Raw genomic sequence first — 115343 nt, 5'->3', positions numbered from 1 at the left:
CCTGAAAAGAAGATACATGTTTCTCTCCCTGCTTCCCTTTGCCCGCAGATTCGCTTAACAGTACGATCATTTCGCGAATCATGCGGAATTGTACGAAGCGTGTCCGTATGCTGAACCAGACAGCACATCCCAATAACATGATAATCAGGATATAGGTCCAGAGTATGTCGTTAATCTCGTTGATAAAGGTCATAGTTAAGTATTAAGTGTCAAATATTAAGTATTGTTTGTGGTTATTCGTTTTTTATTCGGAAGTAGAATTTATGATTTTCGAATACGGGTTCCACAATATCATAACGAACAAATTTGGCGAGCAGATGTTCAGCGGCACGTCGTGAAAGTCCGGTTTGGCGACAGTAGCGGTTGAGTGAAAGTAAAGTGCCATGCTCCAGTTGTTCGAGCAGGAGCTGTTCACGTTCGGTGTAACGGATCAGTTCGCCACGGGGGCTGTCGCTCTGTTGCCATACACGGAGGTGTATAGGTGTTGCCAGAATATTTTCATCCTTGATGCGGAGATAGGCTAGAGGTTTCCCGGTTTCGTCTTTGGCGTAAACGGTTTATGCGGAGTCTCTTCGATGGTCGCTACCAACACTTGCCGTCCCTCCACTATATATGTTTGCAATGTGTATTCCACTTCCGGCACGCAATAAAGTTGTGCGGCGGCTTCAATCATATATTTTTCTTCTTCGGAGCGTACTCCCGCGATTTTTCCATTGTCTTTTACGCCAATAAGTAATCTTCCTCCGTCCGTGTTGGCAAAAGCCGAGAGTGTTTTGGCAATTTTGCGTGCGTCGGAAATTTCGAATTTAAAGTCCTGTTGCTGGTGCTCCCCTTCAGCAATCAATGCATGTATATAATCGGTATCTGTAAGCAGTTTCATGGCTACAAAGGTAGGTAAAAATGGTGAAAAGCCCCTTTTTTAGATATTTTTCGAAGATTATTTCAAAAAAAATATTGATTTTATGCTTTTATTTCGGGAAACAGTGTATTTTTGCGGCACATTATTAACGAAAAAAATAAAAGGATTATGAAAGAATTGGTAGAAAAGGTAGCAGCTCTGTATGCTGACTTCTCAAAAGATGCTAACGCACAGATCGAAAACGGTAACAAAGCAGCAGGAACTCGCGCTCGTAAAGCTTCTTTGGAAATCGAAAAAGCAATGAAAGAATTCCGTAAAGCATCTTTGGAAGCTTCTAAGAAATAATTTAGAAGACTACTAAGATATCGAAAGAGGCTGTCTAAACTTGTTAGACAGCCTCTTTTATTATAATATAATACATGAAAATATATACGAACTTTAAACTTCTTCGCACACCACCATTTTCATCCCTTGATAAACGACTATAATTTTGTGCAGCGTCGTTGTTCCGATTGCTTTTTGCACCGTTTCACTGGCGGCATAGCGGTTGGCTTGTGTGATAGCCTCTTGCCGGAGTTGCTCTACCTTTTCATCACTATCCTTTCCTTTGACATACTTCAGTTCGATAATGTAGGAATGGAGCATATCTTTATAAATATCCAGTAAGGGAAACATGAAAATGTCGGCATATCCTTCCTGATTCTCCTGTTCGGAGATAGGGCGATAGAAACGGTTCTGTGCAGTCATAGCCAGTGTAAATCCATGTACGTATGCTTCGCCTTTTTGCTTGTCGCGCTGGGAAGAATATCGGTGCAGACATTCGGCAATATAATTGAAGTAGGCTTTCCAATCGCCGTCATAAGCCATTGCTGATGCCAGTTCTCCTTTTTCCCAGTTGTCAAAGCGGAGATTTGCTTCGTTGTAAGTATCTAGTAAGTAACTGTACAGTTGCTCACGTACTACTTGATTGGGAATGGTCAATAATGTCTTGCCTCGTTTAGTACCGCTGATAGTCAACATTCCGAAATAGAATAATAGGCTGATAAAGTTATCCGGTTCTGCAATTGTTTCGGCAGGGAAGCCAGTTTTCAATTCACCGGTGATGTATCCTTGTTGCACCAATGTCTGGATAGTCGAGGCGTCATGAGCAAATTCTTTGTCCTTGCGGATCAACATTCGTAGTTTGTTGTAATCCACGCGGATGTTTTCTTCTACCATATTGCGTGGCATATAGCCTCCGTTTCGGATGTAATTATCCACAAAGTAGAGTACCATATTGGAGTTGTACATTGTAGTACCGCCATAACTTTTCTCTGCAAAACAGTAATTATCATACCAAGGCTTCATAGCTTCTATCAGCTCGTCGGTAGAGTGGTGAAACTGGCAGGTAGTGGCATAATAATCCAGCATTGCGCGCACCTCTTCTTCGTTGAATCCGGTCATTTCATTAAATTCCGGAGAGAGCGAATAATTGGTGCCGATATTGAATCCGCTGGTGAGATCGTCCATTGTAACGGGGCTGACACCTGTCACGAAGCAACGTTTGATAGTGGAGTCCGTGCCTGCTTTCACCGTATCGAAGAAGCTGCGCAGATAACTAGTTCCGTATGTCTCGCTCTTGTAATCTTCCAGACAGGACGGTTCTGATAAGATTTTGTTTGTAAAATGGTCGTATTCATCAATGAACAGATAAATCTGCTGATTGGTCTTGATACATTCTTTATATAGATAATCCAGTTGCTCTATGGCTCCCTTTTTCTTATTCATTTCTTCCTTTATCCCTTCGGGAAGATATTGCGCATAGACATCGCAGAAAAAGTTGAATTCAGTGTTGCAATGTGCGTCCAATGATTGCCGGTAACTATTCAATTCGGCATTAACTACGGCAAAGTTCAGATAAATGATGAGATATGAATTTCGTTCGGGAGTGGGATGTTTTCCTATGTACAGGTCGCCATACCATTTCTCAAACTTGTCCGCTTCTAATATGTTATAATAATGGTGGAGCATGGAGATCGTTAAGCTCTTTCCGAACCTTCGCGGACGAATGTAAAAGAAATACTTGTTCGCATTCTCTATGAGAGGGATATAATGCGTTTTGTCTACGTAATAACAGTCGTCTTCGCGGACATCGATAAAGTTCATCATTCCGTACGGAATACGTTTGCGCTTTACTGGTTGGTTCATAACTCTTTCATTTTCTCACAAAAGTAACAATAAAAATGAATATTGATGGATGGCAGTTATATAAATGATAGAATATCTTTAGTAGTCTCAATGCCATTATTGCTTATAGTGGGAAAGCGGATTTGCTCTTCTTTAGTGTGGAAACCCGTAATGTTGAAAAGTGGATAGCTGAAGAAAAATAGATAATACAAAAAAAGCGGCTCGTTGCAATGAGTCGCCTTTTATTATAATACATGAAAATATATACGAACTTTAAACTTCTTCGCACACCACCATTTTCATCCCTTGATAAACAACTATAATTTTGTGCAGCGTCGTTGTTCCGATTGCTTTTTGCACCGTTTCACTGGCGGCATAGCGGTTGGCTTGTGTGATAGCCTCTTGTCGGAGTTGCTCCACCTTTTCATCACTATCCTTTCCTTTGGCATACTTCAGTTCGATAATGTAAGAATGGAGCATGTCTTTGTATATATCCAGTAAGGGAAACATGAAAATATCGGCATATCCTTCCTGATTCTCCTGTTCGGAGATGGGGCGATAGAAACGGTTCTGTGCGGTCATAGCCAACGTAAATCCATGTACGTATGCTTCGCCTTTTTGCTTGTCTCTCTGGGAAGAATATCGGTGCAGACATTCGGCGATATAGTCGAAGTAGGCTTTCCAGTCGCCACGATAAGCCATAGCGGATGCCAGTTTCCCTTTTTCCCAGTTGTCAAAGCGGAGGTCCGCTTCGTTGTAGGTATCTAATAAGTAACTGTACAATTGTTCACGTACTACTTGATTGGGAATAGTCAACTTCGTTTCTCCTTCTAAAGTACCGCTGATAGTCAACATTCCGAAATAGAATAATAGGCTGGTAAAGTTATCCGGTTCTGCAACTGTTTCGGCAGGAAACCCGGTTTTCAATTCGCCGGTGACATATCCCTGTTGCACCAACGTCTGAATGGTCGAGGCATCATGAGCAAATTCTTTGTCTTTGCGGATCAACATTCGTAGTTTGTTATAATCTAGACGGATGTTTTCTTCTACCATATTGCGGGGCATATATCCTCCATTACGGATGTAATTATCCACAAAGTAAAGTACCATGTTGGAGTTGTACATGGTAGTACTGCCATAACTTTGCTCTGCAAAGCAGTAGTTGTCATACCAAGGTTTCATAGCTTCTATCAGTTCATCAGTAGAGTGGTGAAACTCGCAGGTAGTGGCATAATAATCCAGCATTGCGCGCACCTCTTCTTCGTTGAATCCGGTCATTTCATTAAATTCCGGAGAGAGCGAATAATTGGTTCCGATATTGAATCCGCTGGTGAGATCGTCCATTGTGACGGGGCTGACACCTGTCACGAAGCAACGTTTGATAGTGGAGTCCGTGCCTGCTTTCACCGTATCGAAGAAGCTGCGCAGATAACCGGTTCCGTGTGTCTCGCTCTTGTAATCTTCCAGACAGGCAGGCTCTGATAAGATTTTATTTGTAAAATGGTCGTATTCATCAATGAACAGATAAATCTGTTGATTGGTCTTCACACATTCTTTATATAGATAATCCAGTTGTTCTACGGCTCCCTTTTTCTTATTCATTTCTTCCTTTATCCCTTCGGGAAGATATTGGGCGTAGACATCACAGAAAAAGTTGAATTCTGTGTTGCAATGTGCGTCCAATGATTGCCGATAACTATTTAATTCGGCATTAACTACGGCAAAGTTTAGATAAATGATGAGATATGAATTTCGTTCGGGAGTGGGATGCTTTCCTATGTACAGGTCGCCATACCATTTCTCAAACTTGTCCGCCTCTAATATGTTATAATAATGTCGGAGCATGGAGATCGTTAAGCTCTTTCCGAACCTTCGTGGGCGAATGTAAAAGAAATACTTGTTCGCGTTTTCTATAAGCGGGATATAATGTGTCTTGTCCACGTAATAACAGTCGTCTTCGCGGACATCGATAAAGTTCATCATTCCGTACGGAATACGTTTGCGCTTTACTAGTTGGTTCATAACTCTTTCATTTTCTCACAAAAGTAACAATAAAAAATGAATATTGATGGATGGCAGTTATATAAATGATAGAATATCTTTGGATATATCCGGGTGGTAATAGTGAGAATACTTGTATCTTTATTGTCGAATAAATTAATAAATTGAGAAATGTTGAAAGTAGTAACATTTATGAAGCAGGTAGCCATGGGGCTACAGATGGAGGGAAACTTCGGTACTGCGCATGTTTATCGTAGCAGTCTGAATGCCATCATTGCTTATTGTGGGGAAGAAGATTTGCTTTTTAGTGAAGTAACTTCGGAGTGGCTGAAGGGATTCGAAGTTTACCTTCGCAGTCGTGGTTGTAGCTGGAACACCGTTTCCACTTATCTGCGTACGTTTCGTGCGGTTTACAATCGTGCCGTCGATCTTGGGAAAGCTCCTTATGTACCTCATCTGTTCCGTTCGGTTTATACCGGTACTCGTGCCGATCATAAACGTGCGTTGTGTGATGACGATATGAAGAAGGTGTTTGCCAAATTGTCTCGTACATCAGGTGTGCCATTTGCTGTATGTCAGGCACAAGAGTTATTCATTCTGATGTTTTCGCTTCGTGGTATGCCGTTTGTCGATCTCGCTTATTTGCGTAAGAGTGATTTGCGTGATAACGTAATAACGTATCGCAGACGTAAGACAGGACGACCATTGTCAGTGACATTGACCCCCGAAGCGATGATCTTGGTGAAGAAGTATATGAATCGTGATCCTTCTTCTCCTTATTTATTTCCGTTGTTGAAAAGCCGTGAAGGAACTAAAGAGGCGTATCGCGAATATCAGTTGGCGCTGCGCAGTTTTAACCAACAGTTGATGTTGCTAGGTGAATTATTGGGATTATCCGATAAGTTGAGCTCGTACACCGCCCGCCATACCTGGGCTACGACAGCTTATTATTGTGAAATTCATCCGGGTATTATTTCCGAAGCGATGGGACATTCGTCTATCACTGTGACGGAGACTTATTTGAAACCTTTTCGGAGTAAGAAAATTGATGAAGCAAATAGACAAGTTCTTGACTTCGTGAAACGCTCTGTTATAGGTGTAAGCGCTTGAAAATTACTCTGTTACTTTGTAGGTAACGGGAATGAATATCGGTGCAAATATGAGCATATTTCTTAAAACAACCAAACGAAATCATACATTTTTTCTAATAAACTACTCAAAATAGGAATTAACCAAATAAAACACGCGGATTCTTTGTATTAGGGCTTTGTTAACTTCTAAATTTTTGCAAAAGATCTCCTTCCCTCTACTGCCTTTCAGAAGCAGGGGTAAAAAAGTTTCATTGCTTATCGTATCATTTTTCAGTATTGACTACTCCCGAAGAGCAGGCACAAAGGTTTCTCCGTTACCTACAAAGTAACGGGTGGCTATTATTGAAACTTAGTGTTTAATAATATATTATTAATGTAATTTTTAAGTAGTTATGAAGAAAAATTTTGTTAGGGTAATGCTTTTCGGGGCATTGACGCTTACAGTCAGTACAGTGGTGACAAGCTGTAAGGACTACGATGATGATATTAAAGGCTTGCAGGAGCAGGTCGATAAAATCACATCAACCAGTCCGGTAAGTACAGAAGACATGAAGAACGCAGTTGAAAAGGCAAAACAGGATTTGCAGACACAACTGAATGACTTGAGCGCACTTGTGGAAAATCCGGATGGTGAAAAAACTTTGAAAGAAAAAATCGCTGCACTGGAACAAGCTTTGGCGGATGCCACAGGCGATAAAGCTAAAGATTTGGCAACAAGATTGGCAGATCTTCAAAATCAACTGACCACTCTGCAAAAGATTCTCAAAGGTGAGGATGGTGTCAGTGGTTTGGAAAAGAAGATTGAAGAACTAGAGAATGTTAAAACCGTATTATCTGAACTGATTGCAGCAGAACAGGCATACATTACATCTGGTAAAAAGGATGCAAGTGCTTACGAAAGTACCAGTTTTGGGGCTTATGTAAACCAAGCTATCATAAATGCCCTTCAACACGAGGGAGACGACACTTCTAAATGGGGGAAAATTGCTCAATACGTAACAGAAGCTGTTCAGAAAGGTATTTCTACAGAGTTGAGTGGTATTAACAATTACCTGACTGCCCAGTACGGAGTGAAAACGACTTTGGAAACATTCGTGAAAGATGTTTATGAGAAGCTCTTTAGTGAAGAAGCCATCGGGAAACAAACTCAACTGGATAATCTTTTAGATGCTATCAATGCTTATGTAAGTACTGAAGAGGGTGCCGATTATAAGAGTTATGCGGATATTATCAAGCAAATTGATGATACGAAAAAACAATTGGCAGCACTCGAATTACCAGCAACAGGTACATTTAGCCAGGCGGTTAAAGATATTATAAAGAGCGAATCCGAACAAGTTGGCGGTGTTATAAAAAACCTTGAATCCAGACTTGATGCTGAAATCAAAGCTATCAAAGGTATGATTCAGAGCATCGTTTACATTCCGGAGTCTGCTGACAGAACTGTTAACTTCAATACTTTCTATGTGAAGTATGGTGCTGTAGGTAATGCAGACGATTGGAGTCCTGTACTCAATGCTAACGAAGTGAAAGTGAATTTCCGTGTATCACCGCAATCTGCCGTTGCTGAATTGATTAAAGGCGAGGAAGGAAAATACTTGATTGCTGCCGACTATCACCAATTGACTCGTGCAACAGGTACGCACTTTACGATTAAAAAGATAGAAGCTGTAACGGGCGAACCTAATGTAATCGCAGTTACTTTGGATGCCAGTACTGCTGATAAGAGCTATGCGGTAGCACTTACAGTAAAGGATAAAGGTGAAACAACCTTGAATGATATTACTTCAGACTACTTTGCTGCTGTGAAGGAGAATATGTATATTAAAGAGGTTGAATGGGTATCTGTAAATGCTGCTGCAAATGAAGTGGCTAAAAATGCAAGTATAGATTATAAGGCAACAGGCTCTTATTATAAGATGACAGTGTATTCGATCCTTAATAATAATGGTAGTGGAAATGTTGATGGGGAGCCTTCGGCTAAGACTAAGCCCGAAGAATTCGGTATCTCTGTAGATAATCTGTTCAGCGTGACTTTCGATGTAACTGGTGGTGGTGCTGCTAGCTTTACAATGAATGAAACCACCGGTGTATTAACAGGCAACGCTGGTGGAACGCTAGGTCATCAATGTCAGGCAACGTCTACTGTAAAAGCGAAAGCGCCTGCGGGTGTATTAACAGGTGATAAATCATTCACACCGAATACTTACAGCGGAACAGTTACATTGATCGATATACAGGATCCAACAACTATTGAACTTGCTGATCCGAGTACTCCACTTGTTTGGCATAAAACTATACAAAGACTTGCATTGAATACCGAGAAGGTTAATGAGATTAAGACAGCTTTGGGTAGTATTGCTAATTTCAGTGGGTGTAACTTTGAACGCATTGCTCCGGCTGATGTAGCATCGGCATCAAACACTCCTGTGGCGGAAACTCCGGATATTAAATTTAATGAGAATAGTGGTAATCTTGTATTGGAGGTTCCTGCAGGTGCCACTTATACAGGTACGGTGACTACCAAGATTACAAATACTACTGGTCATATTAGTATTGTATTGTCAACAGATGTAGATATTAAGTATCCTGCAGAAGCTGATTTTACATTGGCTAACTCTAATGCTTGGGATGGAGCCAAGGCTATATTGAATCTGGTGGAAGCAGGGGATCCAATAACTGCAGTGACAGCCGAAAGAGATCTGAAAGAACTCTTCACTAACTATGAGGATTTTGTTGGTAATGGAAGTGATGGTAAATTGACCTCTCTTGGTGGAAAATTTGAATTCTCTGTTGTAGGTGACGTTCCGACTGGTGTAGATCTTGATGCAGCTACTGGTGCGCTTTCAGTAGATAAAACTTATAACGGTGCTGCTGCTGGCTTTAGCGTAAAAGTAGAAGCAAAATGTGGAGAGAAAGTTATTTCTACCAAAACAATTCCTGTTGTATTCAATACTGCTAAGATGAATGGTACATTTGATTACAAGGGTACTGATGAAGGTAAAGACAAGCTGGCATTTAATGTATCTTCTGCTGCTACAAGAGAAGAGGGTGTTGAGGTATCAAAAGCATTAGTATGGAAAGATGCTTCAACTACTCCACGTCAGCTTTGGCCTTCTGATGGTGCTTCCGCTGCCTATAATAATAGCTCTGGTGCAACTATATTTGGCTTCACTGTAGCATTTGAATTGGTAGCTGGTGAAGATAATGGTAGCTTTGATCTGAACCCCACAACCGGTAAGCTTACATTGACGAGACCGACTGATACCCAGGGCACTAAGGCTATGACAGTCAAAGTAAAAGCTATTCCTACTTCTCCGTGGGGAACGGTAGAACCTAGAGTAGTGACTGTGACAGTTGCCGAATGGGTAGACTAATAGGATAGAGAATCTCATAATATATTATATATTGAGAAAAAACAAATAAACCCATTCTTCACTTGTGTGTGAAGATATTTTTACCCCAGAACAAAGCGAGGACACAGCTTGTGAAAGTCCATCCTTCCTCTTTGTTCTTCTTTAGAAAAGGGATGCCTCCCACATTTCCCACAGGTATCCCTTTTTATTTTTACTCTCGGAGCGTCTTTTTGTTGTACTAGAATCAAATTGCTAGTCCCCCATTTCCCTATAGGTAAAGGAGGCGTTCCCAAGATGCAGAAAACCCGGGCTTGCGAAAGTCCGGGTTTTCTTGATTAGTAACCAATAACAATTAACCAATAACAACTAATAATAGAGTATGTAAATGAAAAAAGAGACTTATTCTTTATCCCAATCCATTTCAGCATTAAAACAGGGGCAAGCCTTGATCCACTCTTCCGGTTCAATCTCACCGTCTCCGTCAAGATCGGGACTAAGATCACGATGTCCGCAGACACGGCATCCCGGAAAATCCTTTAATAAAGTCAGGATAAGAACCCGTAGCGAGTGTTTCTGCCAACAAGTGCGCGTGTCTTTCGGCTGTCCCATGCAGTCCAGTCCGCCTTCATAGCAGATACCGATACTTTCCCGGTTGAAACCACGGCTATGCGCACCGATCCGTTCTAACGGACGGGTAGACTTAATATCCCCGTTCTTACGAATATAAAAATGATAACCCACACCATTGAAGCCGCGGCGACGATGACAAACGTCCAAATCATGTTCGGTGAAAGATTTATCCTCGCGGGTAGCGGAGCAATGAACGACAATCAGATTAATAGTTCTCATGCGTTAGGCAGGTATTAAAGAAGTGGATGATGATGCGGATTCGGAACCATTGTTGCGCTGAATACACTCTTTATTGACACACTGTAAAGTGACAGCTTCCGAAAGTTTGCCTTTTAATGAAAAAATCTCCGAGTGCATTTCCTTCACACGGTCGCTCAAATCGAAATAGTCTTTTAGCACCTTTTCGAGCTGCTTCATAAGGAAGCCATACTGCTCTTTTACTAGTTCGCTGAACTCTTTGACGTCCTGCATCATTTGCTGACGTTTTTTGCGACCTCCGAAAAAAGGGAGGATGGCTGTAATAATATCAATAATTTTGTCTAACATCTTTCTTGAATTAAAGATTAAAAATTAAAGATTGAGAATTAAAAAATAAGAGAAACTAAAAATAGAAAAACTAAAAATAGGAAAACAAAAAAACACGAGAATGAAAGAAAATGGAGAAATAAAGAACATGAGAAAATGCGGGAAAGAGAAAAACAGAAAAACAGCAACCACATGGCAAGGAACCATACATGGATCAGTTCCTGAAACCATGTGATACTGTTTTTTCTAAGGATGAAGTTTCATTCTGCCAAAGAAGGTAGTGCGGGCAGCCTATTTACGCTGCTGGATCCGGTGCTTCTCCACCGCCCGGTTTATTGCCCCCCGAACCGCTGCCGGAATCATCGTCCGAACCACCGTTTCCGGAATCGCTTCCATCTCCCTTTCCGCCCAGGACGAAGTCCACGTTGTTTTCGCTTCGTGTACTCGTATGGCTCGAATTCATCAGCTTCAACGCTTTGTCGGCAACGAAGCGGACATTGACACGGCGGATGCTGCGCACCGTACAATCTTTCATACTCTCCGTACCGTCACTAGTCAGCGTGATGTGGAACGTACCCAATCCGTCAATCTTCACCTTGTCGCCCTGGGTGAGCGACAGACGCAACTGTTCCACAAATGCCTCGATGGTGTGTTTCACATCTCCGGCAGTCAGTGACGATTTACTTTCGATGGCGGTAGCATCGTATCAACGTCCATCACTCTTACATTGCCCGATTTCTGACGTATGTAATACAGTAACGGAGCATCCTCCTGATTTACATACTTTCTGCGCTGATAGCGTTCTACTAATACATCCATAAATTTGAAAAGTTAAGGTTTAAGTGAATAATTATATGTTTTCTTTTTGATACTACAAATATACAAAATCAGAGAGGCAAAGTCAAGTAAATATGGTTTTATTTTCTCTGATAATATAAAAAGTTTTATACCGGATATGTATCAATACTATTTTGATAAAATGTCTTGATTATTTGTACAATAGATCGTTTTATTTAGCATGTTTTTCCAAATATTCCAATGGCGGAACATAGTCATATATTTTTGTCATCGACGGATTGTGTCCGAAATATACATTCCCAGTCTCTCCATTACGCTGCTTGGCAACGATAACCACCCCCAGTCCTTCTGTCGGGTAACCGCTTTCCCGGTCGGTGACGACGCGTTGCATGGCCGGTCGGTAAAGCAACATCACGACGTCCGCATCCTGTTCGATAGCTCCGCTCTCGCGCAGGTGTGCCAGTTCCGGACGTCCTCCGGGGCGATTCTCCGACTCGCGGTTCAGCTGACTAAGCAGTATGACGGGAATATGCAGCTCCTTGGCCAGCAACTTGGCTTTCCGGGTGGCTTGTGCCACTTCCTGTTCGCGGTTGCGGTTGGCCTGCTTGGTAGTCATGTCGCAGAGTTGCAGGTAGTCGATAATAATTGCGTCACACTGATTGCGGCTCTTCAGTAGCCGGGCACTTGAGCGAATGTGATCCATGCTGACAGAAGTGCTGTCGTCCACGTAGATGGGGAGTCCCGACAGTTCTGAAGCTGCGGTGTGGGCATTTTCCATCTCTTGTGAGGTAGGTATTCCGTTTCTCCACCGGTAAGGATTAATGTTGCTTGCTGCTGCCAGCCATCGGTCGGCAAGGCGTTCCCCTTGCATCTCAAGACTGTAGACGGCCACCGTATTGCCCGCCATTGCCGCGCTGCGTGCCAGGTGCAGGGCAAAAGCCGTTTTACCTACGGAAGGCCGTGCGGCTATCACTATCAGATCGCTATCCTGCAAACCGCCTGTTTTCTGGTCGAGTTCGGTCAGTCCGGTGGGGATGCCGGTGACGCCGTTCACGCTTTTGGCAATACGCAATTCAGCTTCTTTCAGTGTGTCGGTCATTAGGGTGTCCATGCAGCGCATGTGGTCGTGGTGGCCGGATTCGCCTTCGAGACGGTCGAGCAGGTTGTGCGCGTCGATGAGGGTGTCGTCGATGTCGATTGTTTCATCCATGGCGCAGGTGAGGAGTTTGTTGAAGCCGACTACGGCTTCGCGTGCCAGATATTTCTGGTGGACGATTTGCGCGTGATACTCGATGTGGGCGGAGGAAGCTACCCGGCTGCTTAGTTGTACGATGGTATACGGCCCGCCTATCTTTTCGAGCACTCCGCGACGGGTGAGCTCTTCTTTGACGGTGAGAATATCTATCTTTTTGTTTGCCTGATACATAGCTATCAAGGCGGCGAAGATCAGCTGATGATGATTGTCGTAGAACATTTCGGGACGTAGCTTGTCGGCTACGAGTGGCAGGGCCTCCTGTTCTATCAGGCAGGCTCCGATGATGGCTTCTTCGAGTTCGCTGGCGTGTGGTTGCATTTCTTTTTGATGTTTTTTAGTCTATATATTCGTTTAAGAAGGCCTTGTCTTTCAGGTAGGTGGCGGCAAGGGGGATGAAACGTGTGTCGTTGGTGTGATAGTAGACTTCCTCGATGTGGTCGATGGCTGTCTGCTGTTCCTCTTTGGTGAGCTTGTCCCATTCGCGGCGGGCACGGGCGACGTACTGTTTGGGTTTTTGCATCGTTTCATGATATTTATCCCAGAAAACGTCGAACACTTCGGATTTTTCTTTCTTTTTTTCTTCGCGGGCTTCCGGAGAGATGCAGCCGGTCCAGAAATCATAGTTGTTGATATGAATGTGGAAGATTCCTTTCTGGTGCGGGATGATCTTGATAATGCCCTCTTCCTGGATTTTTTGAAAGAAGCGGAGGGTTTTGGATCGGCTCCATTGGAAGAGTCGGCTCCAGTGTTGCTGGCTGATGACGGATTCTCCGCGTTGGCATACGATGTCGATCTGCTGAATCTTGTACGTGGTTTCCGAGTAATTGGCGTGTATCAGGACTTGGAGGAGCGCTTCCAGTTCTCCCGGCGCTTTGTCGTTTATCTGACGTTTTAACAGTGCTTTGGGAATCAGGATGTAGCCTCGTGCAGGAGGTTGTTTGGAAGTTGTTTCATTGAGGCGTATTTTTATTTACTTGTTGTTGATTGCGGGTTATCCCCATTGTGCATACATTGTCGGATGCGGCTGCGAAGGTAGTGCATGAATGGCTGTTCGTGCAAATCTTTTTTGGCTGGAATGGGGGTGTTTTGAACGGTATGGTGGTATTTGGGCTGTATTGGGGGCTGTAGGACGGAAATAATGTTGTTCTGTGTGACACCGCGCGGGTGTAAAAGATGAGATTGGGGGAATGAATAGAAAAACAGAGGTTCTGTTGGGATGAAACAGAGCCTCTGTTTATTAGAAATAGAACCTCTGTTTGCCGTAAATAGAGGCTCTATTCGGGGACATGCGGTTTTCTTTTTAGTATTTTTTTTGACAAAAAATCGAACAGCCAAACGAACACCCCCTGAAGGTGGCTCAACTGCTTGTCTGTCATGCGTTTGCAACGCTCGAAAAAAAGTAGGCGAACCACCAACCGAACATATATAAATACTAAAATATAATAATCTATATAATATAGTTCGTTCAACACGTTTTTTCTGTGTTTTCGGAGGTGTCAGGATGCAGTAAATCTTTACTTATGGGTGATGCGCTAACGTAGGATTATTTTTTCCGGTCCCCAGGTCATGAAAAGGATCTGCTGTTGCTTCGGACTTAGACGTGTTGTTTCGTGTACGTAGTGTGCGGCTTTTAATTCGTCGAAGAGCAGTTTGTCGAGTTCTATTTCGTTTCTCATTCTTTTGCTGGCTGTGTCAGCGTTAGAATATTCGGGAAAATACTCCTGCGCTACGGCAGAGAAGGTTTTAAAACCATTGATAACCCATTCTCGTTCTTCCATTTCTTCTTCGTTTTCGTTTGAAGTCTTCATTTGTGTAAAATTAAATTGTTTATTAATGCAACACTTCTTGTGTTGACTTTGCAAAGTTAATGAAAATATATTTGTTGTGATAAAATAATCGATTTATTTTATTATCATATTTGATCTATATAATAAAACATATTTGATCTATATAATAAAATATTGTATCTATTAAACTCCTTTTTTAAGCGTAGCTTTTTGTATCATAAAATTTGACTTGTTTTGTATTGATATATTTGCTAAACTTTTTTTCTTCTATACGCGTCTCAAATTAAATCGTATATTTGCGAAAAGAATCAAGATTGGGAATTATGAACGAAAACGTCTTAGCTAAACTGAAGATACTTGCGGAATCTGCCAAGTACGATGTTTCCTGTTCTTCCAGTGGTACGGTGCGCTCCAATAAGCCGGGCACGCTGGGAAACACTGTTGGAGGATGGGGGATCTGCCACAGCTTTGCCGAGGACGGGCGGTGTATCTCGCTATTGAAAATCATGCTTACCAATTATTGTATCTACGACTGTGCCTACTGTATCAACCGGCGTAGCAACGATCTTCCCCGCGCCACATTTTCCGTTTCGGAATTGGTGGAACTGACGATGGAATTCTATCGTCGTAACTACATTGAAGGGTTGTTTCTTAGTTCCGGAGTGGTCCGCAATCCGGACTATACGATGGAGAGACTGGTGCGTGTAGCCAAAGATTTGCGGCAAGTGTACCGGTTTAACGGTTATATTCATCTCAAGAGTATTCCCGGTGCCAGTCGTGAATTGGTGAATGAGGCCGGGCTGTATGCCGACCGTTTGAGTGTCAACGTCGAAATTCCCAAAGAAGAAAACCTGAAACTCCTTGCACCGGAGAAAGATCATAAAAGTGTATTTGCTCCGATGAAATACATTCAGCAAGGTGTGCTGGAGAGTAAGGAAGAACGGCAGAAGTTTCGCCATGCACCCCGTTTCGCGCCTGCGGGACAAAGTACCCAAGTGATTGTAGGCGCCACCTCCGAGTCGGATAAAGATATTCTTTTCCTTTCGTCGGCTCTTTACGGACGGCCGACCATGAAGCGTGTCTACTATTCGGGCTACGTTTCTGTGAATACATACGATAAACGTCTTCCGGCATTGAAGCAACCGCCTTTGGTACGTGAAAACCGGCTCTATCAGGCTGACTGGTTATTGCGCTTTTACCAATTCAAGGTGGACGAAATTGTGGATGATGCCTATCCGGATCTCGACCTCGAGATAGACCCGAAACTCTCGTGGGCTTTGCGCCATCCCGAACAGTTTCCTGTCGACATCAACAAAGCGGACTACGAAATGTTGCTCCGTGTGCCGGGAGTGGGAGTGAAGTCGGCGAAGTTGATTGTCGCCTCCCGCCGTTTTTCGCGACTGGGTTTTTATGAACTGAAGAAGATAGGAGTGGTGATGAAGAAGGCGCAATATTTCATCACCTGCAAAGAACTGCCTCTCCAAATGCTGACTGTGAACGAACTTTCGCCGCAACGGGTACGTAGCTTATTGCTCCCAAAACCAAAAAAGAAAGTGGATGAACGCCAATTACGACTTGATTTCTGATTTATGATTTATGAATTCTGATTAAACGAATTACTAAGTATGTTGATTAGCTTATATAATAATTTAGGTACAGATTACACGGTTTTTAGTGTTGTCATTGCTACAAAGAGTCCGCATTCATCCCTGTAATCCGTGCCTAAAATAAATCATAACCCGGAAGTCATAACCCATAAATCATAATTCATAACCCATAAATCATAAATCAGAAATCATAAATCTTGAAATTTTTTGTTTACGATAAAAGCTTTGATGGTCTGCTGACTGCCGTGTTCGACGCCTATTTTCGCAAGACCTTTCCCGATGATTTGTTGTCGGAAGGAGATGCTTTGCCCTTATTTTATGATGAGTTGCATACCGTAGTCACCGATGAAGAGAAGGCAGGGCGTGTGTGGCGGGGATTGCAGAAGAAAGTCTCTGTATCTGCTTTGGGCTGCCTCACACAAAGTTGGCTGTCGGAGCTTCCGGAGGTAGGGATGCTCATTTTTCGTTATATCCGTAAAGCGATCGACTCACCCCGTTCCATCGAAACCAATTTTGGCGATCCGGACGTTTTGCGATTGGCGCAAATATGGAAGAAAGTGGATGGCGAACGTGTGCACCTGATGCAGTTTGTCCGTTTTCAGAAAGCTGCGGATGGTACATTCTTTGCGGCTTTCGAACCGCAGTATAATGCGCTTCCTCTTACCGTCCACCATTTCAAAGACCGTTTTGCCGATCAGAAGTGGATTATCTACGACATGAAACGCCGTTATGGTTTTTATTATGACTTGCAGGAGGTGACAACCATCTCGTTTGATGATGACAGCCGTGAATCCCATCTGATTACGGGGATGCTGGATGAAAGTCTGATGGACAAGGATGAGAAACTTTTCCAACAACTTTGGAAAACTTATTTCAAGGCCATTTGTATCAAAGAACGTATGAATCCGAGAAAGCACAGGCAGGATATGCCTGTACGCTATTGGAAGTATCTGACGGAAAAGCAGAAATAGGTTTTCATCTCTTTATATTTTAGAATTAAAATACTCCTCCTTGTTTCTTCTGCTTTTCTTGTCTCTATTGTTTTTTTTGTAAAGGGACTTATTCAATCCGCTGCACTGTTACCTCCGGAAACTCCTGTATCAATGAAAGCAAATGTCCTTCATCGTTATTTCGTTTCGACTTGATGACCATACTCACCTGATAAAACTCTGCTTCGCCCTTATGCAACGTTTCCATCTCGTAAGAGACTATCAGGTAGTCTTTAGAGTTGAATCTGTCCGCTATCTGTTTCAGAGTGTTTTTGTTGGAAGTAGAGAAAGAAACCATCGAGCTTTTCATTCCGATGCTTTTAAACAGGTAACTAAGTAACTCCAGTCCGATGAGGGTCAATACCATGGCAGCGATTCCGATGGTGTACATTCCTGCGCCTACTGCCAGTCCGATACCGGCAGTTGCCAGATTCCTGCGGCGGTAGTCAGTCCGCGTACAATCTGCTTTTGGAAGATGATGGTTCCCGCACCGATAAATCCGATACCACTGACGACTTGTGCCGCCACACGACTGGGGTCGAGCGTGACACTGCTTTCTTTTATAATCTCCTGAAATCCGTATTGGGAAACAATCATAATCAGGGCACTGCCTAGCGATACGAGGAAATGAGTACGGTATCCGGCTTCTTTGGCACGGTATTCACGATCCAGTCCGATGATCGCCCCCAGTATGCCGGCGACCAATAAACGAATGACGAAATCTATGTTCAACATCATGTGTTCAATCTCCTTTCTGTTTTTTTATTGTTTGTGGAAAAATACTTGGAACTATAAATATACAATTATTTCTCTTTTATGGATCAATCATTTAGTAATATTTGAACGTATTCGATCTATTTTATCGTATATTCGCAGACTCAAATGAATGTTTAACCCTGTGATTGAGTGAATAATGAAGAAAAGATTTTTTTATATAATCAGTTTTCTGCTGATCTTTTGCATCGAGGTATTGATAGCTTTATATGTGCGTGACAATTTCATACGTCCTTATGTCGGAGATATGCTGGTGGTAGTGCTGGTGTATAGTTTTGCGAGGATATTTCTCCCGACAGGAATTCCGCGGATGCCGTTTTATGTCTTTCTTTTTGCCTGTTTTGTGGAAGTGCTGCAATACTTCCGGTTGGTGGAAACATTGGGGATTACGAACCGTGCAGCCAGAATCATTCTGGGCTCTACGTTCGATTGGGCGGACATAGCTTGTTATGCGGTAGGCTGTGTGTTTATTGTTTTATTCGAGCGTATTGGCAAGAACTCATAGCAATGAGGCACACATTTTTCGTATTTCGTTTAATCGGTTTGAAAGTGCTTTCTTTTCACGTGCCAGAGCCATATTATATCGTGCTTGCATATTGATGAGTAGTTCCGGATTAATGTTTAGAGCGGCTTCTATCATTAATGCAAAATCACTGGTAATAGGTCTTTTCCCATTTAAAATTTCATTAAGCATTGTATAGGGAACTCCCAGAATTTCCGAGAATTTCTTTTGAGAGATTCTGCGACATTCCAATTCTTCTTTCAATATATCACCTGGGTGTGTTGGTAATCTTTTTATTGTATCCATAATTTAATCTTTTTATTGATAATGATTGGTTATATCTGTCACTATGTGTTTAGTCATTATTCAATTTATGTCCGCAATATTTGCAAAACTCGGCATTGTCTTCGTGTCCGGAGCGATGGCAGTTGGGACATTCTTTGTCTCTTCTGCGTTTGTAGTCTTTCATCATGGAGGCAGATACGATCCCTGTCGGTACGGCAATAATTGTGTAACCGATTAGCATGACACAGGCGGAAAGGAACTTCCCAAGACCGGTGACGGGGGTGATGTCTCCATAGCCTACGGTAGTCATGGTGACGATGGCCCAGTAAATGCTGTTCGGGATGTTGTTGAACTGGGAGTTGGGTTGTGTTCCTTCAATCATATACATCAGCGTGCCGATGGAAGTCACCAGGATGACGACAAATAAGAAGAATACCGCAATCTTCTTGCTGCTTTCGCGTAAGGCGGTGAGCAGTCGTTCGCCCTCATTCAGAAAGTTGAAGAGCTTGAAGACACGGAATACCCGTATCAGGCGGAAAGCACGGATGATGAGCAGATAGCGTGCACCGGGGAAGAGCAGGCCGATGTAGAGCGGAAGGGTGGCTAGCAAGTCTACGATTCCGAAGAAGCTGAATATGTATTTCCGGGGACGGGGCGAGCAGTAGATTCTCGTCAGGTACTCGAAAGTGAAGAAAGCGGTGAAAAGGTACTCCATAATGACGAACGGAGTCGTCAGAAAGCTGGGAAGTCCTTTCAGGCTTTCGATGATGACAAGCAGTACGCTGACTAGAATACAGCCGATCAGAATCACGTCGAACAGTTTCCCGGCGGGAGTGTCCGATTCGAAGATGATGACGTACAACTTTCGTTTCAGTTTTTCGTCATGTAAAAAACGATGGATTCTTTCTTTCAGTTTCATACTAACAGTTCATACTAAATGCTATTTGGACGTTCCTCCGGCATCTTCTTGTAGAAAGAGGTTGTTTGGCTGTGAATGGGCAGTGCAAACTCCGTTTTCCGCTATGAGAAGAGGTTGGGGGGAGAGGATTTTCAGTCAATGACCCATTGTTTATTATAGGCCTCTGTTTTTTTCGGATCGTAATACATACCTTCTTGTGTGGGAATATAGAGGGTGTATGTCTTTCCGGTCTTGTTCCTTAATGAGGTGTCGCGCAGCCAGGGGTTGGCATCACGGAGTTGTGCGTATGTGATACCTTGTGATTTGGCATAATCATTCAAATCATTGATGCTAGTGGAGACGGTCACCTTTTTGTAGGGAATGGGCGGATACAGATGTTCCCGCTTCAACAGAAACCCGTAACGTTGCGGGTTGTTGAATATCTCTTTGGCTGCCAATATGCGGAACATATAGCGGGAAGTTTCTTCTACCAGCCATAAGTCCATGGCATGACTTGCCAGTTGTTTGTCGAGTTGGGAGGAGATACGTCCCTGTCCGGCATTGTAGGCGGCGGAGACAGCCATCCAGTCTCCATATTTTGCATACGCTTGTTTGAAATATTTACAGGCGGCTACGGTTGCTTTTTCAATGTGGTAGCGTTCGTCTACGTTGTCGTTCACTTCCAGTCCGAATTCCCGTCCGGTGGCGGGCATAAACTGCCACAGTCCTGCTGCTCCTGCCGGAGAGCGGGCGATGTTGTTCAGGTTACTTTCGATTACCATCAGGTATTTGAAGTCGTCGGGGATGCCGTTGGCTTTCAGTATCGGTTCTATGATGGGGAAGTATCGGTTGGCACGTTTTATCAGTAGCATGGTGGTGGAATGCATATAGGTGAAAGCCATCATTTCACGATCCATCCGTTCGCGGCGGTCATAGCGGCGGAGGTCAATGGTTTCTCCGTCAAAAGTAACCTGGGCGGGAACGGTGGGCGAGGTGACGCAATAAGGAACTTCCGATTTGGCAGAATGTTGTTCGGTCACCTGGCTGCTGCCTGTCAATACAGGAATGGATGCGCCGATGCAAAATACTAATATAAGTGTAAGAATATAGTTGATTTTCATTCGTCTTTTCATTTATTTATTTCATTATTTCAATTAATACCATTCAGTTTCTTGTTCAGACTTTGTCGGACTGTTCACATACTTGCCATTCTCTCCAAACAGATCGCTTTCTGTATTCCGTCCGCCCTGTTTGTAGATGCCGTTCATCGTCTCCTTTATTTGATAGAACAAATATTTTCTCTCTTTGTCAGTCTGTTCAGAGATTTTTTTTCTTTCAGTATTAAAGTCTGCCTTGCAAAGATAGCCCCATTTTGTTTTTTTCAAAGAACTTTTCTTGCATTTTATACGTTTTTCTAATAGAGTTAAAATAAATAATGAATCAAGATGAATATAGCAATGACCGGAGCTACCGGATATATAGGTAAACATCTTTCCAATTATCTCACAGAAAAGGGCGGACACCGGATTATTCCCTTGGGAAGATCAATGTTCCGCGAAGGTATGTCCGGACATTTGATTCAGACATTGACGCATTGCGACGTAATCATCAACCTGGCTGGCGCACCCATCAATAAGCGTTGGACACCGGAGTACAAACAGGAATTGTTCAACAGCCGCATTGTGGTGACGCACCGTATTATCCGTGCGTTAAATGCCGTCAAGACAAAACCGAAACTGATGATTTCAGCTTCCGCCGTGGGCTATTATCCTCCGGAAGTGGAAGCGGACGAATATACCCGTACCCGCGGCGACGGTTTTCTTTCCGATCTCTGTTATGCATGGGAGAAAGAAGCCAAACACTGTCCCCAACCTACCCGGCTCGTCATTACACGCTTTGGCGTAGTGCTTTCTCCGGATGGGGGAGCGATGCAGCAGATGCTTCGTCCTTTGCAAGCCACGAAGGTGGCTACCGCCATCGGGCCCGGCACCCAGTCTTTCCCGTGGATAGCCATGCACGACCTTTGCCGTGCCATGGAGTTTTTGATCGCCCACGAAGAAACGCGGGGTGTGTATAATCTGGTGGCTCCGCAACAGATTTCGCAATATTCTTTTACCCGTGAGATGGGAAAAGCTTATCAGGCATGGACAACGATTATTGCTCCGCAGCGGGCTTTCCGTATATTTTACGGTGAAGCGGCTTCTTTCCTTACAGCCGGTCAGAAAGTCCGCCCGACACGTCTGACGGAAACCGGGTTTCGTTTTTCCATCCCTACTGTCGAACGTCTTTTTAAAGGTACGGATCACACCACGGTCTCCTCTCTCGACCTGAACCGATATATGGGACTTTGGTACGAAATAGCCCGCTACGAGAACCGTTTCGAACACGGGCTGGTAGATGTCACGGCCACTTACACGCTTCGTCCCGACGGTACGATTCGTGTGGAGAACCGGGGATGCAAGCGCAATTCTCCTTATGATATCTGCAAGACTGCCAACGGACACGCCAAGATACCCGATCCCGCGCAACCGGGTAAACTGAAAGTCTCTTTCTTCCTTAATTTCTACTCTGATTATTACATATTGGAGCTGGATGAAGAGAATTACAACTATGCCCTTGTAGGCAGCAGCACCGATAAATATCTCTGGATACTAAGCCGCGCGCCGCAACTGCCCGAGGAAATCAAAAAGAAACTTGTCACCGCTGCCGAACGCCGCGGTTACGATACCAACCGATTGCAATGGATAGAACAATTTTGATTATAAATATGCTTTCATAATTAGTTTATATAATAAATCTAGCACGAATTACGCTGATGAACACTGTTGCTTTATCTATGCGTCATTTTGAAAAAAAACGTAAAATCCGTGCCTGATAATAGATAATTATTAGGTAAGAGTACTTAAAATAATAATGAACTTTAAAACAACATAGATTATGGATTACGAAATTATTCATCAGCCCGAACAGCATTTGTTTAAGACAGAAGTAGACGGTCGTACCGCCTTTGTGCAATATCGCCTCTTAGGTGATTCTCTCGACATCATTCATACCATCGTGCCCCGCCCGATAGAAGGTCGCGGAATAGCCGCTGCATTGGTGAAAGCTGCGTACGACTACGCAATAGCCAACGGAATGAAACCGAAAGCCACCTGTTCTTACGCAGTGAAGTGGTTGGAACGCCATCCGGAACTGAATGGCAATAGTGATTGATTTCAGTGAAAAAGCTTTAGAATGTAAAAATGTGTCGAGATATGGTTTTAGGTTATTTTCGACACATTTCTATATTCATGATTGATTATTTCCATCTCTTCAACTGGGGGAAGAACTCTTTCATCGTTTTACGTGCTTCTTCCACCGTGTATTTCACTTCCGAGTCTTTATTAAACTCATCGAGGTAATTCAGGTTGAGTTCGATCATTTCGTCCATCGTACACTCTTTCGTGAAATGTCCGTCCGCATAGCAATAGTGGCAATAATCCTGATTCTTGCTACCGTCTGCTTCTTTTCCAAAAGTTGAGTCGTCTATCGGCATACCGCAACTCTGACAAATTTTTTGTTCCATCTTTTTTTGTTAGATTATAAGTTTATGTTACAGGACAAATATAGGTAGAATTATTGGAATAGGAGTTATCTGATCTTGCTAATTACCTGTTCATTTCCCGGCTTGTTCACTTTTGGGGTTAATTTGTTTTTACCGGCAGACGTTTCCACATCCAGCGGGGAATCATTTTCCAGAAAAACACCAGAATCCGGTAACGCCAGTCGATTACTGCTACCCGTTGTTTGCGCTTCAGCGACCAAGAGATATGACGGCCCACTTCGGCGGCATCCATCAGCAGTGGATAATGCTTTCCGTCATTCAGTAAATCGGTGGCTACAAATCCGGGACGAATATCGGTAAAACGGATATGTAGCTTTTGCAGGTATGACAGTTGTTCGAGCGCATCTATATAAGTGTTTTGAAAACGTTTGGTGGCGGAATAGGCAGGAGCAACTCCGAGCCCTTTCGTTCCGGCAATGGAACTGATAACGGCGAGGTGTCCGCCTCCGTTTTTCTTGAAGTACGTGAAAGCGGTGTCTACCATCCGGATAAAGCCTGCTACATTGGTGTGTGCTGTGTTCAGTTCTACTTCCATGTTCAGGTCCATATTCTGGAAACCGATGCCGGAACTAAGAAGAAACAAATCCATGCCGCCTAGTTTGTCGATGAGCAGATTCAGCTTTTCGCTTGCATCCTCTTGGGTTACGTCTAATGCTTGGATTTGAATTTGATCCGGTGCTGCCCGTTGTAGGTTTTCGAGAGAAGATTGCCGTCTGCCGGCTACTCCGATTTTCCAGCCTTCCAGTAACAGGCATTTTGCAACTTCTTGTCCGATACCGGAGGTGGCCCCTATGATAATGGCTTTTTTCATTACTGATTTTTTTTAGTAAGTTATAGGTTCAATAAATGTCGTATGGTTTGCCAGGGTGCATAGAACAACATTCTCGGTCCGGAAAAACGCATTACCTGTCGCATTCGTTCGCGCAGGACAGGCTTGTAACAATGTACCGTGCACTCTTTGCATGCACCTTTTTCTCTCCAAACGGACAACGGTCGAGACGGGCATGTGCATAGCGAAGCAACTCTTCACAGTCGGTACAAAGAATCTTGTTTTTTTCTTTTTTCCGACAATAGAGGCGGATCATTAACTCTACTGTTTTCTTTTCGTGTGCGATGCGTGATACCTTCATCTCTTTCTTCTTTACACTTTGGATTGACAAAGATAGCGAAGATTATGCAGAATCACAGGCGTATTTTGTTAAAATGTATCTTTCTGGTGGGTATTTTCTTTTCTGATGGTAAATCATGAACAGGCTTTTTGAAACATCTTCTGAAGAGCTTGTGGATGACGGAAACAATCTGTATCTTTGCGGCATGAAAAAGTTATTATGTCCGCAATGCAAGATTGCAGCCATGTATGTGAAGAATGAACAGGGTGAAAGGCTGTTGGTTTATGTGCTCGAAAATGGTGAAGTCGTTCCCAAATATCCGGAAGATTCGATGGAAGGGTTCGACTTGACAGAGGTTTTCTGTCTGGGTTGTTCGTGGCATGGTTCGCCTAAACGACTTGTTAAATGATTAACTGTTTAGTGTTTAATCACAATTTTTTGATTTATGTCAACTAAAAGAGGGACGGGAAACAAGGATTAATTCGTTGAATATTCCGTATCTTTGCGCCCAATTTTAGAACATAGACGTATGGCAACTTCTAAAGAAATGACGGCAGGGCCGGCATTACCTCTCATTTTAAAGTTTACACTGCCGCTTTTACTTGGCAATCTGTTGCAACAAACGTATTCGCTTGTTGATGCTGCAATTGTAGGAAAGTTTTTAGGAATTAACGCGTTAGCTTCTGTTGGAGCTAGCACATCGGTGGTGTTTCTTATTCTCGGGTTCTGCAATGGATGTTGCGGAGGTTTCGGAATACCCGTTGCGCAGAAGTTTGGGGCGCGGGATTACAGTACGATGCGCAGTTATGTGGCCGTCAGTCTGAAACTGGCTGCGGGAATGTCTGTGGTGATTGCTCTTCTCACCTGTATTTTATGTGAGGATATTCTTCGGATCATGCGTACGCCGGAGAATATTTTCGAAGGGGCGTATGCTTATTTGCTTGTCACGTTTATTGGTGTGCCGTGTACTTTCTTCTATAATCTTCTTTCGAGCATTATCCGTGCGTTGGGAGACAGTAAGACGCCTTTTTGGTTTCTGCTGTTTGCGGCTGTTCTGAATATCATTCTTGATTTGTTCTGTATTTTGGTACTTGGCTGGGGAGTGGCGGGAGCTGCTATTGCTACTGTCTTTTCGCAAGGATTGTCGGCTGTTCTCTGCTACATTTATATGTACCGGAAGTTTGAAATATTGCAAGGTACTCCGAAAGAACGCCGGTTCCAGTCGAAACTGGCTAAGACACTGCTTTACATTGGTGTGCCTATGGGATTGCAGTTTTCTATCACGGCTATCGGCAGCATCATGCTTCAGAGTGCGAATAATGCATTGGGAACGGCGTGTGTGGCAGCTTTTACGTCTGCTATGCGCATCAAGATGTTCTTTATCTGCACGTTCGAGAGTCTGGGAATTGCGATGGCTACGTATAGCGGACAGAATTATGGGGCAGGAAAACCGGAGCGTGTCTGGTTGGGAATTAAGGCGAGTGCTTTGATGATGATCGTTTATGCGGCATTTACATTCGTTCTTCTGATGGTGGGAGCCAAATATTTTGCATTGATCTTTGTAGATCCGTCGGAAACGGAAATACTGTTGGATACCGAGTTATTCCTGCATATCTCCTGTATGTTCTTCCCGATGCTTGGTTTGTTGTGCATCTTGCGTTATACCATTCAGGGAGTAGGCTTTACCAATCTTGCCATGTTCTCCGGAGTGGCGGAGATGATTGCTCGTATCCTTGTCAGCATTTACGCTGTGCCTGCATTCGGCTTTATTGCTGTCTGCTACGGTGATCCGATGGCTTGGATAGCGGCAGACTTATTCCTCGTGCCGGCCTTTATCTATGTTTATCGCAGGTTGAAGAAGCAGGTATTTACGAATAGTCAGGTTACGCAAACGGTGGCATGATTGCCGGTTGGTGGTTTGCGTAACCCGACTTGCAGTTTGCATAACCCGGTTTGTGGCTTGCGTAACCTGGTTTGCTTTGATTTTATTTCGGATATTTTAATCTTGTACAGGGTATAGCGGGTTTCCGCTTTCGTCTACCTCTGTCCATTCTTTCACACTGACATTGGCGAATGAGATGGAGTTTTCATTGATAACTGCCCGGAAAAGGTATGAATTTCCGGCTGACAGGAGGTTGTTGGGTGGAGTGAGCGGAGTGGTGTAGGTACGTGAAAAGCTTTCTCCGTTTACCATCAGCTCCAGTGTCAAAGTCATGGGAGAGGAGCTCTCTACGGGTAACATGATATATTGTACGGTGAAGTCGTTGATTCCCATATCGGCTGCTTTGTCATAGCTGACTTCCGAAGTGATGATACCTGTTGACAAATCCATGATTGCGCCCGGTTTCGGTGGGGTGATGGTAGCGGAAAGTATCTTGTTTAAAGTGATATTTTCTCCTCCGGCGATCGCTACAACTACTTGCGTGGCTGCGTGTTGGTAGGTTATGGGGATATTTATCTGTGAACTGGCGATGTCCTGATGAACTGCGTGCCACCAAAGATAATCTACTCCGTTGGATAAAGGTTCGGATAGTCCGTTGGTGAAAGTAGGCGCCGGGCTGGTGGAATTGCATGATACGGCATAAAAGCTATAGATAGCATTGCTCAAATACATTTTATATCCTAGATTTCCTGTCAGTACACCGGGGGAGGAGGTGACATAGTTGCCTTGAGCAACGGGAGCGCCTGTGATATTGTTCGATGTGTTGGCTGTATAGGCACACAACCAGCTTTGAAGTCCTTTTCCCATGGGGGACATGGCTCGTGTGATGTTTCGTCCTTCTACGGAAGCACTGAAAGTAATCAGCGCATTCTCTTTGGCCGGATTACCGTTGTTGTCATCATTGCCGGAGCCGGATGAGCCTCCGTTATTTTCTTCGTCAGGATAGTTGATGTAGATATTGTTTTTGGAGCAGGCTCCCAGTAGCAGCATTGCTAAAGCAGATACGGCTAAATACTTTGTAATGCGGAATTTGATGTCCATAGTCAGGTTCTTTTTGAAAATTAGTAATTACCCCTATATACATTTCAAAAAGAATTTGGTTCATGGCTTAATCATATTTTTTTATGGAAATCGGCCTCTTTCTGTATGCAGAGAATGTTTCCGTATATGGGATGGCGGAACTCTATATATTCGGCATGGAGGTATAGTCTGTCTGCTTTCTTTCCGTAGAGTTCGTCTCCAAGTATGGGGCATCCCAAGCCTTCCGGATGGGCGGCGTGTACTCGTAACTGATGTGTTCGTCCGGTCAATGGATAGAAGACAATCCGGGTGTATTTTCTTGACTCATTGATACTCCTTTCTGATTCATCAATCCTGTTTGATTCGTTGAAAGTGTTTTCAGATTCACTGATGATCTGATATTCTGTAATCGCTTCTTTCCCATGTTCGCTACTGACCATTTGCCGAGGGCGGTCGAGAGGATTCAGACAAAGAGGGAGTTCGATTCTTCCTGTATTTCCTGTTCTTTCTGCTTTTGCTGTTTTTTTCGTTGATACAGTTTCCTTTGCTATTAATATAGCTTTCTCTGCTATTGGCTTTGTCTCCTTCTCTGTTTTTATTATCACCCCATCCAACACCGCCACATAGCGTTTCTTAATACTTCTGTTTGCAAATTGTGCCTGTAAATCCTGATGTACCTCTTTTGTTTTGGCAACGAGCAATAATCCTGAAGTAGCCATATCGAGCCGGTGTACAATCATGGGGCCGGTAGCTTCGGGATATTTCTTCTTCAAACGATGATAGACTGAATCTCTGTCCTCTGCTTTTCCCGGAACGGACAACATCCCTGCCGGTTTATTGACTACCAGCAACCATTCATCTTCAAACACGATTTCCAGTTCTTCATCTTCATGAACAGGATTCAGCAGTGGATTTTCGTCTACCTCCAATCCTTGCAACATGTGTTGCAGGATCGGTTCACACTTTCCTTTGCAGGAAGGATAATAATATCCGTGATACCGGATTTCGTTTTTAGGAGAGTCGCCCCACCAGAATTCAGCCATAGCCAATGGCTTTAATTGATGAAGATACGCATATTGCAATAACTTAGGCAAAGCACATTCACCCGCACCGGCAGGAGGAACTTTCTGAACCGTTTGCTCAAAAATAGTATATAAGTCTTTCACCTCTCCTTGGGCGTTTAGCATCCGGAACTGCTCGAATAATTTTCTTTGTAAAGCTGCCGAACGTTCTTTTCGTTCGGTTTTCAATCGCTCTATTTCAATATCGAAGTGCCTGACTTCCGTTTCGAGCTCTTCCAATCGTTTCTTCCATTCCTTTTCCAGTCGTTTGTATTCCGCCTTTTGGTATTGGCTTTCCCGAATCAGGGAGGCTTGTTCTTCTTCGGAAAGCTCCGGAGATGACTGGCGGTGAATCTCTCTCGCCTCCTTTGCCATTTTAAGCTCCGCTTTTGCTTGATTCAAAACAGCTTTAGCCTGTTCCGTTTCTATCTTCCATTTCTCTTTTGAATCGAGATAAGAACTACTGTTTTCCAGTTCACGAATACGGTTATTAATGGCAGAAATCTGTTCTTCTTCGATTTTGAAGAATCCCTCTGGTTGTAATAGGTCATAAACAGGAGGAACGAAATAAGGATGCAGATTCTTTCCGGCCAGATTGCCGGAGAAAGCTGCAAGATAACCAATCTGATTTTCTTCGTTGTTTGTTATTCCGTTGTCCGTTTGCACAATCAACACTCCAAACATCTTTCCGAAAGCCAATTCCTCTTGCCATTCTTTCCGGCTTGCAATATATTCTTTCACTTCTTCCGCAGCCAACACACACAATGGATGAGGTGTATAATGGAAAGGATAAGTGAATTTCTCCGGCAACGCAAGGTGAGAAACGGGTTTCTTGAAAAAATGTATCATCGGTTTATATATATGAATGAATGTGATTACCTTTGCAAAAGTAACGTAAATCCGCGAATTTTATTCTATATTTGTTTGAGAGTTTGAGTGAGATAACGTGGACGTTTGAATGAATTTGTATGGATAGGATAGAAGAAAAACCAAAATTTGCCTTTCTTGGCAACAGTCACATGGCTTTTTGGGCACTGGATATCTATTTCCCACAATGGGAATGTCTGAACTATGGTGCTCCCGGTGAAGGGCTGGCCTATGTGGAGTCTTTTGCGGTAGACACTTCCGATTGCCAGGTCGTTGTTCAATTCGGAACTAATGATATTTATCAGTTGAACGATGAAAATATAGATGAATATGTAGAGCGTTATGTAAAAGCGGTTCTTGCCGTCCCTTCACTGAAAACATATCTTTTCTGTATTTTTCCGCGTAATGATTACGATGATTACAGTACGGCTGTGAATAAATTTATCCAGATCCTTAACCGGAAGATACACGAAAAATTGCAGGGAACAGATATTGTCTATCTGGACGTATTCAATCGTTTATTGCAGGATGGCAGGCTGAATCCGGAGTTGACTCTCGACGATTTACATTTGAATGGTAAGGGGTACAGTATTCTGACAGAAGCACTGAAACAGGCTTCCGGTTTGTAAAACATACCTAAATACTTCATTCCTTGCTTTTATTTATAAATATGGTGGCATATCAGTTTATTTTTCCTATTTTTGTCCCCAATTTAATAGTAAATAACCCCCATAAAAACGATAAGACTTATGGAAAAAGTAATTATCAATTCGTACGAAGAATTCGAAAAACTAGTAGGCCAACAGATAGGTGTTTCCGATTATGTGGAACTCTCGCAGGAACGTATCAATCTTTTTGCTGATGCAACGCTGGATCATCAATGGATTCATGTAGATACGGAACGTGCTAAAGTAGACAGCCTTATCATAGCACGATTGCTCACGGCTACCTGACATTATCCATGCTTCCTTATTTGTGGAATCAGATTATCCAGGTGAATAACCTGAAAATGATGATTAACTACGGTATGGACAAAATGAAATTCGGTCAGGCTGTACTGTCAGGACAGAGCATCCGTCTGGTGACTACTTTGCACTCGCTGACTAATCTGCGTGGTGTGGCAAAAGCGGAAATCAAGTTTGCTATCGAAATAAAAGACCAACCGAAAAAGGCACTTGAAGGAATTGCTGTGTTCCTTTATTATTTCAATTAATAATAAGCTGAAAAAGACACAGATTCTATCTACTTGTGATAGTGACGGTATCCGATAAGGATAGTGACGGTATATGACAACGATACCGTCACTATCGCAAGCGGATACCGTCACTATTTCTTTTCTGCATCAATCTCTTATATATCAGTCTTTTCTGTATTAATTTTCTCCACGCCAATCAGGGGGCTGACGTTGACTTCTCGTGAATACCTACAACGATTTTTATTTGGGCTATCAGTAAGCATAAGTTTATGTACATTCCCGTTTACCCCTTTACTCCCATGAATCTGAACGGCTGTGCCGGTTTAAAGTCTTTGGTTGCATTTCCGTGATAAGTTTCACCATTGGCGATAGATAATTTGAGTACCGGAGCCCCTTCTGACAAGTCGATTTCCCGAAGATTTACCCAGAACGTATTGGGAGTCAGGCTCGATTCGAAGAAATAGAGCAGATCTTTACTATCCGATACCGTTCTCCATTGTGTGGTGGAAATCTCCGGAAATTCGGGAGTAGAGATGCCATAAGGAACAGAAGTGTTTCGGATAACGCTGAATACGCTTGCTATGGCTATTCTCACATCATCTGTTTGGGGCAGGGCATTGATATAAAAACTGGCTCTTGCAAAACGGTCGGATGGACGGTTGGTTCCGGGCAGGAAACTCAATCCGCCTATTGATTTCCAGTACTCGTTCAGTGCCAGTTGCTTGTTGTAGGTTGGGGAGTTGGTCATCACTTTGTATTCCTTGCTGTGGTAGACAGTCAGCTTTCCACCGATATATTCGAATATCGCACAATCACCTGTTGCATCAGAAATGGATAAGTGTAGGGTTGCCAGGCGGGAGCCATCCGGCATCATATCCGATACTACTTGAAAAGTATTTTCATCAATGGCGGCCACGGCCTCGTCTACGGTGGCGAAGTTATCCAGCATATATTGCACCCATGCAGTAATGGCAAGTCCCGGTTTGCTTTGATCCCTGATCGGATATTCTGCTTCGGGCAACCATAATAGATTGGCTACCAAACCTTTCTCATTCATCCCGTCTGTGCTGGCAATCTCGAAAGCCGAAGTTACCACACTGCCATACTTGGAAGTCCATTTCAAAGAGTTGCTTCCCGTTTCTCCATTTCTTTCCATACCTTTGGGAAATACCCAAAGATTACTGTGCATTTCTGTTTTCCAATCCATAGACCGGCCGGTTGCCACCATTCCATTCTTTCCCGAATAAACGACTCTTGTACACATAATTTTAATTTCTAGTTAAAGGTTTATTATAAGCTGCTTTTACAGGGAATCCAACGGATGCGAATTCATTCCGCAAAAACATATTCTCAAAACAATAACGTTCCATTTATGTTTTAGATAAGTATCAGATATTAATAAAGTATCAAAAAAACAGGTATTATGTCATTAAGTAATCTTCTCATTATATTTTCGTCATCGTTTATGGCGCTTTTTCCGGTGATAAATCCTCTGGGAAACGGTTTTGTTGTCAATGGATTTTTTACAGATCTCGATCCTCAACAGCGGAAAGCGGCTATTCAGAAACTGACGTTCAATTTTATAATGATTGGTGTAGGGACGTTGGTGATAGGGCATCTGTTTCTATTGATTTTCGGTTTGGCTATTCCCGTTATTCAGTTGGGAGGTGGAATACTGATCTGTAAGACGGCAATGGAGTTGTTGGGCGATTCGGGTTCTACTGATAAAGGAGAAGCCAGTCAGAATGTAGATGGTTTCAGATGGAAGAATATCGAACAGAAGATTTTTTATCCCATCACGTTTCCTATCAGTATCGGACCGGGTAGCATATCGGTCATCTTTACTTTGATGGCGTCCGCCAGTGTCAAAGGCAAACTATTGCAAACCGGAATTAATTATTTGGTCATTGCGCTTGTCATTATCTGTATGGCGGCTATCTTCTATGTGTTTCTTTCGCAAGGACAGAGGTTCATTCAGAAATTGGGACCTGTGGGAAATCAAATCATTAATAAGCTCGTAGCCTTTTTTACTTTCTGTATCGGTATTCAGATTTCAGTGACGGGTATATCTCAAATATTCCATCTGAATATACTCTGATTGATAGGTATATTCTTATTTGACAGCTAAATACGTATTTGTACTTATTGAAATGAAAGTGATAAAAACAATCAATTTTTCTTTGCTTTCATAGCCTTTAGGGTGTTTCTTCGTACAGAGCGGATGGCAGGAACCAGTAAGTCCGGTTCCATGATTTCCAGCATGGTACGTAATTCCTGTTGCAGTTCCGGGATGGAGCGCGTCAGTTGATAAGCCAGTTTCATGCAGAGAGATTGCACACCGGCTGGTTCTTCACGGGATATCATGTGTTCCATGCAGAAATCGAGGAAATCCACTCGTGGCGGGTCGGCGGCAGGTTGCTGGCATATCAGGTTCAGAATCATTCTCCGCTTTCCCGAATGTGGGCAGGTCATGGCGGCGTCAATCAACTCGTCCTGTCGTTGGCTCAACCATTCTACATCTGCTTTGGAGAAATGGGTACATACCCACAATGCCTGATAGGAAACAATGTGGTCTTCGTCGAATATCAACTGGTAGACTTCTTCTCTAAGACGCTTGTCGTCCTGTATGAAATGGAGTACTTCTTTGATATCTTCAATGTGTACACGTTCGGATAATCTGGCACGTAGGTTCATGTTTCTTTTCTTTTATCATTAAATTAGCTCAACAATTGCTTGGGGGCACTTACTCAACTGATGTTTGTTTGATATTAATTTCTGTTACCGGGATTGGCTTCCGGCAGTTGTAAATGAAGAATGGGGAAAGGTTTACCCATGCTGTCCGTTTCATCTCTGCCAATGATCTGGAATCCCAGATGGAGATAGAATTGGAGTGCCTTTTCATTCTGTTCGTTGACATCTACTTTATCCATCTGTTTTTTGTCTCTTGCGTATTCTATTAATCGTTTGCCGTATCCTTTTCCCTGCTCGTCAGGGTGTACAAACAACATTTCGATCAGTTCGTTGCTTAGTCCCATGAAAGCGGCAATCTTTCCGTTGGCATTGCGGATAACAAAAAGTTCAACGACTGGTAGATAATGTTCCTGCATCAGTGGTTTGTAAAACTGGATATCTTCTTCCGTCAGGAATCATGCGTGTGACGGACGGACGTTTCCCATACATGGAGGATTTCTTCATAATCTTCCGGAGTAGGTTGGGAGATGCCGGGGAGATAATAACACTGGTGGTCGTAGATATTTCCGTTGTAAGTCAGTTCTGCCTGATGGAGGGTTCCTTCATAGATGAAACCGTTCTTTTTCAGTACTTTCTGTGAACGTTTATTATGTGGATAACAAGTGGCAGTGATGAGGCTTAGTTTCAATTTTTCAAAACCGTATTTGAGAACGCCTTGCACTGATTCAGTCATATATCCTTTGCCCCAATAGTTCTCGTCGAGCCAGTAACCCAACATTCTCACTTGTGGGTTTTCTCGTTTGGGATCGGGGATGATTCCTACGGAACCGATCAGTTGTTGCGTTTCTTTTAGTATCATTGCCCATATACCTTCCTGATTAATAAATGTGGAATGGAGTATACGGCGGGACTCTTCCAATGTTTGGTGGGGCGGCCATCCGGCATTGTTCCCCAAATTTGGGTTTTGGCAACAGGCGAAAAATGCTTCTGCATCTTCTTCTTCAAAAGGGCGGAGAAGCAAGCGTTCTGTATCGAGCGTTACGGAATGAATACTTTCTGTTTCGGTGTTTGGTCTAGCTTCAGCTTCCGGTCCAACTTCAGTTTCAGCTCCGATTGCTGTTTCTGTTTTTCCTTCCCCTTTTCCTTCTCCTCCTCCTGTTATTTCCTGATATACACATTCAATCCGATTTCCATCAGGATCGAGCACAACACTTTCAAAGTATCCGTCTCCCGAAGTACGCGGTTCACCGGCGATGGTATATCCTTCCGAACGCATCTGTTCGGTGAAACGTAATACTTCTTCCTGGCTGGGAAAGGTGAAAGCAAAGTGTGTCAGTCCGACCCTGTTTTCTTCAATGGGGGTGTTTTGTACGTCTGTACGACTCATGAGTTCCAAGTCAGTTCCCTCTCCGAAAGAGACAAAGTATGACTCAAATCCTTTCTTGGGATTAATGTATTTCTCATTGCTTTTTCCTCCGAAGAAACGGACATAAAATTCTTTTAATTCTTCCAGCCGGAAGGTCCAAATGGCAATATGATGCAGTTTCATATAAATGTATTTTTAATTCCTATTACTTTTTACTTTGTTTCAATCCTGATTCGTACCGAACGTGTTTTGTGTCGTTCTTAATGCTGTATTATGTATTCGTAAACGATGCGGGAAATATCAGCGATAGTCTTACTGTTCGCCTGACTGTTTTCTTCAGAATCCTTCACGAAGACAGCTATGCTATAAGTACGTCCATCGGGTAAAAGAACGAAACCGATGTCATTACAACCAATCTGCTGTCCTTTCGCATTAAGATCTCCCGTTCCGGTTTTGTGACCTACGGTTACTTTTTTATCAAGCAACGGAGCAACCAAACGGTCTTGCCCGGTTTGACATTCCACCATTGTCTGATATATAAAGTCTTTGTACACTTTTGCAAACAAGGGTTTCTTACAGAATATCTCCAATAATTCGGCAGCAGCTAACGGAGTGGTCCAGTTTTGATAACACAGATTCAAGTCTTCGTGCATCGCTGTTTCTGTTCCAACGATGGCGCACTCCCGAACTCCTAATGAATGGATATACCTATTCACAGCTTCCGGACCACCTTGATAGTTAAAAAGAATATCGCAAGCATTGTTATCGCTCTGCTGAAGTGTGTATTTTAACAGGTCGGCAATACTCATTTCAATTCCTCCTTGCGGATATTTATCTCGCAGCGGACTGTAAGTATCCGGCTTTAAATCTGATTTTTTGATTGGCAACCGGGTGTCTAGTGATTGTTTTTTCTTTCCCATATAATCGGTTAATGCCAACGCCTGATGAAACTTGAATACGCTCATCAACGGGTAGTGAATGTCATTATTGACAGTTACTGTATCTTTTCCGTTAATAATAACGGCAATCCCTATTTCAGCTTTCTTATCTTTGATTGCCTGTTTCAACTGTGTTTCAAGTTTGCTTTGTTGGGCAAGCAGGAGGGTGGGTACTAAACAAAGAAGCACTATGAATGAACGCATAATCAATTTCCTCTTTTAACGGGTTACTAATTCTCTATTGAAGTCACATTCTCTATTGAAGTCACAAAGGTATAAATAGTAATTGCCTTTGCAAATTCTCATCCCAAAATAGTGATGTCGGATAAGAAATTCCTACTTTTGTGAATTAATCAATAAGTGAATAGATATTATGTTAAAATGTCAGTCGGAATTGTTTCAGCCGTCATTGAAATTGGTGGATGGCTTGAAGATGAATACAAAAGAGGAATTAAAGAGGATGGCGAAAATTTTGCTTTTACCTGTTCCTACCAAGTTGCACAAGGATGAGTATGTAACTTATTTTGCAGAAGCTGTTTTGACCTGTCCTGAAATGTGGCTTTCCCGGTTGACGCATTATGAACTGGCATTACTTGATAAGTTAGTGAAAGCGGGATCTGGTAGTTACGTAGAATGTACAAATTCTTTTTTGGTGACTACTTTGGAAACTCTTTCTTTCATAGCAACGGACTGTAGTCACATGGATGAGAGTAAAGTCCGTTATATGATCTGCGATGAATTGCGTGAGGCAGTAGCTCCTTATCTGAATGAACTGTTGACTTCCCAAAAGCAATCTGTTCGTTTTATGATAGAACAGTATGCCTGTGGAATCGTAAATTTATATGGTTTTCTCTCTTATTCGGACTTATTGTATATACTGGTAGGCTATTTGCAGCATTCAGTGACAAAAGAAGAAATAGCTGACAGTTTGGCTAATTCGGCATTGATACAGCGACTAACCTTTGAAGTGGAAGATGGTTATAATACAAACCTTTACATAGAGTCTCCTTTTTTGGATGATTTTGAATCTTTGGAGGAGCAATTGTATCTGCGCCGTGATATACCGGACAGGAAGAAGTTTTCTAAAGAGGAAGCCTTTTCAGCGGGCATGATGCCATTGAGTATCATTCCTAATCCGTGTTGGGATGAATTGAAGGAGTATATGATGAAGAAACTGGGATATACGGAGGAAAAAGCGAATAGCAGTTTGGCATATTTGTGGTTTACTGCTCAAACGGAAGAAAATTCAATGTCTATTATTACTTCAATGATTAGCCACAAACTTTCTTCCATGCAGGAACTGCAAGAGGCCATTGAACTATTTATGGATTATGTGAATCATTGTCCCCGTTGGTTCTTGAAAGGTTATTCTTCGGATGAAGCATTCGTTTTATTTGAAAAAGACAAATTAAAAAAGAATCCTCCCCGCATTGTTGCAGGTCCCAATATGGAAGCTGCCGGTATGGACATTACTCCGGAAATGCAGGCAAGGATAGACAATCTGTTTCGTGGCATGCCTTCCGGACACACGGTCGGAAGGAACGATCCTTGTCCCTGTGGAAGCGGGAAGAAGTATAAAAAGTGTTGTGGAAGAAATAATTAAGAAAAGGACGATTGTGGAAGAATATCCTGCAATGAGACATATTATGAATTTGGAAGAACAGTGAATTAGATGAGTACTTTTCGTTCCATAGAAGAACTGGTCAAGAGTCTCGACCGAGAGAAAGAACTCTTGAAAGAAATGTTTGCTAAACGGAAATCTCTTTCGTTCCGCTACGATTATGCGCTTGAAATGACAGAGTACAAAGAAGAGCGTATCCGCTATCTGATAGACTATGGAGTTATCCGGGACACTGGCGACTTCCTTGAAATGGAGGATATTTATCTGAAATTCTTTGAAGATGTACTCGAAGTAAATGAAGAAATCAATGTATCTTTCGTGCAGGATTACCTGACACGACTGAATGAAAACATTGACTATTACTTGAAAGAGAATAACGAACAACGTAAATACAACTACCAGCGTGAAGTGAAACGCTGCCTGAAAAACATCGCTCTGACTACAGTCCGCAATGTGATGGACTTGAAAAGGAACATGGATAATACTTATAAGAACGAACCGAATTATAAGATAAAGAAAACCAAACTCGTCCGGCTTGATGAGAAACGGAATAATATTGCTCTGCTGATCCGTAAAAGTGAGGAATTGATAGACTACGGACAGCCTGTTTTCTTCCGGGTGGCGATGGACGTACAAATGCGGAATGTAGTTAGTGACGTGAAACTTCAGCTGAACGATTCATATCACAATCTGATTGAAATCCAGAAGCAAATTATCCATTACCTGAATCTCATTGACTATCAGAATCGTATTTTCGAGAAAGTAAAGAAACTGAAGTATTTGAAAGATCAGTTTCTGTTGGAAGAACATACCAGTATCCGTTCTGTTGCCGCACAAAAAAATCCTGTCTGGATGGAGCCGCAGGTCGGTTATCGCATCAAGCTTTCCATTGATAATCTACGGACTTCCGATGAGGCTTTTCAGATTTTGAAGAAACTTGTCGCGCGGCAGAAAAATTCTCCGAAAGGAATGAAACAACTGGCAGATGCATTCCGGAAGGATACCTGGATGGGCAGTCGCAAATGATAGATACCGTAAACTTGCAGGAAGTGCATAATTCATTTATGGCGTCCAGCACCCACCTGTTCTCTTTTGTGATGAACTATCGCTACCGGAAAGAGGTGACACGTGGAGAGAAATTAATCTTTTTCTGCCAATTGGCGTCACAGTATGCCGACGAACTTCGCTTTACGGATACTTATGAAATCTCCGATGAAGTGGAATACCCTTTAATATATGCCAAATGATGTATGCTGAATGCTAAAAACAGATGACTATGAAATATACTGAAGAGATATTTAATATACTTAGCAAAGGGGGATTCATTTCTTCCAATAGTGTCTCTACCCAAGTGAAACGCTTGTATGATGCCATTGAGGAAGATTTGCCCGATTATTATGATTACTACAAAGGCATCGGTTTTTATCTGGAAGGCGGTGACGGTTATTACTACTTTACCCGCAAGGAATCGAAAGTCGATTTGGAACGTAAACTGGAAGCAATTCAGAAGTGGATTGATTACTTGAGTTCCTGAAAACCTATCATTCGGCATTCGGCCCGGGCTTTCTGTTTCGTGCTGCTGATATTGAGATTCAGATAGGATGCGATATCGAACTGAAAGAAAAGGCAACCAAACTGTTCTCGGATAAGAAGAAATATGATGAAGTAGTCGGCAAACTGCTGAAAGAACTGGAGAGTATAGGACTGATAGAGAAAGAAAACGAACTTGACGGGACATATAAAGTATTGTCGGCTTTCCATTATATGGAGGACTTGGTTGATTGTATCACAATTTCAGAGGAGGTGCAAGATGAGATACCTGAATAAGATTATTTTTCTGAACAGTGCCCATATTCCGTATGCGGAAGTGAAGTTGGATGGGAACGTACATTTTATAGGTACGCAAGGTGTCGGTAAGAGTACGCTGCTCCGTGCCATCCTATTCTTTTATAATGCTGACAAACTAAGACTAGGCATTCCGAAGGAGAAGAAAAGCTTCGATGCTTTTTACTTTCCATACGCCAATTCTTACATTATCTATGAGGTGATGCGGGAGAATGGGGCATATTGTGTGGTAGCTGCCAAATCCCAGGGACGGGTGTTTTTCCGTTTTATTGATGCGCCATTCCAACAGGACTGGTTCATTGACGAACACAATGTGGTACATTCCGAGTGGGGACGCATCCGCGAACATATCGGTTCGAAGATTCAGATTACTGCACAAGTGACTAGCTATGAAATGTATCGGGACATTATTTTCGGTAATAACCGCAAGCATGAAATGATACCTTACCGCAAGTTTGCCATTGTGGAAAGTGCAAAATATCAGAATATTCCCCGTACGATACAGAACGTCTTTTTAAATTCCAAACTGGATGCTGACTTTATAAAAGATACCATTATCCGTTCGATGAGTGATGAGGATATCTCTGTCGATTTGGACTTCTATCGTAGCCAGATAAAGGAATTCGAGCAGGAATACAGGGACGTGATGCTTTGGTTTACAAAGAACAAGAATGGAGAAGTGCCTGTCCGGAAGATGGCGGAGAAAGTAATGAACGCCTATCGTGACTTGATTTATACTCAAAAGCAGATTGGTGAAGGGCGTGCGGAGCTTAACTTTGCGGAGAAACAGGCTTTGCATGAGATTCCGTTAGTGAAGGAAGAACAGGCTAAAGCCGAGACGGAACGTGAACGGTTGCTGCGGCTTATGGGTGAACTGCAACAAAAGTACACCAATGAGCGTGATGGCTTGATTAGGGATATAGGTATAATAAACGATTTGCTCAAAAAGATACGTGAGAAACGTCTGCATTACGAGCAGATGCAGATTGAAGAAATCATCAAACGGGTATCTTGCGAAGAATTACTGATTCAGGAACTTGAACAAGTCCGGAATATGAAATCGGAACTGACAAGGGCTTATGAGGATGTATTGAGCAAGTACCGATTGTTGTTTGAGAAACTGGAAGCTGATTTCCGTACTTTTGAGAATAGCCAGCAAGCACGGATAAATGCTCGGAATGCGGAGATTGCCGGCAAGCAGGAGGAATTGATGCAACAACTTCGTGTGGAAGAAGAGAAAGTAAGGGCAACGCAAGAAGAGAAAGTGCAGACTGTGGATAATCGTATCCGGCAGTTGCGCGATGAACAGGCACAGTGTAACCTGAAACTTCAAAAGGTGAAATACGAACATCCCCATCAAAAGGAAATGTCCGATTGTGAAGACGGCATCAACGAACTGCGCAAAAAGGACAAGGAACTAGAACTTAATATTCGTCAGCAACAAGGAGAAATAAAGCAGTTGAGGCAGGAGTGTGAATGGAAAGTGAAAGAATTGAAATGGGAATTTCAGGCAAAGATGGAGACCGTTCGTAAAGAACGGAGCGCGATTGAAGAACAGTTACAAACATTGGACGCCCTGATTGAGAAACGAAAAGGTTCGTTGTGCGAATGGCTGGAGAAGAACAAACCGGATTGGCAGGAGACGATAGGCAAGGTGGCGGATGAGGAACTGGTGTTGTACAACAATGAACTGCAACCTCAATTAGTGAATAAGGAAGCTACTTTGTTCGGCGTTTCACTCAATCTGACAGCAATCGAGCGTTCTGTCCGCACTCCCGAGGAAATGAAGCAGGAGCGCGATAGGCAACAAGCAGCCCGGCAACTCTGTACCGACCGTCTCACCCGACTGACGGAAGAAGAGGGGGAAGCTGTTTCTTCTTTGGAGAAGAAGTATTCGAAGCAAATACATAGTATTTTGGAAGAACAACATCTGATGGAAGCCGAGCGAATGCAGATTCCTGCAAAATTGAAGAATTTGCAGGCTGATTACGCCTCATGGAAGACGAAGGAAGAGGAATGGAAAAGAGGATGTACCGAAGAATTACAGGCGCAACTGAATGAAATCGGACATCGTCTTTATGTGGCGGAAGGCGAGAAGGAGAAGCATTTGGCGGAACGGGAAAAACTGTTGAAAGCTTGCCGGAAAGTGTATAATGGTAGCAGGACGGAACTCCGGAAGGAACTGGAGGAGTTTGTTGCCAGCGTTCAGCAAGAGATAGAGCGGATGAAACAGCAAACTGCGGAGCGGAAAAAGGAATTGAAGCAGGCGCAGGAGAATGAATTGAATGGAAAGGGTGCTGATACGGTCACTATCCGCAAGTATGATGACAGGCTTGCCGAAATAAATAAAGAATTAGATTATATAGGTAAATCCCGCCCGCAAGTTCTTTATTATGAAAGAGACAAGGAGGAACTGTTTGATAAAGAACCTGCTACGCGAAGCCGGAAGAAAGAACAGGATGCGAAGCTAGTTGCATTGGACGAACGTTTCGCTCTGAAAAAGGAGAAGTTGCAGGTTCAGAAAAAAGGGGCGGACGAGCACCTCGACCGGATTAACAAGGAATTGCACTTATTGGAGGATGGATTGAATAAAGTGGATATGTTCCGGAAAGATGAAACTTTCTGTCCGCCTTCTGTGACAGAAATAGGAGAGAAGCCTACCCGGAAAAATTGCGATGTTATTGTGGAAGAGTTGAAGTCGCTCATCGTATCCACTATCAGAAAAACAGAAGAATTCAAGAAAGCGGTGACGCAGTTCAATGGAAACTTCTCGTCAAAAAACACGTTTCATTTCCGTACGGAACTGGTTGGAGAACAGGATTACTATGATTTCGCTTCCAATCTGTGCGAGTTTGTGGATAATGATAAGATTTCCGATTATCAGAAACATATCAGTGAACGGTATACGGATATAATCCGCCGGATTTCGCAGGAAGTGGGAGGACTGACCCGTAATGAAAGCGAGATACACAGAACAATAAAGGATATCAACGACGATTTTGTCAAGCGGAATTTTGCCGGAGTAATAAAGGAAATAGCTCTTCGCCCGCTTCAGAGCAGCGATAAACTGATGCAGTTATTGCTGGAGATTAAACGGTTTAGCGATGAGAACCAATATAATATGGGAAAGGTTGACTTGTTCTCGCAGGATTCCCGTGAAGATGTCAATGCGGTGGCTGTCCGGCATTTGTTGTCGTTTATGAAATTCCTGCTCGACGATCCGGGACGCAGGCGGTTGGCGCTTGCCGATACATTCAAACTGGAGTTCCGCGTGAAAGAGAATGATAATGACACGGGATGGGTGGAGAAGATTGCCAATGTAGGTTCCGACGGTACGGACATTCTGGTGAAAGCCATGGTCAATATCATGCTGATTAATGTATTCAAAGAAAAGGCGTCACGTAAGTTTGGTGACTTTAAAATCCATTGTATGATGGATGAAATAGGCAAGTTACACCCCAACAATGTGAAAGGTATTTTGGACTTTGCCAATTGCCGGAATATTTTGTTGGTAAACAGTTCTCCCACTACTTACAATGTGGAAGATTATCGTTATACCTATTTATTGAGTAAAGACGGGCGGTCAAATACCCAGGTTGTCCCATTGTTAACCTATAATAAGATAGAAAAATGAGTGGCAGTTTATTTACATTGGCAATGGCGAGGCTGGTTCTGAAAATGCTGGGCGGTGAGCTCATACCTTACACAAAGTTTGATGGACTGATAGCAAATAGATTAATGGATGAGGGAATCATCACTATTGTTCCCCGAGGGAGTAAGCGTAGTTTTCGTATGATTGACCCGGAAGGATGCCGTATCTACATCTCCCAGAATTATACTTCCGGCATGGAGCTGGAAGATTGGATTGAGATGAAGAACTGTCCGGATGAAGTGTCACGTTCGGAGCAAGTGGCGAAGGCGGGGGACTCTAAATTGAGATATACCCGTACGTTCAAAGGTTTTCTCCTTAATTGTTATACGCCTATAGAAGCTACGTTTCATGGCGAACCATGTGTGCTTTCTCCTTTGCAAGGCACTTCTATTTTCATGCAGGATTACGAATATTTCCGTATTCCTGAAGATGTTGTAGTAGTGGGTATAGAGAATGGAGAGAATTTTCAGCATATCCGTGCCCAAAAGTACTTGTTTGAAGGAATGAAAGTTCTTTTCGTGTCCCGTTATCCGCAATCGAAGGATTTGTGTAACTGGCTAAAGATAATTCCCAATCGTTATATTCATTTCGGAGACATAGATTTGGCTGGCATTTCTATCTTTTTAAATGAATTCTATGTCAAATTGGGCAACCGTGCGGAATTTTTCATTCCTGCGGATGTGGAGAAACGCCTCAAGGACGGAAACCGGCAGCTTTATGATAATCAGTATTTGCGTTATAGGGCTATGTTGGTTTCTGACGCACGTTTAAGGCCGTTGGTGGCAATGATTCATAAATATGGGAAAGCGTATGAACAAGAAGGATATATAAAGTATTAAATTAGTCATATCAGCATCTCTATGAAATAAAAAATAAAATATATCTGTCATCTGTCACGGATTATAATCTAACTTGCAGAGTATAAGTATTTAATAGTGTGACAGCACAGTGTGACAGCAGTGTGATGGCAATAATGCTGTCACCTAGAAAACAAAGACAAAATAAAGACGCTGCTCGAAAATAAATAGTATCAGCCATCAATGGATTAGTTGTTTAATTTATTATCCTCGTACTTATGAGTTGTGTCCTGCCTTGAAACCAACAGTTTCAAGGTGCGAAACTTTAGTTTCATACGCTTGAAACTATAGTTCCAATTGCTTGAAACCATTGGTTTCTCACCGATGAAACTACAGTTTCCCTTAGCTGGAACTGTAGTTTCAAGCAGGGAAAACTAATTTGCCCCGTGATTCGGCGGTGGCAATCCCGTTTCTTTCGGTTAAAGAGATGCTTGATATATCAATAATTTTCTGTATTAAAAACTTGTTTTCCTTGTCGGTTTCGGATATTATGACTAATTTAGCAGTCTCAACGATCACAAAGACGCTGACAAAACAAATTATTATCAAATTAATGAAAATTACTCAATTTCGTAGGAACGAAGATACGATAGCGCTTAGCGTAATGGATCTTGATATACTGGTAAATAAGATAAAGACAGAAATAAAATCCCGTCCTGTTTCTACATTCAGAGAGCATCTGCGATATACCCTTTCCGATGAACGGTGTATGTTTGCCGATAAACTTCCCCAAATAATTCCTGCCGCCGAATTCCGAAAAGTAAACGGTCAGAAACAGATGAAAACCTACAACGGTATTGTAGAACTAACTGTCGGTCCCTTATCCAATAAGTCGGAAATAGCTTTAGTGAAACAAAAAGCCTGCGAGCAACCGCAAACCCGTTGTGCTTTCATGGGTTCAAGTGGCAAAACGGTGAAAATATGGACTACCTTTACCCGACCGGACAACTCGCTTCCCAATACACGGGAAGAAGCGGAATTATTCCACGCCCATGCTTATCGATTGGCTGTGAAATGTTATCAGCCCCAGATCCCATTCGATGTACTTCCCAAAGAACCGACTTTGGAACAATATTCGCGATTATCCCACGATCCGGATATCATATATCGTCCGGATTCAGTCCAATTTTATCTCTCTCAACCATCATCAATGCCCGAAGAAACCACTTTCCGTGAAGCGGTTCAGGCGGAGAAATCTCCATTAACCCGTGCCGTACCGGGATATGATGCGGAAAATGCCTTCCTGATGCTTTTCGAAGCCGCTTTTCGGAAAGCGTATGCCGATCTCCGGGAAGCGGGACTCGAATTGAGCGAAGACACATGGCATCCTTTAGTCGTCCAACTGGCTAAAAACTGTTTTGCTTCGGGACTTCCGCAAGAAGAAGTCGTGAGACGTACCGTTTTCCACTTCTATATGTATAAACAAGAAGAGCTTATCCGGCAAATGATTGGCAATATATATACCGAGTGCAAAGGCTTCGGCAAGAATATCAGCCTAAGCAAAGAGCAGCAACTCGCCTTGCAGACTGAAGAATTTATGAAACGCCGCTATGAATTCCGTCATAACACCCAAATTGGTGAGGTAGAATATCGTGAAAGGCTTTCTTTCCGTTTCCGCTTCAATCCTCTCGACAAACGTGCGTTGAACAGCATTGCTTTGGATGCACAAATGGAAGGTATCCCGTTGTGGGATAGGGATATTAGTCGTTATATTTACTCCAACCGCGTCCCTGTATTCAACCCGTTGGAAGATTTTCTCTACCGGCTTCCCGCATGGGACGGTAAAGACCGTATTCGTGCATTGGCAGCCACCGTCCCTTGTAAGAATCCGTATTGGATGGATTTGTTCCACCGTTGGTTCCTCAATATGGTTTCTCATTGGAAAGGAAGCAATAAAAAGTATGCAAACAGTGTTTCTCCCTTACTCGTCGGACCGCAAGGAACACGTAAATCCACCTTTTGCCGGAGCATAATGCCTCCTTCCGAGCGTTCCTACTATACTGACAGCATTGATTTCTCCCGAAAGAAAGATGCCGAACTTTACCTCAATCGTTTTGCGCTTATCAATATCGATGAATTTGACCAGGTGAGTTCGACACAACAAGGCTTTCTGAAACATATTCTGCAAAAGCCTGTACTGAATGTGAAGAAACCTCATGGCAGTGCCGTGCTTGAAATGCGTCGGTACGCCTCATTCATAGCTACAAGTAACCAGAAAGACTTGTTGACCGACCCTTCCGGCAGTCGTCGTTTTATTTGTATCGAAGTGACCGGAGTGATTGACACCAACCGTCCGATAGACTATGAGCAGCTTTACGCACAAGCTATGTACGAACTGGAACATGGCGAACGTTACTGGTTCGACCAGGAGGAAGAAAAGATCATGGTGGAAAACAACCGTGAATTTGAACAAGTCCCGCCGGAAGAGCAACTTTTCTTCCGTTATTTCCGTGCCGCACAGCCTGAAGAAGGGGAGTGGTTGTCTCCAGCGGAGATTATGGAAGATATTCAAAAAGGCAGTTCAATCCCGATGTCTGTCAAGAGGGTTAATCCTTCGGAAGAATACTGAAAAAGCAAGAAATACCTTCCAAACATACGCGTAGCGGTACACTCTATCATGTTGTAAGACTAATAACCAGGTGACGGCAAAAATGCCATCACCCTGCCGTCACCTCTTGCTGTCACAGTCTTATCGGTTCATTACTAAGCTATTAACCCCTGAACTGTGACAGATGACAGCAACTTACCAAATATATTCTTCTGTGTAGCGTTGGTAAGTTGGTTCTTCTTTTATCCCTTTATTGCGGAATAGTTGTCTGATGTAGGCTTGGTCTTTAGGCATAAGCCCCCGTTCTCCACGATAGAATCGATAATATCCCGTTTTTCCATAGTGTCCTACCAATTGTATTCTGATACTGACTGCATCCTCATAGGGGATTCTGTTAAGCAACTGTTTAAGTCCCCATGCCACATGAACTTTGACAGCAGTCTTGAAACATTCGCACTGATTCCCATCCGCAGGATAACGTGCCGGATTAATGATAGTGATATATAGGTTGTCGGCTGTATCAAGTTGTGTAGCTATGTGACGCAGGCATTTGGAGGCTTGTGGACATTGAGCGTTGAAACACCGGGAGAAATTGTAGGGGACAGACGGGCTGTCGGATTTTTCTTTCATCTTGTAGGGTTTATTTTATTTGTGAGATATTATTGTTAATACGTTAATATACGGGAAAATATTCTTCACAAAAGTAGGGCTTTATTTTGGGAATGGGAAACGTTTGGACAAATATTACTGATATGCAAAGAATCTTTTATAGAGAAATTGTGTTGTGATGTATCAAAAAATCTCCATTTCTTTCTCATATTCTATATTTTTACCTATTTTTGTAACTTCCGATAATATAGCCTTATCGGAAGTTACAAAAAAAGACACACACATGAAACCGGAAGAAAAGGCTCGAATAATAATTGACCGTATGCTTAATGATGCGGGGTGGGAAGTAGTTGATAGAAATCATTATTCTCCTGAAGTATCTGCTATAGCAGTCGAGGAAGGCTTGCTGAAAGGTAATCGTGAAGCTGACTATTTACTTTTTTTAAATGGTAAAGCTGTTGGCGTATTGGAAGCAAAGAAAGAATCTGTGTCAATTTATTCTGAATTTGTGGCAGACCAGGCTGAAAAATATACTAGAGGTGTACCTCATTGGTGTCAGGCTTGGATGAATCCTTTACCTTTAGTTTATTTGTCAAATGGAAGGGAACTGTTATTCAGAGATACTCGTGACGTTGATTCTGAATATATTTCTTTGAATAAAATTCATTCTCCTAAAGAAATAGTAAAACTATTAGGACTTAAAGATGATTTTGCAGGACTCCCAACCTTAAAAAGGAAAGGATTAAGGGATTGCCAGTATGAAGCGATAACAAAATTAGAAAATAGTTTTCGTAGCGGGCATGATCGTGCATTGATGGTTTTGGCTACGGGAGCGGGAAAGACTTATACCGCATGTTTGGCTGCCTATCGTTTGTTGGCTTTCACTTCAATGAAGAGGGTTTTGTTTCTTGTTGACCGTAATAATCTTGGAAAACAGGCAGAAGGAGAATTTGGAACATTCCGTTTGACAGAAAATGGTGATCCGTTTAATACCATATTTGGGGTAGAAAGATTGAAAACCGCGAAAATCCCAAATGATGCCAATGTTGTTATCTCTACTATACAGCGTTTATTTTCTTTATTGTCCGGAGACGATTTTATAGATGATGATAATGAAGCGGATTATGTTGTCGACGGCACTAGAAATATGAATTTGCCGGTTCATCCTAACTTGCCCCCGGATTACTTTGATTTGATAATTATTGATGAGTGCCATCGCTCTATTTATGGTAGTTGGCGAAGTGTGCTTGAATATTTTAGTTCTGCAAAAATGATTGGGTTAACAGCTACTCCTGCTGTTGAAACATTAGCCTTCTTTAATAACAACTTAATAGTGAACTACACTCTTGAAAAGTCAATAGTTGATGGTGTCAATGTTGATTATAGGGTGTTCCGTATTAAAACACAAGTAACCGAAGATGGCGGTGCAATTCGCGAGGGGGATAAAGTACGTAAAATAACCCGCTATACAGGTAAAACTGAAAATATCGAAACACAGGAAACGACTACTTACACAAGACGGGAACTGAATAGGAGTATTATTAATCCTGCTCAAATAAAGTTGATTTTAGAGACATATAGAGATTCGGTTTATACAGAAATGTTTAATGATCCCCAAAGAGAACCTAATTTTGACTATTTACCTAAGACATTAATATTTGCTTTGAATGATGCTCATGCAAGTAATATTGTTAAAATAGCGAAGGAAGTCTTTGGACGTGAAGATGATACGTTTGTGCAGAAAATCACTTATTCGGCTGGAGATAGTAATGAATTGATACGTCATTTTCGTAATGATAAGGAGTTCCGCATTGCTGTAACTGTGACTTTGGTTGCTACTGGAACAGACGTGAAGCCTTTGGAAGTGGTGATGTTTATGCGTGATGTCGAGTCTGACTCTCTTTATACTCAGATGAAAGGTAGGGGAGTACGTACAATTGGTGATGAGCAACTTCGTAATGTTACTCCAAATGCTCATAGTAAAGATTTGTTTTTCTTAGTCGATGCAGTGGGAGTAACAGAACATGAGCATTATGTAACAACTTCTGGAGTGGGAAACAATGCTGAAACATTGTTGTCTTTAAGGCAACTTTTAGAACGTATCTCTCATGGTGAACTGCCGGATGAACATTTGAGATTGTTGGCTAGCCGTCTGTCAAGAATACATAATAAGGCAAATGAAGAACAGAGGAATGAGTTTATAAGATTGGCTGGTACAGATATGCGGGATATGGCATCTCATATATATGAAGCTTTGGATAATAATCTGTTGCCGGAATATGTGAATATAAACGAACCGAATAACGAACGGAAAGGCTTGGTACGTCCTCTCGCTATTCATCCCGATGCCCGTGAATATCTGTGTATTCTGAACGCCGGATTTGTTACAATTTTAATGCCTGGTGAAGATACATTGATTGAGAAAGGATTTTCCATAGAGGAAGCTCATGACACGACTCAGGCGTTTGAACAATATGTAAATGAACACAGGGATGAGATAGAGGCTTTACGTATTATTTATAACAATAACGGAGAACCTATCACTTATGCAATGCTTAAGGATTTGGAGAATCGGATGAAAATGGAGAATTACAAGTTTAATCCTTCCCAATTATGGAATACATATTCTATTATTAACCCTTCCAGTGTAGTACATTTTGGGACGAAAGAAGAAAAAGAAGCTTTGACTAATATTATTCAGTTAGTCAGATATGCTTATCATCAGGTGACAGAACTTCGTAGCCTGTCATCAATGGCTGCCCAACGTTTTGAATTGTGGTGTGGGCAGATACAGCGTACAATGACTGAGGCTCAAAAGAATACTATCCGTCAGATTGTGAACTATATTGTAGCGAATGGTTCTTGTACAATAAAAGAAATAAAGGAAGATGATAAAACAATAGCGCTTCAGATGATACGTAAGTTTGGTACTATAGCAGCGGTGAATGAGGCTATTGTTTCATTATCTCAGTTTTTAATTTATAATAGAAAAGTAGCATAAAATTAATATGGCAAAATCAAATTCGAATGAGCAAGGTCTGACTAAAAAGGTCTGGACACTTGCCACTACGTTAGCGGGGCAAGGTATTGGATTTACCGATTATATAACCCAACTGACTTATTTGTTATTTCTGAAAATGGATGATGAAAACGTTAAATTGCTTGACGAAGAATCAGCCATACCTGAAGGATATCGTTGGGAAAACCTGATAGAATTGGATGGTCTTGACTTGATAGTTCAGTATGAAAATACATTGAAAATACTGAGTGAGCAGGATAATCTAATTGGTACTATCTACACGAAAGCTCAAAATAAAATAGATAAGCCTGTATATTTGAAGAAGGTCATAACAATGATTAATGAGGAGCAATGGCTGATAATGGATGGTGATGTTAAAGGGGCTATTTATGAAAGTATTTTAGAGAAGAATGGACAAGATAAAAAGAGTGGTGCAGGTCAGTATTTTACTCCTCGTTCTCTTATATCGGCAATGGTTGATGTAACTCGTCCTCAAATTGGGGAAACGGTTTGTGACCCGGCTTGTGGAACCGGTGGTTTTCTTTTGGCAGCTTATGACTACATGAAAAAACAATCACAAGACAAAGGCAAACGGGATTTTTTGCGGAATAAAGCTCTACATGGTTCGGATAATACTCCTTTGGTTGTTACATTAGCTTCGATGAACTTGTATCTTCATGGTGTTGGTACTGACCGAAGCCCTATTATATGTCAGGACTCTTTAGAAAAAGAACCTGATATACTAGTGAATGTTATTCTTGCTAATCCGCCTTTTGGAACCCGTCCTTCTGGTTCTGTCGACATTAATCGAAGTGATTTTTATGTTGAAACGAAAAATAATCAATTGAATTTCTTACAGCATATAATGCTTTCGCTCAAAACAGGCGGACGTGCAGCGGTTGTTTTGCCTGATAACGTACTGTTTGAAGGGGGCGCTGGAGAAGTGATTCGTAAGAAACTACTTTCGGAATTTAATTTACATACTATTTTGCGTTTGCCGACAGGTATATTTTATGCTCAAGGTGTAAAAGCTAATGTGTTATTCTTTACAAAAGGTAGTAGTACGAAGGATATTTGGTTTTATGATTATCGTACAGATGTAAAGCATACATTGGCTACTAATCCAATGCAAAGGCATCATCTTGATGATTTTGTTTCGTGTTATCATGCGGAGGATATAAATGCTCGTGTAGAAACATATAATGCTGAGGATAATCCGAATGGGCGTTGGCGTAAATATACTTGTGATGAAATAATAACTCGTGACAAGACTAGCCTTGATGTATCTTGGATAAAACAGGGCGGAGATAAAGTAGACTATTCATTATCAGAATTAATTGATATTCTCAAAGAGAAAAGTGATAACATAAGTAAAGCGGTGGCTGAGCTTCAAAAATTAATGGCAAATATCGAGGACTAATGGATACAAAGAAACTACGACAGAAAATATTAGACCTCGCTATTAGAGGAAAACTTGTCCCACAAGATCCAAATGATGAACCTGCATCTGTTTTACTTGAACGTATTAAGGAAGAGAAAGAACGTCTGATAAAGGAGGGGAAGATAAGGAAAAGTAAGAGAATGGCTTCTTCTGATATGCCACATTATGAGAACGTGCCGTTTGAGGTGCCGGAATCATGGATGTGGACAACGATTGAAGAAATATGCTCAAAGATAGGTTCTGGTAGCACACCAAGGGGAAGTAACTATTCTGCGAACGGGATTCCATTTTTCCGCTCGCAAAATGTATATAATGACAGACTTGTTTATGATGACATCAAGTATATTTCCGAAGAAGTTCATCAGAAGATGAAAGGCACGGAAGTGCTTGCTAACGACTTGTTGCTGAATATTACTGGTGGTTCATTGGGAAGATGCGCCGTAGTTCCTGCTGATTTTAATTGTGGTAATGTCAGCCAACACGTTTGTATTATGCGTTCTGTTTTAGTTGAACCTGAATATTTTCATGCGTTAGTTTTATCTTCATACTTCGCTAAATCTATGAAGATTACGGGTAGTGGTCGTGAAGGTTTGCCAAAATACAATTTAGAACAGATGGGGTTTCCTTTGCCACCTTTAACAGAGCAACAACGCATAGTTGCCGAGATTGAACATTGGTTTGCTTTGATTGACCAAATAGAACAAGGCAAAGCCGACTTACAGACCATCATCAAACAAACCAAAAGCAAAATTCTTGGCCTTGCTATTCATGGCAAGTTGGTACCACAAGACCCGAATGACGAGCCAGCCATTGAACTCTTGAAGCGAATAAATCCCGGCTTCACACCTTGTGATAACGGGCATAGTAGGAAGTTGCCGCAAGGCTGGTACTCGGTAACTGTCAATGATGTCTGTTCAATAATAGGAGGAGTTTCATATAATAAAGCCGATATTCAAGATACAGGTATAAGAGTATTACGAGGTGGCAATATACAGAACGGGAAAGTCATTGATTGTTTTGATGATGTATTCATATCCCTTTCATATCAAAATAATGATAATCAAGTACAGCGTGGGGATATTATCGTTGTCGCTTCTACTGGAAGCCAAACATTGATTGGGAAAACTGGTTTTGCTGATAGGGATATTCCTAAAACACAAATCGGAGCTTTTCTTCGAATTGTGAGACCAAAACAGAAAACCTTGTCACCGTATATACGTCTTATATTCCAAACTGATGCCTACAAAGATTACATTAGGAATGTAGCAAAAGGTTCTAATATTAATAATGTGAAGAATGCTCATCTGCAAAATTTTCAAATTTGTTTACCTCCATTAGAAGAGCAACAACGCATAGTTCAAAAGATAGAAGAACTGTTCTCATCCCTTGATGATATTCAAAAATCCTTAGAAGTGTAATTAATTACACTTCTAAGGATAGATAAAACTTACCAGTTTACTACTTTGTCCACAATTTTTTGCTGTTCACTAGCTGTTCGACGGAGATAGATACGAGTAGTCTCAATACTTTCATGTCCCATAAGGTCGGCAAGTAGGGCAAGATCATTGAATCGTTCAAGGAAGTTCTTGGCAAAACGATGACGAAATGAATGAGGATAAACCACTTCCTTATTCATTCCGTATTTTCCCGCAAAATGTTTCAGTTGTTGGGCTATGCCACGTGTTGTAATACGTTCCCCAAATCGGTTCAGGAATATATAGCCGGAAATAAGACTTTTTTCTTTGAGCCATTTTGTGGCTTCTGTACGCAAATTTTTCGGAATATATAAACGACGTATTTTCCACCTTTACTGTAAAGATCAAGATGGCCAACTTGTACATGCTCAGCTTTGATGTGAAGCAATTCACTGACACGTGCGCCTGTGGCAGCCATAAACCATACGATAAAATACCACTCATTATAACCATCAGCTTTTAAGCGTGTTTTTAGAAATTTGTAGTCTGCATCGCTGATTACGTTTTCCAAAAAGTTCTTCTGCTGTACTTTGACGAACTTTACCTTCAGTTTCTCCTGTTTTGTAAATTCCAAATACTTGTTGATACCTTGCAATCGTAGGTTTACCGTTTGCGGTTTAAAGTTCTCCACCAGATACCCTTTATATGTTAAAAGGTTCTTTTTGTTTACTTCTCCATAATGATTGAGGAAATACTGTACTGTCCACACATACGATGTAACAGTGTTTTTTGCCAAATTAGTTTTGGCGAGATAGCTTTTGAATTTTGTTACCATATTATATTGATTTATAATGAATACGGCAACAATATAATAGAATATATCGGGCATTATACGCAGTTGCCTGATGGATGGACAGTTTGCAGGCTTGAACAAATTATAAATTATGAACAACCTACCGCTTATATTGTAAACTCAACAACTTATGATGATTCCTATTTAACACCAGTATTAACAGCAGGTAAATCATTTATTATTGGTTACACCAACGAGACTGCTGGTATATACTCAAATCTTCCTTGTATAATCTTTGATGATTTTACAACTGATTCAAAAAAAAGTTGATTTCCCCTTTAAGGTAAAATCATCAGCAATGAAGATTCTAAAAATACACAAGGATATTGAAATTGATTATGTGGCAATGTTTATGAGCATTACCAGATTGGTAGGTGACACTCATAAACGATATTGGATTTCCGAATACTCAAAATTAGAAATACCCATACCACCAAAGGCTGAACAAAAACGAATAGTTTATGCATCCCGTGAAATATTTACACAATTAGATGAAATAATGGAGAGTTTATAAGCTCTCCATTATCAAATCCAAAGACATAAAAACCTTATTTATAGTCTCTACAATCCTTTGTTGCTCTTTGTAAGGTGGAATTGGCACTTCTATCGCTTTGAATAGTTTCTTGTTCAAGTGAGGAATAGCAGAACCCACCTTGTTTTCTCGTAATATCCTCCTATGCAAATTGATAACTTGTAATACATACCTGCTATTCATATTCTCGTTGATAAACAACTGTTTAAAAGTGCTACCTTGATAACCTTCGATTGGAGTTCTGAATACTTCACCCGAGTTTTCTCCATCAACTAAAATCAAAAGAGATTTTGTAGCTACATATTTGCCGGAAGTCAAAGTTTTGGCATCACGCTCACCACGCAAATATTTGACATCAAGATTTATTCGTTCTATACCATTTTGCTTATCACCATCAATCAACGAACATAGTATTTGCATGGGTGCAATTGTCCATCCATCAGGCAACTGCGTATAATGCCCGTTATCACAAGGTGTGAAGTCGGGATTTATGCGTTTCAACAATTCAATGGCTGGCTCATCATTCGGATCTTGCGGTACGAGTTTGCCGTGAATGGCAAGGTCGAGGATTCTGCTTTTAGTTTGTTTGATAGTTGTTTGTAAATCCTCTTTCCCTTGCTCTATTTGGTCAATCAGGCAAAACCAGTCATTCAATTTTTGAGAAATTCTTTGTTGCTCTTTTAATGGTGGTACAGGAACCATGACTTCATTGATTGTAGCAACAGATAATCCCGGTTGTGCCGTCGAAGTTGCGTATTGATTTAAATTCAAATATAGCAATATATTAATAGCCCAATCAATATTAGTATCACAATATGTATCAACAACAACTGCATGTTCGGTAGCATAAAATCGTCCATTGGCTTCATTTATATTACCGCATAATGCTCCTTGTCTTCCAATTAGCGGGAAGCGTCCCTCTCTATTATAACTACTGACGTATCCTCTAAGTCCATTACCACCATAACAAGGGAAACAATGTGTCTTATCTTGTTTCTCAGATATGTCTTTAGCTGTAATATTCTTACCGGCTTGCAAAGTAAATATATCTCCCAAAGTTGTCCACACCCAATTATCCGGCACCTCAAACGGCACGTTCTCATAATGTGGCTTATGTGGTTTTAAAGTAATAAACAAAAGTGGTTTATTGCATGAGTATTATTAATAGCGACAATATTATTCTGTGTAATATAGATAGTAGGTATATTTCAATAAAAAAACAGAGGTGTTTACTATATTAAAATAACTATTCTGTATCTTTGTGACTTAAAAAGTAATTCACGGGCAGGTGATTTTGTTTTTATAAAGGTGTTTGTTCTTTTGTAGGGTGATTTTGATATATTGTTGAAAGAATTGGACATGATAAAATAAGATATTGGAAGGTGAATTAATGAAGAAAAGTTCTAATACTATTTGAGTATGATTGACAGAAGACAGATATATCAAGATTTTCAAGCTGCTTTTCCAAAAGAGCATCTTGTAGAAATGACACTTACACAATATACAAATCTCGAAAGACAGAATTCGTTTTGTTATTGGGTTGAATCTAAAACATATGATTTAGGTTCTATTTGGGGTGGCTCTTCTTATAAGTTTGGTATCTATGAATATAGAAACAAACCCAATAAGGGTGATTCTCGTATTGTTAGTAATGATAAGTACGCTTGGTACAACAAATATGATAAGCAGACTGCTGATGAAGCATTTGCTGTTGTCAGAAGTACAATAATTAAAATAGCAGAACATGCAGGCAAAGGTGAATTGGAAGCAATAGAGAAAATAGATGAGTTAGGTGATGCTTACAAATGGAAAATAGCATTCTTATATTCAGATGAGACTCTAATACCTGTATATAAGCGTGGTGTGTTGGTTAAGTTGGCTAGTTGTTTTGGAATGTCTGTCACAAATAAAACTAAAATTTCTGATTTGCAAAGGTTCCTGATAGAACAGAAAGGCGAAAAAGACCTTTTCGAATTTTATGAGGAGTTACTAAATATTGTGAATGAATTAGATAGTTCAAATATGGAACATAAGATTTGGTTATACGCTCCGGGAGAAAATGCATCTAAGTGGGATGTATGTTTATCTCAAAATATAATGTGTATTGGTTGGGATGATATGGGTAACCTTTTGGAATACTCTTCTAAGAAAGAAATGGCAACTAAGTTGCAGGATATATATGGCAAGCCGGGATCTTCGTTTAAAAATGATAGTTTGGCATTATGGGAGTTTACTCATGAGATGCAAGTGGGTGATATTGTTATAGTCAAAAAGGGGCAGAATCAAATAATAGGGCGTGGTATTGTGGAAAGTGACTATGCTTTTGATGATTCTTTTCCTGATTTTAAGAATGTTCGTAAAATGCAATGGACGAATGTCGGAGAATGGGAAACAGTAGGTAAGAATGTCCAAAAAACTTTGACCGATATAACCAAGCAGCCGGATTATGTGAAATCTTTGGAGAAACTATTTGAAGATAAATCGCAAAAGCAATATTGGTGGCTTGTGGCAAGTCCTAAGATATGGAGCTTTTCGAAAGCCCCGGTTGGGGAAATACAAGACTATACCCTTTATAATGATAGTGGTAACCAACGAAGGGTGTTCCAAAATTTTATTGATGCAAAAGAAGGAGATGTTGTTATTGGCTATGAAGCTACTCCTGTTAAACAGGTGGTAGCTATTGCAGAAATAGCCAAATCTGCCGATGGACAAAAAATATATTTCAAAAAGACTGAAAGCTTATTGAATCCTGTTGATTATTCAGTTATAAAGGATATACCGGAATTAAGTGGTATGGAATTCCTGAAGAATAAGAACGGCTCGTTTTTCAAACTGACAAAAGACGAGTATAAGATATTGATGCAATTAATACGTGGCGGAAATCCTATGCATAATCCTCAATATTCTGAAACAAATTTTTTGGATAATGTATTTATAAAATCAGAAGAGTATAACAAATTGAGAAACCTGTTGTTAGCAAAGAAAAATGTCATATTACAAGGCGCTCCGGGTGTTGGTAAAACGTATTCGGCAAAACGTTTAGCTTATTCTATTATAGGAGAAGAAGATAGAACTAAAATAGAGTTCATTCAATTTCATCAGAATTATTCCTACGAGGATTTTGTGATGGGATATAAGCCAAAAGAAGATGGTGGTTTTGAGCTTAGACGAGGGGTATTCTATAATTTCTGCCAGAAAGCCCAAAGTGATCCGGATAAGAAGTATTTCTTTATTATTGATGAAATTAATAGAGGAAATATGAGTAAGATTTTTGGTGAGTTACTGATGCTTATTGAAAACGATTATCGGGGCGAAAAATATCAAATCCGTCTTGCATATAATGATGAGTATTTTTCTGTACCGGAGAATCTTTATATCATAGGTATGATGAATACGGCAGACCGTAGCCTGGCTATGATTGACTACGCTTTACGTCGTCGGTTCAGTTTCTTTGATATGGTGCCGGGATTTGATTCGGATGGTTTCAAAAAGTATCAGGAGAAGCTTGATTGTGATGCCTTTAATAGGGTGATTGATGCTATCAAAGCTCTGAATGTTGAGATTGCTAAAGATGATTCACTCGGAAAAGGTTTTTGTATCGGTCATAGTTATTTCTGTAATCAGGAATCTATTGATAATATGTGGCTTGGAAATGTGATTGAATATGATATTGCCCTATGTTGCGTGAATATTGGTTTGACAATGATAAGAAATTCAAAGAAGAAACAGACAAATTATTGAGCTTGATAAAATGACAATAGACAAAGGTATATTCATTCGCAATATCTATTATATGTTGACTTATGCTTTTCAAGAGCTTAAGCAGAATAACTATGAAGAAATAGCAGGTGAAGAATTTGACGAGATTCATGATTTATTTGCCGAAATTCTAGTTCGTGGCATTTCGTATCAACTTAAGCAAGGGTTACATAAAGAATATATTTCCTGTCATGGTTCATTATCTACGTTAAAGGGCAAGCTTGATATAAATGGTACTATCAATAATTTGATGCGAAAACAACAGAAAATAGATTGTGAGTATGATGAATTATCAGAGAATAACAAATTTAATCAGATATTAAAGACGACTGTTCAATTCTTGCTGAAACATCCGAATGTCAAATCGGACAGAAAAGCTTCGTTGAAGCGTCTTATGCTTTTCTTTAGCAATGTAGAAGTTATTGATATTCTGACGATAAACTGGACTACTATGCGCTTTGATAGAAATTGTAAGACTTATCAGATGCTTCTATATGTTTGTTATTTTATTCTCGACGGGATGTTAATGACTACGGAAAAGGGTACGTATAAAATGAGGGATTTCTCCGATGAACATATGTGCAGGCTTTATGAGAAGTTTGTTTTGGAATATTACCGAAAGCATTATCCGGAATTAAAAGCAAAGGCTACTCAAATAGACTGGAATATTGATAAAGAACAGTCTACTTCCAGTATTCTTCCTATAATGCGGACGGATATAACGTTGACATTTAAAGAGAGAACATTAATTATTGATACCAAATATTATAGTAAATCAATGCAATGCCAATTTGACAAGAGAACTATTCATTCTAATAACCTGTATCAAATCCATTCTTATGTAATGAATTATGATGTTAATCATACTGGGAACGTGGATGGAATGTTGCTGTATGCCAAGACAGAAGAAGATATAACACCTGATGGACAGACGACATTTAGGGATGGGAATATCATATATTACCGGACACTTGATCTGAATCAGGATTTTGAGAATATCAAGAAACAATTGGATGGATTTCTAGTACATAGTCTATAACTATTATTGGTGTAATACTTCGCTTGCCATGATATAACAGAGAAATCATACCCTATCTAATTTATAGTAATATTTTATTTAAAATAAAACCATTATTACTTTTAATTCTAGATAAGTTACTCTATCTTTGTAAGGTAGCACAAACAAAAGTGTAACCTTATATGAATCAAGACCATTGTTTAGTAGAACAGTTTGAAATGATATTTAGAGCTCATTTCTCTTCAGTGAAGTTTTTTATCAATACGTTTCTTAAATCGGAAGCAGATGCGGAAGATTTGGCTCAAGATGTATTTACCAAATTATGGACTAATTTTGAGACGTGGCAAAATAATGATGGAAAAGAAGGGTATATATACGTTATGGCAAAAAATGTAGCATTTGATTTTATCAAGCACAAAAGACTGGAAAATGATTATCGGGAGGAACAAATAAAGAAAAGTACAATTAAGGATTTGTTAGGCTTCTCAGATCCGTTAAATTCGCTTTATTATAAAGAAATGCAACTAATAATAAGAATGGCTCTTGAAAACTTTCCTGAACGTCGCAGAAGGATTTTTGAGATGAGCCGTTTCAATAATATGAGCAATCAGGAGATTGCATTATCCTTACATCTTTCTGTTCGTACAATAGAGCATCAGATATATTTGTCGCTTCAAGTTTTAAAGAGAATCATTTTAATTTTATTTTTCCTGTATTTTCTTTAAGTAGCTGGAATGTTTCAATCGTTATATATGAAATTTCAAAATCTAATATAATGATAACATGAAGAATTATTTTCAGAAAATATTATCCCTTTTTGCCCGACATAATTATTCGGAACAAACAAATCAAATGTTTTACAGGTGGTTGGTTGATAATGAATATGAAAAAGAAAAGGATGAAGCATTACAGGAGCTTTATCTAGAAGCAAGAAAAAAAGGAAAAGTATTCGACCTGGAGAAATCACTGGAACGTTGGAAGTTAGATAACAATCTTACACATGTTCAACCTCAACAAAAGTCCGATAAAAAACTGTTTATGCGATTGTGGCAATCGGTAGCTGTTATATTATTAATAGTATCTATATCTTTAGGATATCTGCTTTGTAAGGCAGAAAAAGACGATTCAGGAATAACTCAGCAATGCATATCGGGCACTCAGATGAAGACATTTTTTTTGCCTGACGGAAGTCGGGTAAGAATGAATTCGAGGAGTATGTTATTATATCCCGAACAATTTACAGGAAAGTACCGTAGTGTTTTTCTAATTGGCGAAGCTAATTTTAAAGTAAAAGCTAATAAAAACAAACCGTTTATTGTCAAAACCAATGATTTTCAAATAACAGCTTTGGGAACCGAGTTTAATGTATCCGCATATACTGAAGATAATAATGTTTTTACAACTCTAATAACAGGGAGTGTTCTTGTGGAATTTGACGACTTGGGCAAAAAGAAGTTACTTAAGCCAAATGAACAATTGGTGTATAATAGGAAGAGCCGTCAAGATACTCTGACTTATCCTGATATGAAAGATGTGACAGCATGGCAAAAAGGTGAGTTGCTATTTAATCGAAAGACTATAACGGAGATTATAACGATATTGGAACGTAAGTACGATTGTAAGTTCTTTTATAATCAGCATAGCTTAAAGAATGATCGTTATAGTTTCAGGTTTAAAGATAATCCACCTTTGTCTGAAGTTATGGATGTTATTGTTGATGTAGCAGGAGATTTATGTTTTAGATAGAACATGATAAATGCTATATTATGCAGAAATAATTTTGATATTAGAAAGTTAAAGCGGTGGAAGGTATGTCGAATAACTAAAACGGAGAAAGGAGGAATTATTAAGCTTTTAGAACGCATTACCTAAGCGAAATAGTAACCATATAAAAAGTAATACTATATGAAAAATTTGAAATACTTCTTGTTACTCGTTGTAGCAATGGTGGCAGGAACTTTGATCATAAGTTGCAGTAGTGATGACTACATGGGAGAGGCACAACAACAACAAGGTATTTCGCCAACTACTCGCGGCGTCAGCGACAAGATGCCGAAGTTGACTACTTATATTGAAACTAATGATGTAAATCCTCTAAATGCAGGAGAGTACTATTTTACAGGTACGGATCCGCAAGAGCAGGTGATTGATAATGTGATTCTGTTTGCTTCTAATATTCGGGGTGCGGCTAGTACTGTTCAATTGTATCATAACAATAATCAGTCTCATATATTGACCAATGCCGGTACGCTTATCGCTCCTTTACAACAGAAAGGTATCAGAGTCTCTTTAGGGCTGTTGGGTGATCACACCGGAGTGGGGTTCTGTAACTTGACACCGGCCATGATTGAAAGTTTTGCACAACAGATTGCCGCTTGTGTTAAGCAATACAATTTAGATGGTGTGGATTTTGATGATGAATATGCAGACTATTGGAAGGCACCTTCTAATTTGCCTTCACCAAGTACTATGATTTTTGGAAATCTTGTAAAAAGAGTGCGTCAGTTGTTGCCTGATAAACTGATTACAGTATTCAGTTTTGGTGGTTATACAAATTTTGATGCGACTACAATGAATGCCATTAGTTACATGTGGCCTGATTTCGGAGCGGATTGGAGTACTCCGGTCGGATTAGGGAATAGCAAATGGGCAAAGATGTCAATACACTGTACGGATGGTAGACCAAGTGCAGGCGTGATACAAAGTAGTGCTGCAAATTATAGTGGCTATGGCGCCATTATGATGTTCAATCTACGCGAGTCCGGTCAAACAAGCTTAATGAATAACTTTGCTTCAAGAGTTTGGGGAGGCAAGACCGTATCTCGTACGACGACTATCTATGCGAAGAATTATTAAGATATCAGGACGCTCTATGTGAATGAATTGAAGACTGGAAGTGATAGACTTTCAGAGAAGGACACTTCCGGTCTTTTATAAATTAACCTGAATATACAAACTGCAGATGCCTTTCATTTGTTGATAGGCACTGCTTAATAATAAAGATATATGTGAAAAAGTATCTATGCCAGAAATCTTTCTGCCTTGGATATGAAATCGAAAATTAAAACAGATAGACATGTGTTGCGAATAAAAAAGTTAGCAAACTAATACTTAAAATTCATGTTACACAGTTATACATTGAAAAATGATAAGAAGGCAAAAGGGATAAGATTTGTGTTGTTTTTATTTATGGTTGTAATACAAGCTACAGCTTTTGCCCAAAGTGGTATGAAAATTACTATTCAAAAAGAAAATATAACTGTTATTGAAGCACTGAAAGAAGTGGAGAAGCAATCAAAGCTTTCAGTAGGATATAACGATTCGCAATTAATTGATAAACCGGCTATCAATCTCAATTTGAAAAATATTGATTTGGAAAAAGCCCTCTCGATTATCCTTAAAGGAACAGGATTTACTTATGGAATTAAAAGAAATTATATTAATATTATTCCTCAACCAAAGACTGGAACTGTGGTTGTTAAACAGGTAACAGGCAGGGTTGTTGATGAGAAAAATGAACCACTGATAGGAGTAAATATACGGGTAGAAGGGACTGATGATGGAACTGTTACTGATTTGGAGGGTAAGTACGTCATAAAAGCTTCTATAGGTAGTATATTAAGCTTTACTTATATTGGCTATATTTCGTCTTATGTAAAAATAGCAGATAAGAATGTGTACAATATACAAATGTCTGCTAACGTAGAGGCGCTAAATGAAGTAGTTGTAACTGCCTTGGGTATCAAGAGGGAACAAAAGGCTCTGAGTTACAATGTACAACAGGTAAAATCCGACCAGTTGACAAATGTCAAGGATGCAAACTTTATTAATAGCCTGAATGGTAAAGTCGCAGGAGTTAATATCAACAGTAGTTCTTCAGGAGTAGGTGGAGCTAGTAAGGTGGTGATGCGTGGTACAAAGTCGATTGAACAAAGCAGTAATGCACTGTATGTTATTGACGGTATTCCCATGTTTAATTTCGGAGGTGGCGGTAGTATGGAGAATGGTTCACAGGGAGTGACTGAAAGCATTGCCGACATCAATCCGGATGACATTGAAAGTATCTCAGTGCTAACTGGAGCAGCAGCTGCCGCCCTTTATGGAAGTAATGCGGCAAATGGAGTCATCGTTATTAATACGAAACGTGGCAAAGTTGGTAAATTGCAGGTTTCTGTGTCTAGTAATACCGAATTCGCTAAGCCATTCGTACTTCCACATTTTCAAAATCGCTATGGTACAGGTAGTTCGGGAAAAGCAGGTAATTCTACTACGTTGAGTTGGGGGACTTTATTAAATGACGTATCTCGTAGAAACTATGAACACGTGATTTCTTTGATACGGGGATAACTTATACCAATTCCGTTACATTATCAACGGGAACAGATAAGAATCAGACCTTCTTTTCTGCTGCTGCGGTTAATTCGGAAGGGATTGTACCGAACAACCGTTACAACCGTTTTAATTTCACCTTCCGTAACACTACAAACTTTCTGAATGACAGGATGAAGCTTGATGTAGGTGCAAGTTATATTATTCAGAATGACCGCAATATGACTAATCAAGGTGCTTACTCAAATCCGATAGTTCCTGTTTATTTGTTTCCACGTGGCGACGACTTTAATTTGATAAAAGTGTTCGAACGTTGGGATCCGGCCCGTAAGATTAAAACTATGTTTTGGCCTCAAGGGGAAGGAGACTTGCGGATGCAGAATCCTTATTGGATCGCTTATCGCAATTTACGGACGAATGGCAAGAAGCGTTATATGCTGTCTGCCTCTTTAAGTTATGATATTACAGACTGGCTGAATATTTCAGGGCGTGTTCGGGTTGATAATTCCAGTACCAAATATGAACAAAAATTATATGCAAGTTCCAATACTACTCTTACTGAAGGTAGTGCGCAGGGATTTTATGCTATATCTAAACCTGACGAAACACAAGTGTATGCTGATGCGTTGGCAAATATAAATAAACGTTTGGGTGATTATTCTATTGTGGTCAATATCGGGGCGAGCATCGTAGATAATAAGTATGACGAATTGAGTTATCGTGGACCGATACGTGCCAATGGTATTCCCAATGTTTTTAATGTGTTTGATCTTGACAATACTCAGAAGAAAGCACGTCAGGATGAATGGGAAGAGCAGACGCAGTCTATATTTGCCAGTGCTGAAGTAGGGTGGAAGAGTATGTTTTATCTTACGCTGACCGGACGTAATGACTGGGCGTCACAGTTGGCAAACTCATCTTCTACTTGTTTCTTTTACCCGTCAATTGGACTTTCGGCTGTCGTCTCTGAAATGGTGAAACTACCTTCTTTCGTGGATTATCTGAAAGTGCGCAGTTCGTTTAGTTCGGTGGGTATGCCTTATCCTCGTAACTTGACATCGCCTACTTTTGAGTATGACGAAACTACTCAAACGTGGAAGCCGAAAACACATTATCCCATTGGTGACCTTAAACCTGAACGGACCGATTCATGGGAATTTGGCTTGGATATGCGGCTTTTCAAGGACTTTAATCTCAGTTTGTCATGGTATTTGGCTAATACGTTTAATCAGACGTTCGATCCGAAAATTTCCGTATCATCCGGATATACTACCATTTACCTTCAAACAGGATATGTACGTAACCAGGGAGTAGAGCTTTCATTTGGTTACGGACATACATGGAAGAAAGATTTTCGCTGGCAAAGTAATTTTACATTAAGCCATAACAAGAACAAAATTATAGAATTGGTAAGGGACTATTTACATCCGGAGACTGGTGAGCCTATAAATAAAGATCGGCTGGATGTAGGCGGACTCGGAAAGGCCAGATTCATATTGAAAACAGGAGGTTCGCTGGGTGACCTTTACACACAGTCTGATTTGAAGCGAGACGACAATGGAATGGTAGAAATTTCTCCTGCGGGTACATTAGTAACAGTGAATAATCGACCTGATATTAAATTAGGAAGTGTTTTCCCTAAATGTAATTTGGCATGGAACAATCAGTTTTCATGGAAAGGGTTTAATATCAGTGCTTTAGTTACTGCACGTATAGGTGGTATTGTTTATTCGGCTACTGCAGCGGCCATGGATCAATATGGGGTATCTGAAAGTTCGGCGGTTGCCCGTGATAATGGTGGGGTATTAGTGAATGGACGTAATAGGGTGGATGCGCAGACATGGTTCACGGCTATTGGTTCACAAAGTGGTCTGCCACAGTATTATACTTATAGTGCTACCAATATTCGATTGCAGGAGGCGGCTATCGGTTACACGCTTCCACGTAAATGGTTGCATGATGTATGCGATATTCAGTTGTCTGTTGTGGGACGCAATCTCTGTATGATTTATAATAAAGCTCCTTTTGATCCGGAAGCCGTTGCAACGACTGGTAACTATTATCAAGGGATCGACTTTTTCATGTTGCCGAGTACCCGTAATGTCGGTTTGAATGTGAAAATCAACTTTTAACAGATAAAAAGTAGTTACTATGAAATATATAACATCTATCATAAAATTGCTTTCGCTAGCACTATTGCTTATTGTCGGTTACGCTTGTACGGATAATTTCGATAAAATCAACCGGAAGGATTATCAGGTTGACAAAGAAGAACTGGGGCGTGAAAGTTATAACGTAGGCGCCAGTCTTAAAGGATTACAAGGGTTGGTGATTCCTACGGAAGAACATCTCTATCAGTTTGTTGAAGCACTTGGCGCAGGTGCGTTTGCCGGTTACATTGGTTGTACTGTAGAATGGACGGCTAAGTTTGAAACGTATAATCCGCCAATAGATTGGCAAGAAGCTCCTTTTTCCGATTTAGTCACCCGTACTTATCCGTTTTATCGGGACTTGTTGGACAAAACAGACGATCCTGTGGCGTTGGCACTGGGAAAACTGTTTCGTGTGGTCATCATGCAGCGTGTGACAGATATGTACGGTCCGATTCCTTATTCAAAAATCATTTCTAAAACAGGTAAGGTTTCTCTTACCGTACCTTATGATTCGCAGGAAGAGGTATATAAGCAAATGTTCAGTGAATTGGACGAAGTGAGTGATGTCCTTAGGGATAATCTCAATTTGAGTGCGGAAGCTTTTCGTAAATTTGATGATGTATATCAAGGCGATCTTTCCAAATGGCTCAAATTTACTAATTCACTCAAATTGCGTATGGCCATGCGCTTGACTTATGTACCGGAAATGCAGGCGGAAATACAACGAATAGCCGAAGGAGCTGTAACGGCAGGCGTAATGATGGAAATAAATGATAACGCTTTCTTGAAAGTGGAAGAAAATAGGGTTGCTATGATTTTTAATGACTGGAATGACCAGCGTGCGGGGGCTGATATTATCTCATATATGAATGGTTATAAAGATCCGCGTCGGGAAAAGATGTTCACTACAGTGAAAATGACTGTATATGATGAAAACTTCCAACCGCAAGAGGTTGATGGATACGCGGGTATTCGTATTGGCATTGATGTGACTACCAAGGATGAGATGGTAAATGCATACAGCATACCGATTATCAGCAGTACCAGTCCTTTTTTATGGATGAATGCCGCAGAAATCACTTTCTTACGTGCCGAAGGTGCCTTGCGAGGCTGGAATATGGGTGGGGAAGCTAAAGATTTATATAATATGGCGATAGCCCTTTCTTTTGAACAATATGGTCTGTCGGGTTCTGAAACCTATGCGAAGAATTCGACTGACACTCCGGAAGCGTACAATGATCCGACATTTGCCTATACTGATTGGGAAGGTCCGAGAAGTACTATTACTATTGCTTGGGAAGATGGTGCGGATAATTTTGAACGTAATCTTGAACGTATCATCACTCAAAAATGGATTGCTAATTTCCCTTTAGGTGTTGAGTCATGGAGTGAATTCCGTCGTACAGGATATCCTCATCTTATGCCGGTTATAGAAAACAAAAGTGGTGGTAGCATCAGTTCCGAGTATATGATCCGTCGTTTGTGGTATCCGCCTACAGAATATACTGAAAATCTTTCGAATATCAATTTGGCGATAGGTATGTTAGGAGGTCCTGACAATGGGGGAACGAGATTGTGGTGGGATAAGAAATCTTATCTCAATTGACGAGAGAGTTTGAATACGAATAAAAGAATGAAAAAGAATTTATATGAAAACAATAATATATAAACAATTCATTTATAGTCTTCTGTTTTTAACGGCTTTTTTATTGCCTGTTGCTTGTGATGACTGGAATGAACCTGAAATTGTAGATATTGATATTAATAGTGCGAAAGAACAGAATCCGGAACTATGGGCGCGTTATATGCAGGCATTACGTACCTACAAACAAAGTGAACATTACTTGTCATATGCGCACTTTGATAATTCTCCGGAAAAATCGCTAAATGAAGGTAGTTATCTTCGGTCATTGCCGGATTCGTTGGATATTGTGACCTTGGGTAATTCTCATCAAATCTCTGATTATGATCGGGAGGATATCCCTCTATTGCAGGAAAAGAGTATCCGGGTGCTTTATTTGATAGATTATGTAGCTCACGCCTCTTCCTTAACAGATATCACGGCATTAAATAGTTGGTTGGATAAAGAAATTGCTACGTCGGCCGAACTCAATCTGGACGGATTTGCTTTTACCGGTCTTCCGCTCTATAATGGAACTGATGCTGAATTGGCATCGTATAAAGAGAAATCACGGCTGATTGTTTCTAAATTATCTACTGCTACGGGACAGGATAAATTATTGGTATTGGAAGGAAATCCGGCTTTCGTTGATGAAGCAGACTTTGACAAATTGAATTATATTGTGTTGAATACTGCAGAGTTGACCAATGTTACCGATTTGAAATTGCAGGTGACGGGGATTCTTGCCAATAGTTTATTGTCTAAAGATAAATTATTGTTATCTGTTCAAATGGGCGGACAAGTAATTGATGAGACTGGTGTAAAACAAGAGGCTGTAACTTTAATGACTGACCGTGTGGTTGCTCTTGGTCCATTAGCTGGATTGGGAATTTATGCTATAGGCAATGATTATTATAGCCCGATAAGGAATTACGAGATTACACGAACGGCTATTCAACTAATGAACCCATCGAAATAAAAAAGAATTAATATGAAAAAGAATCTTATCATACATTTTATATTAGTATTGTTACTGAAAATAGGAGTAACAGGGTGTACCGAAGAGACTATCTCAATGAATGCGGACAGAATGCCTGACGAGACGGCTATGGATAATATTGCAGGTGCCCTGCGTAACACAACTACATTGACTAATAAAGCATTTATTGAGTTGACGGAAGGGGACGAATCTGCCACAGAGGAAATATTCTATTCACTGTCACAATCAGCCGGAAGCAGGTTGACTGTCACAGCCGTTGTAAACGAGAAGCTTGTAGAAGATTATAATGAGGAAAACAATTCCAAATTGAATACATTGCCGGCTGGGAATGTGGAGTTCGAAAATGGCGGAGTTCTTTCAATAGATGCTGGAGAACAAAAATCTGCCAAAATCAAATTTACTATATCCACAGCCGGACTGAATACTGATACTCCATATCTTTTGCCATTAACTATGGAAGAAATACCTACAGGAGTAAAGGTGGATACTAAGAAACAGGTGCTTTATTATATTGTGAATATTCGGAAAAGAATAACGACTTGTTATCCTAATAACCAGTATGAACAAATAGATATGCCGCCAATGCTACCTGATGCATTTGTTGTTTTCTATGTGAATACTTCAACTTATCAACCGTTGATAGCTGATGTTTATGGAATTCAAAAAATTAATCAGATAGATTATACTCAAACTTTACATAATATAGGTAGTATCGTGAATCTACGAATTGTGACAATGGACTATGAGTCTGCAACAGGACGTGCACTGCTCAATTTGAGTAGTGATATACGTGATGTGTTGGAAAAGGCGGATAAGTTTATTCGTCCGCTTCAGGAACACGGACGTAAAGTATGTCTTAGCATTGAAAATGGTAATAAAGGATTTGGCTTTTGTAATTTAAACGATATGCAGCTTGCAGATTTTGTTCAACAGGTGAAAAATGTGGTAGAACTTTATCGTTTGGATGGAATAAATCTCTGGGACAAAGTGAGTACTTATAACAAGGAAGGTATGTTTGCTATGAATACAGTCTCTTATCCTAAACTAATAAAAGCATTGCGGGATGCACTTCCTGAAAAGTTGCTGACAGTTGTTGATAAGGGAGAAGCTACTGAATATTTTTATGATGTAAATCGATGTGGCGGCATTGAGGTAGGTAAGTATATAGACTATGCGTGGCATGCGTATGATAGTGGAAAAGAAGTGGTACAGATTATAGAACCATGGGACGCAGAGCATCCTTATAGTGAATATACTCGTAAACCTATTATAGGGCTGGCACCGGAATGTTATGGAAGTCTGGTTATTCCATTATATGAAAAAGGAGAAAATCCTTTGAGAGATAAATCGCAATATAGGATGGTGGATTGGAAAATGAATAAGCGTAAAAAAAATAATATTGTTGTATATGCGTTTGATCTTACAGCCAATGAGCAAAATATGTATGAAGGAATGGTGAACGATATCGCGATAGGAGATGGCATTAACGCTATGATGGATGATGGTGCTTATTGGGGGCAATCCATCTATCCTCCTTATGATTGGGGATTTATTTCCGGTGAGTATTCTTATACCTATAAACCGTTGGACTGGCTTTTGCGCCAGATGTATAATGTGTATTCAAAAGGATGGGTACGTCCGTCCGGAATGTGAGAAATGAAATGAATCTAAAACTAAGATATAATGAGTCTGATAATTCAAAACAAGAATATAATGAAAATAAGTAATAATTGTTTGGTCATGGTTTTCCTGTTATTAATAACAGGTTGTGACAACAAAGATTATACTAAGGAATCTCCTTTTGGTAATAGTGTATATATTGATGCGGCGAAAGTGAAGGATATAGCTAATTTCACATTTAATAATCTTAAACAGGATGGACAGCAACAGATTTCTGCTGTACTGGCATATCCTGCTGAGCAGGATATAGATGTCAGCTTTCGGACAGATCCTTCATTGATAAGTTATTATAATGCACGTTTAGGGAATAATTATGCAATGTTGGATGCTAAGTATTATAAGTTTTCTACCCAGCACGTTGTCATTCCTAAAGGAAATGTAGATTCAGAAATGGTCACTATTGAATTTTCCAACCTGATAGACTTGGATATTGACACTAGCTTTCTATTACCTGTTACTATTGGAGAAGCATCAGGAGGGATGAGTATATTGGACGGCTCTAAAAATATCTGTTACATAGTGCGTCGTTCCAGTGCTATAACTACTGCTGTCAGTCTTGCTAACAATTATTTTGAGATACCGGGATTTGTTGCCGGTAGTCCTACTGCTAATGTAGTAAACGGATTGAAGCAACTTACTTTCGAAGCTGTTGTTCGAGTGAATAGATTTGATCCTCTTACCGAAATCTCATCCATTATGGGTATTGAGCAATATTGTTTGTTACGTTTTGGTGATTCTGGCTTTCCTAGACAGCAATTGCAATTTGCGGCTAATGAAATGAAATTTCCAAATGCCAATGATGGTAAACTGTTGCAACCTGGTGAGTGGTATCATGTTGCCGTTACTTATGACACAGAGACAAAGGCTGCTATTATGTATGTAGATGGCAAAGAGCAGAGCCGCGTTGACGATTACGGAAATGGGGAAGCCATAAACCTTGGAAAACAGAAGAAAGGAGACTTTATGTTTAAGATAGGACACTCTTATGGAGACCCCGACGATATGAGTCGGCAATTAAATGGAGAGATTTGTGAAGTACGTATATGGAATGTGCTCCGTTCACAAGAAGAAATTTACAGGAATATGTATGATGTTGATCCCCGAACTACTGGTTTGAAAGCTTACTGGAAGTTCAACGAAGGTAAAGGAAATAACATTGCAAAAGACTTGATCGGTAATGGAAATGATGCTGTGGCTTATACAACTGCTATATGGCCGGAGGGGATTGAAGTACCGCAGAAAAATAAAGAGTAGCTTTCGGGAATAATATCTTGAAATGAAATTAGTGCAAATAAATCACCTTTGTTACATTGTGTTTCAAAGGTGATTTTTCTGTTTAGATTCAATTCTTTAAAATATCAGTCATTTTATCTTAGGCGATATATAATGTGCATTTGCTATAAGAATAATGCTTGGTGCTTTGGTTTTCTCGGATTTTATGTTCACCTTTGTATTGCATTACAATATTTAAGTCGTTTATATGTCTTAGGAGATCCTTAGTTGTCGTCAGTTGCAGGTATATATATACTTTGCAGTTAATGATAGTACGGCTCTGTGTTCCTCGTGTGGTAGGTTAATTACCCCACTCATATCCTAGGCTGCGGCTAATAGATTTGTAATGCAGCGGGGGATCAGGGTCGTATCTTTTTATTGAGATTTTTATATACCATTCTGCATTATTTTATAATAAAACATTGATTTTATTGGCTTTATAAGGAAATAGTCTTATCTTTGTAGGGCATTACATGTCTATTTTGCCGACTGGAAGCCAAGGAGCCTTTAGTCGTAAACGACTACGAACATATTAAAAATATGTTCGTAGTTTCGCGATATTACGGTTCTGTCCCCGTGTGGAGGGTTAATGCCCCCACTGTATCCTAGGCTTCGGCATAGATATGTAATGCAACGGGTCAGCAGGACCGTATTTTTTATATTGATTTAGAACTTGACTCTGTAAAGACCCTGTAAATGGGAAAATTTAGCAATATAAATATTATTTTATGTATCGTTTATCGTATTGATTGAGTAATGAAACGTGCGATATAGTTTAGTTCCATCAGGAATCGGGTAATGTTATTCAGTAGAGCATTTTTGAGCAATCGTTCATTGTAACGCCCAGTTATACCCGTGAAAGCAAAATTGTAGGGGTCTTTGGTCAACTCCTGTGCAAGGTCGCTCATCGCATCGGGCAATGTTTTTGTAAAGTTAGTCAGTGCCTTGCCCTGCCGCTCATAAAGGTCGGTGCTAATGAAATTGAGCAGCATACTACGACTCCAGCCGTTCTCCACCGTCTGGTGAACATAGAACAGAGCTTTGTCTATATCGTCTTTCACTTTATCCATTATCAAGCAATGGTGTCTCCATGGGACTTCAAATATTCCACCAACTTGGTGGAATAATTCCGTTTCATTTTTTCCACCAAGTTGGTGGAAAGTTTTCAAAGCATCCTTATATAACAAATAAAACTTCCTACAATAGTAAATATTGCTCTTTGACAAACCAGCTGCATTGGGTATAGCTTCACGTAAATCTTTGCTCAATTGAGTGATAACACTTTCGCCCCAGCGTTCTTCTACGTGCAATTCAACAATGTCACGACCTAAAAGCCAGTTGAATTTCAACTGTTCCACATTTACTTTCACCGCTGCCTTTATTTGGCTTTGACGATAGCGACCGCAAAGGTCTTTCACCCATTGCAGATATTCTTTATCAAGTATGTTTATTGACTTGTTCATCGTAATCTATAATACTTCAGTTGCGTTAATTTTTAGTTCTCCTGACATCAGCTTCGGGAGAAGTGTGTCGCGTAGAATTGTTAACCTAATACTTTCCTGTTCATTTCTTAGTATTTGGTCGAAATACGATTTATTTATCTGCCTATTTTTGTAAAACAGATGATTCTTATTGTTATATGTATTGTATCTTATCCGCATTTTAATTAATGTATTTACGATGAGATAGTTTTTTGTCATTGTGATTAATGTTTATTTATGTACTCACTTTAAGTTCTTAGAAACTTTTAATGAGGTTGATGCAAAAGTAGAAAATAATTTCCATAGTGCTGTTGTACTTTAAATGAGAAGTAAATGTAGGCATTATTATTGATGTGATTGTTATAGTTGGAGTAAAATTTATTCTTTTGGTTGTTAGAATATGCAGAAACTCCTATTCTAACAAAAAAATGATTTGCAATGAACATTCTAATGCAAGTTTAATACTTCGCTTAACTTATCCTCAATAATTTTCTTCTCATTACTACCAATAGTAGACAATCTCACCAATGGAATTCCGTACAACTCTAAGATACGATCCTTTTTAATATCACGTTCTGACTGACTCGTCCCCGATTTGTGGAATGCATAACCATCCGTCTCAATAGCCAATACCGGTTGTTTGCTCACACGATTGTAAATTAGAAAATCAATATGAGTATTTATATTTGCAGCATATTTGCTTTCCTCTTCATTCAATAAAGAATAATCCTGAATCAACATATAGAGTGGTAAATGGCAAATGATATTCAAATGACGCATATTGATATTTTCTTTCAGGATATCTTCGAGTAAGGCAAATGTAAGATTCTCGGAATCATATTCGGATATTTTTTTGTGCTTCTTCAAATAGGCTATTCGGGCATCTGTATATTGCTCATATAGATAATCGAATATAGAATGAATCTTACTGGTGGAAACAGTGCCATTGTTATATTCGATATAAGCGATCAAATCGCTGATATTGCAGTCTTTGGGTTGTTCGTTTCCCGATACGACTAAATAGAATTGTGACTTAGCCCGTGAAACAGCAACATTGAGCAGGTTGGGATCGTCGGAAAAGGAAGTGATGACATCGTCGACAGTGGTCATAATGATAGCATCCTTTTCTCTTCCCTGAAATTTGTGGACTGTTGCAACATCAATATCCTCTTCAAGTGCGGATTTTACTGCATCTACTTGTTTGTTATATGGAGCTATGACGCCAATTTCATCTGTTTCATAAGATAGATTCGGTAGTACTTCTTCTTTGATAACATCTATTTCCCGTTGATTCATGTGGCTGCGGGAGTGGTTACCTTTGGCTGTCCGTATGGCACAAATGACATCCTCTTCTCCTTTATCACGTGTCATGATGACAAGATCTCCACCATAAAATTTCTGATTACAGAAGTTGATGATTCGAGGATGGCATCGATAATGTTCCCGTAACAAGGTCTGCGGTACATTTGGAATAACTTTGCAGACGGATTGCAAAAAACTCATATTGGCACAATCATATTCCGGTTTAATCAGGCACGCATTGGCGATAAAGTTTAGCGTTTCCTTATTTTCTTCCGTGACCACATTGGGAAGTTGCATGGTGTCACCGACAATGATTGCATTTTTAGCACATGACAAGGCTAAAGCTCCGGTTTCAACGGAAACCTGTGACGCTTCATCCATAATGATATAATCATATACGGCATCTCGTTGCAGACTGCTTAATGATGAAAAGGTTGTACTTAAGATAATAGGGTATTCTTTTTGTACCTCTCGCCAATTATTTTTTAGATCAGGGAGCGTAAAGATGGGCTTGTCATGATTATTGCCATAGGTATGAAATAACTGATTCTTTAGATATTTCATTGATGTATTGGCCATTTGTCTAGCCATTCCTGCTGCATCTTTGTTGGCAAGCTCCTTTTCTAATGTGTCTATTTCAACTTCCAGTTCTGCATACTTTGTTTGGTAGAATAAGATTTGGAAGTCGGCGATAATCAAACTCATCTCCCGTTTATAGAAACCTTTATCGGGGATTTTACAAATCGCTTTGCTTCTGAATTTAAAGAATAACCATTTCAACCGTTGAATAAAAGCTGCTATTCCCCGAAGACTTGATGATTGCTCTTTTTCTGCAAATTGTTGACATTCATTCCATAAATTCAGAAGGTCTGCCGAGCTGGAACTCTTTCGTTGTTGGAGAGTAATTTCTTTTGTTCCGAACTCTTGCAGATAATGTTGCCACTCTATTTTTAAAGCTTGTATTTCCTGTCTTGCCATGGCAAGGCGTTCCTGTTTGGAAAATATGCTTTTTAGTTCTTCGGTCTGATGATGTATCTGATTGAGAAATTGAGGTTGGTCGGCATCTGCATCATGCCATGACTCAAAGTTCTCCGGATATTGTTTTTCCTCTTCTTGAGTTTCGATGAATTTCTCTTTGTTAGCTGTGCTGCCAAGCAATGCAACAATGAATCCCATATCGTATTTGGATAACTTCTCAAGTACATTGACAATGGCGGAGTTATTATTAGATACTACCTGAACAGTCTTACCACGCACAAGGATATTGGCAATGATGTTCAGAATCGTTTGTGTCTTTCCGGTTCCCGGAGGTCCTTGCACAACACTGATTTGATTCTCAAAAGCTGCCTGGACTGCTTTTTGCTGGCTTGCATTACAACCGAAAGGAAAAATCAAGGTTGAGGAAGTCTGGGTCTGCATTTTATATTTTTGAGGATTCAGATATACAGCAATTGCTCTGTTGCTTGCGATGAAATGAATCTTTTCATATTGTTTTGCCAATAGCTTCGTTCCGTCATCAGCTTTCAATTCGTTTGCATCGGCAACTTTCTTCAAATATTCGAATATACTTTTCGAACGACTCTCTCCCAAGCATGATTCGATAATTTCTAAGTCTTTTTCTCTGTAATCATACTCTTTACCATTCTGAAAACGAATGTGCCAATAGCTGTGTGATCCGGCCTTAAAAATAGATAAGGCTTTGATGTTTGATAAAGTTCTCCCTTTACTGATTATTTGATAATTATTGGGGTCCGGTTTGTCCGGATCAGTCAGCCAAAGGACATTTTCTTCTTTGTAAGTATACGCACTAGGAACATTTCGGAATACTATCTTATAGTTGCCATCATAATTCTGGCAGCTTTCTATTTCGGGAGTCCTGATTTGACCTTTTATAATAATCAGATTTTCGGAAGTATCTATCATAGGCTTGTGTGTAAATATAATAAGTCGTGCTGCTGTTTTTATTTATTATTTTGGATATAAAAGTAAGAATATTTTCCAGAATATCAAAGCTGAAGTAGAAAAAACAGTGAATGACTTTATTCAGCTTTGTATTCTTATAAATATAGAGTGAGATTCGGTTTGGGAGTATTGAACGTGATAAAAGAGATTTGTTTTGCCAATGAAATCATTATCTTTGCAAGGTATATATTAATGAACGAGGAGGATATTATGCTTGCATACACATATATTGAACACGGAAAGTTTGAATTGCAGGAGAAAGCGAGACCGGAAATAAAGGATTCACGGGATGCAATCGTGCGTGTAACACTTGGTAGCATCTGCACCAGTGATCTTCATATTAAACATGGCAGTGTGCCGCGTGCTGTGCCCGGAATAACTGTCGGGCATGAGATGGTAGGTGTGGTAGAACAAGTGGGGGCTGATGTCACTTTCGTGAAACCTGGTGACAGGGTGACTGTGAATGTCGAAACTTTCTGTGGTGAGTGTTTTTTCTGTAAGCATGGGTATGTGAATAACTGTACTGATCCCAATGGCGGTTGGGCTTTAGGTTGTCGAATTGATGGCGGTCAGGCGGAATATGTCAGAGTTCCTTATGCAGATCAAGGTTTGAACCGTATTCCTGATACTGTGAGTGATGAACAAGCCTTGTTTGTCGGTGATGTACTTGCAACAGGTTTTTGGGCAGCACGTATCTCGGAAATTATCGAGGAAGATACTGTTCTGATTATCGGTGCCGGACCTACCGGAGTTTGTACTTTGTTATGTGCGATGTTGAAGCACCCTAAACGTATTATTGTCTGTGAAAAGTCTCCTGAAAGAATTCGGTTTGTTCGCGAGCATTATCCTGATGTGTTAGTAACGGAGCCTGAACACTGCAAGGAATTTGTTCTCAAGAACAGTGACCATGGTGGTGCAGATGTTGTTTTGGAAGTAGCGGGGAGTGATGATTCTTTTCATTTGGCATGGGATTGTGCTCGTCCTAATGCTGTTGTCACCATAGTAGCCCTTTATGAACAGCCGCAGCTTCTTCCTTTACCTGATATGTATGGCAAGAATCTGATTTTTAAAACAGGGGGAGTGGATGGTTGTGACTGTGCCGAGATTCTCAAACTGATTGAGGAAGGGAAAATTGATACTACTCCTCTTGTTACACATCGATTTCCATTGAATGAGATTGAGGAGGCTTACCGTGTCTTTGAAAACAAGTTGGACGGGGTTATTAAAGTAGCTATATCAGTAAATAAATGAAAATTAAATAGAAATCGCATATGAAAAATATACTGATAGTGAGCAATAGTGATACGTGTCGCAGTCGTATGGCGCAAGAGATTTTAAACTCGTTCGGTAGAGGTATGAAGATTAGTACTGCCGGTGTTTTGGTTGGAAATTCTGTCCCTGATGTTGTTTGCCAGGTGATGGAACAGAATGGGTATGACTTTTCACGTAGAAAGCCTTGTGATGTTGCGACGTATGCCCAACAGACATGGGATTACGTCATTACTCTTTGCCCAGAAGCGGAGGAAGTGCAAAAGGAAATGCAGGGGGTAGTGAGAAAATATGTTTCTTTTAATTTTGCAGATCCTTTTCGGGGAGGTATTCATGCCGATGATGAACAGGAAGAACGGGTGGTGGTACTATATGACGCTATGCATAAAGAACTGTATGAGTTTTTTCGGAGTGAATTGATGGAAAAGTTGTTACCTCGCTGTTCCTGTGGCGCAAATACGTATTGTAGGTGTGAGTAGGAATATAAGTAAAATCATATATGTACATCATCCGGTGATGGTGGCAGATCTGTGTCATTTTGAACGCGAAGTTGCCAGAAAGCAATAGCGGATGCGGTGGCTACATTGAGAGAATCGACACCGTTTGCCATAGGAATGCGGACTACATAGTCCGCCTCATTGATTGTTTCGTTTTGAAGACCATCCCCCTCTGTTCCCATTACGATGGCTAACTTGGGTTCGGTTGCTAAGATAGGATTATCGATAGAGATTGATTTCTCCGTGAGTGCCATAGCGACTGTACGGAAACCCTGTTTACGCAACTCATTGGGAGAACCGTCCAACCAAGTCCATGGTATCAGGAAGACAGAACCCATCGAAACCCTGACTGCACGTCGGTTTAACGGATCACAAGAATTGCGTGTTAATAATATAGCATCTATTCCCAAGGCGGCTGCGGAACGGAAGATGGCTCCGATATTAGTAGCGTCTACCACGCCCTCAATGACTACGATCCGTCGAGCTTTCCGACACATCTCCTCTGCACTTGGTAGTGCCCGACGACGCATGGCACAGAGGACACCGCGCGTCAGTGTATATCCGGTCAATGTGGCAAGTAACTTTCTTTCACCGGTATAGACAGGTATATCACCACAACGTTCAATGATGCCAGCCGCATCACCAGTGATATGCTTCTGTTCACACAAGAGGGCTAAAGGCTCATAACCAGCATTCAGAGCTACATGGATAACTTTGGGGCTTTCTGCAATAAACAAACCTTTATCAGGCTCGATACGATTCCGTAATTGAGCTTCGGTGAGGGTACTGAATATTTCTACTCCGGAGTCTGTTAAGGATGATATTTCTATAATGGGCATAGTGATTTCTTTAAACGATCTATTTTATTGCAGCAATGATAGTATGCGCTTCTTACTTACCGATGCAGCATACATAGCTGCTTGAATGATAGATTGTTGCAATTTAATCGGTAGAAAAGTTGTTTTTGAACCTCTTGGACTTGTTTTTAAGGCTATATTACACTCTTTTCTCAATGAATCAGAACCATGAGGAAATATTGTGTCCTCAATGAAGTTCACCTATCTTCTATCCGACTACAAAGGTACAAAATTCCGTGATGTTTTCGCCTATAGTGTCAACTAAATGCAAGATATTTTCACGGATATTGTATGCTGACCAAAAGAGAAATATTCAGTTGAAGCCTTTTTTCTTTTCTTCCCCTCTGTTTGACTTGACTTTATTGCCCGTGTATATAATAACGGTCATTAAAGTCAAGTTGAGAGTGGAGTTATATCTTTTTCTTTTGGCAAGCAAAATAGTTCTTTGATATGATGAGTGTATGATGAACAATTTGCATTGTTTGTAACGAATAACATATTGTTTGTTGGTAGGTGTATATGGCGATTACAAACAACATTATAGCATTTAGTTTTTGGAAGTTTTTGCTCAAAATAGATTATGTATATAGTTAATAATGCCAAGACGTGCATTTTCCTATGTGTAATACATCATTAAATAAATAAAAAGTATTACTTTTGCATATTATATGATAGGTTGATTATGACAAAGTCATTAACATAGTCGCTTTGCACCTTAAATTGATGTAGTAATGGCAAAGAATACAATGGGAACCAAGCTTTCCCGAAAATTGGAGCAGAAGATGCAGATTGTAGGTGAGCAGATTAAGTTGGCTCGCTTACGTCGGAATCTGAGTGTGGCTCAGGTTGCTGAACGTGCCACCTGTTCACCGCTTACTGTGTCCCGAATAGAAAAAGGGATTCCTACTGTTGCAATAGGGATCTATCTACGTGTTTTGTACGCATTGCAACTTGACGATGATATTCTATTGCTTGCCAAAGAAGATAAAATGGGAAAAGCTTTGCAAGATTTGAGTTTGAAAACAAGAGAACGTGCATCAAAGAAAGAATAATCTATGAAAAAGTTGTATGTATATGCCGATTTCGATTGGCTCAAAGAAATGGAACTCATTGGAGAACTAGGCTATGAGTCTCTTCGTGGTGCGGACAGCTATAGTTTTACGTTCAATAATGAATGGTTAAGGCAGCACAGCGATCTGTTTTTGAGTGACGACCTGAATAATTACCCGGGACAACAATATACACAACCGAACAAGGATATATTCGGATGTTTTTCTGATGCTTTGCCGGATCGTTGGGGACGTACTTTGTTGTTGCGTCGAGAGCAAATTGCGGCAGCAGAAGAAAAGCGACCTGTAAGGAGATTGTCTTCTTTCGATTTCTTGACTGGTATCGATGATTTCTCCCGAATGGGGGGATTCCGTTTTAAGGAAGACCTCGATGGCGAATTTATCAATGTGAGTGAATCATTGAAAATTCCACCTTTGACGGATATTCGGGAACTGATTGCAGCCAGTGCCGAGATAGAAAAATGTGAAGAAAACAATATTCTCCCTGATAGGAAATGGATTGCACAACTTGTGCAACCGGGAACATCGTTGGGAGGTGCAAGACCTAAAGCAAATGTTGTAGATACAGATAAAGTTCTTTATGTGGCCAAGTTTCCATCGCGCAAGGATGACTATGATGTTGGACTTTGGGAGCATTTCAGTCATTTGCTTGCCACAAAAGCAGGGATAAACGCTGCAAAAACCAAAGTACTGGCAACTGGAGAGAGATATCATACATTGCTGTCACAACGCTTCGATAGAACCCAAGAAGGAAAACGCATTCATTTTGCATCTGCCATGACCTTGTTGGGGCTGAGTGATGGTGACAATGCAACTACCGGGCATGGCTATCTGGATATAGTCGACTTTATTATTCAGAGCTGTACCGATGTGGAGCGAAACCTACAGGAACTATACCGCCGTGTGGCTTTCAATATTTGTATCGGCAATACTGATGACCATTTTCGCAATCACGGTTTTCTTTTGACTGCAAAAGGTTGGACACTATCTCCTGCATATGACATGAATCCCACGCTGAGTGAGTATCAAAGTTTGCTTGTTTCATTAACTTCTAATAAAGCAGAGCTGAGTATCTTGCTGGATGCTTGCGAAGACTACATGCTAAACCGTAAAACAGCAGAAAAGATGATTTCGGGGGTGATTGAAGCTGTAAAAGGATGGCGCGAATTGGCAACACGATTAAGTATTTCCAAGAGAGAAGCGGATATGTTTGCCGGAGTGTTGGATGGGCGATATAAGGCGGAATGACTATTATAGTGTGCCAAATTACCAAGCAAAAATGTGCCAAATTACCAAGCGATACGAGATAGATGTCTGAGCTGTAAGTAGTTGAGCGATTGGATGCGATTAAACTTTGTATTATGCTGCGCGAACATAATGTTTGTGTAGCATAATTTTTTGAAAGGTGAAATTCATTGATGGAATGGATAAAAACAATACATGTGTTTTTTTGCATATCTTTATGCCAACTGTAGTCATTCCTTTAAACGATGTTTTTGTTGCTTATCTACTTGGCTATATGGGAAATTAGATGTATCTTTGTTTGCAATATAACGAGTATAATTTGAATACTGATGTCGAACAATCAACAAATAATGATGAATAGGATTAAGGCGGTACTGGCTGAAAGGCAACGAACCAATAGATGGTTGGCAACTCAAATGGGCAAATCAGAGAACACAATTTCAAGATGGTGTTCTAATAAATCGCAACCATCTATTATTCAATTGCAAGAAATAGCGAATTTGTTGGATGTTGACATTCGACAGTTGCTAACTACAACAAAAGATAATAATGTCTTATGATGCTCGGCTTATGAAAAAAATCGGTATAGACATTTTTTCAGGAGCAGGTGGATTAAGTCTGGGCGGCTCAATGGCGGGAATTAAGGTTCGCTATGCTATTGAGGTTAATCCTCATGCGGCCAAATCTTTTGAACTTAATCACAAAGGAGCAAAAGTAATATGTGGCGATATTCGGGATGTAAAAGCTATAGATTTCTTAAATAAGGACGAGGAAGTATTTATAATCATGGGAGGCCCTCCTTGTCAGGGATTTTCTATGTCAAATACGATGTCTCGCAATATGGACAATCCTAATAATTTATTGTTCAAAGAGTTTGTTCGTTTGGTCTCGGAAATAAAGCCTAGATGGTTTGTCCTTGAAAATGTTTGGGGAATGACTAAAATGAACAATGGAGAGACAATAGAAATGATAAAACATTGTTTTGAGGAGATAGAACCAGGCTATAAAGTCAAATGGAAGGTTCTATGGGCTGATGAATATGGTGTTCCACAAAGACGGATGAGAATGTTTATGGTCGGAAATAACCAAGGAATTGACTTTGAGTTTCCAAAGCCTTTTGATTATAAAGTGAGTGTAGAAGAAGCTATTGGAGATTTACCTGTTTTACATAATGGTGATATGATAGATTCATTGCCTTACACTAAGTCAATAAAGGAATCTAGCCCTTATGCGCAACAGATGAGAAAAGGTTCTGTAGAATCAAGGCAGAATTTTGTGTCAAAGAGTAACGATCTTGTGATGCAACGTTACAAATATATCGGTCAAGGTGAGAATTGGAGAGCTATTCCGGAGTTCTTGATGCAAAATTATTCAGACAAGACTCGTTGTCATAGTGGAATATATAAACGGCTGAAAGCAAATTGCCCTTCTGTTGTCATTTCAAACTATAGGAAGAGTATGCTAATTCATCCATATCAAGACAGAGGTTTATCGGTGAGGGAAGCGGCACGTTTACAAAGTTTTCCTGATACGTTTATCTTTCAAGGACCTCATATGAGCATACAGCAACAGATAGGTAATGCGGTTCCTCCGTTATTGTCTAAAGCAGTGATGGCGCAGATTATGGAATACGATTCATCATATAATAAGGAATAACTATGAGTACTTATAGACAAAGCATTCCACAAGCTGATACTCTTATGGGGTCTATGCGTTCAATGGGGTATTCTTTCGAAGCTGCTATTGCAGATATTATAGACAATAGTATCAGTGCAAATTGCAGCGTAGTCAAACTATTCTTCCCTTCAGAACCTACAGAGGATCTTGTTGTGGGAATCTTAGATGATGGAGAAGGAATGTCTGCAGACGTCCTTTTTGAGGCTATGAGGTATGGAAGTACGGACTCTGAACTTGAAAGAAATGCAAATGATTTGGGACGATTCGGTTTAGGAATGAAATCTGCCTCTTTGTCTCAATGTAGAATTTTGACGGTTGTCAGTTTGCAGGAAGAGAAGATTAGTAGCTATTCTTGGGATTATAATTATATTCAAAATAGAAAAGAGTGGGTGGTGAAGGAGCTGTCTAAAAATGAAATAAAAGCACTTCCTTATATTCACTCTCTCCTTGAATTGCCACATGGCACGCTTGTACTATGGCAGGATTTCGATGTGTTGGAGAAATCAAGTGGTGGAATGGTTTATGATGCTCTTGTTGAACTTAAAGAATCTGTAGCCAATAATATTGCTCTGATTTTCCATAACTTTCTTTCAGCAAAAGGTAAGGAGCAGATCAAGATGTACTTGAATAAAGGGAGGATAAAACCAATGGATCCTTTCCTTGAATCACATTCTAAGACAACAACGAAGAAAGCACGCTCCATTGCTATTCGGGACAGTAAGGGGCAAGAACGGCAAATCTGGGTTAAACCGTATATCTTGCCATTTGCAACAGATTTAAACGATGAACACAGAAAACTCATAGGAGGAGTAGAAACATTAAGAATCAAACAAGGTTTCTATGTTTATCGAAATAAACGTTTGATAATTTGGGGAACTTGGTTCGGGATGAAACCGCGTGGTGAACTCACAAAAAATGCTAGAGTTAGAGTAGATATTCCGAATTCACTTGATGACATATGGAGTATTGATATAAAGAAACAAACAGCTTCTATTCCAAAGCAAATTCAGCGTCAATTGCGCCAAACAGTGATTGATGCGATGGATATTTCTGTTAGGAAGCAAACCCATCGTGGTCGAAAAGAAAATGTTGAGGATATTGACTATATTTGGGATAGAATGGAAGGCAGAGGAAAGACTTTTTATTATCAAATCAATCGTGAGAGCAAAGTGTTCCAGATGGTGAGGGATAGAATGTCAGAAGAAGACTATACTCTGCTTGAGATGCTTTTGAAAGAAATTGAGCAAAACGTTCCGACTCAGCAGATTTACATTGACAAGTCTAATGATGCAATCAGTCAAGATGAACCAGATAATCGTGTCGATGAGATTTTCCAACTTGGGATTTATATGGTAAACTTGGCAAAATCTTTTAACAAGAAATCTATAATAGAGATTGTTTCTGATCTGATGAAATCAGAGCCATTCTGCAAATATAAAGTTGTTGAGGAAAAACTTTTAGATAACTACAAGGATGAAATTAACAAACGAAGCATATAATAAGATTCTACTCATAATTTCCGCACGTTTGGAACTTATGAAGGAACTGTCGGGCTTTGTTCCATCTTTGGAAAATATTAAGCCTGCGATTGAAGACGCAATAGCCTTCTCTGGTATTGATTGTGATGAGGAAGACAAAAATAAATTGTTGGAAGAAATAGAATACCGAGAGAAAATCACTCATGTATTGGGCAATATTATTTATGATGATTATGAACAAAAGAAGTGGTATTTCAATGATAAAGTAGATGACAGCTATTTTTGGGAGAGATATTATCGTTATTTAAAAGAACACACTTCAATTGACGACAAAAGTATTAATCTTTTGCACGAAAAGACATTGCCTGACATAATGAATTGTTTATACAATCCAAAGGAAGAATTTGAAGGTAAACGTTTGAAGAGGGGCTTAATAATTGGTGATGTACAGTCTGGTAAAACCGCTACATATTCAGGTCTGATTTGTAAAGCAGCTGATGCAGGATATAAAGTTGTTATTCTTCTAGCTGGTATAACAGAAAGTCTTCGTCAGCAAACACAGGAACGTATTGATGAAAGTGTTGTTGGGTACACTATTCGTAAGGTTGAAAAACATATTCGCGAGGGGAAGGTAGGAGTTGGTAAAGACAACAAGCAACGTAGAGCTACTTCTTTTACTACATGTGTAAAAGATTTTGTTAAAGGGAGTAATTTGATTTCAACGACTTTATCGGAGCATAATTCTCTGGTCCTTTTTGTCGTTAAAAAAAATGTATCAGTCTGACAAAATTGCATGATTGGTTGAAAAACCAGAATATGGATGTTCGTACAAATAGTATAAACCATCCAATGCTTCTTATTGACGATGAGGCAGACAATGCATCGGTTAATACAAAAAAAGATAATACAGATCCAACTAAGACAAACGCTATAATTCGTAAGATTTGCAATCTTTTTCAGACTGCGAATTATATTGGTTTTACTGCTACTCCATTTGCAAATGTTTTTATAGATCCGGATTCGGTGGACAGTATGAAGAATGCAGATTTGTTTCCAGAGCATTTCATATATACGTTACCGACCCCTTCCTCATATATTGGTGCTGATAAAATTTTTAATGAGGATAAAGAGTACTATCGCAATTTACGTTTTATAACTGATGTTGAAGAACCAGACTACACTTCAGATGAATATAGGACTGATTTACACGAAAATATAGAAGAACTTAATTCTGGGACATTCTACTCTCGTCACAAAAAAGAATGGAATGGAGTCTTGCCAAATTCGCTGAAGGAGTCCATCTATTGTTATTATCTGGCAAATGTTATTCGAGATTTAAGAGGACATGCCTCTAAACCAAGAAGTATGTTGGTTAATATGTCTCGTTTCATAAGGGTGCAACAGGTGATTAAGGAACATATTGAAGAAATACAGAACAACTTTATTCAAATACTAAAATACAACTTTGACGAAGATACCTCAAAGAATGCTCATCTGTCACTGTATAAAGAACTGAAACGACTTTGGAAAAAACATTTTGATAATATTACTGATATCTGTTTTATTGATGTTATAAAAAAGAAGAATTTATTAGGTGCTGTGTTCGATATTGAAGCTGATGTTCCAAAGATGGAAATTATCGTTGTTAATGGTAGTAGCGCAAGCAAATTAGATTACAAATCTAATTCTTCGTTGAGAGTAATTGCTATTGGAGGACTTGCTCTTTCGCGAGGTCTCACATTAGAGGGCTTACTTGTAAGCTATTTCTATCGAAACACTGCAACATTTGATGTGTTGATGCAGATGGGGCGTTGGTTTGGTTATCGACCTGGTTATGCCGATTTGTTCCAAATATGGACAAGCCAAGCAAGTGCAACTTGGTATAGAGAAATAGCGACAGCCACCACCGAATTGAAAGCAGATATTAAGAAAATGTTTGAGCAACATCTTACTCCTAAAGATTTCGGTATTAAAGTTCGTGACTATTGTGACGAATTACAGATAACAGCTAACAATAAGATGCGGACCGCGTACGAATTGTTGATGATGGAATCCTACTATGGAAATATCTGTGATACCCCTTACCTTAGTGTCAAGGTGGAACATAATGAAGAGAACTGGAATCAAGTAAAATGTTTTACTGCCCACCTGTTTGAAAATGATTATAAATTTGGTTTCGCGAATGTCGACAAATACAAAGATGAGGATGTATGTTCAGATATTGATAAATCTAGATATTTTTCTGATGTGTCCAAAGAATTAGTGGTAGACTTCCTGTCTAATATAAAATGTTCATTAGCTAACATGAAATTTAACCGGCAAAACTTAATTGATTTTATTTGCGACAAAGAAACAGAAGGAGTAGATAAATGGGATATTGTTTTCGAGGTGGTGATGGGCAGACCTTTTATGACATACCAGGACTTGAATGATACGTTGTCCGAAACGTCAGATTGAGGAACATGATCATGTAATTCAAATTTCGAGTCGTCGTAGGATTCTTGGTTTACGAGAAGGAAAGTTCTGCTTAAGCCAAGATGAGATAGATTTGGCAGAAAAACGATGCAGAGAAGTTTGGGCGAGAGAAGGTTCTGAGTTTGAAGGACGGCATATTCCTATTAAAGCATATTTTGAGCATCTTCCACACAGAAAACCTGTATTGATAATTATGCTCATCGAACCGGTAGAGCCAGAAAATATTGAAGCCAACAAGAATGCCTTAAAATTCATAGAGAAACTTAATGGCAATAAAATGATAGCTTTTGCTATTGGTTTCCCTGGATTAAAAGAAACAGGTAAAACTAAGAAATATAAAGTTAATAAAACATATTATCAGCTTAACATGCTTGATGAACCAGACGAAATAGAAGAGGATGAAGAATAAATTATCTACAACATTCTCGCAAGGATTCCAAAGCGGAACTTTTATCCGTGTTGGTGAAAACCGCGACCTCAGTCTTTTTGTAGGAAAGGATGAGAAAGGAAACTATGCCTTTGATTTTAGAGGTACATACGTTCCAGTTAGAATATCTCAGTCGGATGTGATTACAGTACAGCAGGGAAAGAGTGGCGAGAATTATATTCTTCGCTTTTCACTCTGTAATTCAGAGCTACTGGAATATTTTAGTACGTTTTGCCAGGATTTGCTCGATTCTACGGAAGCTATTAAGGACGATGAAGATGCTTATAAAACACTTTGTTCAAGATATTTCTCATGGAAAAAATTGTTCCGACCCAATAATGGTGGAATGAATGACAATGAGGTAATGGGGTTGATAGGCGAACTGCTTTTTATGCAGGATTATATGATTCCTCACTATGGTGTGGATATGGCATTAGATAGCTGGATGGGTCCAGAAAAGACCCATAAGGACTATTCTACTGAGAGTGTTTGGTATGAGATAAAGGCAATAAGTGCAGGCAAAGATTCTGTAAAGATTTCATCACTTGAGCAACTGGATGGAGATGACGAGGGCTATCTTGCTATTTATTGTTTGGAAAAGATGAGTCCAACATTCAGTGGTATAAAATTGAATGTACTGGTTCAAAACCTAATGGCAAAAATGGGGACAGCTCAAAATAGAGAGACTTTCATGTCTAAACTGAGTATGTACGAATTCGATTTCTCTCCAGAATACGACAAATTCGTATTTACGAATGTGGGATTCTCAATGTACAATGTAAGCAACGATTTCCCTCGCCTATGCAGAAAAAACATACCGAATGCAATAAACAGAATTCAGTACGAGATTTTTCTTTCTGAATTAGAAGAATATAACTTTAAATCCGTTACACTATGGAGATTGAAGAATATAGAGCGCAATTTATTGATCAGCTTAGATTTGATGCCGATCACGAAGGAACAGAACCGGAAACTCAGTTTATTCTAAAAACATTAGAAGAACTGGAATCTATCGGGGAATTTAATGATCCGATGCCGATGTCTATTGAAATGAGAGGCAAGCGTGGTCGTATCATGGCTTTTGATGCTTATGCTTACGACGAAGCTGACAGTGCACTCATATTGATTGCAAGTGATTTTACCAATGAGCGTGATGCCGTAAACACGTTGACCAACACCCGCATCATGGATTTGTATACTCACATGTGCAATTTCCTTGACGAAGTTGTCAACGGCAAGATGAGTGACTATTGTGACGATTCCGATCCTGCCATTATTTTAGCAAAAGAATTTCGAAAGAAAATTGGCAAAGGAATGTTGGACACAGAGATTCTTCGCTTCAAGTTTTATATTATTTCTAACTCGATTCTTAGTAAACAGGTGAAGAACGTCTCTCAAGAAGATTTTCTTGAGAGACCGGTAGAGTTAAATATCTGGACGCTGGAACGGCTGTTCCAAACATTTATGTCCGATGCAAGTGAGATTGTTGAGTTTGATACAAAAGATTTTGATTGCGAGGGGATTCAATATCTAAAAGCAGATTTAGGAGATAGTAGCGACTATGATGCATATCTTGGAATTGTTCCAGGAAAGTTCTTGGCAGATATCTATTTGAAATATGGGAGTAAATTATTGCAAGGCAATGTGCGGGCTTTCCTGAGTGTTCGTGGTAAGGTAAACAAGGGTATCCGAAATACTATCATTAATAGTCCAGAGAATTTCTTTACCTATAATAACGGCATTGCTATTGTTGCCCGTTCAATAGGTTTTTCTGCAGATAACACTCGAATTACTCATTTTAAGGATTTACAAATTATAAATGGTGGTCAGACAACCGCTTCGTTAGCTAATGCAATTATTCGCAAAGAGGACAAAAAAGGCATGGACAATTTGTTTGTTCCGATGAAGCTGACTGTGCTGAATGTGGACAACGATATGTCGGAGGAAGATGTTGAACGTTATAACAATATTACTAAAACAATCTCAAAATGTGCTAATTGCCAAAATCCTGTTTCGGATGCCGATTTTTTCTCTAATCACCCATTCCATGTAATGATGGAGAAACTATCGCAAAAGGTTCTTGCTCCTCCTGTTGCCGGCAAACCATATCAGACTCGTTGGTTCTACGAGCGTTCTCGTGGAAAATGGGAACAGGAACAAATGAAACTTACACAAGCGCAACGAAAAACCTTCTGCGAGAAAAGTCCGAAAAATCAGGTTGTCAAGAAGGAAAAGCTGGCGAAATGTTTGAATACTATTCGTATGAATCCTCACCAGGTTTGTCAAAGCTCTGCCATCAACTTCAATCGTTTTGCGGATTATGTTGAAGAACTTTATGATAAATCAAAGGATAGTATTAATGAGGTGTTCTTTAAGAAAGGAATCTGCTCCGTCATTATGTTTGATGAATTGGACGTAATGATCAATAAGTCCGAATGGTATCCTAAAGGAGGAGATAAAGCTCAGATTGTGCCATACACAATTGCAAAACTGATATCAATTTTGCCAAAGGATGCCGATCTTGACTGGGTTACGATTTGGAATAAACAGACACTGTATCCGGCTCTTGCAAATGAGTTGATTCGTTTAGCTTTTGATACACAGAAGTTTTTGACAAAACAAGCTGGTGGAGGCCTTGTTAGAACGATATCCAGAACGCTTGCAGTTTGGGATGACTATAAGAAAGTTCCGTTTGAACTCTCTGACGAATTTATTAAATCCCTTGTTTCCCAAAAGGAGATTAAAACAACAGAAGCTGCTGCTAAACGAGTGCACAAATTCAATTCAAACATTGAAGTAAGCGTTGAGATATTTAATTTGGGTGCTGACTATTGGATGAGGGTTTATAACGAACTTTTAAAAGAAAATGTTCTCCCGTACGGAGACCTTGATTTTATTAAGTCTATTGCAACTAGATTTATAGCTAAAATGGTTCTTCCTTCGTCTGCCCAATGTAAGAGACTCTTGAAGATTGTCAGCAATGTTGAAGATAAGGGATATGTAATGCCGTAAATAATGTAAAATGAATTTAGAAGAATATTTTGAAACAAAAAACAGTCAGGATTTTCCATCGGAAAAAGACTATGTTGCTATATATCGCACTTTTAAACAGTTTATGAATTCAGAGATCCATAATGAAGTTAAAGCGATTACTACAAGACTGGATAATACTGTGTATCTGAATGATCACAGTGCTAATCATGTAAAAATGGTTATGGTTAAAGTATCTTCCATACTGAAAGATTGTTCATACCTTACTCCATATGAATGCTTTATACTATTGGTCGCGATTCAAATTCATGATGCGGGACATATCTTTAATGGCAGAGACGGTCATGAAAAATCTGGCAGATATCTTCTGGAAAATTTAAACGTTGATACAATTGAGAGAAAAATTATTGGGGATATAGCTAAAGCGCATTCAGGCAAAAATGATCCGATTGGAAATTTGCCATACAAGACCTCTATCTCGGGGCATGATGTGAGAATCCGTGAACTAGCAGCTTTGTTAAGATTTGGTGATGAACTTGCGGATGAAAACAGTCGTGCGTCTTCTTACTTGCTAAAAAAGGACTTAATACCTGAGGATAGCAAATTGTATCATGCTTTCTCTGAAAGTTTGTACAACTTCAATCCAGATAAAGAAAGTCATTGTATTCAGATGGGCTTTTCTCTCACTAAGAATCAAGTTCAAAATAGATATAAGAAAGGTGAGTCTTCTATTTATTTGTTGGATGAAATATATACAAGAACATTCAAGACATTCCAGGAATGTTTGTACTATAATCGTTTTGTTAGCTATGAGTATCAATTCCATTCGATTATTATTTCTATAGAATTTATAGATGAAGGGTTTGAACCTTTCTTTGATACAATATCTTATCGTATAGAGGAAAAGGGATATCCAACGTTATCAATAAATAATGTTTTTGAGTATTGTGGGGCACAATTAGAACGAAGTAACAACAAATTAACAGGTGATTATGTTCATCAATGTGTAAATAGTTCATTATGAAAGAAAATCCATTTGAAATAAAGACTCCAGAACAGAACTCCGCTCAGGATGTTGTCGATTTATTTGTTGATGTTTTTCCTGACTTTTATCAAGTATTAGAAAAAGGACATACATTTATTAATGGTCCAAGAGGTTCAGGTAAAAGTATGATGTTCCGCTACATACAACCAGATTGTCAGTGTTTAGCCAAGCATTGCCAAATATCTGAGCTGGATTATTTTGCTGTATACGTTCCTATAAAACTAACAAATATAAATATTCCTGACTTGGCACGCCTTGAGACTCATGCCGAAATTATATTAAATGAGCACTTGTTAACGACATACGTAATGTCTAATGTGTATAAGTCGGTTGGATGCTATTTGGGGAATATATTAAATGATTATAAAGAGCAGATATGGCAATATTATAATACTGATTTTCGGGATGTTCTTTCTTACTGCGGTGTTAACAACATTGTTGAATTACCAAACGATACAGACAAGGATGGACTAACAATGATGGAGTTAATGGCAAAAGAGGTAGAACGGATAAATCGTTCCTGTCGAATCTATTGCAATAAAATAGCTTTGTCAAAAGATACTTCTATTCCATATGATGGACCAATTGTTGATTTCATAGATTTTATGAAACCACTACTTGTGTCTTTAAAATCTTTACCATTTTTTCCTCAAGATAAACCTTTGTATATTTTGATTGACGATGCTGGCTATCTAAATGTGGCTCAAACAAAGGTGTTGAACACTTGGGTGTCATATCGCACAACAAAAGACATATGTTTTAAGATCTCTACCCAGTTAGATTATAAAACACATTTGACGAATAACGAGAAAAGAATAGACGCACCTCATGATTATTCTGAGATAAACATTTCTACAGTTTATTCAAGTAGTAAAAGTAAGTATAATGAACGACTTCAAGAAATTGTTAAGAAAAGACTAAAGAGATATTTGCACCTTGATATTGAGACAAAAGATTTCTTTCCAGAGGATAAAGAACAAGAGCTAAAGATTCAAGAGATATATAATCAGATGTTGATAGATTATGCAGATCCTGAGAAAAAATATGCAGGTGGGGATGCAGCAAGACGCTATGCAAGACCTGAATATATAACACGGTTGCAACAGAATCATAAAGCAGGCTCTACATATAGCTATGCTGGTTTTGATCAACTTGTAGCTGTGTCTTCTGGTATTATTCGACATTTCTTAGCTCCTGCGCAAGAAATGTATTCGTTAGCAATTACAGAACTTGGAGCAAATGAAGATAATATTACCAGCATCAAACCTTCTATTCAAGATGAAGTTATAAAAAAATACTCCAACAACTATTTGGTTGGTGAGTTTGAAAAACTAAAAAAAGATATTGACAATAATAACACTAGGCAAATACAATTGGAAAAATTATATCGAATGATAGACTCTTTGGGACAATTATTTCATTTGCAGCTTACTTCTAATTCCTCAGAAAGAAGAGTGTTCTCTGTGGCAATTACAGATACTCCAGATGACGAAATGAATGAAATAATTGACATGGGAGAACAGCTGGGTTATTTCCATAAAAGTACAATTGGAAATAAAACAGGTACTGGAAGAAACCGCTTAATCATATTAAGTAGAATTTTGGCACCTCATTTCAAGTTGGATGCTACAAGTTTTGCCGGTTACAAGTTTATGGATAGCGCCAAATTGAGAATGGCAATGATTGATACTAAGAGATTTTTAGCACAGTTTAAATTTACCGAAGATGACAGTTCTTCGGCTACTCAATTACTATTGTTTGACGGTAATAATCCTATTTAAGATATGAAAAAAATATTAATAAACAGTATAGATAAAGAGATAGTTAACGATTCTTTGTTTATTTGTAGTTCAAGTTTTGAGAAAAGATGTTTAATAATACCTAATGAGATTTCCAAGAATGAATCTATTGAGGCTGTTATTTGCTACTTTCCAAATAACTATACAGAAACAGAGAAGAATGCTGAGAGTTTAAAAGAACTATTCATAGGACGATCTTCTATCATAGAACTCTCTCTTGAGAATCCGTTGGATAATTATGATAATTTGTTTGATGCAATAACAACAAGCAAAAAAGAACACCTATATGTTGATGTATCAACATTTACTAGAGAAACATTGTTGATAATAATAAAAATCTTATCCTCTTCAATAGTTGAATTTACTGATATACATCTGTGTTATTGTCCGTCGAGTAGATACTCATCCTATGAAGAGGGTACTTCGTTACCTTGGCTTAGTAAAGGGGTAAGGACAATACGTTCTGTTGTTGGCTATTCTGGCGATATGTCACCAATAAAGGATTTGTTACTAATTATATTAGTCGGTTTTGAATATGAACGTGCTCAAACATTGATAGAGGTTTTCGAGCCTAGTAAGTTATATTTAGGTATGGCTTCGCCAACAGAAAGTCATAATGAATCTCTAAGCGAAATTAATCGTTCGAATTTCGAAAAATTACTTGAAAAAAATTCTCGAGCTTCAAATTTTCAATTCTCATGTAAAAATCTGGAGCAAAATATCAAAGAAATTGGTAAGATTGTTGACGAGAATAGGAAAGATTATAATATAGTAATCAGTCCAATGAACAATAAACTATCAACTCTTTCTATAGCGGCTATTGCTCAGAAATATCCTGATGTGCAAATTTGTTACGCTTTAGCAAATCAGTATAATACTGAATCCTATTCGAATCCGGAAGATTATATATATATGCTACCAATCGATGAAATAATAAAAAAAATGAAATGAAAATCATCAATAAACGTTGCATAAATTAGGAACATTATTTTGTGCAATATCTTTCAAGTAGCATTCGTCAAATACAATGAACGTTGTCCGGATGAACAAGCCGAAAAAATGGCTAATTTGACAAAATATGGTACTTACAATACGAAACATATATGGATGTTAAGGTACGGGATGTCATTTGAAGATATTGAATTGTTAGAAGACTATATTGAATCAATTGATGAACGAGGAATAATAGTAATGCAAGAATTCTCGAATCTTCCACAAAAAGTAAAGGGATGTATAGATAGATTTGTAGAATAATAGATAACTGTCAGTAATATGTTAATAAATGGATAAATTGACCAAGGAACAGCGTCATCGTTGCATGTCTGCGATAAAGGGCAAGAACACAAAACCGGAATTATTGGTGAGAAAGTTCTTGTTCGGCCGTGGCTTTCGGTATAGGTTGAATCACCCACGTCTTCCCGGACATCCCGACTTGGTTTTACGCAAATACAGAACTGTTATTTTCGTAAACGGCTGTTTCTGGCATGGTCACGAAGGATGCAAATATTATGTTCTACCAAAGACAAATGTTGAATTTTGGAAGAATAAAATTGAGCGTAATCGGAGTAGAGATATAGAGGAACGGCAACAGCTAACTTCAATGGGTTGGCATTGTATTACCGTTTGGGAATGTCAGTTGAAACCGAAAGTCTGCCAACAGACTTTAGAGGCTTTAGAATACATGCTTTACCATATTTATCTTGAGGATAGAAGAATCAAATCATATGAGACAACTGAAGAAGAATATAGCATGGTGGCAGAACCCGTTGAAAGTTATGGCAAATCGAAATGAATAATTGCGAAGGTGATAATCTAAATTATGGCAAAGAATATAGAAATACGAAATAGTACGGCTGAGTTTCTCATCTTTTTGCTTGAAGGCAAGGAGGATGGGATTCAGGTGATGTATAAGGATGAAACCATTTGGGCAACGCAAAAGGCAATGGCGCAGCTTTTTGATTGCTCTACTGACAATATTGGACTGCACTTAAAAAATATATTTGCATCCGGGGAACTTGTCAAGGATTCAGTTACCGAGAAAAACTCGGCAACTGCCGCAGACGGGAAGAATTATCAAACGATGTTCTATAATCTTGATGCCATTATCAGTGTTGGATATAGAGTCAACTCGGTTCGTGCCACTCAGTTCCGGCAGTGGTGTACGTTTGTACTCCGTCAGTTTGCCATCCGTGGATATGTACTTGATCATAAGCGAATGGAGAACGGGGCTTTCTTAGGTGTAGATTACTTTGAACATTTGCTTGCCGAAATAAGGGAGATAAGGCTGAGTGAGCGTCGTTTTTATCAGAAACTGACCGATATTTATGCTACGGCTATAGACTATAACAAAGATGCTCCGACAACCCGTCTTTTCTTCAAGAAGGTACAGAACAAAATGCACTATGCTGTGCATGGGCATACTGCTGCGGAGTTGATAGTCGAACGAGCCGATGCGAATAAGGAACACATGGGATTGACCACTTGGGAAAACGCTCCGAATGGAAAAATTGTCAAAACAGATGTGTCTGTAGCAAAGAACTATTTGCGAGAAAAAGAATTAGAAGAAATGGGTAGGATAGTCAATGCGTCGCTTGATATGGCAGAAAGTATGGCTATGCGTCATATACCTATGACAATGGAAGATTGGGCAAAGCAAATAGACAAATTCATTAATTTATTTGAGAGCCCGATATTACAGGATAGCGGAAAGGTTTCTGCCGAATATGCCAAAGAGTTTGCTGAATCAGAGTTTGAAAAGTACAGGATCATTCAAGACCGTCTTTTTCAATCTGACTTTGATAGATTTGAAGATAATAGTCTTCCTGCATTGGATATTGAATAATTATAATGTCATTTTGAGATTGGCAAAATCGCCTTTGGGATATGGCAGATTCATGTCGTTAAATTGGCAAGTGTTCGGACAATAGTTCTGTGTTCATCATCTAGTATCTGCATTTATGGTGACCGATGTTACTCCAGTATACCACTTAAAAGCAAGAAAAGAGTTCACATAAGAGTTCATAAAAGAACCAGTAGGGTTCATAAAAGAGTTCGTAAAAGCACTACTGAAATACACCCCCAAACCGCAATAATGCCAAATTCAGCTTGCAGAGGATTGGCAAAGTCTCACGAGCGATTTATCGCTTGGGGTATTAGGCTCCCCATACAATATAATGTCTGTACAACGGGCAAGCCCAATCAATGGCAGCGACCAGTTCCGTGGATTATCATGAAACCAGTCGTTGCACTTAGACTTTGACTTATATACGAATGGACACTTTTAGAATAAAGTCAAGTGGAGAGTCAATAGTGATAATCCGGCATGAACCGATAAATGCCACGGCTTTCCTGAACCACCATCCGTTTGTTCGTGAGAAACTGAATTATCTTCACAATCTTGTTGTGATTAAATTTCGTTCCTGCCAGTTCGTAGGCTGTGGTCAGTTCTTCTTCCAAAGCCTTATATCCCGAAATCGTCTCTTTTCCGTCAAAAGCCAATTCAAGAGCTTTGCGATGGATGGCTTCATGGATGTCTTTATAAGGGGAGAACGGTTCCAGTTTGGGACGCCTACGCTCTTTTTTGTCGGCACATAGTCCGGCAGAAGTTCGGGAAGTGATTGGGCATTGATGCAGAAGGCGAATGGCAGGAAGTCCTTTGAACGGGTATGCACACTTTCCACTTTGCTGATGTTACTGTCGTCCTTGTCCTTCTCAATATGGATGACCGTTTCCGCTTTGTTGTTGATTTCCGTGCCAATGTGTCCACGGGCGTTTTCATCGCTTTTGTTCTGATGAAGGATGGTGTGAAGATGAATCTGGTATTCGTCAGTCCACTGCATGAGTTTGGAGATTACGCACGTGGCTTCGCTCGGAGAATTAATGTCATAGACCAAGTCGCGGATTCCGTCAATCACCACGAAACCGAGACCCTCAATCTGACTGATTGCATCATCTATGATAGCCAAACGCTCCTTGGGGTTGAACTTGCGTAGTGCGAGAAAATAGAAACGGTCGCAATCCTCATTAGTCGGCAACTCTGCCAGTTTCATGATACGATGCATCACAATCATACAATGGTTTTGACTTTGTTCTGTGTCGATGTAAAGGATGCGGTTCTTTCCTTCAGGGAAGTCCGTTGTGTAGTTAAGAACTTCCTTCCCTGACAAAGCTGCTGCCACCATAGCTGACACATTGAAAGTCTTTTTGCTTTTAGCTTTGCCTATGGATGCACTGAAATTTCCCAATGTCCCGATAGGTACTCCGCCTATTTTCAGAACTTCCGGCTCCTGTTCGTACTCCTTTTCCAAACTGAGCATGGTATCTTGCCATCTTGTAGCGACCTGAGCAAGATCTTCAATGGGTGCTACCGTTTCCATACTCACCAGCTTTTAGGATTGGCTTTGCGACGTGTAGTTGCAAGCATTCGGGCGTGTTCTTCCTCTATGCTTATAGGCGATTCTCCTTTTCTGCCGCTTTCCAACCATTTGTCCAATTCATCACGATAGACAAACAAGTGTTTTCCTTGTTTGATGATTGGAATACCACCATGCTTGGCTTTGTAATAAAAGGATGATTTCGAGATACCTAAATATTCGCAGACTTCATCAACGGTCATTGGAACATGGGTGTCTTTTTTTACCTCGTTATGCTGCTGATGAAGTTTTTCTGTCAGCAGATTTTCCATACTTGAGATTCTCTCGCAGAGTTCGCCTACCACTTCCGGTAGGTCATTGAAGGTCAGTTTGTCTTTTTGCATATATAACATTGTTTTTGTTAAACATGCTGCAAACCAACACAATGATGTAATGCTGACAACTATCAGAAGGCAATAATATTTCAGTCTGTGTTGAATAATCCTAATCGGTTGAATTTGCTTTTTATTCTTGGGCTTCTTTCATACATTTGAAGTGATAATCTCCGGTTTTAGGAATATCAAGGGCTATTTTGCAAACTCCGCATGTCCGGAGATTTTTAGCCAGATATTTAATCGAAGCATCTTTTAGTTCATGTGGGAATATAGTATGTATGAATGTTGCTCTATCTATAAGAGAAATGCCCAATCTCTCTCCGATGTTCCATACGAAATGCATCAGATCAATAGAACGGAGGGAATTATCTACTTTTGAACGGATTGGCTTGTATAAATCAAACTGTCCGTGCGCAAAATACTCTATGTTTTCATGCAGAATTTCAAGATCTTCTTTTGAGAGAAATTCCGTCATTACAAATGTGGTATATTCATGAATGACACGCTTAATGTCTGCCTGCCTTTCGGCTTTTTTACGTTCAATTTCGGCGATACGCACTTCATAATTATCCATATAATCATGTTTTACAACTAAGTTTTCCGGATTTATATCCTTGTCCTTTGGGCACTCCGGATTAATCTCCTTAATTTGTTCGGGTAGAGGTCTTACTTGCTTGCCAAAAGACAAACCCAATTCATTCTTTGTAATGAATCGGAAAAAGAAACGCTGAAGTACTCCACAGGCGAGTATCATTGCCGTGATATATAAAATAGCTGGAGTGGAATACTCCATCAGGTTGATATGGCAACTGAGATATAAATAGGAATCTGTTGCCCAGTAAAGGATGACACTTACTGAAAGTATGAAACTGGTTCTTTGAGGAGAGATTTTAATACTATTCGTCATAAACTGATACTGTTTGAGTTTTACAATAAGACAAATGTATATGCAGATTTCCAAATAGTTGCTGTTTGTAATAGATAATCGTTCAGAATTTAAGAAAAAATACGCTCAGAGTATGATTTGATGCAAAATATCATACTCTGAGCTGTAAAAACGGGATTATTTGAACCTTAATTCTTACTTGCGGATTAAAGAGATTCTGTTGCTGGCTTCACGCTTGTTACTGTCCACAACTTTCATGTACCGTTGTGTCGTGGTGATACTTTTATGTGCCATATTACTTTGAATGGTACGTATATCTGTGCCGGCTGCTCCTTGAAGTGTTGCATATGTTCTTCGGTAGGAGTGGAAAGTGATATTCTTGGTGATACCGGCTTCGCGAATCCATTCTTTCATGGGATGCTGTGTCCAACTTCGTTTCAATCCTTTAAATACTAATCCGTTTTTTTCCGGAGAATAGCCGATTAATTGCAGGGCTTCGTCGCTGATTGGAATGATGTCCTCTGTTTTGGTCTTTTGGGTAATTGTATGGACACATTTCCCTCCGGCTGCAAAGTCAACGATTTCATGCCATTGTAACGATAGTATATCGCTGATTCTGAGACTAGTCAAACATGAAAACAATGCTGCTGTCTTCAGAATCGGCTTTTTGCAAGGTGTCTCAGCCAATTTGTAAAGTTCTTCCACACTTAGATAGTCTTTTGGAGTATCTTCTGTTTCGATTTTATCCAAAAAGTCATTGATATTGGTTTTGATTAGCCGATTGCGATAAAGGATTTTCAAAAGTCCCCTGAATGTTGACCAATAGCCGGAAGCAGAGTTCTTTGAAATGCGACCGTCACGCCTGAGTTGCTTGGCATTTAGCAGATACTCCCGGAACTTATTACAAAGGTCAATATCAATTTCTTCAAAAGTACATTTGCCATGAACGAAGTTGTAGAAATGGTGGTACACAAATTCCCACTTTTGGTCATGCTTGCGAAGTTGCTTGCGATAGTATTCCAGAAAATCCGCTTTGAGTTTGTGCCTGTCAAAGAAATCATACCTGTCATTTACGATAGATTCAAAGCGTCGACATCGGATGGCTTCTGCCTTTTCAGACATAGTGGCATTGAAGTTGCGTTCGCGCTCATTCTTGGGATTGGCATAAATATAAATGTTCAATCCTTCGTGGCGGATGGTTTTCATTGTTTCCTGGTTACGATAGCCCGGATAATAATCCAGATAGTAAGAAAGCATCCCGTTTTTCAAAGGACGTGTTCTCAATGTTACTGTTTTACATTCTAACATAGTTACAATTATTATTGGTTTATACTTGATTTGCTGCAAATGTCCGTAATGGCTTGACACAGACAATGCTCATTTTTAGAATCATTTTCTGGTCTGCCTAAATTCAGGATTAGTCTTATTTTCGGGCTCCCATTACATGGTCAAATTCCACTTTCAGGAATCTCACGAAACGACCTTTCTTTTCACGTTTGATTTCGTGGAATTGTAAAACTCCATAAACAGAATCTCTGGAAAGACTATATTTCTTCATGGCTTCCTGTACGGTATAGTATTCCGATGAATCATCTTCTGTTGTTTTCTTCGACAGATCAAAGTGCAGTTTGGAATAGAATATCTGACCATGTTCTTTCTTTGAGGGGATATTGTTTCGATAGACATGAGAACGGATAGCGACACGTGTCATTCCATACTTTTTCTCTATATCTTCCGGTGTGTACCATTCTGTCAATGCATCATCCGTCTTGTATTTGGCAAAGACAGCATCAATATGTTTCTTGCTGTAATAATTGAATTGACGGATTCTGACTTTGGGAATATCACGTTCTCTTGTGTAAGTCCATACCCATTTTGTGTTGACCTTATATTTCTCGGCAATTTGCTCGGCAGTATAATACTCGCTCATGTCAAATTCGTCCTTTGGAACAATACGTTCATAAGGCTTTGTCTTTAACATTAGCTCAATATCCGCACGCCGAATGAGAGATTTCTTCCCACTGATTCGTGAAGCTCTTAGCTTGGATTCCTTCACCAATTTATAAACATACTGGCGAGTTACACCCATTAACTGTGCCGCTTGTGCAAAAGAGAAGAAGTCTTGTCCTTCTGCTGCCTGTTTGGGCTCCAGCAGTTCCTGTATCTTTTTCAGTTGGCGTTTACGTTCTCGAATACGTTCCTTGTAGCCGAGATTGGAGCACTGGTGACTGCAATAGCAAGTCGTTGTTTTCTTCGCAATGAATGGTTTTCCACACCATTGGCAAATCTTTCTTACTTCCATATTTTTCTATTTTTAATTGAGGTATATCTCTTTATTTCTCCTCTTTTTTGTCAACACACGTAAACCATTGTCAACACACGACAACAAATGCGTCACTGTGACATCGGGGACAAATCCCAATTTGTTTCGCGGTAGAAATACGGTAGAAAAATATGGTGAACAACACTATCCAATCGCTATGAACTGGATTTGGGGTAAATAAAAAAGCCGCTGAAATTCAGCGACTTCATTATAGTTGGTTCTAATTCGTTGCGGTTAATTGCGATATATCATTTGCCGATGCAAAAATGTTGAAAGATATTTTGAAGCACCATATCATTCGTAACCTCCCCCGCTATGTCCGAAATAAAGAAGATACACTCTCGTATGTCTTGCGAAAGAAAATCCCCGGAAATCTGCGAATCAAGTCCGTTTTGTACTCTATGAATAGCTTCCAAAGCTTTGTTTAAAGCTTCGTAATGTCTTACGTTTGTCACAATAATATCATTCTGTGTCACTGTAGGCAAGTGTGCAGCATCAATAAGCATTTTTTGTAGCTCACTTGTATTCTTCCGTTGTTTGGCCGAGATGAAAATAGATTCCGTAGATTCTTTGGGGAAGTCTTTTAATAAAGATAATACATTCTCTTTCTGTTTATCTTCAATCAAATCAGTCTTATTGAATACAACAATCAAATGTTTTCCTTCACAACGTGGAATTATTTTCTCCGATAACTGTTCAATTTGAGAAGCGGCATTCACAGCATCTACCATCCAAAGAACAATCTCCGCCTGATCCAACTTCTGAAAAGTACGTTCAATACCCAAACTTTCAATCGTGTCATTGGTTTCCCGGATTCCGGCGGTATCAATGAACCGGAAAGTGATTCCTCCGATATTGACAGTATCTTCGATTACATCACGTGTTGTCCCGTGAATATCACTGACAATGGCTTTATCCTCATTCAATAATACATTCAGTAAAGTCGATTTTCCGGCATTTGTTTCACCGATGATAGCTACGGGAACACCATTCTTAATGGCGTTGCCGACACTAAATGAATGAGCCAACCGCGAAATGACCTGTTCAATTTCATCTGCCAGTTTCCTTAATGCCGAACGATCGGCAAATTCCACATCCTCTTCGCTGAAATCCAACTCCAATTCAATCATGGAAGTGAAATTCAACAACTTGTTGCGTAGATCTGTCAGCTCTTTACTGAATCCACCCCGCATCTGGCTCATTGCCAATCGGTGAGTGGCAGCAGATGAAGAAGCAATCAAGTCCGCCACAGCTTCTGCCTGACTTAAATCCATCTTTCCATTGAGGAAAGCACGTTGTGTATATTCTCCCGGCTGGGCCATGCGGCAACCGTTTTTAATAAGCAACTGCATCACCTGTTGAAGAATATAAGTGGAACCATGACACGTGATTTCCGTGCTGTCTTCTCCCGTATATGAATGAGGAGCACGGAAAAGGCTGACGAGCACTTCATCAATCATCTCGTCTTCGTCATAAATACGCCCGAATGTCAAAGTATATGGTTTTTGTTCGCTCAATAATTTGCCAGCTTTGGCTGGCTTGAAGATGCTGCCGGTAATAGAAATAGCTTCCGGACCGGAAACGCGGATGCTTCCGATAGCACCGCCTTGAGCGGTAGCGATGGCACAGATAGTATCTTGAATCATTGTTTTTTCTTTTTGGATGAGCAAAGATAATTGTTTCTAAGTAAAAAACAGAAAATTGAGCACAACTTGTGCTTTATTTGTTTATATTTGCTGCCGTGCAGTGGTACACCAAACAAAATAAAACAATAATGCTTATGGAACCAGCGATTAATTTATATTCTTCCAATGAAAAGAGTGAACTCATACGGGAGAACTCACAAGAAATACTTTCTGTCCTTGCAGCTCATCAAATAGCTTTGTGGGAATATGATATCATTACGGGCAAATGCTCCTTTTCAAACGATTATTTTTTTACACTGGGATTAAAGGATGCCGGGATCATTTTTGAAGATATAGATGATTTCTATCGGTTTATTCATCCGGAAGATATTGAATTCTATAAACAAGCCTTTGCAGAAATGCTTTCATCAGACTCTAAGACCTCACAAATTAGAGTTCGTTGTATAAGTGAACAAGGGAAAGTAATTTGGCTGGAAGATCATTTTCTGTCTTACAAAGAGAGTTGCGAAAGTCATCCGGGTAAACTGCTGGCATATACGGTGAACGTCACTTCACAATGCGAAAAGGAGCAACATATCAAATATCTGGAAGAGTATAATCGCAAAATAATTGAAGCATTGCCGGAATTCATTTTTATTTTTGATGATAATTTCTTTATTACCGATGTCCTGATGGCACCGGGAACGATATTGCTTCACCCTGTGGAAGTGCTACGCGGAGCAGATGGACGATCTATTTATTCACCGGAGGTTAGCGACTTGTTTATTTGTAACATTAGGGAATGTTTGCGTGATGGTAAGTTGAAGGAAATAGAATATCCGCTTGAAGTGGATGGAAGTCTGCATTATTTTCAGGCACGTATCGCCCCCTTTGAAGGAAACAGGGTACTTGCCTTGATACATGACATCGGAGACCGGATTCAGCGTTCGCAGGAATTGATCGAAGCTAAACGTCGTGCGGAAGATGCTGATAAAATGAAGTCGGTCTTTTTAGCTAATATGAGCCATGAAATTCGTACTCCGTTGAATGCTATTGTTGGTTTTTCGGAGATTATCGCAGTGACAGAAAGTGAAGAAGAGAAAATGGAGTATCTGGAAATTATTCAGAAAAACAGTAACTTGTTATTACAGTTAATCAATGATATTTTAGACCTTTCCCGTATTGAATCCGGCAAATCGGAAATGCATTTCCAGCAGGTTGAGATTGCAGGACTAGTGGAAGAAGTGGAAAAAGTGCACCAGCTGAAGATGAAGTCGAATGTAGAATTGAAAGTGATTCGTCCCGAAGGAGATACTGGACTTCTACTGATCGTAACCGTGTGATGCAGGTATTGTTCAATTTCTTGTCGAACGCGATTAAAAATACGGAAAAGGGAAGTATAACTTTAGGCTTGAAACATGAAGGACCTGGCTGAAACTGTATGTCAGCGATACGGGTTGCGGTATATCCAAAGAGAAACTCCCTCAAATTTTCACCCGGTTTGAGAAACTGAATGATTTTGTGCAAGGCACCGGATTAGGGCTTTCAATTTGTAAAAGCATTGTAGAACGACTGGGCGGCCGTATCGAGGTAACTTCAGAATTGGGGCAGGGGAGTACGTTTGCACTCTATTTGCCTTATCAGGAAGTACCGAAAGAAGTTGCTGAAAGAAGCCTCTCACATAAGAAGAACGTCGATGAGGATAAACGTAAAAAGATATTGGTGGTAGAAGACATTGAGTCGAACTTTGTCCAACTTAATATTCTTCTGAATAAGGAATATATTATTTCATGGGTACGCAACGGACAGGAAGCCATCAATAGTTTTATCCGCGAAAAGCCGGATTTGATTCTGATGGATATTCGTATGCCGATCATGGACGGTATTCAAGCCACTGAAAAGATCCGTACTATTTCTCTGACTGTGCCTATTATTGCAGTGACCGCGTATGCTTTCTATACTGAACAGCAACAGGCTATTCAGGCAGGATGCAACGCTGTTATCTCAAAGCCCTATTCTTTGGAAAGGTTGAAAGAGACAATAGAATCTTATATCGGATAATTAATTTTCTAAAAGAGAACTAACATTCTGAATGTTGTAGTGTTATTTATTATATAGTAGTAACATTATAATATATTAGAATATGGAGAAAGTAAAAAAGATAGTCCTTATCGGGGCAAGCGGCTTTGTGGGATCTGCCTTCTGAATGAAGCATTGAATCGTGATCTCGAGGTTACGGCAGTAGTTCGTCATCCGGAAAAGATAAAGATAGAGAATGAAAATCTGAAAGTGGTGAAAGCCGATGTCTCCGCGCTTGATGAAGTGACTGCCGTTTGTAAAGGTGCAGATGCGGTTATTAGTGCATTCAATCCGGGATGGAATAATCCTGATATATACGATGAAACAATCAAAGTTTATCTGACCATTATTGATGGAGTGAAGAAAGCGGGTGTTAATCGCTTTTTGATGGTGGGCGGTGCCGGTTCTTTGTTTATCGCTCCGGGCTTGCGTCTGATGGATTCCGGTGAGGTACCCGAAAATATATTGCCGGGAGTGAAAGCTCTAGGAGAGTTTTATCTGAACTTTTTAAAGAAAGAAAAGGAAATAGACTGGGTATTTTTCTCTCCGGCAGCGGATATGCGTCCGGGAGTACGTACAGGACGTTATCGGTTGGGAAAAGATGATATGATTGTAGATATTGTAGGAAACAGCCATATCTCTGTTGAAGATTATGCCGCCGCCATGATTGATGAACTGGAATATCCGAAACACCACCAGGAGAGATTTACGATTGGTTATTAATAAAAAAACAATGGCTTGAATCCACACATATTATCAGTGAAAGATTCAAGCCATTATACATTCTTTTAATTGCAATTTTATTCTTTCGATTACAATTTAATCCTCCTGAATATAGATTTATATCCTGTCAAGTACTGTCTTAATTAGCGTATCGATTGTATTCTTATATCCGGTGTTGGCCTCTTTGATAAGTCGGTTGGCTATCACCATGCAGACGGTCATTGCCTTGTGTCCCATCAACCGGCTAAGTCCTGCCAAAGCCGAACTTTCCATTTCGAAGTTGGTAATTTTGTAACCTTTATATTCGAACGCTTCAATCTTATCATTCTGTTTCGGGTCTGCTAACGGGATACGAAGTTCACGTCCTTGAGGACCGAAGAAACCTCCGGCAGCGATTGTCACTCCACGTACCATGTCGTCTTTGGCGATCCGGTCAATCAATTCTTCATTGGCATCAATGACGTAAGGAGCAGGAGCGCACATATTTCCCGACCAACCCATGTGATTGAGGAAAGCACGTTCGAAAGGCAAATCGCATACGGCATTACGTCCGGCATAGAAATTCAGTAACCCGTCGAAACCGATGGACTTTTGCGAACATACAAAAGTTCCGACAGGCGTATTGGGTTGTAGGCCGCCACATGTGCCGATACGCACTAATTCCAGTTGGCGGAACTGATCCTTTTCTTCACGGGTGACAAAGTCGATATTGGCGAGTGCATCTAATTCATTCATTACGATGTCGATGTTATCGCAACCGATTCCTGTAGAGACTACCGTAATCCGTTTACCTTTGTAAGTACCCGTGATGGTTTTGAATTCGCGGCTTTCCACTTCACATTCTTTGTTTTCGAAATGAGAAGCTACGAGTGCTACACGTCCGGGGTCACCTACTAGGATTACTTTATCTGCCAACCATTCGGGTTTTACGTGAAGATGGAATACTGAACCGTCTTCATTGATTATCAATTCAGAGGATGGAAAGTACTTTTTCATGTCATTGAAAGGTTTTAGTTTTATAATAGGATTGTATCTATAAATAGAAACGCCGGAACCGGATTTAAGTTCAGAAGAAGTCTCTTTCTTTTTCCATAGAAAAGGAGAGAACGTCTTGCGACTGAAATGAAATCGGATTCCAGCGTTTGTGAACGATTATTTGCTCAATGGCTGATTGCCAGCATTGCCTGTTGTCGGCTTGGCGATATTCTCACGCATGGAAGTATCAGCTTCGATATTCTTCATGCGATAATAATCCATGATGCCTAAGTTTCCACTGCGGAAAGCTTCAGCCATTGCTTTAGGAACTTCAGCTTCTGCTTCGATCACTTTGGCACGAGCTTCCTGTGCTTTTGCTTTCATTTCCTGTTCGGAAGCTACTGCCATAGCACGGCGCTCTTCAGCTTTTGCCTGTGCAATATTCTTATCTGCATTAGCCTGATCGATTTGCAGAGCCGCACCGATGTTCTTACCTATGTCGATGTCCGCAATATCAATAGACAGAATCTCGAAAGCAGTTCCTGCGTCCAGACCTTTACGAAGTACAAGTTTAGAGATAGAATCCGGATTCTCCAATACCGATTTATGGTTTTCAGAAGAACCGATAGACGAAACGATACCTTCACCTACACGGGCAAGGATCGTATCTTCACCTGCACCACCGACCAGCTGGCGGATATTGGCACGTACTGTAACACGAGCCTTAGCTATCAACTGGATACCGTCTTTCGCAACAGCCGTTACAGGAGGAGTATCAATCACTTTCGGGTTTACAGACATCTGTACAGCTTCGAATACGTCACGTCCTGCCAGGTCGATAGCAGTAGCCATCTGGAAAGGCAATTCGATGTTGGCTTTCGATGCCGATACTAAGGCGTGAACTACCTTTTCTACGTGTCCGCCAGCCAGATAATGGGCTTCCAGTTCGTCGCGGGTGATATTTTTCAGACCGGCTTTGTGGGCTTCGATCATTCCCGGAACGATGATATACGGCGGAACGTTACGTATACGCATTAAGAATAGTTGTATCAGCGAGATGTTAACTCCCGAAACTTTAGCCGACAACCAAAGGAAGAACGGCACGTAATGGAAAAATATTATCAAGAAGATAATACCTCCGGCTATCAGAAAGATAGGCAAGTAGAAAGATGATTCCATTGATGTTTTTATTAAGTGAATATTATTCTTTGTGTTTCTCAACCATGATTGTACCGTCGGTGATCCGGCTTACGATTATCGGAGTCTTCTCATTGAGGAACCCGTCTATTGACTTTACCTCTACAATTTTTCCGTTAATCTCGGCATAACCGATTTGTGCCAGGCGGGTAGTACTGATTCCTATATCACCCACTTTGACGCTATCTTCTGCGCTACGGTCTACTTTTGAATCGATATCTTTTTTCAACGCCAGTTTGTCCAGCATTTTCGATCGCATAAACCAAATCAGTGATCCGATACAGGCAACCGCTGATATGCCAAGAGTGACAAATCCTCCTGCCATACCTAAATTGGTGAATGCATAGTAGTTGGCATACAGGATGCAAACCAATGCAGAAATTCCGGCCAGACTAATGCCCGGGATGACGAACAGTTCTACCAGAAACAGTATGACTGCGGCAATAATGAGAACGGCGATAATGAGTATATCCATAGTTCAGAGTTATTATTTATTTTGTTTTTTCTGCATTACGTACATTCACTTCGAGAGCATCGAGTTCTTCGGACATTTGCAGTATCCGCTTTTCGAGGTCGAGAATGGCAGGAGCCATTTTGGCTTTTCCCTGTTGGTTGGCACCGGCATATTGTTGACGAAGGCCGTTCAGCTTTTCTTCTTGTTGATAATAGTCTTTTTCCATCTGCTGATAGCGTTGGAAAAGTGTCTTGGCTTTTGCGGATTTAAAGTCGCTCATCAGATAGTAAGTCGTATGGTCGTCAATGACAAACTCAAAGTCCATGGCACGGCGTTCTTTGGGCTTATGACTGATAGCAGCTTTCAATCGTTGCAGTGCTTCGGTAACCGCTTGTTTATCCTTCCAGGTTTCTTTCAGCGAATGAATCTGTGCCAGACGAATGATCTCTTGCTGCTCCATTGCTTCATAATTATAAGTCTGTTTGGAAGTGTTAGGGATGAATACATAAATACATATCTTCCTTCCGGTTGGAAACGGTCGGAAGCAAACCATCCGAGGTTGTTGTATTCATCGATGACGTACATATAATCGTTGTACGGCGAGTTGAACGGCATACCCACATTTTCCGGAACAAGATAAGTGTCGGTATTCGTGTTGTAGCGAGTGACAAAAATATCATAGCCACCCAATCCCTCGCCATCGCTGGCGTAATAAACGGTGACTCCATCCGATAGAACAAACGGATAATTCGCATTCCCGGAAGCATTGATACTACCCGGTAACGGACGTCCGTCACTCCATTCATTCAACAACTTGTTCTTTGAAAAGATATCAAGATTACCTTTCTCGCCCTTTTCGCTATAATAAATTTTATTTCCGATTTCTGTTTCATAAACAGTTCCCGGATGATCTCCTTCTGTCTTGAAGAATTCATTGAAAGTAAACAGTTTGCCCGATTCTTCGCTGATCTTGTAAGCGTTCAGGAAAGTTGCTTTGTCCACAACGAAACTGTCGATGATACATACTTCCTCAACCCCCTTCAACATACGAAGGTCAGATTTGCTTTTCTCCAGAAGTTTCTCCGCTTCTTCCGTCGGTTTCTTGCGTTTACTTAAGTCTGCGATGTATTCTTCAAAGCAGTTCACTGCGTCTTCAAAGCGGTACGTCTCATTATATGCTTGTCCCAAATAGAGTTGTCCACCGGTGATACGTTTCTTTACCGCTATTTCAAGAGGTTTCACCGCCTCTTCCGCCTCTCCGGTTTTCAGGCAACATACGCCATACCAATAATTATAATTCCCGTTCGACGGTTGTGATTTAGTATACTTCTTAAAAACTGGTTTGGCTTGTTCGTACTCACCTTTGGTAAATAAGGTGCGTGCCTGTTCCAACGTTTGTGCAGAGACTTCGCAAAGGAAGAGGCTGCAAATTAAAAATAGAATATATTTTCCTTTCATCGTTTTGAGCGTTTATGAGTGACGGGTAGATTGAAAACATCGCTGCTTTCGGGCACCGGTCCATTTATCAATTGTTCAAAAGTACAAATTTATTAGAAATAAACCCTTTTTCAGTGATTCTATTATGTTAATTCTTCTTTAAATCATTCTTTTCGCTTACTTTTGCAGCCGATTTTTAAAGATATGACACAATTTACGGAAGAAGAGAAAACCATTCGCCGCATTGAACGGCGGTTTAGCAAAGGAGTGGTGCAATATGGATTGATAGAAGAAGGAGACAAAATCCTTATCGGACTATCGGGAGGAAAAGATTCGTTGGCGCTTGTGGAACTGTTGGGGAGACGCGCACGTATCTATAAACCTCGCTTTTCTGTCGTTGCCGTCCATGTAGTGATGAAGAATATTCCTTATCAGAGTGATACGGAATATTTGAAAGCGCACTGTGAGACGTATGGAGTTCCCTTTGTGCAGTATGAGACAGCTTTTGATCCTGCTACCGACACACGTAAATCTCCCTGCTTCCTCTGTTCATGGAACCGTCGGAAAGCCCTGTTCACAGTTGCCAAGGAACACGGATGCAATAAAATCGCTCTCGGTCACCATATGGATGATATTTTGGAAACTTTATTGATGAATATCACTTATCAGGGAGCTTTCAGTACAATGCCGCCCCGGTTGATGATGAAGAAGTTTGATATGACAATTATTCGTCCGATGTGTCTGGTCCATGAAGCTGATTTGGTAGAATTGGCAGCTTTGCGTCATTATCAGAAGCAAGTGAAGAATTGTCCTTATGAATCGCAGTCCAGCCGGAGTGATATGAAAGGAATTTTACGGCAGTTGGAAGCGATGAACCCGGAAGCTCGTTATAGCCTTTGGAGCAGTATGACTAATGTACAGGAGGAATTATTACCAGATAAAATAGATTAATTTGAATAGATTGTTATGAAAGGATTCTATACCATTTTGTTACTGATTGTATCTAATGTCTTTATGACATTTGCTTGGTACGGACATTTAAAGATGAAACAGGAGTACAGTTGGTTCGCAGCTCTTCCGCTGATTGGTGTGATTGCGTTCAGCTGGGCGATCGCCTTTTTTGAATATTCCTGTCAGATACCGGCCAATCGCATTGGCTTTATAGGCAATGGAGGCCCGTTTTCATTGATGCAACTAAAAGTCATTCAAGAGGTAATAACACTTGTTATTTTTACAGTGTTCACTACCATCTTCTTTAAAGGTGAGGCTTTACATTGGAATCATCTGGCTGCATTTATTTGTCTGATTGCAGCAGTGTATTTCGTGTTTATGAAATAGATATTTGCCAATTGAATAGAGGTTCTGTTTTACTCAAGTAGAACCTCTGTTTGTATAATATATATATTACGGAGTAGTTATGTATTTTTTCATTCCCTCCGTATAATAAGTCTTGAACTCTCCATTTTCTCCACTATAAATAAAGTAGGCGTCAATCGTTGTATCCGCTTTGCAGAAAGCTTCCGCTTCTTCCAGTCCCATCACCATGAAGGCGGTGGCAAGGGCGTCGGCAGTCATACAGTCTTTGGCGATTACCGTAGAGGACAAGATATTGTGTTGTACCGGATAGCCAGTTCTAGGGTCAATCGTATGGGCGTATTTCTTCCCATCCTTATAATAATAATTGCGATAGTTTCCGGAAGTAGCCAAGCCTAAATCTGTTATCTCAAGAATTGTCTGTAAGTCTTGGTTTACGGCCAGTGAATCGTCGATGGGCTTATTGATTCCAATGCGCCATAAGCCTTTGGAAGGATTTTTCCCTTTCACTACCACCTCGCCGCCTATATCTACCATATAGTTTTTTATTCCCTTACGGTCGAGCAGTTGTGCAATTACGTCTACCGAATACCCTTTGGCCACGGCACTACAACTTAACATAGTACGAGGATCCTGTTTGATAACTTTGCCGTTATCCATTTTCACTTTTTCATATCCGGTGATTTGTAACAGACTGTCTATCATTAATGAATCAGGAAAAGCACCTTTTTTGAAACCGAATCCCCAAGCATTGGCAAGAGGGGCTACTGTAATGTCGAAAGCACCCTTTGTCTCGCGGGAAATTTCCATCGAGCGATGGAAGCATTTCTGGAAAAACTATCAGTCACCAGCTCTTCATTGCGGTTGACGCGACTGATAACAGAACTGTCATTGAATGGCGATAAAGATTGGTCGAAGCGTTTTAGTTCAGCTTCTATTTCCGGTTTTAAGTCACCGTCATGCTGATAAGTAATTTTATATACTGTCCCAAACACCAAACCTTTGACACTGTAATAGCCAACTTGTTGATTATGTCTGACTAATATCCAGATAGTTGCCAAAATCAGGAAAGCCAGCCAAAGGAAACTTTTTTTTGTTTTCATACGCTCTTCTATTTGATGAGAAAACTCGTTTTATTGAAGAAATAAATGTTCAATTAATATCTTTAGTCCGATAATGACTAGAATGATACCTCCCCATAACTCTGCTTTCAGTTTCCGGGCGATGCCGCAGCCACATTGGATACCAAAGATCAGACCGATGAGTGACATGACAAATGAAACAAACCCGATGATGCTGATAGGAGGAAGGATTTCGGTATAGTCCTGAACTCCCAGAAAGGCAAAGGAAATGCCGATTGCCAATGCATCAATACTTGTGGCTATTGCCATAGTCAATACCACTTTCGGATTTGCCGGATTGAACAGTTTACAACATTCTTCTTCTTTGAAAGATTCTAAAATCATTCGTCCGCCTAAGAAGGCAAGGATCGCGAAAGCAATCCAATGGTCTACACTTTCTATAAGATGACTGAATGTCTTTGCACACATCCATCCGATAAATGGCATGATTGCCTGAAAAAAGCCGAAAGCAAAAGCCATGATTAGCATGGGTTTCCAACGGGTACGTTTCAAAATAATACCGCTTGCAATTGAGACAGCGAAACAATCCATCGCCAGACCTATTGCAAGCAGCCAAATCTCTAGTCCTGTCATTGTATTCTAAAGAGGCAATTTATAAATAAGGGAATAAGTGATTCCCATGTTATTTGATTTAAACTTTCCGTAACCGGGCACGTACCATGGGTCTCCATATTCTCCGGTAGATGCTTTGGTTTTGTATTTCATACGTACCGACCACCCCATGTTGAAGTTTTTGTAAATACGTACTTTGACGCCTAAAACGATTTCCAGCCATTGCACCGATCCTTTCATACCCAGATGGCTGAATGGCACACTTCCTCCCCAATAACCGTCTTCCAAACTGGGGTTACCTATTACATCTCCCCAGATAGGATCATCTGCCGGCATTGTGGAAACATCATATTTAAATGAACTGAATGCATAGCGAAGTCCTGCATACAAGTAGCTATTCTTCTCTTTTTTCTTTGCCATGGTGTTGTAGTCCACACCGATTCGGAAGAATGGGGCCATTTTGCTCTTATAGTGTATGCCTGTTTCGCTCCAGGTATCTGTTCCTCCCATACCAAACTCAATAGTAGGGATGAATTTATTCTTGAGGTTAACGGCTACGCTGACTTCAGAACTCATAAAGTCGCCTCCCAGCAGCTTGCTTCCAACGCCATATAAATCCACACCGACATACGTACCATTGTAGAGCGGAATGGTATCTATCTCGGCAACCTCTTTTTTCTTCTGATCTCTTTTGGGCGTTTGCGCCGGACGTTGCTGTTGTGCCAGCAACGGAAGCCCAATGCAAAAGAGCAGAAGCAGACTAATTAGTCGTTTCATCAGGTGTGCGTTCTGGCCGATAATTATAGAATATCTGCAAGTTCTCGATTTCATTTGTATTGGCTTCTTTATTTTTTATATGAAGAGAATCTATCTGGTCCGGCTGCCCGTTGCCATAGGGAGGAGGGTTACCCGGTCTTCCCGGTTTTCCAAATTTAGCGCTGATTATATTTTGTTTCATCATATAACCACATTCCATGGACTGGAAATAAGGAGTATTTTGTTGTACAATGTATAATGTGTCAAAATCTTTTTCTCTACGTTTGGGATCGTATCTGAATATGAACACAGTAGTGTCACTTGTGTATCGTAGTGGTAACATCAGGGTATGCACATTCTTTTCATTGTTCAGAATGATAGAGTCGGTGCCTAATGCTGTGATTGTTAATGAATCAAGCGTGTCTTTTAATGCAATAGTAGGGTTATCCGGATTAATGGTATATATTGTGCAGTACATCATCGGACGTCCTGCCAATGAGCAATCGTTCTCATCCGAGCAGGCACTGTGTAAGCTGACTGCACCGCCAATGATAGTCAATATGAGAAAGATACGAATTAAATTCTTCATAGTCAGTTTATTGAATGTGAATCAAATTTTCTTTTCTATCTGATAGTTATTCCGTTCCGGTGCATTGCGCGAGATGAGTTCGCCAAGGAATCCGGCTAAGAATAATTGCGTACCTATAATCATTGCCGTAAGTGACAAATAGAAATAGGGAGAGTCGGTCACCAGTCGGTAGGGGAGACCGTTGTACATGGCATATAGTTTACTGGCACCTACGATGATGACAGAAATCATTCCTATCAGAAACATCAATGATCCCAACAGTCCGAAGAAATGCATCGGCTTGATGCCGAATCTGGAGAGGAACCAAAGAGAGAGTAAATCCAGATACCCGTTTACGAAACGGTTCAGTCCGAATTTTGTTGTGCCGTATTTACGCGCCTGGTGGTGTACCACCTTTTCACCGATTTTCTTGAATCCGGCGTTCTTTGCCAAATAAGGTATATAACGATGCATCTCACCGTACACTTCGATATGTTTTACGACCTCTTTGCGATAGGCTTTCAATCCGCAGTTGAAGTCGTGCAGGTTTTTGATGCCTGATACTTTGCGGGCAGTAGCATTAAACAACTTGGTGGGCAGTGTTTTTGAAATAGGATCATATCTCTTTTGCTTCCAGCCGGATACCAGGTCGTAGCCATCCTTTGTAATCATCCGGTAAAGTTCGGGGATTTCGTCTGGGCTATCTTGTAGGTCCGCATCCATCGTTATGACTACGTTTCCTTCCGCTTCAGCGAATCCACAGTAGAGTGCAGGTGATTTACCGTAGTTACGGCGGAATTTGATACCTTTTACATGTTCCGATTGAGCTTTAAACTTTTCGATCACTTCCCATGAATGGTCGGTACTTCCATCGTTAACGAAAATCACTTCGAATGAGAATCCGTTGGCTTGCATTACCCGTTCTATCCAAGCATAGAGTTCGGGTAGTGACTCTTCTTCATTGAATAATGGGATTACAACTGATATATCCATTTTTTTATTACTAATTACTTACGAATTATAAATTACGATTGAGACACTCCGTCATTTTCCGGTTTGGCCTTTTTCATTACCATCAATGCGGTGGGAATGGCCAGGATACTTCCCCAAAATACATCCCATGACAATAGTTGCATGGTGATATTGATGGAAGTAAGTGAACGGGCGGTATCTATTGTTTCTTTTATAACTTCTTTGTTTTCTATCAGAGCCGGGGTGTTGGTCATCAGTTCGTCCCACAACTGGATGTAAGAGTTGATGATAAATCCATGATCGATGAATTGGAAATAGGCGTAGTGAGCCACAGCTACCAGCAGAGAAGCAAACATATACATAAATATGGTAAAGAGCATGGCATGTGAAAATTGGATACTTCCTCCGCAAATCTTATCCCGGTACATTTTCGCATAGTGATATCCGATGAAAGGTACGGACAATGTCAGGATTACAAATAAAAGCGAAAGGAAAGGTATGTGGAATCCCAGCGGAAATAATATGAACTTCAATATCCAGTAGATTCCCATATACGTGCCAAAATGCATGGCATATTTTTGTAAATAGCTTCTGTTCTCTGTCATCTTCATTTATAAATTGCGCACAAAGGTACAAATAATATCGGTTGGTAGGGGAAATCTGGTTGTTAAAGTTAATAAAGCAGAGGAAGTTGTTGTCTGAATATTTTTTTGCAATTTTAATTGCCTGAAATGTAGCCTGTTAGTCTTTTGTTAGTAAAAAAGTTGTCTGCAGCTATTGCAGAATACATAAAAATGTCTACCTTTGCAACCGCAAAACGGGTAAGTCCTATACGGCCAGCTCCCTTCGAATCCTCCAGGGCTTGATCGCAGCAAAGGTAGTTGGTTGTAGCGGCGCGATATAGATAGCTTACCCACCCGCCTCTTTAGCTCAGTTGGCCAGAGCACGTGATTTGTAATCTCGGGGTCGTTGGTTCGAATCCGACAAGAGGCTCAAAAAAGGATATATAACAAATCCAAGAAAAAAGCATTCAGGTATTAGTCTGGATGCTTTTTTATATATATTCGCATATTATCGAAATACACAGTTCCCTAATTGTTGTAATATCCCATTTTTAAGAAAAGCAAAGATTTACAGTTTCTTTTTGATTCATTATTGTTATTCATTCTTGTATATTATGCTCAGGATAGGATCTGAGTAAAAGCATCACATTGGATAAATGGCGTTGCAATATTCCATGAAGTTGCTTGATGATATTTATATTCCCGGAGAGAAAAAGGCTCAGTCTGAAACCTTGGGGGATTGCGTTAAAATTCTTATTTTTGCATCATGAAAACATCCTCTTCCCAAACGATTGATCCTGTTGCTTCTTTAAGCTTGTTCTTGCCTTCAGGAATCCTTGATTACTTTACCCTAGTCAATCATGTTTCTCAGGATACTTGCTTTATTCTTTATTTAGAGGAGAAAGCCACTATTCC

At 40.2% G+C, this 115343-nt stretch carries 85 protein-coding genes, 1 tRNA gene and 17 pseudogenes (1 of these 103 running past the window's edge); 56 read left to right on the top strand and 47 right to left on the bottom strand.

Annotated features, from left to right (window positions below):
- Nucleotides 1-193 carry the 5' portion of an alanine/glycine:cation symporter family protein gene (locus DXA05_RS06785; protein WP_009041270.1) on the bottom strand. It extends 1196 nt beyond the left edge of the window, so the window shows 193 of its 1389 coding nt (coding positions 1-193); its start codon is at nt 191-193; its stop codon lies beyond the left edge, outside the window.
- A gap of 40 nt (nt 194-233) precedes the next feature.
- Nucleotides 234-880, bottom strand: a pseudogene (locus DXA05_RS06780) (ATP-binding protein).
- Nucleotides 881-1027: 147 nt separating this feature from the next.
- Between DXA05_RS06780 and DXA05_RS06775 the strand changes: the two are divergent.
- Entirely contained in the window at nt 1028-1204 is a 177-nt protein-coding gene (locus DXA05_RS06775) for a histone H1 (protein ID WP_004301965.1), read from the top strand.
- Nucleotides 1205-1297: 93 nt separating this feature from the next.
- On the opposite strand, the gene DXA05_RS06770 is transcribed toward DXA05_RS06775, so the two are convergent.
- Together DXA05_RS06770 and DXA05_RS06765 are read right to left on the bottom strand one after the other, a co-directional pair.
- Entirely contained in the window at nt 1298-3046 is a 1749-nt protein-coding gene (locus tag DXA05_RS06770; protein ID WP_128858950.1) for an ATP-binding protein, read from the bottom strand.
- Nucleotides 3047-3298: 252 nt separating this feature from the next.
- A complete protein-coding gene (locus tag DXA05_RS06765) occupies nt 3299-5047 on the bottom strand; it encodes an ATP-binding protein (RefSeq protein ID WP_128858949.1) in 1749 nt (582 codons plus the stop codon).
- Between the two features lie 150 nt (nt 5048-5197).
- Here DXA05_RS06765 and DXA05_RS06760 point away from each other — a divergent pair, with 150 nt between their 5' ends.
- Nucleotides 5198-6136 carry a site-specific integrase gene (locus DXA05_RS06760; protein WP_128858948.1) on the top strand — a complete coding sequence of 313 codons (939 nt, stop codon included), beginning with the start codon at nt 5198-5200 and terminating at the stop codon, nt 6134-6136.
- A 373-nt stretch (nt 6137-6509) separates the two neighbouring features.
- Nucleotides 6510-9494, top strand: coding sequence for a cadherin repeat domain-containing protein (locus tag DXA05_RS06755; RefSeq protein WP_087318896.1), 2985 nt, complete (start codon nt 6510-6512; stop codon nt 9492-9494).
- A gap of 378 nt (nt 9495-9872) precedes the next feature.
- Here DXA05_RS06755 and DXA05_RS06750 read toward each other — a convergent pair whose 3' ends face one another.
- From DXA05_RS06750 to DXA05_RS27205, 5 genes and pseudogenes are all read right to left on the bottom strand, one after another.
- Complete coding sequence (locus DXA05_RS06750) at nt 9873-10322, bottom strand: N-acetylmuramoyl-L-alanine amidase (protein WP_008021091.1); 450 nt, start codon at nt 10320-10322, stop codon at nt 9873-9875.
- 3 nt (nt 10323-10325) lie between these two features.
- Entirely contained in the window at nt 10326-10649 is a 324-nt protein-coding gene (locus DXA05_RS06745) for a hypothetical protein (RefSeq protein ID WP_004314756.1), read from the bottom strand.
- Between the two features lie 274 nt (nt 10650-10923).
- A pseudogene (locus DXA05_RS06740) lies at nt 10924-11447 on the bottom strand (HU family DNA-binding protein).
- 190 nt (nt 11448-11637) lie between these two features.
- On the bottom strand, nt 11638-12999 hold the full coding sequence (gene dnaB, locus DXA05_RS06735; protein WP_128858947.1) for a replicative DNA helicase: 1362 nt from the start codon (nt 12997-12999) through the stop codon (nt 11638-11640).
- A 16-nt stretch (nt 13000-13015) separates the two neighbouring features.
- Nucleotides 13016-13237, bottom strand: coding sequence for a hypothetical protein (locus DXA05_RS27205; protein WP_004314759.1), 222 nt, complete (start codon nt 13235-13237; stop codon nt 13016-13018).
- A 75-nt stretch (nt 13238-13312) separates the two neighbouring features.
- On the opposite strand from DXA05_RS27205, the gene DXA05_RS27200 reads away from it, so the two are divergent.
- A complete protein-coding gene (locus tag DXA05_RS27200; protein WP_284515454.1) occupies nt 13313-13576 on the top strand; it encodes a hypothetical protein in 264 nt (87 codons plus the stop codon).
- A 637-nt stretch (nt 13577-14213) separates the two neighbouring features.
- On the opposite strand, the gene DXA05_RS06725 is transcribed toward DXA05_RS27200, so the two are convergent.
- Entirely contained in the window at nt 14214-14489 is a 276-nt protein-coding gene (locus DXA05_RS06725; RefSeq protein WP_008644351.1) for a DUF4248 domain-containing protein, read from the bottom strand.
- A 302-nt stretch (nt 14490-14791) separates the two neighbouring features.
- Here DXA05_RS06725 and DXA05_RS06720 point away from each other — a divergent pair, with 302 nt between their 5' ends.
- Both DXA05_RS06720 and DXA05_RS06715 read left to right on the top strand, forming a co-directional pair.
- Complete coding sequence (locus DXA05_RS06720) at nt 14792-16054, top strand: putative DNA modification/repair radical SAM protein (RefSeq protein WP_015532529.1); 1263 nt, start codon at nt 14792-14794, stop codon at nt 16052-16054.
- 218 nt (nt 16055-16272) lie between these two features.
- The gene (locus DXA05_RS06715; RefSeq protein ID WP_074909538.1) at nt 16273-17046 is read left to right on the top strand and encodes a TIGR03915 family putative DNA repair protein; all 774 of its coding nucleotides are present in this window, start codon (nt 16273-16275) and stop codon (nt 17044-17046) included.
- A gap of 88 nt (nt 17047-17134) precedes the next feature.
- On the opposite strand, the pseudogene DXA05_RS06710 reads toward DXA05_RS06715, so the two are convergent.
- A pseudogene (locus DXA05_RS06710) lies at nt 17135-17802 on the bottom strand (MgtC/SapB family protein).
- Between the two features lie 175 nt (nt 17803-17977).
- Between DXA05_RS06710 and DXA05_RS06705 the strand changes: the two are divergent.
- Nucleotides 17978-18343, top strand: coding sequence for a DUF2809 domain-containing protein (locus tag DXA05_RS06705; RefSeq protein ID WP_128858945.1), 366 nt, complete (start codon nt 17978-17980; stop codon nt 18341-18343).
- Here DXA05_RS06705 and DXA05_RS06700 read toward each other — a convergent pair.
- The 4 genes from DXA05_RS06700 to DXA05_RS06685 all read right to left on the bottom strand — a co-directional run bounded on the left by DXA05_RS06700 (nt 18338) and on the right by DXA05_RS06685 (nt 20908).
- Nucleotides 18338-18646, bottom strand: coding sequence for a HigA family addiction module antitoxin (locus tag DXA05_RS06700; RefSeq protein ID WP_009040788.1), 309 nt, complete (start codon nt 18644-18646; stop codon nt 18338-18340). The two genes, DXA05_RS06705 and DXA05_RS06700, sit on opposite strands and share 6 nt — an antisense overlap.
- 49 nt (nt 18647-18695) lie before the next feature.
- Complete coding sequence (locus tag DXA05_RS06695; RefSeq protein WP_009040786.1) at nt 18696-19544, bottom strand: ion transporter; 849 nt, start codon at nt 19542-19544, stop codon at nt 18696-18698.
- 131 nt (nt 19545-19675) lie between these two features.
- Nucleotides 19676-20656: a lytic transglycosylase domain-containing protein gene (locus DXA05_RS06690; RefSeq protein WP_032842197.1), complete on the bottom strand. Its 981-nt coding sequence runs from the start codon at nt 20654-20656 to the stop codon at nt 19676-19678.
- A 21-nt stretch (nt 20657-20677) separates the two neighbouring features.
- Nucleotides 20678-20908 carry a hypothetical protein gene (locus tag DXA05_RS06685; RefSeq protein ID WP_008644362.1) on the bottom strand — a complete coding sequence of 77 codons (231 nt, stop codon included), beginning with the start codon at nt 20906-20908 and terminating at the stop codon, nt 20678-20680.
- 60 nt (nt 20909-20968) lie between these two features.
- On the opposite strand from DXA05_RS06685, the gene DXA05_RS06680 reads away from it, so the two are divergent.
- Nucleotides 20969-22282: a TIGR01777 family oxidoreductase gene (locus DXA05_RS06680; protein WP_128858944.1), complete on the top strand. Its 1314-nt coding sequence runs from the start codon at nt 20969-20971 to the stop codon at nt 22280-22282.
- A 178-nt stretch (nt 22283-22460) separates the two neighbouring features.
- Nucleotides 22461-22736 carry a GNAT family N-acetyltransferase gene (locus DXA05_RS06675; protein ID WP_004314771.1) on the top strand — a complete coding sequence of 92 codons (276 nt, stop codon included), beginning with the start codon at nt 22461-22463 and terminating at the stop codon, nt 22734-22736.
- Between the two features lie 85 nt (nt 22737-22821).
- Here DXA05_RS06675 and DXA05_RS06670 read toward each other — a convergent pair whose 3' ends face one another.
- The 3 genes and pseudogenes from DXA05_RS06670 to DXA05_RS06660 form a co-directional block, all read right to left on the bottom strand.
- Nucleotides 22822-23088, bottom strand: a complete 267-nt coding sequence (locus DXA05_RS06670) for a zinc ribbon domain-containing protein (RefSeq protein WP_004314772.1) — start codon at nt 23086-23088, stop codon at nt 22822-22824.
- Nucleotides 23089-23206: 118 nt separating this feature from the next.
- Nucleotides 23207-23938, bottom strand: a complete 732-nt coding sequence (locus DXA05_RS06665) for an SDR family NAD(P)-dependent oxidoreductase (protein ID WP_015532531.1) — start codon at nt 23936-23938, stop codon at nt 23207-23209.
- A 20-nt stretch (nt 23939-23958) separates the two neighbouring features.
- A pseudogene (locus tag DXA05_RS06660) lies at nt 23959-24257 on the bottom strand (nitrous oxide-stimulated promoter family protein).
- A gap of 115 nt (nt 24258-24372) precedes the next feature.
- Between DXA05_RS06660 and DXA05_RS06655 the strand changes: the two are divergent.
- Nucleotides 24373-24645, top strand: coding sequence for a hypothetical protein (locus tag DXA05_RS06655; RefSeq protein WP_004314775.1), 273 nt, complete (start codon nt 24373-24375; stop codon nt 24643-24645).
- 120 nt (nt 24646-24765) lie between these two features.
- Nucleotides 24766-26139, top strand: a complete 1374-nt coding sequence (locus DXA05_RS06650; RefSeq protein WP_128857511.1) for an MATE family efflux transporter — start codon at nt 24766-24768, stop codon at nt 26137-26139.
- A gap of 96 nt (nt 26140-26235) precedes the next feature.
- Here DXA05_RS06650 and DXA05_RS06645 read toward each other — a convergent pair whose 3' ends face one another.
- Nucleotides 26236-27219 (bottom strand): fimbrillin family protein, encoded by a 984-nt coding sequence (locus DXA05_RS06645; RefSeq protein ID WP_128858943.1) that lies wholly within the window; start codon nt 27217-27219, stop codon nt 26236-26238.
- A gap of 71 nt (nt 27220-27290) precedes the next feature.
- Complete coding sequence (locus tag DXA05_RS06640) at nt 27291-29108, bottom strand: RluA family pseudouridine synthase (RefSeq protein ID WP_128858942.1); 1818 nt, start codon at nt 29106-29108, stop codon at nt 27291-27293.
- 119 nt (nt 29109-29227) lie between these two features.
- Between DXA05_RS06640 and DXA05_RS06635 the strand changes: the two genes are divergently transcribed.
- Complete coding sequence (locus DXA05_RS06635; RefSeq protein WP_008651245.1) at nt 29228-29755, top strand: GDSL-type esterase/lipase family protein; 528 nt, start codon at nt 29228-29230, stop codon at nt 29753-29755.
- Between the two features lie 120 nt (nt 29756-29875).
- A pseudogene (locus DXA05_RS06630) lies at nt 29876-30339 on the top strand (MaoC family dehydratase).
- A gap of 265 nt (nt 30340-30604) precedes the next feature.
- Here DXA05_RS06630 and DXA05_RS06620 read toward each other — a convergent pair.
- Nucleotides 30605-31585, bottom strand: a complete 981-nt coding sequence (locus DXA05_RS06620; protein ID WP_117684331.1) for a linear amide C-N hydrolase — start codon at nt 31583-31585, stop codon at nt 30605-30607.
- A gap of 159 nt (nt 31586-31744) precedes the next feature.
- On the opposite strand from DXA05_RS06620, the gene DXA05_RS06615 reads away from it, so the two are divergent.
- Nucleotides 31745-32419 carry a MarC family protein gene (locus tag DXA05_RS06615; protein WP_049703233.1) on the top strand — a complete coding sequence of 225 codons (675 nt, stop codon included), beginning with the start codon at nt 31745-31747 and terminating at the stop codon, nt 32417-32419.
- Between the two features lie 71 nt (nt 32420-32490).
- On the opposite strand, the gene DXA05_RS06610 is transcribed toward DXA05_RS06615, so the two are convergent.
- The 4 genes from DXA05_RS06610 to bla form a co-directional block, all read right to left on the bottom strand.
- On the bottom strand, nt 32491-33015 hold the full coding sequence (locus tag DXA05_RS06610) for a hypothetical protein (RefSeq protein ID WP_008021126.1): 525 nt from the start codon (nt 33013-33015) through the stop codon (nt 32491-32493).
- A gap of 74 nt (nt 33016-33089) precedes the next feature.
- Nucleotides 33090-33428 (bottom strand): GNAT family N-acetyltransferase, encoded by a 339-nt coding sequence (locus DXA05_RS28315; protein WP_347812590.1) that lies wholly within the window; start codon nt 33426-33428, stop codon nt 33090-33092.
- Between the two features lie 32 nt (nt 33429-33460).
- On the bottom strand, nt 33461-34561 hold the full coding sequence (locus DXA05_RS06605; protein ID WP_347812589.1) for a GNAT family N-acetyltransferase: 1101 nt from the start codon (nt 34559-34561) through the stop codon (nt 33461-33463).
- Between the two features lie 77 nt (nt 34562-34638).
- On the bottom strand, nt 34639-35520 hold the full coding sequence (gene bla / locus DXA05_RS06600; protein WP_128858941.1) for a class A beta-lactamase, subclass A2: 882 nt from the start codon (nt 35518-35520) through the stop codon (nt 34639-34641).
- 169 nt (nt 35521-35689) lie between these two features.
- Here bla and DXA05_RS06595 point away from each other — a divergent pair, with 169 nt between their 5' ends.
- The 6 genes and pseudogenes from DXA05_RS06595 (at nt 35690) to DXA05_RS06570 (ending at nt 45934) form a co-directional block, all read left to right on the top strand.
- Nucleotides 35690-36919: an SEC-C metal-binding domain-containing protein gene (locus DXA05_RS06595; RefSeq protein WP_120145201.1), complete on the top strand. Its 1230-nt coding sequence runs from the start codon at nt 35690-35692 to the stop codon at nt 36917-36919.
- 69 nt (nt 36920-36988) lie between these two features.
- A pseudogene (locus tag DXA05_RS06590) lies at nt 36989-38184 on the top strand (hypothetical protein).
- 29 nt (nt 38185-38213) lie between these two features.
- A pseudogene (locus DXA05_RS06585) lies at nt 38214-38764 on the top strand (hypothetical protein).
- On the top strand, nt 38748-42416 hold the full coding sequence (locus tag DXA05_RS06580) for an ATP-binding protein (protein ID WP_128858940.1): 3669 nt from the start codon (nt 38748-38750) through the stop codon (nt 42414-42416). Before DXA05_RS06585 ends, DXA05_RS06580 begins: the two are co-directional and overlap by 17 nt.
- The gene (locus DXA05_RS06575; protein ID WP_128858939.1) at nt 42413-43273 is read left to right on the top strand and encodes a hypothetical protein; all 861 of its coding nucleotides are present in this window, start codon (nt 42413-42415) and stop codon (nt 43271-43273) included. Before DXA05_RS06580 ends, DXA05_RS06575 begins: the two co-directional genes overlap by 4 nt.
- A 571-nt stretch (nt 43274-43844) precedes the next feature.
- Nucleotides 43845-45934, top strand: a pseudogene (locus DXA05_RS06570) (BT4734/BF3469 family protein).
- A 100-nt stretch (nt 45935-46034) separates the two neighbouring features.
- Here DXA05_RS06570 and DXA05_RS06565 read toward each other — a convergent pair.
- Nucleotides 46035-46469 (bottom strand): DUF6078 family protein, encoded by a 435-nt coding sequence (locus DXA05_RS06565; protein WP_128858938.1) that lies wholly within the window; start codon nt 46467-46469, stop codon nt 46035-46037.
- A 262-nt stretch (nt 46470-46731) separates the two neighbouring features.
- Here DXA05_RS06565 and DXA05_RS06560 point away from each other — a divergent pair, with 262 nt between their 5' ends.
- The 3 genes from DXA05_RS06560 to DXA05_RS06550 all read left to right on the top strand — a co-directional run bounded on the left by DXA05_RS06560 (nt 46732) and on the right by DXA05_RS06550 (nt 52326).
- Entirely contained in the window at nt 46732-49449 is a 2718-nt protein-coding gene (locus DXA05_RS06560) for a DEAD/DEAH box helicase family protein (protein ID WP_128858937.1), read from the top strand.
- 7 nt (nt 49450-49456) lie between these two features.
- On the top strand, nt 49457-50887 hold the full coding sequence (locus DXA05_RS06555) for a class I SAM-dependent DNA methyltransferase (protein WP_128858936.1): 1431 nt from the start codon (nt 49457-49459) through the stop codon (nt 50885-50887).
- 176 nt (nt 50888-51063) lie between these two features.
- Entirely contained in the window at nt 51064-52326 is a 1263-nt protein-coding gene (locus DXA05_RS06550; protein ID WP_128858975.1) for a restriction endonuclease subunit S, read from the top strand.
- Between the two features lie 29 nt (nt 52327-52355).
- Here the strand turns inward: DXA05_RS06550 and DXA05_RS06545 are convergent.
- A pseudogene (locus DXA05_RS06545) lies at nt 52356-53158 on the bottom strand (tyrosine-type recombinase/integrase).
- Between the two features lie 316 nt (nt 53159-53474).
- On the opposite strand from DXA05_RS06545, the gene DXA05_RS26420 reads away from it, so the two are divergent.
- Nucleotides 53475-53690 carry a hypothetical protein gene (locus DXA05_RS26420; protein WP_284515453.1) on the top strand — a complete coding sequence of 72 codons (216 nt, stop codon included), beginning with the start codon at nt 53475-53477 and terminating at the stop codon, nt 53688-53690.
- On the opposite strand, the gene DXA05_RS06535 is transcribed toward DXA05_RS26420, so the two are convergent.
- Nucleotides 53685-54776 carry a restriction endonuclease subunit S gene (locus DXA05_RS06535; RefSeq protein WP_284515452.1) on the bottom strand — a complete coding sequence of 364 codons (1092 nt, stop codon included), beginning with the start codon at nt 54774-54776 and terminating at the stop codon, nt 53685-53687. The genes DXA05_RS26420 and DXA05_RS06535 overlap by 6 nt on opposite strands.
- Before the next feature lie 351 nt (nt 54777-55127).
- Between DXA05_RS06535 and DXA05_RS06530 the strand changes: the two genes are divergently transcribed.
- The 10 genes and pseudogenes from DXA05_RS06530 to DXA05_RS06485 all read left to right on the top strand — a co-directional run bounded on the left by DXA05_RS06530 (nt 55128) and on the right by DXA05_RS06485 (nt 70522).
- Complete coding sequence (locus tag DXA05_RS06530; protein ID WP_284515451.1) at nt 55128-57449, top strand: AAA family ATPase; 2322 nt, start codon at nt 55128-55130, stop codon at nt 57447-57449.
- A gap of 10 nt (nt 57450-57459) precedes the next feature.
- Nucleotides 57460-58506 carry a 5-methylcytosine-specific restriction endonuclease system specificity protein McrC gene (gene mcrC / locus DXA05_RS06525; protein WP_128858934.1) on the top strand — a complete coding sequence of 349 codons (1047 nt, stop codon included), beginning with the start codon at nt 57460-57462 and terminating at the stop codon, nt 58504-58506.
- Nucleotides 58507-58667: 161 nt separating this feature from the next.
- A complete protein-coding gene (locus tag DXA05_RS06520) occupies nt 58668-59210 on the top strand; it encodes an RNA polymerase sigma-70 factor (protein ID WP_120067477.1) in 543 nt (180 codons plus the stop codon).
- Nucleotides 59211-59268: 58 nt separating this feature from the next.
- Nucleotides 59269-60263: pseudogene (locus tag DXA05_RS06515) on the top strand (FecR domain-containing protein).
- A 127-nt stretch (nt 60264-60390) separates the two neighbouring features.
- Nucleotides 60391-61341: a glycosyl hydrolase family 18 protein gene (locus DXA05_RS06510; RefSeq protein WP_128858933.1), complete on the top strand. Its 951-nt coding sequence runs from the start codon at nt 60391-60393 to the stop codon at nt 61339-61341.
- 264 nt (nt 61342-61605) lie between these two features.
- Nucleotides 61606-64946 (top strand): annotated as a pseudogene (locus DXA05_RS06505) (TonB-dependent receptor).
- Between the two features lie 19 nt (nt 64947-64965).
- Nucleotides 64966-66573, top strand: a complete 1608-nt coding sequence (locus tag DXA05_RS06500) for a RagB/SusD family nutrient uptake outer membrane protein (protein ID WP_120067474.1) — start codon at nt 64966-64968, stop codon at nt 66571-66573.
- Nucleotides 66574-66616: 43 nt separating this feature from the next.
- Nucleotides 66617-67567 carry a glycoside hydrolase family 18 gene (locus DXA05_RS06495; protein ID WP_120067473.1) on the top strand — a complete coding sequence of 317 codons (951 nt, stop codon included), beginning with the start codon at nt 66617-66619 and terminating at the stop codon, nt 67565-67567.
- 12 nt (nt 67568-67579) lie between these two features.
- Entirely contained in the window at nt 67580-69241 is a 1662-nt protein-coding gene (locus DXA05_RS06490) for a DUF1735 domain-containing protein (protein WP_008021167.1), read from the top strand.
- Between the two features lie 30 nt (nt 69242-69271).
- On the top strand, nt 69272-70522 hold the full coding sequence (locus DXA05_RS06485; RefSeq protein ID WP_128858932.1) for a DUF1735 and LamG domain-containing protein: 1251 nt from the start codon (nt 69272-69274) through the stop codon (nt 70520-70522).
- A 794-nt stretch (nt 70523-71316) separates the two neighbouring features.
- Here DXA05_RS06485 and DXA05_RS06480 read toward each other — a convergent pair.
- Together DXA05_RS06480 and DXA05_RS06470 are read right to left on the bottom strand one after the other, a co-directional pair.
- Nucleotides 71317-72003 (bottom strand): annotated as a pseudogene (locus DXA05_RS06480) (DUF1016 N-terminal domain-containing protein); the annotation flags it as partial.
- A 465-nt stretch (nt 72004-72468) separates the two neighbouring features.
- Nucleotides 72469-75246 (bottom strand): AAA domain-containing protein, encoded by a 2778-nt coding sequence (locus tag DXA05_RS06470; protein ID WP_120067472.1) that lies wholly within the window; start codon nt 75244-75246, stop codon nt 72469-72471.
- A gap of 147 nt (nt 75247-75393) precedes the next feature.
- Between DXA05_RS06470 and DXA05_RS06465 the strand changes: the two genes are divergently transcribed.
- Together DXA05_RS06465 and DXA05_RS06460 are read left to right on the top strand one after the other, a co-directional pair.
- Entirely contained in the window at nt 75394-76536 is a 1143-nt protein-coding gene (locus DXA05_RS06465) for an alcohol dehydrogenase (protein ID WP_120067524.1), read from the top strand.
- Between the two features lie 20 nt (nt 76537-76556).
- Entirely contained in the window at nt 76557-77033 is a 477-nt protein-coding gene (locus tag DXA05_RS06460; protein WP_128858931.1) for a hypothetical protein, read from the top strand.
- Nucleotides 77034-77047: 14 nt separating this feature from the next.
- Here the strand turns inward: DXA05_RS06460 and DXA05_RS06455 are convergent, their stop codons facing one another.
- Entirely contained in the window at nt 77048-77890 is an 843-nt protein-coding gene (locus DXA05_RS06455; RefSeq protein WP_128858930.1) for an RNA methyltransferase, read from the bottom strand.
- 749 nt (nt 77891-78639) lie between these two features.
- Here DXA05_RS06455 and DXA05_RS06450 point away from each other — a divergent pair.
- The 15 genes from DXA05_RS06450 (at nt 78640) to DXA05_RS06385 (ending at nt 94957) form a co-directional block, all read left to right on the top strand.
- Entirely contained in the window at nt 78640-78960 is a 321-nt protein-coding gene (locus DXA05_RS06450) for a helix-turn-helix transcriptional regulator (RefSeq protein ID WP_005939613.1), read from the top strand.
- Nucleotides 78961-78963: 3 nt separating this feature from the next.
- A complete protein-coding gene (locus tag DXA05_RS06445) occupies nt 78964-80226 on the top strand; it encodes a type II toxin-antitoxin system HipA family toxin (protein ID WP_005939610.1) in 1263 nt (420 codons plus the stop codon).
- A gap of 326 nt (nt 80227-80552) precedes the next feature.
- Nucleotides 80553-80783 carry a helix-turn-helix transcriptional regulator gene (locus DXA05_RS06440; RefSeq protein WP_005939605.1) on the top strand — a complete coding sequence of 77 codons (231 nt, stop codon included), beginning with the start codon at nt 80553-80555 and terminating at the stop codon, nt 80781-80783.
- A 10-nt stretch (nt 80784-80793) separates the two neighbouring features.
- Entirely contained in the window at nt 80794-81879 is a 1086-nt protein-coding gene (locus tag DXA05_RS06435; RefSeq protein WP_025066855.1) for a DNA cytosine methyltransferase, read from the top strand.
- 2 nt (nt 81880-81881) lie between these two features.
- Complete coding sequence (locus DXA05_RS06430; protein ID WP_005939598.1) at nt 81882-83399, top strand: ATP-binding protein; 1518 nt, start codon at nt 81882-81884, stop codon at nt 83397-83399.
- Complete coding sequence (locus tag DXA05_RS27195) at nt 83374-84162, top strand: hypothetical protein (protein WP_284515450.1); 789 nt, start codon at nt 83374-83376, stop codon at nt 84160-84162. The genes DXA05_RS06430 and DXA05_RS27195 overlap by 26 nt, the downstream gene beginning before the upstream one ends.
- A gap of 32 nt (nt 84163-84194) precedes the next feature.
- Nucleotides 84195-85835 carry a Z1 domain-containing protein gene (locus tag DXA05_RS27190; RefSeq protein WP_284515449.1) on the top strand — a complete coding sequence of 547 codons (1641 nt, stop codon included), beginning with the start codon at nt 84195-84197 and terminating at the stop codon, nt 85833-85835.
- 91 nt (nt 85836-85926) lie between these two features.
- A complete protein-coding gene (locus DXA05_RS27185) occupies nt 85927-86262 on the top strand; it encodes a hypothetical protein (RefSeq protein ID WP_284515448.1) in 336 nt (111 codons plus the stop codon).
- Nucleotides 86252-87268 carry a PD-(D/E)XK motif protein gene (locus tag DXA05_RS06420; RefSeq protein WP_284515447.1) on the top strand — a complete coding sequence of 339 codons (1017 nt, stop codon included), beginning with the start codon at nt 86252-86254 and terminating at the stop codon, nt 87266-87268. The genes DXA05_RS27185 and DXA05_RS06420 overlap by 11 nt, the downstream gene beginning before the upstream one ends.
- Nucleotides 87175-89292 carry an AIPR family protein gene (locus DXA05_RS06415; RefSeq protein WP_074910413.1) on the top strand — a complete coding sequence of 706 codons (2118 nt, stop codon included), beginning with the start codon at nt 87175-87177 and terminating at the stop codon, nt 89290-89292. Before DXA05_RS06420 ends, DXA05_RS06415 begins: the two co-directional genes overlap by 94 nt.
- Nucleotides 89293-89302: 10 nt before the next feature.
- Nucleotides 89303-90295, top strand: coding sequence for a hypothetical protein (locus DXA05_RS06410; RefSeq protein WP_005939591.1), 993 nt, complete (start codon nt 89303-89305; stop codon nt 90293-90295).
- Nucleotides 90292-92097 (top strand): hypothetical protein, encoded by a 1806-nt coding sequence (locus DXA05_RS06405; protein WP_005939589.1) that lies wholly within the window; start codon nt 90292-90294, stop codon nt 92095-92097. The genes DXA05_RS06410 and DXA05_RS06405 overlap by 4 nt, the downstream gene beginning before the upstream one ends.
- Before the next feature lie 3 nt (nt 92098-92100).
- A complete protein-coding gene (locus DXA05_RS06400) occupies nt 92101-93066 on the top strand; it encodes a hypothetical protein (protein WP_128858929.1) in 966 nt (321 codons plus the stop codon).
- A 331-nt stretch (nt 93067-93397) separates the two neighbouring features.
- Nucleotides 93398-93907: a very short patch repair endonuclease gene (locus DXA05_RS06390; RefSeq protein ID WP_005939586.1), complete on the top strand. Its 510-nt coding sequence runs from the start codon at nt 93398-93400 to the stop codon at nt 93905-93907.
- Nucleotides 93908-93934: 27 nt separating this feature from the next.
- On the top strand, nt 93935-94957 hold the full coding sequence (locus tag DXA05_RS06385) for a virulence RhuM family protein (RefSeq protein ID WP_005939584.1): 1023 nt from the start codon (nt 93935-93937) through the stop codon (nt 94955-94957).
- A 461-nt stretch (nt 94958-95418) separates the two neighbouring features.
- Here DXA05_RS06385 and DXA05_RS06380 read toward each other — a convergent pair.
- The 6 genes and pseudogenes from DXA05_RS06380 to mnmE form a co-directional block, all read right to left on the bottom strand.
- Nucleotides 95419-96491: pseudogene (locus tag DXA05_RS06380) on the bottom strand (AAA family ATPase).
- A 2-nt stretch (nt 96492-96493) separates the two neighbouring features.
- Nucleotides 96494-96871 carry a helix-turn-helix domain-containing protein gene (locus DXA05_RS06375; RefSeq protein ID WP_005939493.1) on the bottom strand — a complete coding sequence of 126 codons (378 nt, stop codon included), beginning with the start codon at nt 96869-96871 and terminating at the stop codon, nt 96494-96496.
- A 121-nt stretch (nt 96872-96992) separates the two neighbouring features.
- Nucleotides 96993-97769 carry a hypothetical protein gene (locus DXA05_RS06370; RefSeq protein WP_005939495.1) on the bottom strand — a complete coding sequence of 259 codons (777 nt, stop codon included), beginning with the start codon at nt 97767-97769 and terminating at the stop codon, nt 96993-96995.
- Nucleotides 97770-97943: 174 nt separating this feature from the next.
- Nucleotides 97944-99056, bottom strand: coding sequence for a site-specific integrase (locus DXA05_RS06365; RefSeq protein WP_005939497.1), 1113 nt, complete (start codon nt 99054-99056; stop codon nt 97944-97946).
- Between the two features lie 115 nt (nt 99057-99171).
- Nucleotides 99172-100050: a helix-turn-helix domain-containing protein gene (locus DXA05_RS06360; protein WP_005939499.1), complete on the bottom strand. Its 879-nt coding sequence runs from the start codon at nt 100048-100050 to the stop codon at nt 99172-99174.
- 269 nt (nt 100051-100319) lie between these two features.
- Nucleotides 100320-101717, bottom strand: a complete 1398-nt coding sequence (gene mnmE / locus DXA05_RS06355; protein WP_032846428.1) for a tRNA uridine-5-carboxymethylaminomethyl(34) synthesis GTPase MnmE — start codon at nt 101715-101717, stop codon at nt 100320-100322.
- A gap of 134 nt (nt 101718-101851) precedes the next feature.
- Between mnmE and DXA05_RS06350 the strand changes: the two are divergent.
- A pseudogene (locus DXA05_RS06350) lies at nt 101852-103757 on the top strand (ATP-binding protein).
- Nucleotides 103758-103839: 82 nt separating this feature from the next.
- Nucleotides 103840-104498 (top strand): annotated as a pseudogene (locus DXA05_RS06345) (NAD(P)-dependent oxidoreductase).
- A 117-nt stretch (nt 104499-104615) separates the two neighbouring features.
- On the opposite strand, the gene DXA05_RS06340 reads toward DXA05_RS06345, so the two are convergent.
- From DXA05_RS06340 to DXA05_RS06325, 4 genes and pseudogenes are all read right to left on the bottom strand, one after another.
- Nucleotides 104616-105494: a nucleoside phosphorylase gene (locus DXA05_RS06340; RefSeq protein ID WP_004320316.1), complete on the bottom strand. Its 879-nt coding sequence runs from the start codon at nt 105492-105494 to the stop codon at nt 104616-104618.
- A gap of 156 nt (nt 105495-105650) precedes the next feature.
- Nucleotides 105651-106652 (bottom strand): flotillin-like protein FloA, encoded by a 1002-nt coding sequence (gene floA / locus DXA05_RS06335; RefSeq protein ID WP_004304885.1) that lies wholly within the window; start codon nt 106650-106652, stop codon nt 105651-105653.
- Between the two features lie 22 nt (nt 106653-106674).
- The gene (locus DXA05_RS06330; RefSeq protein WP_004304887.1) at nt 106675-107145 is read right to left on the bottom strand and encodes an NfeD family protein; all 471 of its coding nucleotides are present in this window, start codon (nt 107143-107145) and stop codon (nt 106675-106677) included.
- Nucleotides 107146-107161: 16 nt separating this feature from the next.
- Nucleotides 107162-108582 (bottom strand): annotated as a pseudogene (locus tag DXA05_RS06325) (tetratricopeptide repeat protein).
- A gap of 183 nt (nt 108583-108765) precedes the next feature.
- Here DXA05_RS06325 and DXA05_RS06320 point away from each other — a divergent pair.
- Together DXA05_RS06320 and DXA05_RS06315 are read left to right on the top strand one after the other, a co-directional pair.
- Nucleotides 108766-109512 carry an ATP-binding protein gene (locus tag DXA05_RS06320; RefSeq protein ID WP_004304890.1) on the top strand — a complete coding sequence of 249 codons (747 nt, stop codon included), beginning with the start codon at nt 108766-108768 and terminating at the stop codon, nt 109510-109512.
- Between the two features lie 15 nt (nt 109513-109527).
- Nucleotides 109528-109899 carry a DMT family protein gene (locus DXA05_RS06315; RefSeq protein ID WP_004302024.1) on the top strand — a complete coding sequence of 124 codons (372 nt, stop codon included), beginning with the start codon at nt 109528-109530 and terminating at the stop codon, nt 109897-109899.
- Between the two features lie 66 nt (nt 109900-109965).
- On the opposite strand, the pseudogene DXA05_RS06310 reads toward DXA05_RS06315, so the two are convergent.
- From DXA05_RS06310 to DXA05_RS06285, 6 genes and pseudogenes are all read right to left on the bottom strand, one after another.
- Nucleotides 109966-110978 (bottom strand): annotated as a pseudogene (locus tag DXA05_RS06310) (FAD:protein FMN transferase).
- Nucleotides 110979-111008: 30 nt separating this feature from the next.
- On the bottom strand, nt 111009-111590 hold the full coding sequence (locus DXA05_RS06305) for a manganese efflux pump MntP family protein (protein ID WP_004302038.1): 582 nt from the start codon (nt 111588-111590) through the stop codon (nt 111009-111011).
- Nucleotides 111591-111596: 6 nt separating this feature from the next.
- Nucleotides 111597-112346 (bottom strand): DUF6048 family protein, encoded by a 750-nt coding sequence (locus DXA05_RS06300; RefSeq protein ID WP_004309771.1) that lies wholly within the window; start codon nt 112344-112346, stop codon nt 111597-111599.
- On the bottom strand, nt 112330-112914 hold the full coding sequence (locus DXA05_RS06295) for a DUF6452 family protein (protein WP_004309772.1): 585 nt from the start codon (nt 112912-112914) through the stop codon (nt 112330-112332). Before DXA05_RS06295 ends, DXA05_RS06300 begins: the two co-directional genes overlap by 17 nt.
- Before the next feature lie 21 nt (nt 112915-112935).
- A complete protein-coding gene (locus DXA05_RS06290; RefSeq protein WP_004309773.1) occupies nt 112936-113886 on the bottom strand; it encodes a glycosyltransferase family 2 protein in 951 nt (316 codons plus the stop codon).
- 32 nt (nt 113887-113918) lie between these two features.
- On the bottom strand, nt 113919-114476 hold the full coding sequence (locus tag DXA05_RS06285; RefSeq protein WP_015532571.1) for a DUF4199 domain-containing protein: 558 nt from the start codon (nt 114474-114476) through the stop codon (nt 113919-113921).
- A gap of 308 nt (nt 114477-114784) precedes the next feature.
- Between DXA05_RS06285 and DXA05_RS06280 the strand changes: the two genes are divergently transcribed.
- Nucleotides 114785-114858 (top strand) — tRNA-Thr (locus DXA05_RS06280).
- The last annotated feature ends 485 nt before the right edge of the window (nt 114859-115343 follow it).

Source organism: Bacteroides sp. AM54-2NS, from assembly GCF_003602935.1.
GTDB classification, from domain to species: domain Bacteria; phylum Bacteroidota; class Bacteroidia; order Bacteroidales; family Bacteroidaceae; genus Bacteroides; species Bacteroides xylanisolvens.
The sequence above is the reverse complement of the archived record's forward strand: the minus strand, read 5'-3'. Positions and strand labels throughout refer to the sequence as shown.

Bases quoted from the DNA above. Each gene is read 5' to 3' on its own strand.
- DXA05_RS06775 (WP_004301965.1), top strand. From the start codon at position 1,028: ATGAAAGAATTGGTAGAAAAGGTAGCAGCTCTGTATGCTGACTTCTCA.
- DXA05_RS06770 (WP_128858950.1), bottom strand. From the start codon at position 3,046: ATGAACCAACCAGTAAAGCGCAAACGTATTCCGTACGGAATGATGAAC.
- DXA05_RS06765 (WP_128858949.1), bottom strand. From the start codon at position 5,047: ATGAACCAACTAGTAAAGCGCAAACGTATTCCGTACGGAATGATGAAC.
- DXA05_RS06760 (WP_128858948.1), top strand. From the start codon at position 5,198: ATGTTGAAAGTAGTAACATTTATGAAGCAGGTAGCCATGGGGCTACAG.
- DXA05_RS06755 (WP_087318896.1), top strand. From the start codon at position 6,510: ATGAAGAAAAATTTTGTTAGGGTAATGCTTTTCGGGGCATTGACGCTT.
- DXA05_RS06750 (WP_008021091.1), bottom strand. From the start codon at position 10,322: ATGAGAACTATTAATCTGATTGTCGTTCATTGCTCCGCTACCCGCGAG.
- DXA05_RS06745 (WP_004314756.1), bottom strand. From the start codon at position 10,649: ATGTTAGACAAAATTATTGATATTATTACAGCCATCCTCCCTTTTTTC.
- dnaB (WP_128858947.1), bottom strand. From the start codon at position 12,999: ATGCAACCACACGCCAGCGAACTCGAAGAAGCCATCATCGGAGCCTGC.
- DXA05_RS27200 (WP_284515454.1), top strand. From the start codon at position 13,313: ATGAATGTGGAAGATTCCTTTCTGGTGCGGGATGATCTTGATAATGCC.
- DXA05_RS06725 (WP_008644351.1), bottom strand. From the start codon at position 14,489: ATGAAGACTTCAAACGAAAACGAAGAAGAAATGGAAGAACGAGAATGG.
- DXA05_RS06720 (WP_015532529.1), top strand. From the start codon at position 14,792: ATGAACGAAAACGTCTTAGCTAAACTGAAGATACTTGCGGAATCTGCC.
- DXA05_RS06705 (WP_128858945.1), top strand. From the start codon at position 17,978: ATGAAGAAAAGATTTTTTTATATAATCAGTTTTCTGCTGATCTTTTGC.
- DXA05_RS06700 (WP_009040788.1), bottom strand. From the start codon at position 18,646: ATGGATACAATAAAAAGATTACCAACACACCCAGGTGATATATTGAAA.
- DXA05_RS06695 (WP_009040786.1), bottom strand. From the start codon at position 19,544: ATGAAACTGAAAGAAAGAATCCATCGTTTTTTACATGACGAAAAACTG.
- DXA05_RS06690 (WP_032842197.1), bottom strand. From the start codon at position 20,656: ATGAAAAGACGAATGAAAATCAACTATATTCTTACACTTATATTAGTA.
- DXA05_RS06680 (WP_128858944.1), top strand. From the start codon at position 20,969: ATGAATATAGCAATGACCGGAGCTACCGGATATATAGGTAAACATCTT.
- DXA05_RS06675 (WP_004314771.1), top strand. From the start codon at position 22,461: ATGGATTACGAAATTATTCATCAGCCCGAACAGCATTTGTTTAAGACA.
- DXA05_RS06670 (WP_004314772.1), bottom strand. From the start codon at position 23,088: ATGGAACAAAAAATTTGTCAGAGTTGCGGTATGCCGATAGACGACTCA.
- DXA05_RS06665 (WP_015532531.1), bottom strand. From the start codon at position 23,938: ATGAAAAAAGCCATTATCATAGGGGCCACCTCCGGTATCGGACAAGAA.
- DXA05_RS06655 (WP_004314775.1), top strand. From the start codon at position 24,373: ATGAACAGGCTTTTTGAAACATCTTCTGAAGAGCTTGTGGATGACGGA.
- DXA05_RS06650 (WP_128857511.1), top strand. From the start codon at position 24,766: ATGGCAACTTCTAAAGAAATGACGGCAGGGCCGGCATTACCTCTCATT.
- DXA05_RS06645 (WP_128858943.1), bottom strand. From the start codon at position 27,219: ATGGACATCAAATTCCGCATTACAAAGTATTTAGCCGTATCTGCTTTA.
- DXA05_RS06640 (WP_128858942.1), bottom strand. From the start codon at position 29,108: ATGATACATTTTTTCAAGAAACCCGTTTCTCACCTTGCGTTGCCGGAG.
- DXA05_RS06635 (WP_008651245.1), top strand. From the start codon at position 29,228: ATGGATAGGATAGAAGAAAAACCAAAATTTGCCTTTCTTGGCAACAGT.
- DXA05_RS06620 (WP_117684331.1), bottom strand. From the start codon at position 31,585: ATGTGTACAAGAGTCGTTTATTCGGGAAAGAATGGAATGGTGGCAACC.
- DXA05_RS06615 (WP_049703233.1), top strand. From the start codon at position 31,745: ATGTCATTAAGTAATCTTCTCATTATATTTTCGTCATCGTTTATGGCG.
- DXA05_RS06610 (WP_008021126.1), bottom strand. From the start codon at position 33,015: ATGAACCTACGTGCCAGATTATCCGAACGTGTACACATTGAAGATATC.
- DXA05_RS28315 (WP_347812590.1), bottom strand. From the start codon at position 33,428: ATGCAGGAACATTATCTACCAGTCGTTGAACTTTTTGTTATCCGCAAT.
- DXA05_RS06605 (WP_347812589.1), bottom strand. From the start codon at position 34,561: ATGAAACTGCATCATATTGCCATTTGGACCTTCCGGCTGGAAGAATTA.
- bla (WP_128858941.1), bottom strand. From the start codon at position 35,520: ATGCGTTCATTCATAGTGCTTCTTTGTTTAGTACCCACCCTCCTGCTT.
- DXA05_RS06595 (WP_120145201.1), top strand. From the start codon at position 35,690: ATGTTAAAATGTCAGTCGGAATTGTTTCAGCCGTCATTGAAATTGGTG.
- DXA05_RS06580 (WP_128858940.1), top strand. From the start codon at position 38,748: ATGAGATACCTGAATAAGATTATTTTTCTGAACAGTGCCCATATTCCG.
- DXA05_RS06575 (WP_128858939.1), top strand. From the start codon at position 42,413: ATGAGTGGCAGTTTATTTACATTGGCAATGGCGAGGCTGGTTCTGAAA.
- DXA05_RS06565 (WP_128858938.1), bottom strand. From the start codon at position 46,469: ATGAAAGAAAAATCCGACAGCCCGTCTGTCCCCTACAATTTCTCCCGG.
- DXA05_RS06560 (WP_128858937.1), top strand. From the start codon at position 46,732: ATGAAACCGGAAGAAAAGGCTCGAATAATAATTGACCGTATGCTTAAT.
- DXA05_RS06555 (WP_128858936.1), top strand. From the start codon at position 49,457: ATGGCAAAATCAAATTCGAATGAGCAAGGTCTGACTAAAAAGGTCTGG.
- DXA05_RS06550 (WP_128858975.1), top strand. From the start codon at position 51,064: ATGCCACATTATGAGAACGTGCCGTTTGAGGTGCCGGAATCATGGATG.
- DXA05_RS26420 (WP_284515453.1), top strand. From the start codon at position 53,475: ATGAAGATTCTAAAAATACACAAGGATATTGAAATTGATTATGTGGCA.
- DXA05_RS06530 (WP_284515451.1), top strand. From the start codon at position 55,128: ATGATTGACAGAAGACAGATATATCAAGATTTTCAAGCTGCTTTTCCA.
- mcrC (WP_128858934.1), top strand. From the start codon at position 57,460: ATGACAATAGACAAAGGTATATTCATTCGCAATATCTATTATATGTTG.
- DXA05_RS06520 (WP_120067477.1), top strand. From the start codon at position 58,668: ATGAATCAAGACCATTGTTTAGTAGAACAGTTTGAAATGATATTTAGA.
- DXA05_RS06510 (WP_128858933.1), top strand. From the start codon at position 60,391: ATGAAAAATTTGAAATACTTCTTGTTACTCGTTGTAGCAATGGTGGCA.
- DXA05_RS06500 (WP_120067474.1), top strand. From the start codon at position 64,966: ATGAAATATATAACATCTATCATAAAATTGCTTTCGCTAGCACTATTG.
- DXA05_RS06495 (WP_120067473.1), top strand. From the start codon at position 66,617: ATGAAAACAATAATATATAAACAATTCATTTATAGTCTTCTGTTTTTA.
- DXA05_RS06490 (WP_008021167.1), top strand. From the start codon at position 67,580: ATGAAAAAGAATCTTATCATACATTTTATATTAGTATTGTTACTGAAA.
- DXA05_RS06485 (WP_128858932.1), top strand. From the start codon at position 69,272: ATGAGTCTGATAATTCAAAACAAGAATATAATGAAAATAAGTAATAAT.
- DXA05_RS06470 (WP_120067472.1), bottom strand. From the start codon at position 75,246: ATGATAGATACTTCCGAAAATCTGATTATTATAAAAGGTCAAATCAGG.
- DXA05_RS06460 (WP_128858931.1), top strand. From the start codon at position 76,557: ATGAAAAATATACTGATAGTGAGCAATAGTGATACGTGTCGCAGTCGT.
- DXA05_RS06455 (WP_128858930.1), bottom strand. From the start codon at position 77,890: ATGCCCATTATAGAAATATCATCCTTAACAGACTCCGGAGTAGAAATA.
- DXA05_RS06450 (WP_005939613.1), top strand. From the start codon at position 78,640: ATGGCAAAGAATACAATGGGAACCAAGCTTTCCCGAAAATTGGAGCAG.
- DXA05_RS06445 (WP_005939610.1), top strand. From the start codon at position 78,964: ATGAAAAAGTTGTATGTATATGCCGATTTCGATTGGCTCAAAGAAATG.
- DXA05_RS06440 (WP_005939605.1), top strand. From the start codon at position 80,553: ATGTCGAACAATCAACAAATAATGATGAATAGGATTAAGGCGGTACTG.
- DXA05_RS06435 (WP_025066855.1), top strand. From the start codon at position 80,794: ATGAAAAAAATCGGTATAGACATTTTTTCAGGAGCAGGTGGATTAAGT.
- DXA05_RS06430 (WP_005939598.1), top strand. From the start codon at position 81,882: ATGAGTACTTATAGACAAAGCATTCCACAAGCTGATACTCTTATGGGG.
- DXA05_RS27195 (WP_284515450.1), top strand. From the start codon at position 83,374: ATGAAATTAACAAACGAAGCATATAATAAGATTCTACTCATAATTTCC.
- DXA05_RS27190 (WP_284515449.1), top strand. From the start codon at position 84,195: ATGGATGTTCGTACAAATAGTATAAACCATCCAATGCTTCTTATTGAC.
- DXA05_RS06420 (WP_284515447.1), top strand. From the start codon at position 86,252: ATGAAGAATAAATTATCTACAACATTCTCGCAAGGATTCCAAAGCGGA.
- DXA05_RS06415 (WP_074910413.1), top strand. From the start codon at position 87,175: ATGGAGATTGAAGAATATAGAGCGCAATTTATTGATCAGCTTAGATTT.
- DXA05_RS06410 (WP_005939591.1), top strand. From the start codon at position 89,303: ATGAATTTAGAAGAATATTTTGAAACAAAAAACAGTCAGGATTTTCCA.
- DXA05_RS06405 (WP_005939589.1), top strand. From the start codon at position 90,292: ATGAAAGAAAATCCATTTGAAATAAAGACTCCAGAACAGAACTCCGCT.
- DXA05_RS06400 (WP_128858929.1), top strand. From the start codon at position 92,101: ATGAAAAAAATATTAATAAACAGTATAGATAAAGAGATAGTTAACGAT.
- DXA05_RS06390 (WP_005939586.1), top strand. From the start codon at position 93,398: ATGGATAAATTGACCAAGGAACAGCGTCATCGTTGCATGTCTGCGATA.
- DXA05_RS06385 (WP_005939584.1), top strand. From the start codon at position 93,935: ATGGCAAAGAATATAGAAATACGAAATAGTACGGCTGAGTTTCTCATC.
- DXA05_RS06375 (WP_005939493.1), bottom strand. From the start codon at position 96,871: ATGCAAAAAGACAAACTGACCTTCAATGACCTACCGGAAGTGGTAGGC.
- DXA05_RS06370 (WP_005939495.1), bottom strand. From the start codon at position 97,769: ATGACGAATAGTATTAAAATCTCTCCTCAAAGAACCAGTTTCATACTT.
- DXA05_RS06365 (WP_005939497.1), bottom strand. From the start codon at position 99,056: ATGTTAGAATGTAAAACAGTAACATTGAGAACACGTCCTTTGAAAAAC.
- DXA05_RS06360 (WP_005939499.1), bottom strand. From the start codon at position 100,050: ATGGAAGTAAGAAAGATTTGCCAATGGTGTGGAAAACCATTCATTGCG.
- mnmE (WP_032846428.1), bottom strand. From the start codon at position 101,717: ATGATTCAAGATACTATCTGTGCCATCGCTACCGCTCAAGGCGGTGCT.
- DXA05_RS06340 (WP_004320316.1), bottom strand. From the start codon at position 105,494: ATGAAAAAGTACTTTCCATCCTCTGAATTGATAATCAATGAAGACGGT.
- floA (WP_004304885.1), bottom strand. From the start codon at position 106,652: ATGGAATCATCTTTCTACTTGCCTATCTTTCTGATAGCCGGAGGTATT.
- DXA05_RS06330 (WP_004304887.1), bottom strand. From the start codon at position 107,145: ATGGATATACTCATTATCGCCGTTCTCATTATTGCCGCAGTCATACTG.
- DXA05_RS06320 (WP_004304890.1), top strand. From the start codon at position 108,766: ATGACACAATTTACGGAAGAAGAGAAAACCATTCGCCGCATTGAACGG.
- DXA05_RS06315 (WP_004302024.1), top strand. From the start codon at position 109,528: ATGAAAGGATTCTATACCATTTTGTTACTGATTGTATCTAATGTCTTT.
- DXA05_RS06305 (WP_004302038.1), bottom strand. From the start codon at position 111,590: ATGACAGGACTAGAGATTTGGCTGCTTGCAATAGGTCTGGCGATGGAT.
- DXA05_RS06300 (WP_004309771.1), bottom strand. From the start codon at position 112,346: ATGAAACGACTAATTAGTCTGCTTCTGCTCTTTTGCATTGGGCTTCCG.
- DXA05_RS06295 (WP_004309772.1), bottom strand. From the start codon at position 112,914: ATGAAGAATTTAATTCGTATCTTTCTCATATTGACTATCATTGGCGGT.
- DXA05_RS06290 (WP_004309773.1), bottom strand. From the start codon at position 113,886: ATGGATATATCAGTTGTAATCCCATTATTCAATGAAGAAGAGTCACTA.
- DXA05_RS06285 (WP_015532571.1), bottom strand. From the start codon at position 114,476: ATGAAGATGACAGAGAACAGAAGCTATTTACAAAAATATGCCATGCAT.